The 88,600-nt window shown below is 55.9% G+C and carries 74 protein-coding genes and 5 pseudogenes (1 of these 79 only partly in view); 47 read left to right on the top strand and 32 right to left on the bottom strand.

The genetic code is table 11. The features are described from left to right. A pseudogene (locus AC2FHW_RS08690) lies at positions 1 to 104 on the bottom strand (IS5/IS1182 family transposase); the annotation flags it as partial. Between AC2FHW_RS08690 and AC2FHW_RS08685 the strand changes: the two are divergent. Next, positions 101 to 496, top strand: a pseudogene (locus tag AC2FHW_RS08685) (IS5 family transposase); the annotation flags it as partial. The pseudogenes AC2FHW_RS08690 and AC2FHW_RS08685 overlap by 4 nt on opposite strands. Before the next feature lie 74 nt (positions 497 to 570). Here the strand turns inward: AC2FHW_RS08685 and AC2FHW_RS08680 are convergent. The 4 genes from AC2FHW_RS08680 to AC2FHW_RS08665 all read right to left on the bottom strand — a co-directional run bounded on the left by AC2FHW_RS08680 (position 571) and on the right by AC2FHW_RS08665 (position 4,157). After that, positions 571 to 1,581 carry a DUF2955 domain-containing protein gene (locus AC2FHW_RS08680; RefSeq protein WP_142636062.1) on the bottom strand — a complete coding sequence of 337 codons (1,011 nt, stop codon included), beginning with the start codon at positions 1,579 to 1,581 and terminating at the stop codon, positions 571 to 573. Further along, the gene (locus tag AC2FHW_RS08675) at positions 1,571 to 2,635 is read right to left on the bottom strand and encodes an HlyD family secretion protein (RefSeq protein WP_142636064.1); all 1,065 of its coding nucleotides are present in this window, start codon (positions 2,633 to 2,635) and stop codon (positions 1,571 to 1,573) included. Before AC2FHW_RS08675 ends, AC2FHW_RS08680 begins: the two co-directional genes overlap by 11 nt. Continuing rightward, positions 2,632 to 3,711, bottom strand: a complete 1,080-nt coding sequence (locus tag AC2FHW_RS08670) for an AI-2E family transporter (protein WP_142636066.1) — start codon at positions 3,709 to 3,711, stop codon at positions 2,632 to 2,634. The genes AC2FHW_RS08675 and AC2FHW_RS08670 overlap by 4 nt, the downstream gene beginning before the upstream one ends. Before the next feature lie 179 nt (positions 3,712 to 3,890). After that, entirely contained in the window at positions 3,891 to 4,157 is a 267-nt protein-coding gene (locus AC2FHW_RS08665) for a potassium channel family protein (protein ID WP_246097203.1), read from the bottom strand. A 422-nt stretch (positions 4,158 to 4,579) separates the two neighbouring features. On the opposite strand from AC2FHW_RS08665, the gene AC2FHW_RS08660 reads away from it, so the two are divergent. Next, entirely contained in the window at positions 4,580 to 7,228 is a 2,649-nt protein-coding gene (locus AC2FHW_RS08660) for an AsmA family protein (RefSeq protein WP_271948682.1), read from the top strand. A 157-nt stretch (positions 7,229 to 7,385) separates the two neighbouring features. Here the strand turns inward: AC2FHW_RS08660 and AC2FHW_RS08655 are convergent, their stop codons facing one another. The 3 genes and pseudogenes from AC2FHW_RS08655 to AC2FHW_RS08645 form a co-directional block, all read right to left on the bottom strand. Continuing rightward, a complete protein-coding gene (locus tag AC2FHW_RS08655) occupies positions 7,386 to 7,535 on the bottom strand; it encodes a hypothetical protein (RefSeq protein ID WP_271948684.1) in 150 nt (49 codons plus the stop codon). Positions 7,536 to 7,625: 90 nt separating this feature from the next. Continuing rightward, the gene (locus AC2FHW_RS08650; RefSeq protein ID WP_271948686.1) at positions 7,626 to 8,423 is read right to left on the bottom strand and encodes a GNAT family N-acetyltransferase; all 798 of its coding nucleotides are present in this window, start codon (positions 8,421 to 8,423) and stop codon (positions 7,626 to 7,628) included. Positions 8,424 to 8,641: 218 nt separating this feature from the next. Further along, a pseudogene (locus tag AC2FHW_RS08645) lies at positions 8,642 to 9,325 on the bottom strand (IS6 family transposase). Between the two features lie 219 nt (positions 9,326 to 9,544). On the opposite strand from AC2FHW_RS08645, the gene AC2FHW_RS08640 reads away from it, so the two are divergent. Beyond that, positions 9,545 to 10,432 (top strand): LysR family transcriptional regulator, encoded by an 888-nt coding sequence (locus AC2FHW_RS08640; RefSeq protein WP_271948687.1) that lies wholly within the window; start codon positions 9,545 to 9,547, stop codon positions 10,430 to 10,432. Between the two features lie 41 nt (positions 10,433 to 10,473). On the opposite strand, the pseudogene AC2FHW_RS08635 reads toward AC2FHW_RS08640, so the two are convergent. The 4 genes and pseudogenes from AC2FHW_RS08635 to AC2FHW_RS08620 all read right to left on the bottom strand — a co-directional run. After that, positions 10,474 to 10,650 (bottom strand): annotated as a pseudogene (locus AC2FHW_RS08635) (DDE-type integrase/transposase/recombinase); the annotation flags it as partial. Between the two features lie 445 nt (positions 10,651 to 11,095). Beyond that, positions 11,096 to 11,764, bottom strand: a complete 669-nt coding sequence (locus AC2FHW_RS08630; RefSeq protein ID WP_496821788.1) for a hypothetical protein — start codon at positions 11,762 to 11,764, stop codon at positions 11,096 to 11,098. Between the two features lie 3 nt (positions 11,765 to 11,767). Then, a complete protein-coding gene (locus tag AC2FHW_RS08625; RefSeq protein ID WP_142636082.1) occupies positions 11,768 to 13,168 on the bottom strand; it encodes a selenium-binding protein SBP56-related protein in 1,401 nt (466 codons plus the stop codon). A gap of 81 nt (positions 13,169 to 13,249) precedes the next feature. Then, positions 13,250 to 14,008, bottom strand: a complete 759-nt coding sequence (locus AC2FHW_RS08620) for an IclR family transcriptional regulator (RefSeq protein ID WP_281972994.1) — start codon at positions 14,006 to 14,008, stop codon at positions 13,250 to 13,252. An 87-nt stretch (positions 14,009 to 14,095) separates the two neighbouring features. Between AC2FHW_RS08620 and AC2FHW_RS08615 the strand changes: the two genes are divergently transcribed. Next, complete coding sequence (locus AC2FHW_RS08615) at positions 14,096 to 14,251, top strand: hypothetical protein (RefSeq protein ID WP_271948696.1); 156 nt, start codon at positions 14,096 to 14,098, stop codon at positions 14,249 to 14,251. 485 nt (positions 14,252 to 14,736) lie between these two features. After that, positions 14,737 to 16,563, top strand: a complete 1,827-nt coding sequence (locus AC2FHW_RS08610) for a BCCT family transporter (protein ID WP_496710426.1) — start codon at positions 14,737 to 14,739, stop codon at positions 16,561 to 16,563. Between the two features lie 69 nt (positions 16,564 to 16,632). Here the strand turns inward: AC2FHW_RS08610 and AC2FHW_RS08605 are convergent, their stop codons facing one another. Next, positions 16,633 to 16,782, bottom strand: a complete 150-nt coding sequence (locus AC2FHW_RS08605) for a hypothetical protein (protein WP_496821786.1) — start codon at positions 16,780 to 16,782, stop codon at positions 16,633 to 16,635. Between the two features lie 151 nt (positions 16,783 to 16,933). Further along, positions 16,934 to 17,695: a helix-turn-helix transcriptional regulator gene (locus tag AC2FHW_RS08600; RefSeq protein ID WP_281972993.1), complete on the bottom strand. Its 762-nt coding sequence runs from the start codon at positions 17,693 to 17,695 to the stop codon at positions 16,934 to 16,936. 127 nt (positions 17,696 to 17,822) lie between these two features. On the opposite strand from AC2FHW_RS08600, the gene AC2FHW_RS08595 reads away from it, so the two are divergent. The 8 genes from AC2FHW_RS08595 to AC2FHW_RS08560 all read left to right on the top strand — a co-directional run bounded on the left by AC2FHW_RS08595 (position 17,823) and on the right by AC2FHW_RS08560 (position 28,347). Beyond that, positions 17,823 to 19,799, top strand: a complete 1,977-nt coding sequence (locus AC2FHW_RS08595) for a CocE/NonD family hydrolase (protein WP_496821784.1) — start codon at positions 17,823 to 17,825, stop codon at positions 19,797 to 19,799. Positions 19,800 to 19,820: 21 nt separating this feature from the next. Beyond that, positions 19,821 to 21,386: an ABC transporter substrate-binding protein gene (locus AC2FHW_RS08590; RefSeq protein ID WP_142636091.1), complete on the top strand. Its 1,566-nt coding sequence runs from the start codon at positions 19,821 to 19,823 to the stop codon at positions 21,384 to 21,386. A gap of 86 nt (positions 21,387 to 21,472) precedes the next feature. After that, positions 21,473 to 22,411, top strand: a complete 939-nt coding sequence (locus AC2FHW_RS08585; protein WP_271948705.1) for an ABC transporter permease — start codon at positions 21,473 to 21,475, stop codon at positions 22,409 to 22,411. A 12-nt stretch (positions 22,412 to 22,423) separates the two neighbouring features. Further along, complete coding sequence (locus AC2FHW_RS08580; protein WP_496821782.1) at positions 22,424 to 23,281, top strand: ABC transporter permease; 858 nt, start codon at positions 22,424 to 22,426, stop codon at positions 23,279 to 23,281. Continuing rightward, positions 23,278 to 24,258: an ABC transporter ATP-binding protein gene (locus tag AC2FHW_RS08575; protein ID WP_271948711.1), complete on the top strand. Its 981-nt coding sequence runs from the start codon at positions 23,278 to 23,280 to the stop codon at positions 24,256 to 24,258. The genes AC2FHW_RS08580 and AC2FHW_RS08575 overlap by 4 nt, the downstream gene beginning before the upstream one ends. After that, positions 24,255 to 25,178, top strand: coding sequence for an oligopeptide/dipeptide ABC transporter ATP-binding protein (locus AC2FHW_RS08570; RefSeq protein WP_281972990.1), 924 nt, complete (start codon positions 24,255 to 24,257; stop codon positions 25,176 to 25,178). The genes AC2FHW_RS08575 and AC2FHW_RS08570 overlap by 4 nt, the downstream gene beginning before the upstream one ends. An 11-nt stretch (positions 25,179 to 25,189) precedes the next feature. Next, the gene (locus AC2FHW_RS08565; protein WP_496677256.1) at positions 25,190 to 26,836 is read left to right on the top strand and encodes an amidohydrolase; all 1,647 of its coding nucleotides are present in this window, start codon (positions 25,190 to 25,192) and stop codon (positions 26,834 to 26,836) included. Further along, positions 26,836 to 28,347 carry a M81 family metallopeptidase gene (locus AC2FHW_RS08560; protein WP_496821780.1) on the top strand — a complete coding sequence of 504 codons (1,512 nt, stop codon included), beginning with the start codon at positions 26,836 to 26,838 and terminating at the stop codon, positions 28,345 to 28,347. Before AC2FHW_RS08565 ends, AC2FHW_RS08560 begins: the two co-directional genes overlap by 1 nt. A 151-nt stretch (positions 28,348 to 28,498) precedes the next feature. On the opposite strand, the gene AC2FHW_RS08555 is transcribed toward AC2FHW_RS08560, so the two are convergent. After that, on the bottom strand, positions 28,499 to 28,642 hold the full coding sequence (locus tag AC2FHW_RS08555) for a hypothetical protein (protein WP_496693718.1): 144 nt from the start codon (positions 28,640 to 28,642) through the stop codon (positions 28,499 to 28,501). A 237-nt stretch (positions 28,643 to 28,879) separates the two neighbouring features. Between AC2FHW_RS08555 and AC2FHW_RS08550 the strand changes: the two genes are divergently transcribed. The 5 genes from AC2FHW_RS08550 to AC2FHW_RS08530 all read left to right on the top strand — a co-directional run bounded on the left by AC2FHW_RS08550 (position 28,880) and on the right by AC2FHW_RS08530 (position 34,425). Continuing rightward, positions 28,880 to 29,476 (top strand): RNA polymerase sigma factor, encoded by a 597-nt coding sequence (locus AC2FHW_RS08550; protein WP_496677248.1) that lies wholly within the window; start codon positions 28,880 to 28,882, stop codon positions 29,474 to 29,476. After that, positions 29,473 to 30,213: a hypothetical protein gene (locus AC2FHW_RS08545; RefSeq protein WP_282027170.1), complete on the top strand. Its 741-nt coding sequence runs from the start codon at positions 29,473 to 29,475 to the stop codon at positions 30,211 to 30,213. The genes AC2FHW_RS08550 and AC2FHW_RS08545 overlap by 4 nt, the downstream gene beginning before the upstream one ends. Positions 30,214 to 30,267: 54 nt before the next feature. Next, positions 30,268 to 31,344, top strand: a complete 1,077-nt coding sequence (locus AC2FHW_RS08540) for a helix-turn-helix domain-containing protein (RefSeq protein WP_142636109.1) — start codon at positions 30,268 to 30,270, stop codon at positions 31,342 to 31,344. Positions 31,345 to 31,835: 491 nt separating this feature from the next. Then, positions 31,836 to 33,260, top strand: a complete 1,425-nt coding sequence (locus tag AC2FHW_RS08535; RefSeq protein ID WP_496703111.1) for a bifunctional enoyl-CoA hydratase/phosphate acetyltransferase — start codon at positions 31,836 to 31,838, stop codon at positions 33,258 to 33,260. Continuing rightward, entirely contained in the window at positions 33,253 to 34,425 is a 1,173-nt protein-coding gene (locus tag AC2FHW_RS08530) for an acetate/propionate family kinase (RefSeq protein WP_496701960.1), read from the top strand. Before AC2FHW_RS08535 ends, AC2FHW_RS08530 begins: the two co-directional genes overlap by 8 nt. A gap of 3 nt (positions 34,426 to 34,428) precedes the next feature. Here AC2FHW_RS08530 and AC2FHW_RS08525 read toward each other — a convergent pair whose 3' ends face one another. From AC2FHW_RS08525 to AC2FHW_RS08495, 7 genes and pseudogenes are all read right to left on the bottom strand, one after another. Then, positions 34,429 to 34,902, bottom strand: a complete 474-nt coding sequence (locus AC2FHW_RS08525) for a hypothetical protein (protein WP_496697123.1) — start codon at positions 34,900 to 34,902, stop codon at positions 34,429 to 34,431. Positions 34,903 to 34,911: 9 nt separating this feature from the next. Next, positions 34,912 to 35,181: a hypothetical protein gene (locus AC2FHW_RS08520; RefSeq protein WP_496786396.1), complete on the bottom strand. Its 270-nt coding sequence runs from the start codon at positions 35,179 to 35,181 to the stop codon at positions 34,912 to 34,914. Positions 35,182 to 35,308: 127 nt separating this feature from the next. Further along, positions 35,309 to 35,974 carry a D-lyxose/D-mannose family sugar isomerase gene (locus tag AC2FHW_RS08515; RefSeq protein ID WP_496821776.1) on the bottom strand — a complete coding sequence of 222 codons (666 nt, stop codon included), beginning with the start codon at positions 35,972 to 35,974 and terminating at the stop codon, positions 35,309 to 35,311. Positions 35,975 to 35,990: 16 nt separating this feature from the next. Continuing rightward, positions 35,991 to 36,917 (bottom strand): carbohydrate kinase family protein, encoded by a 927-nt coding sequence (locus tag AC2FHW_RS08510; RefSeq protein ID WP_142636120.1) that lies wholly within the window; start codon positions 36,915 to 36,917, stop codon positions 35,991 to 35,993. A 36-nt stretch (positions 36,918 to 36,953) separates the two neighbouring features. After that, entirely contained in the window at positions 36,954 to 37,934 is a 981-nt protein-coding gene (locus AC2FHW_RS08505) for a glucokinase (RefSeq protein ID WP_496728832.1), read from the bottom strand. 39 nt (positions 37,935 to 37,973) lie between these two features. After that, positions 37,974 to 39,278 (bottom strand): annotated as a pseudogene (locus AC2FHW_RS08500) (GH1 family beta-glucosidase); the annotation flags it as partial. Between the two features lie 2 nt (positions 39,279 to 39,280). Further along, complete coding sequence (locus AC2FHW_RS08495) at positions 39,281 to 40,312, bottom strand: LacI family DNA-binding transcriptional regulator (RefSeq protein ID WP_496701951.1); 1,032 nt, start codon at positions 40,310 to 40,312, stop codon at positions 39,281 to 39,283. 223 nt (positions 40,313 to 40,535) lie between these two features. On the opposite strand from AC2FHW_RS08495, the gene AC2FHW_RS08490 reads away from it, so the two are divergent. The 14 genes from AC2FHW_RS08490 (at position 40,536) to AC2FHW_RS08425 (ending at position 57,784) form a co-directional block, all read left to right on the top strand. Next, positions 40,536 to 41,804 (top strand): ABC transporter substrate-binding protein, encoded by a 1,269-nt coding sequence (locus AC2FHW_RS08490; protein WP_496821774.1) that lies wholly within the window; start codon positions 40,536 to 40,538, stop codon positions 41,802 to 41,804. Positions 41,805 to 41,870: 66 nt separating this feature from the next. Next, entirely contained in the window at positions 41,871 to 42,878 is a 1,008-nt protein-coding gene (locus tag AC2FHW_RS08485; protein WP_142636127.1) for a carbohydrate ABC transporter permease, read from the top strand. Between the two features lie 3 nt (positions 42,879 to 42,881). Next, positions 42,882 to 44,030 carry a carbohydrate ABC transporter permease gene (locus tag AC2FHW_RS08480; protein ID WP_271948732.1) on the top strand — a complete coding sequence of 383 codons (1,149 nt, stop codon included), beginning with the start codon at positions 42,882 to 42,884 and terminating at the stop codon, positions 44,028 to 44,030. Between the two features lie 9 nt (positions 44,031 to 44,039). Next, positions 44,040 to 45,695: an alpha-amylase family glycosyl hydrolase gene (locus AC2FHW_RS08475; RefSeq protein WP_142636131.1), complete on the top strand. Its 1,656-nt coding sequence runs from the start codon at positions 44,040 to 44,042 to the stop codon at positions 45,693 to 45,695. A gap of 3 nt (positions 45,696 to 45,698) precedes the next feature. Continuing rightward, positions 45,699 to 46,781, top strand: coding sequence for an ABC transporter ATP-binding protein (locus tag AC2FHW_RS08470; RefSeq protein WP_142636133.1), 1,083 nt, complete (start codon positions 45,699 to 45,701; stop codon positions 46,779 to 46,781). Between the two features lie 84 nt (positions 46,782 to 46,865). Further along, entirely contained in the window at positions 46,866 to 47,618 is a 753-nt protein-coding gene (locus AC2FHW_RS08465; RefSeq protein ID WP_496677230.1) for a sugar phosphate isomerase/epimerase family protein, read from the top strand. Beyond that, positions 47,618 to 48,664, top strand: coding sequence for a LacI family DNA-binding transcriptional regulator (locus AC2FHW_RS08460; RefSeq protein WP_496677227.1), 1,047 nt, complete (start codon positions 47,618 to 47,620; stop codon positions 48,662 to 48,664). The genes AC2FHW_RS08465 and AC2FHW_RS08460 overlap by 1 nt, the downstream gene beginning before the upstream one ends. A gap of 22 nt (positions 48,665 to 48,686) precedes the next feature. Continuing rightward, positions 48,687 to 49,436, top strand: a complete 750-nt coding sequence (locus AC2FHW_RS08455) for a basic amino acid ABC transporter substrate-binding protein (protein ID WP_142636138.1) — start codon at positions 48,687 to 48,689, stop codon at positions 49,434 to 49,436. Positions 49,437 to 49,501: 65 nt separating this feature from the next. Further along, positions 49,502 to 51,148, top strand: coding sequence for an amino acid ABC transporter permease (locus AC2FHW_RS08450; RefSeq protein ID WP_282021733.1), 1,647 nt, complete (start codon positions 49,502 to 49,504; stop codon positions 51,146 to 51,148). Continuing rightward, positions 51,112 to 53,109, top strand: coding sequence for a beta-galactosidase (locus tag AC2FHW_RS08445; protein ID WP_271948746.1), 1,998 nt, complete (start codon positions 51,112 to 51,114; stop codon positions 53,107 to 53,109). Before AC2FHW_RS08450 ends, AC2FHW_RS08445 begins: the two co-directional genes overlap by 37 nt. A gap of 141 nt (positions 53,110 to 53,250) precedes the next feature. Further along, entirely contained in the window at positions 53,251 to 54,375 is a 1,125-nt protein-coding gene (locus AC2FHW_RS08440; RefSeq protein WP_142636144.1) for an extracellular solute-binding protein, read from the top strand. A gap of 116 nt (positions 54,376 to 54,491) precedes the next feature. Continuing rightward, entirely contained in the window at positions 54,492 to 55,604 is a 1,113-nt protein-coding gene (locus tag AC2FHW_RS08435) for an ABC transporter ATP-binding protein (RefSeq protein ID WP_142636146.1), read from the top strand. 12 nt (positions 55,605 to 55,616) lie between these two features. Beyond that, positions 55,617 to 56,537 (top strand): ABC transporter permease, encoded by a 921-nt coding sequence (locus AC2FHW_RS08430; protein WP_271948748.1) that lies wholly within the window; start codon positions 55,617 to 55,619, stop codon positions 56,535 to 56,537. Next, positions 56,534 to 57,784 carry an ABC transporter permease gene (locus AC2FHW_RS08425; RefSeq protein ID WP_142636150.1) on the top strand — a complete coding sequence of 417 codons (1,251 nt, stop codon included), beginning with the start codon at positions 56,534 to 56,536 and terminating at the stop codon, positions 57,782 to 57,784. The genes AC2FHW_RS08430 and AC2FHW_RS08425 overlap by 4 nt, the downstream gene beginning before the upstream one ends. Before the next feature lie 27 nt (positions 57,785 to 57,811). On the opposite strand, the gene AC2FHW_RS08420 is transcribed toward AC2FHW_RS08425, so the two are convergent. The 10 genes from AC2FHW_RS08420 to AC2FHW_RS08375 all read right to left on the bottom strand — a co-directional run bounded on the left by AC2FHW_RS08420 (position 57,812) and on the right by AC2FHW_RS08375 (position 69,076). Beyond that, entirely contained in the window at positions 57,812 to 59,731 is a 1,920-nt protein-coding gene (locus AC2FHW_RS08420) for a beta-galactosidase (RefSeq protein ID WP_496728732.1), read from the bottom strand. Further along, on the bottom strand, positions 59,728 to 60,588 hold the full coding sequence (locus AC2FHW_RS08415) for an SMP-30/gluconolactonase/LRE family protein (protein WP_142636154.1): 861 nt from the start codon (positions 60,586 to 60,588) through the stop codon (positions 59,728 to 59,730). The genes AC2FHW_RS08420 and AC2FHW_RS08415 overlap by 4 nt, the downstream gene beginning before the upstream one ends. Further along, on the bottom strand, positions 60,585 to 61,190 hold the full coding sequence (locus tag AC2FHW_RS08410) for a 2-dehydro-3-deoxy-6-phosphogalactonate aldolase (protein ID WP_496821771.1): 606 nt from the start codon (positions 61,188 to 61,190) through the stop codon (positions 60,585 to 60,587). The genes AC2FHW_RS08415 and AC2FHW_RS08410 overlap by 4 nt, the downstream gene beginning before the upstream one ends. After that, entirely contained in the window at positions 61,187 to 62,080 is an 894-nt protein-coding gene (locus AC2FHW_RS08405; RefSeq protein ID WP_496728734.1) for a 2-dehydro-3-deoxygalactonokinase, read from the bottom strand. Before AC2FHW_RS08405 ends, AC2FHW_RS08410 begins: the two co-directional genes overlap by 4 nt. Before the next feature lie 4 nt (positions 62,081 to 62,084). Next, the gene (locus AC2FHW_RS08400; protein WP_496708033.1) at positions 62,085 to 62,852 is read right to left on the bottom strand and encodes an SDR family NAD(P)-dependent oxidoreductase; all 768 of its coding nucleotides are present in this window, start codon (positions 62,850 to 62,852) and stop codon (positions 62,085 to 62,087) included. Further along, positions 62,852 to 64,561, bottom strand: coding sequence for an IlvD/Edd family dehydratase (locus tag AC2FHW_RS08395; protein ID WP_496728736.1), 1,710 nt, complete (start codon positions 64,559 to 64,561; stop codon positions 62,852 to 62,854). Before AC2FHW_RS08395 ends, AC2FHW_RS08400 begins: the two co-directional genes overlap by 1 nt. A 24-nt stretch (positions 64,562 to 64,585) precedes the next feature. Then, positions 64,586 to 65,926 (bottom strand): alpha-glucosidase/alpha-galactosidase, encoded by a 1,341-nt coding sequence (locus tag AC2FHW_RS08390; protein WP_271948760.1) that lies wholly within the window; start codon positions 65,924 to 65,926, stop codon positions 64,586 to 64,588. Positions 65,927 to 65,948: 22 nt separating this feature from the next. Then, positions 65,949 to 66,797 (bottom strand): carbohydrate ABC transporter permease, encoded by an 849-nt coding sequence (locus AC2FHW_RS08385; protein WP_142636166.1) that lies wholly within the window; start codon positions 66,795 to 66,797, stop codon positions 65,949 to 65,951. Between the two features lies 1 nt (position 66,798). Beyond that, positions 66,799 to 67,722 (bottom strand): carbohydrate ABC transporter permease, encoded by a 924-nt coding sequence (locus AC2FHW_RS08380; protein ID WP_142636168.1) that lies wholly within the window; start codon positions 67,720 to 67,722, stop codon positions 66,799 to 66,801. A 94-nt stretch (positions 67,723 to 67,816) separates the two neighbouring features. After that, positions 67,817 to 69,076 (bottom strand): ABC transporter substrate-binding protein, encoded by a 1,260-nt coding sequence (locus tag AC2FHW_RS08375; RefSeq protein WP_142636170.1) that lies wholly within the window; start codon positions 69,074 to 69,076, stop codon positions 67,817 to 67,819. Between the two features lie 140 nt (positions 69,077 to 69,216). Between AC2FHW_RS08375 and AC2FHW_RS08370 the strand changes: the two genes are divergently transcribed. From AC2FHW_RS08370 to AC2FHW_RS08300, 15 genes are all read left to right on the top strand, one after another. Continuing rightward, on the top strand, positions 69,217 to 70,023 hold the full coding sequence (locus AC2FHW_RS08370) for an IclR family transcriptional regulator (RefSeq protein WP_496693729.1): 807 nt from the start codon (positions 69,217 to 69,219) through the stop codon (positions 70,021 to 70,023). After that, positions 70,020 to 71,078 (top strand): ABC transporter ATP-binding protein, encoded by a 1,059-nt coding sequence (locus tag AC2FHW_RS08365; protein ID WP_271948765.1) that lies wholly within the window; start codon positions 70,020 to 70,022, stop codon positions 71,076 to 71,078. Before AC2FHW_RS08370 ends, AC2FHW_RS08365 begins: the two co-directional genes overlap by 4 nt. Before the next feature lie 159 nt (positions 71,079 to 71,237). Continuing rightward, positions 71,238 to 72,197: a dihydrodipicolinate synthase family protein gene (locus AC2FHW_RS08360; RefSeq protein WP_281995060.1), complete on the top strand. Its 960-nt coding sequence runs from the start codon at positions 71,238 to 71,240 to the stop codon at positions 72,195 to 72,197. Further along, complete coding sequence (locus AC2FHW_RS08355; RefSeq protein ID WP_496693731.1) at positions 72,188 to 73,120, top strand: 4-hydroxyproline epimerase; 933 nt, start codon at positions 72,188 to 72,190, stop codon at positions 73,118 to 73,120. The genes AC2FHW_RS08360 and AC2FHW_RS08355 overlap by 10 nt, the downstream gene beginning before the upstream one ends. After that, a complete protein-coding gene (locus AC2FHW_RS08350; RefSeq protein ID WP_496728742.1) occupies positions 73,117 to 74,355 on the top strand; it encodes an NAD(P)/FAD-dependent oxidoreductase in 1,239 nt (412 codons plus the stop codon). Before AC2FHW_RS08355 ends, AC2FHW_RS08350 begins: the two co-directional genes overlap by 4 nt. Before the next feature lie 11 nt (positions 74,356 to 74,366). After that, positions 74,367 to 75,392: a trans-3-hydroxy-L-proline dehydratase gene (locus AC2FHW_RS08345; protein ID WP_496821768.1), complete on the top strand. Its 1,026-nt coding sequence runs from the start codon at positions 74,367 to 74,369 to the stop codon at positions 75,390 to 75,392. Positions 75,393 to 75,612: 220 nt separating this feature from the next. Then, entirely contained in the window at positions 75,613 to 77,829 is a 2,217-nt protein-coding gene (locus AC2FHW_RS08340) for an NADP-dependent isocitrate dehydrogenase (protein ID WP_282021743.1), read from the top strand. Between the two features lie 315 nt (positions 77,830 to 78,144). Then, positions 78,145 to 78,390, top strand: a complete 246-nt coding sequence (locus tag AC2FHW_RS08335) for a hypothetical protein (protein ID WP_496821766.1) — start codon at positions 78,145 to 78,147, stop codon at positions 78,388 to 78,390. Between the two features lie 41 nt (positions 78,391 to 78,431). Next, positions 78,432 to 79,754, top strand: coding sequence for an alginate O-acetyltransferase AlgX-related protein (locus AC2FHW_RS08330; protein ID WP_496697080.1), 1,323 nt, complete (start codon positions 78,432 to 78,434; stop codon positions 79,752 to 79,754). Positions 79,755 to 79,808: 54 nt separating this feature from the next. Continuing rightward, complete coding sequence (locus tag AC2FHW_RS08325) at positions 79,809 to 81,374, top strand: carbamoyltransferase C-terminal domain-containing protein (protein WP_496677171.1); 1,566 nt, start codon at positions 79,809 to 79,811, stop codon at positions 81,372 to 81,374. Positions 81,375 to 81,664: 290 nt separating this feature from the next. Next, positions 81,665 to 83,521 carry a GumC family protein gene (locus AC2FHW_RS08320; RefSeq protein ID WP_271948779.1) on the top strand — a complete coding sequence of 619 codons (1,857 nt, stop codon included), beginning with the start codon at positions 81,665 to 81,667 and terminating at the stop codon, positions 83,519 to 83,521. A gap of 173 nt (positions 83,522 to 83,694) precedes the next feature. Continuing rightward, entirely contained in the window at positions 83,695 to 85,041 is a 1,347-nt protein-coding gene (locus AC2FHW_RS08315; protein ID WP_271948781.1) for a lipopolysaccharide biosynthesis protein, read from the top strand. Further along, complete coding sequence (locus AC2FHW_RS08310) at positions 85,038 to 86,315, top strand: O-antigen ligase family protein (RefSeq protein WP_271948783.1); 1,278 nt, start codon at positions 85,038 to 85,040, stop codon at positions 86,313 to 86,315. Before AC2FHW_RS08315 ends, AC2FHW_RS08310 begins: the two co-directional genes overlap by 4 nt. Next, positions 86,312 to 87,523: a polysaccharide biosynthesis/export family protein gene (locus tag AC2FHW_RS08305; RefSeq protein ID WP_496728752.1), complete on the top strand. Its 1,212-nt coding sequence runs from the start codon at positions 86,312 to 86,314 to the stop codon at positions 87,521 to 87,523. The genes AC2FHW_RS08310 and AC2FHW_RS08305 overlap by 4 nt, the downstream gene beginning before the upstream one ends. A gap of 75 nt (positions 87,524 to 87,598) precedes the next feature. Next, positions 87,599 to 88,600 carry the 5' portion of a glycosyltransferase family 4 protein gene (locus AC2FHW_RS08300; protein ID WP_496821764.1) on the top strand. Its footprint extends 162 nt past the window's final position, so 1,002 of the gene's 1,164 nt are visible here — the first part of the coding sequence; the start codon lies at positions 87,599 to 87,601; its stop codon lies beyond the right edge, outside the window.

Below are 88,600 nucleotides of genomic sequence, written 5' to 3'. Positions count from 1 at the left end.
CTCACCTGCCCAGCGGATATGAAAAAACGGATAGGGCGTCCCAGACTGTCAGTAACAGCGTGCAGTTTCGTATTCATGCCGCCTTTGGTTCTGCCAATCAGGCGGCATGAATACCAAGCTGCAAGCTATCTGTGATAGCCAAGGTCGCCCGCTCAACCTGTTCGTTACCGCCGGGCAGGTCAGCGATTACATCGATGCTCGGGCTCTGCTCAGCAGCATACTGAACGTGTATTGGCTGCTCGGGGATCGCGGCTATGACGCCGACTGGTTCCGTGAAGCGTTAAAAGACAAAAGGATACGCGCCTGCATCCCAGGCCGTAAGCAACGCAAGACACCGGTCAAATACGATAAGCGCAAATACAAACGCCGCAACCGGATCGAGATCATGTTCGGCAGGCTCAAGGATTGGAGGCGCGTGGCGACACGTTATGACGGTAGTCCCAAGGTCTTCCTCTCAGCCTTCGCACTCGAGGCAACCGTTATGTACTGGTTATGAATCCTGACCCTAAGTAGAATTGGTCAAGTTGAGAACTCTGTCGGTTTCAGCGCCAAGCCTTGTTGCAACAAACGTCATTGAGCCGCCTGGCGCTCTTTTTCCGGCCAGAATTCATCTACCACGACATATGCGATGATTACAAAGAAGGCGGCGCTGGCAACTTGCAAAACTCGAATGATGCTCTTGACGTCAGCCTCGTCTGAAAACGGCGCAACCGACCCGCCATATACTATGAGAGCCGTTGTAATAGCAGAGCCGGCAGCGGTGGCGAGCGGGGCTTGAGATTTACCGAGTGCTCCGAGTGTCAGGCAAAAGAAAAAACACAGCAGAATGGGCGTTAGAATAACCGGCGCTATTACGTTTATCTCATAGCAAATGATGGATACTGCCGCCCCAAGCAGGTTTGCCGTCAGCATAGCTTTTGCAACCGATTTACCCGCGGCAGGCATCGCTGCAAGTTGTTGGCTCAGCAGCGCGACAAAGAACAGAACCAGCAATGCAGACGCGCCGGAAACAAAAAATGCCATAGCAAACGGGACTGTGACAAGCGACATCCTGACTATGCGACGATATGGGTCGAAGCTTGGCGGCGCTGCAGCTTTTTTTTGAGCCGCCGTTTGAGGTTCAGCGGGTATCAATACGAACATCAGTGTCGATACGAAGCCTGCGAACAGCAGGTTCAACGGTATCCAATACACGAGCACCAAAGCCAGGTCCTGTGATTGCAGAACCAGGTTCGGAATCATCAATGCGCCCATGAGAGCTATGACACCGGGTAATACTCCGGCGCCGGAAACTGACCACATGAAAGACAGGATTATTCCAATCGCCACCAGCATCAGAAATACAAGCGGATATGGTGAGAAGATTGACGACAACAGGAACGAAATGAACATCAACCCAATAGAGAAGACAAAGAGCTTCGCAAATGCTGTCAAAGGCAATGCGGCAGGTGCTTGCAGAAAAAGGGCGGCGAACACCGCCCCAACGACGGCAAGCGGCCACCCAAGAAATAGGCCCAATGAAAAGACGCCGGTAACACCCAGCGCAAGCCGGGTGACAGAGCGTTGGTCCTCAGTACGCATAGGACAGAATTGAAACCACGCGGATATAGGTGCGACCTACGAGGTTCAGCAACGAGTTGTCGCTTAGGTACATGATCACATCGGCTTGCCCATTCAGTTGAAAGCGAAGGTCATCTTCGGTGCTTCCGGCTTCATAGCCAGGTAAAACGATCCTGACTGGGAACCTCTCAGGCTCCCGCAAAAAACCTTTTGTGCTTGGCGGGCTCGCTAATTGCCCGGGCACATCACCGCCACTTAGGGAAACAGCTGCACTAAAGCTCTCAATGACGCCCGGAATAACCTGACCTGGATGCATGTCCAACACTACATCAACCGGAGACCCTATCGAGGCTCTTCCTAGGTTGTTCTCGGAAAAATACGCCTCAATCCAGACGTCAGTTGCGTCCAGAAACGTCAACAGATCCTGACCGGATCGCGCATATGTTCCGGGGGCTATCAGCAAATTAGAGATGACACCTGTCGCCGGAGCGCGCAACTCAGTCCACTCAAGGTTAAGCTCTGCATCCGCTAAGGCGGCCAACGCGCGCTGGATTTTCGGGTTTTCAATCCCGTCGTCACCAAGTCTCTGTTTTGCTTTTTCCAGATCTGCTTTTGCGTTCTCATAGTTTGCCTCGGACTCTGCCAGTTGCCCTCGCGCATCATCGGCCTTTGAGACGGCAATCAACCCTTTCTTTTCGAGCGCAAATACGCGTTCTGTTTGAATGCGCATCGTATCCAGATCGCTCTGCGCCCTTGCTAGTTTGGCCTGTGCCGCTCTTACTTCTGCCGAAGATGCACCGACTTCTTGAGTGGCTGCTTCGAGATCAGCTTCCGCCTTGTCGCGCTGAATTTCGTAGGGTCGCGCGTCGATCCGGACGAGGACATCTCCGGCCGAGACGATTTGACCATTTTCGACCAAGACTTCAGTCACAGTTCCAGTCACCTGCGGGACGATCTGGGTCGCCACGGCTTTTACTCTGGCGTTCCCGGTAAATGGCGTTTTCCGATCAGCGACCAGGTACCAGACAAGAAAAATCAGAATGACCGCCAGGGTTGTCCAAATTGTCTTCCTCATTTCGCCGCGCCTTCAGCAGTGCCCTCGGCTTCGGGCGAGGTATCAATCCAAACTTTGAATAGCTCATAGAAAACAGCGAAGAGAACCGGCCCCATAAAGACGCCGATCAAACCGTACGCCATCATACCTCCGAGAACACCGATGAGGATGACCAACATGGGAGTCTCAAGGCCTTTTGAAATGAACACGGGTCTTAGAAAACTGTCCATTATCATGACGGGAACGGCCAATATGGTGAAGATCAAAGCAGTCCCGCCGGACATGGAACTCCAAGCGTAGATAATTACCGGTATTAGAACCAATCCGGGCCCGATTTGGATAATCGAGAGTATCAGGCAGATGAATGCCAACGTGGCGGCCGAAGAAATCCCAAACAAAGCCAACAGTATCCAAACGCAGACCGCTTGAATGGCAGCTACGCCAATCACGCCTTTTGTAACGTTCCGAATTGTTGCGCCTGCCAGTGTTACGAATTCTCCACCGCGCGGAGCGAAAACACGGTTGGCAAAGCGCTGAAGACCTTGGACCATATTTGGCCCGGGGCTGAACAACGCCCCCATTATCAATACGGACAGAGCTAAGCCAAGAAGCCCGATGCCGATGCCCAACACCTTTCCAAACAGCGACTTGGTGATCTCAAGGATTTGCGCGCCATATTTCGTAAGCGCGCCGTCAAGATTGCGCTCAAACATCCCCCAGACATCGGAAATTTTGTCTCCAACCAATGGTAATTCCTTGAGGCCCTCGGGCGCAGGAGGGACTTTCAGCTCACCCTTGTCTGCTTGTTCCGCGAATTCAGCCCCTAGTTCTGCAGCACCAGACACCGCAGTTGCGACTGGCCCCAGGGTCAAAACAAGGCCGAGCAAAACCAAGATCGTTGTGGCAAGCTTTTTCCGACCTCCCAGCTTGGACTGCAGCCAATCAAATGCCGGGTAAAGCGCCACACAGAGGATAGTTGCCCAGATAACCACGCTTGCAAGCGGGGCCACCATGACCAAAGCGCTGTAGAGAAATAGTCCGAGAAAGAGCAATCGTATTGCCAGATCGACAATCTTTGCGTCCTGTGTCTTTTCCATTCCATCCCTCCATATGTTTCTTGAATGTTATACTCAAAAAACATAATATGTATATTTTTTTAGTTTTAGTGATCATCTATCAGCTTGAAGACGCAAATGAATCCAGGCCGCAGCTTGAGATGCACAGACGGGCCAATGCCTGTGCAGGAACTCGGTTTGGCTCATTTGAGTGCAGTCTATTAGTCCGCTTTTTTGTCGTCCTGGGACAAGATTGTATCCGCCACTGTGGTCGCCGCGGTCACGAAGACACCGAGGCCCACTATGATGTAAATCATTGTGAAGATCTTCCCTGCCGCGGTTTCAGGTGAGAAGTCACCAAACCCCACAGTCGAAATCGTCACGACAGAAAAGTAGATTGAGTCGAGCCAACTCCAACCCTCGACAAAGTGGTAAAAGACCGAGGCCCATAAAATCATTCCAACCGTGAAGGCAAGAATGCCTTTCACTCTACCGTCTTTGAAAGCGACGCCTATCCCACGTGTTATTCTAGTTAGTGAGTTCATCCTGTCCTCGTCGTTTGAAGAATTCACATATAACAGTAATTAGATAAATGTGGGAAATCGAGGAAATCTGGCTGCCAATAGCTTGGGGATGCGTCGAGCCGCTGAAATCGCAACCCCTGCAACGTGTCCAGTTCTGGTCGGTCAAACTCGCTTCAAGCCAGCTGATTGGAAGCTGGGTCAGCGGTACAAAAGTTATTTTGTCATCTACCCGTGATTTAGCTGTCCGACCAAATCAGCGAGAGTTATCAGCTGTACGGTCAAGATCATTCAGAGGTCGGGAAATCTTTCGACCATATAATCCATTAACCTAACAAATAAATGGTTTAGGTTGCCCAAGGTATGAATCGGAACATTAGGAGAAAAGCGTGCGATACGTTGCAAAAGGTGTATTGGTTTGTTGCGCTGTCGCGTTTATGGCTGTGTTAGCAGCTTGGCTTTTCCTGTCTTCTACGTTGTTTTCTTCTGTAAGGACCACCTTCGTCGAAAACCTGATCTCCAAGAAACTTGGTCAGGACGTCATCATAGAGGATGAAGTGCGTCTGGGCCTTGGCCGGCACTTGCAGGTGTCAGCGGCGGGGCTGGTACTACCCGGTTCGCGGAGAGCGAACGAGAATCTGGCAGCTATCGACGAACTTGAGTTCGAAATTTCCACGCGCGACCTCTGGAACAGTAATCTATCGCTGAGCAACCTTTTTCTCTCGGGCGTTCACCTGAACCTGATCACAGGCAAAGACGGCGTCGGAAACTGGCAGTCCCTTTCCCAATCAGATGTAGAAGCCGGGCAAGCTGCTAAGTCTCCGAAAATGCCGTTGGCTGGAGTTCTAACGGACCATAAAATTGACCTGACCGATATCACCGTTTTTTACCAAAACGATCTAAACGGGCTTGAGCTGGATCTGCAGCTTTCTGAGCTGCTTCTAGAACGCGATACGGAAACCGACGTTGCGACCGCAGTTGGGGCCGGTTCGCTAAACGGAGAGAGGTTTGATCTGTACGCGACATTCCCTGCGGAAGACCCGTTTCAGGTAGCGGTGAGCTTCGAACAGATTTCGATTACCGCAGAGGAATCCCCCATAGAAGACGGGCTGCAAGTGAAGACGACCCTAGAGGTTGTAGAACTTGGCCAGCTTCTCGATATCCTGAAGCTTGACCGTGTCCTGGAAGGTTCAGGAAGTATTGGTGCAACATTCAAATCGGTCGACGGCGTTGCTCGGATTGATGATCTAAGTGTTTTGACGGAGTTGGATGGCGGGCAAAGCCTGACGCTGACAGGACAAATCGGAGAATTGGGAAATCCGGAAGACGTATCGTTGACAACCCGCATTCGGTTGTATCCTGAAGATGCTGAACCAGCCCCCGCCGCATCGCGGTATGATCTTAAATTTATCGCTGTCGACATGGTTATCGACAGCGTCCCCGGGCAGATTCCGCAGCGGCAAATGGTCATTAAGACCAACGGATTCACATTGGACACGTCTGGCGAGGGCCCGCCTCCGATCAAGTTCTCCGAACTTTCCAGAACACCAGAAGGCAGCTTAAGGGTCGGAAGCATCAACTTGAGAATTGGGGACCCGGCTGATCCGTTTATCATTTTGGACGGTTCGGTCGATGACGCGCTGCAGTTACAAGGAATATCAGCAGAAGGTCTAATGGATATTCCGGCAAGCAGTTTGATCTCACCAGAACTGTTAGGACCGGACGACCAACTCGGCAGATTTTCCGGCGACTTTCATTTGAATGGCGACATCAATCAGCTATCGCTGACGAATTTAGATGGAAAGACAAGTGAAACAGAAGTCTGGAACCTCGAAGTACATGGCACTGTGAAGAATGTACTCAAATTCGAGGACCTGGATTTAGCAATTGATGTCGAAGTCCCATCAGGAGCGGACCTTTTGGAGGCACTATCGCTTGAACGTGTGGAAACCGGACAGGCTCGCCTTGAGATTGACCTCGCTAGCGAAGGCACCGATTGGAACGCGAGTGCCAATGTAGAGGTTGCTGAATCTGTCCTCGAAATTGTCGCCGATCTTGATGATGCAACAAGTGATCCTGTGCTGAAGGGTTCCATAGAGAGTGACCTGATAAAGATAGATCATATCCGAACCATCGTTCAGGCCGCCGCACAGTTGCGGAAGCTAGGCGGTACGGAGCCCGATGAGGAAGATGTCAATCAAGAAGCAGATGACACTGGCCCTTTGAGAGATGTGACGCTTAAACCAATTGGACGTTCAGTTCTCTTGTCCGGTATGGATATGGATGTCGACATTGACCTTCGGCACATAGAGGGCGCCAAAGGCATTAGCAGTTTGCAGAGCGAACTGACGCTTAACAAAAATGAGCTTAAGGCCGGACCTTTGAAATTTGAATACGGTGGCGCTCATTTCGACGTCAGCGGGCAAATGGATCTATCGAACGATGCGCACCTGCTCACGTTGACCGGCAAGGCAGGCGGCTGGCAGCTGGATGACATTCTTCACGGACTGAACTTCAAAAAAGGTGCAAGCGGTACGATTTATGCAGATTTTTCGGTGTCAGGAGGAACCGATTCACCCAAGCACTTTGCCAACAGCATGAACGGCAACGCCACAGTTTCATTACGTGATGGCTCGATCGAGACCCAGCTTTTGGATTTGGCGGGGCTGGGTGTGCTACCTTGGGTGTTTACCAAAGAAAAACAAAAGGTTGCTCCGATCGTGTGCTTGCGCGCGCCGATTAGTATCTCCAATGGAAGTATTTCGACGAAACAAACCACCTTGGAAACGGATCATGTCCAAGTTGTCGTTTTTGGCGGGGTCGATGTGGCTGGCAAGGTCTTGGATTTAGATCTACAGCCCCGCAAGATTGGCGAACCTCTTTCGAAAAGCCCCTGGCCAGTGACTCTAAAAGGCCCGCTAGCTAAGCCGAAAATCAAGGTCAAGGACGGCCCGAAGCGACTGAAACGATCAGATGGTGCAGACAAAATGCCTGCCAAAAGAAAACTCTGCGTCCCGGATATTTTGCAACTGCAGTAGTAGTAGTGGAGGCAGTTGGTTCGGGAATAAATCTAGAATTAAAGAAAGATGGCAGTGCTCCCGAAAATGGATTTCCGCTTTGAGACCAAAGCGGACACCAAAGAAAATGCCAGGCGACGCCAACAATTAGCGTCGCCCGATAGTCGTGGCCGTCGCTTTATTCTACCAATTTCAGATCACCAGGACGCCAGGTTTTGTCGAACCAAGGCTCGAGCGGTCCGTTGAGGCGCATCATCACGTTGAAGCTTTGCCCTGGCATGGTTTGCGCCCAGTTGTTCTCCCAACCTTCTGGGGCTTTTGGTCCCATATGCGCTGACTTCAGACAGCTTTTTCAAGAGACCAACTCAGGCTCTTGGTAATATTGCTTACACAATGCGACCACAGACAGCCGGATGGGTCACTTGGTTAACCGATCTTCTGAGTATACGTGAGGGTCAATGATCGCGACTATGTCGTTTCCACTGTCCTCCAAGCCAAGTCTTTCGCAAAGCCGTGCAGAGGGAATGTTACCCGGAGCGATGCCTGTCTTGAACCCTGTGGCGCCAAGCTTTTCATGCGAGTGTATTAGAGCTATCGCCCCCAAGACTTTTGCAATGCCCTCGCCCATGCGTTCAGGTTTGGTCGAGAGTTGCCCCCATTGTGCGCGACTATGCAGCCGACTGCTGGAGGGATGACACAGAACTGAACCCGCAGTTGCAATTGGAGCACCTGATCGATCAACGACGACCATAGCAAACCCGGGACGAGACAATCCGCGCATCACCGGCCCTATTGGCGGTAGAACACCATGGCTCAACGCGACTTCCGCGAAAGCTTCAAGCCATTCTGGTGGAGAGCTGCGATCAATCACTCGTAGCGTTAAATCCTCGGGCAAAGCATGAGTTGCGACCACTTGGCGAGCGGCTTCGACACAGTTCAGACCGCCAAGATAGCAAGCAATCGTGTCGGTTTTTAAACCCTCGCTTTCAATTCGTTCTCGCGCCGTCGCCACCTCCTCACGCGGTATGCTTTCTATCGCCGTGATGCCAAGAATTCGGGCCATTGCGACGGCATCATCCAACGCCCCGCTATACTCGTTGGCAATCTGTATACCACGCCCATGGCTACAAAACCGAGGGTCATCACCCAACAGCTGCATAAGATGCTCGCCCATGGTTGACATGCGTCGCTGTGCTTCACTTCCGAATACTTCCATGAGATCTCCCTTGAAGTACCACATGACAGTTCTGAGATGATCGTTTGATAGGGGTCGTGTCGTCAAGCGGACGTCACGCGCAAGACTGCGACACAAAGAGGATTTTGGGAAAGGGCGAATTGCAGCTATGTCCGCAGGGCCGCCGTTCGTTCCTCATTGTGAACTGGATGTGTCGCAAACTTTTGCAACGACCATAGGCAGTCAACTACCGGACACACCTATTCTGCGATCTCGGCAAACAGCCGAAAGCCCGACGTGGTAGTGCTGGGGAATTGCCGCTTCCGGATCATTTTGGCGACCTAGATGCCGTCCAAAGTAGCTGATGCGGATCTGAACGATTTGAACCCACACATATGCCGTACACGACGCTTGATAAACCGATGACCCTGTTCGATTAGGTTATTCAAATACTTGGACCTGACCGTTTGGATTTTGGCTGGGCAGCCAAACCGATTAAGGATTTTGTTCACCACTCGAATGCCAGCCGCGTTGGCGCCGCTTTTGTCGATGACGATCTTGCTCGGGATTCCATTTGAAGACAGCGCTTTGGCAAAGAACCTTGCTGCTGCTGGACGGTTCCTGCGCTCAGACAACATGAAATCAAGAGTATTCCCAGCTTTGTCGACGGCCCGATAGAGGTACATCCAGTTGCCGCGAACACGAATATAGGTTTCGTCCATGCGCCATGAACTCGGCGTTGGACGCTTCTTTGACAGCGCACGAGCTGCGACGATTGGCGAGTATTTCACCACCCACCTATAAAAAGTGGCATGGTCAACTCGGACACCGCGCTCAGCCATGATCTCTTCCAAGTCACGATAGGACACCGTGTACCGCAGATAGAAGAAAACAGCGTACAAAACTGCATCCTTGGGGAAATGACAGCCCTTTAACGAGATCATGCTCAAATAACCTGTTCGAAAATTATTCGACCAGTAAAAACCTCAGATCATGCATGCTCGTCAACTAGACACCAGAGTTTGCGACACATCCTGTTTTTTTCAGTCATGTCCGTATCTCCTGTTCGAGCGAAAGAACAAAACCAGACCCTATTTGGGAACTTGCTGATAAAAGAAAAATGATAAATAAACCGAGCTAACGCGAATTTTTCTTGGTGGTAAATGCCGTCCAACCAGATAAGTCTAACCTGGCTGCGTAGCTTTGAAGCCGCGGCCCGACATCTGAATTTTACCAGTGCAAGCGTCGAATTGGGGCTGACGCAGGCTGCCGTCAGCCTGCACATCCGATCATTGGAACAGCAGTTGCAGCACAAGTTATTTGTGAGGCGCGCAAGACATCTGTCTCTCACAGAGCTTGGTCAGGCTTATTGCTCAACTGTCCGGCAGGCGCTTGCTGATATCGATATGGCCTCGGCAAACCTTTTCGGGTCGATGGCGACGAAGACAGTTACGATCAAGGCGCCGATATCGACCGCTTCACTTTGGCTTGCGCCCCGTCTTCCGTCGTTCAAGAAAGACCACCCGACGATAAATCTTCGCCTTGTGACAAATATCTGGACAGAGACCACCAATTTAGAAGAGATCGACGTAGAGCTACGCTTGGGTCGTGGCAACTGGACCGACGCACTCTCCGATAAGCTCTCTGATGAAACGATCGTCCCGATATGCGCCAAAGGCCGGAAGAACAGTGCAAAGCAAGTGCAGGATCTGCTGTCTGGTCCATTTGTTCACATATTGGGCCATGAAGGCCATTGGGAACGATACTTGAGTGCATATGACTGCACCAAGCCGCAAGACGCCCCGCAATACCTGGTAGACACAACCATTTCGGCGCTGCAACTTGTCGCGAGTGGCGGTGGCTATGCTCTAGTGTTCTCGCGACTGGTCAATACCGAAAATGGGCTCGCCTCGGGCGTTCGATTTGCCGGCAAACCGCTGCCACATCCGGATGCACATTTCCTAATGCAACCTGTTTCCAAAAAATCTGTACGACCAGAGGTCGAGATCTTTGTGGACTGGTTGCGTAAGCAGTTTAAAGAAGATGTTTGATCTTGGGATGAAAACAGATTTGCAGCGAGAGGGACGGTTTTGTCGACCACGATCTGCAACGGAATGCCTTTGTTGGCCAATGCCTCCGCGAAGAATTGCTTGGCCGCCGCGGTATCGCGGCTTTCAAACGGCATAAAATCAAGGGTTTCGCCGTCGCGATCAACCGCTCGATACCGATACATCCAATGGCCGCGCACTTTGAGATGGGTTTTGTCCATGCGCCATGAAACTGCACTAGGGCGCTTGCATTTGTGCATCTCAATCTTGATCTGGGGCGAGAATTTCACCACCCAATCTTCTGATTGTCACATGATCAACCGCAACGCCCCGCTCTGCCAATATCTGCTCCAGATCGCGTTAAGACACTGAGTATCGTGAGTAAAAGTAGATTGCGTGAACAACGATGTGCTTTGGAAAATGACATTCTTTGAACGAGCGTGTTGAGCGTCCGCTTTGCAGATTGACTCACGCATCATCCCGGTCGGGGTTATTCCAGGCAATCAAGTTGAAAAGTTTGCGGCAGAGCCTGCAGGAGAAATTCCAACTGACTAAATCGGCAATGCGGTGCTTCAGGTACCACTAAGATGCGTTGAAAGATTAACTGCCGGGATTGCGGGTTTCTGCCAGCTCGTGAACAGGTGCCATTTGGACGGGTGACCGATTTCAATGGCCTAAAAGTGCTGCATAGAGTCCGAATGCTCCGACGGCGATGAGGCTGAGTGCCCAAACGACATCAAGATTGAACCATGTCTTTGAGAGGAACCTGAGCCCCAGCCAAAGGTAGATCACAACTGCGATGGTGCCGCCGGCAATTGTCATCGACAACGTGTGTACTGCTGCAACAAGAAACGCAGTCGTCACGTTGCTGTTCATAAGTGTTTGTGCTGCGGCATGACCCGTTTCGTTCGCTCCAATCGCACAGATGCCCAGAAAAATCGGCACCAGCATCAAACCAGCCCCATGCGCCATCGCAGCGAGGAATGACCAGAGCGCCAACCGGGCAGGGTGCACGCGCGCCAGAATTTTCGGATGTCTTCGGTTGATCAGCAGATAGAGGCCCATGGCGATAACCAAAAGCCCGGCGACCACGCGGATTTGAACTTCCCACTGAACAAGGAACATCATCAGTGAGAATGGCAACAAGATGCCAATCATCGCGAGGAAATGCCCCGTGGCCAACATTGCCAGCGCTTTTGGCAGGGCGCTGTGCTTTCGCTCCATCAACGCCGCCGAAACGGCCAGCGGCCAACCCATTCCGGGGTTGATACCGTGGTAGAGTCCAGAAAAAATGACAGCCCACCAAAGGGCTGTCATTGTTGTTATGTCGCCCATTTCTTAGACGGACGGATAGCAGAAGCTGTCGGTCGAACAGTCACCGCCTTCCAGGCGAATTTGGTGACTGCGCAGACCTTTGGGGAAGTCGACATAAAAGTCATTGTTCAGCGTCAGCCCCCCGTTTTCGCCCACATCGGCCATCACCATTTGTCCGCCTTCGTCGTCGGGATAGAACTGGTTGTCCCAGGTGGAGTAAAGCGAGTTGGTCCAGTAGACGCGCTTGCCGTCGCGGCTGATTTCAACCATTTGCGGGCCATAGGCAAAATCCTTGCCGTTGGAGTGCTTGGTGCCGCGGGCGATGCCGCCCAGCTCGACTTTTCCGGTCAGCTTCGGGTTCATCGGGTCGCTGACATCGTATTGATGCATCTCGCCCAGCCCCCAGCACGCAACATAGAGGTATTTGTCGTCTAGGCTCAGGTCGATATCGGTGACCAGCGGCGGCACGGCCTCGAACCCTTGCAACAGTGGCGGCAGGTTCTCGGGCTTTTCGGGACGCGGGTCGATGGTGATCGTTTTCTTGGACTGCCATTTGCCGTCGTCACCGCGCCACCATGTGAAAATTGCGCCTTGCAGGTTGGTGGTGTCCACCACGACACCACAGAAACCATAAGATTTTGTCGGGTCATGCGCAGGGCGAATTTCCAGTGCCATCTGGTAATTGTCGCCGAAATCCATCGTCTGGATATTCTTGCGCGCGCGCAAGTCCCAGAAGTGGATCGAATGGCCATACTTGTTCGACAACAGGTCCTCGGGCACCACGCCGTTTTCAAACTGCGGCGGCAAACCCCATTCGGAACTAACCATGTAGTCCTGCGGCAGGTTCCACCAGAAATCATAGTGCTTGTCCTGCTTGCCGCGATCCATCTCGTATTGCCCGATTATTTCGAACGTCTCGCAATCCATGATGAAGATGCCCGGAGGTCCGTCTGTACCGTCTTCGCCGCCACCTCCAAGGCAGGAAACATAGATCCCTTCGGGACCGCAGTGGATGGTGTGCGGGCGCGAATAACCGGTTTTTGCAAATAGTTCTTCGGGTTCGATCGTCTTGTGGATCTTGGCCTTCAACGGGTCTTTCACGTCGATGACGTAAATACGTGAGGATCGGATTCCAGGTACGATCAGATAACGTCGTTCCAGAAAGGCGTGCCCGGTCAGAGGAGACAGAGATGACGAACAGGCGTTCCAGCCGAAATGGTGAAATTCGTCGCCTTTGTTGGGAACAATGACCTGATGTACGATCTGGCCATAGGTGTCGGAGTCCGGTTTGAGGTCAATGACCGCGATGCCATCAGATTGCGATCCGTCCGGGCTGAGCATTACAGTGAAGGCGTAGTTTTCCACCGGTGCCTGCATGGCAAGCTTAGGCGAGGCGTGAAACGTTGGATCTGGTCTCAGGTTCATTTGGTTTCCTCCGGTTTGTTGAATTTTTCCTATTCTCAGTGTCATCCTTTTGGCCAAAAGGGCCGTTAGTTATTCGTTTCCTTATGTATCCGTTACGTTGCACAGCTGGATTGCGCCACTGACCTTCTTGGACAAACCTTTCAATTTCTCGCCGATCTCGATGCGGTATTCGGTGCGGAACCGGCGAATGGGGCCAACCGCACCAATACTGAACGTAGCTCCGATGTTGCCGATCGATACCGGTGCCGCAACGCTGGCAATTCCGATGTCGATTTCCTGATCACAATCGGCAAAGCCGCGTTCGCTAATTATCTCGAATTCGCGGCGTAGCTCATCTTCGGTCGTCTTGGTGTGTTCAGTATACGCCTTCAGGCTCCCTGACATGATGCTTTCGCGAAATTCCGGTTCCGCAAAGGCGGCAATGGCTTTCGAGCACGAGCAGGCATGCATGGGACGTACGCCTAAGCCCGGATGAATGAAGGCACGAGCGGGATCATCGGGTGTTTCTACGTGGATGATTTCAACTTTGTTGTCGCGAAAGCGCGCAAGAAAAACCGTTTCATTAAAATTTGTCGCTGCGAGGCGCATGAGGGGGGCTGCACAGCGTCGGACATCGGCATCGGACTTTCCAAGCAAGGCAATCCTGATCATCCGCTCGCCAATGATGTATTTTCCGTCATCAGAGGGTTCGTCGAGGAGATTTTGTTCAACAAGTGACTGAATGAGCCGGTAACATGTGGGCTTGGGCAGATCGGTTGCACGTTGAACCTCTGCCACCGAAACAGGGCGTCCGACGACTGCGATGATTTCAAGTATCTGGATCAGACGTTCTAGGTGCATGTTAACGAAATTCTCACAATACGAGACTGAATATCGAATGATGGGAATCTTTCGTCCAAACGCAAGTATAATCTTTGGGAAATCTATATGCGGACAATGGCGGTGGCTGCGATTGAGACCGAAAAATTCCTTGAGATCATTGAGGTGGAGCTAGATGGATCACAGGCTGGCGAAGCCCTGATAGAGATCTATGCGACGGGGACTGTAGCTGTTACCAACCCGGCCGAGGCCGAAATTGACTGAACCGGTTTCGCGTCGGATAGGGCGGGATAGGCCCAACGCTATTCAAAGGTTACGACCTGTTGGCGCGGTTCAGATCATTAGTGTCGACCCTATGCATGCACCTAAGTAGATCCGTGCGGTTGTTGAATTCTGGCAAGGAAAGTTACCGACTTCATCTTTACTGAAGTTAATTAAAGCTAATTGAGTTTGACTGATATCGCCCTGTAGCTGCATTCTGCTCTGAATCGGAATTGCCGAATTTGGAGCCAGACGTGACCACTTCTGAACCTGATCGCGTCGTTTCAGTCGGCGAGCAATGCTCGGCTGCCAGATGTGAACCGTCGGTAATCCTTGAATGTTCCGCTACCGGAGACGTAGCGCTAACCGCCACGCTGCATGAGAAGATCGGCACGTGTGTTCGAACCAAAGGCCCGTCGGGTTCATGGTACAAAGCCAACTAACCTGTGCGGAAAAATAATGAAAAAGTGACAACTGGGAGGAACCTTATGTCATTACCTGAACCATTTACGGATCTAGAGATAGAAACGGCGGATGCCGGTTTCTATGAGAATTACAGCGTACCGATTGCGCTGATCAGCAAGGGCATCATGGTTGCCCTTGTACTGTGGGCGCTTGTCTTCCCGGCCAATGCCAACAGCACCCTCGGTAGCTGGAATGGCAAGCTGCTGGAAATCTTCAACAGCTTCTACATTGTTATTGTCGGCCTGTTTGCCATCTTTCTGGTGATTGTGGCGATCCTGCCGTCGACAGGGAAGCGGGTGATGGGAACACCTGGCGAAAAGCCCGAGTTCTCGAACTTCTCGTGGTTCTCGATGATGTTTGGTGCCGGTCTGGGTGTCGGCCTGATGGTCTTTGCGACCGCTGAACCGCTGGGCCTGTGGGGATCAAACCCCGATGTCGTGTCCGGTGCAGTTGCTGGCAATGATCCCGAATCCGTTCAGTCGGCCTATCGGTATACCTTCCTGCACTATGGCTTTCATGCCTGGGCAATCTATGTGGTGACTGGCCTGTCGCTGGCCTATTACGCCTATACCCGTGACATGCCTCTGACCATCCGTGCGGCTCTGACCCCGCTGTTCGGTCGTTTGATGAACGGATTCCTTGGCCATGTGGTCGACGTTCTGGGCGTTGTTGCAACGATCCTGGGTGTGTCCGTGACCATCGGTTTTGGCGTCAGCCAGTTCATCGACGGTCTCTATGCCATCACCGGCATGGAATGGATCATGGACTTTGGCGGAGATGTTCCGACGCCAAGCAAAGTTGGTCTGATTGCTGGTCTGGTCGTTATCATGGGCTTGTCCATCATTTCGGCGGTGTCGGGTGTTGGCCGGGGTGTTAAATACCTGTCGAACCTGAACCTTGTCCTGTCGATCATCCTGCTGGGCACGTTTGTGATCTTCGGGTCCTTTGTCTTTGCTATGACCACCTATGGTACAGCCCTGGTTGATTACCTTCTGAACTTCCTCTCGCTGAGCTTTGGTGCCTATGGCCCGCTGTCAGCCGAGGCCTTTGCGGCGGCTCTGCCTGCCGAAGCGCAGGCACATGCGGATGCCCTGATGGGTGGCGCAACCAACGCCTGGGGCAGCTTTGATGGCTTCAAGAGCGGTCTGGAGGGCGCAGCAGCTGAACTGGACGAGGCCACGCTGGCCGCGGCATATGCCGCTGGTGAGCAGGGCCGTCAATTCGGCTGGCAGGCCGGTTGGACCACGTTCTACTGGGCCTGGTGGATTGCGTTCTCGCCGTTTGTGGGCCTGTTCCTGGCGCGTATCTCCAAAGGTCGCTCCGTGCGTGAGTTCATTCTGGGCTGCGTGCTTGCACCGGCACTGGTGTGCTTCGCCTGGATGACTGTACTGGGTGGCACCGCGATTGATCTGGAACTGGCCGGTGCCGCAGAAGGCGCGATCATTGGTGCCTCGAACACAAACAAGCTGTTCGTGACCCTGTCCTATATGATCGACGGAGGGCTGCTGTCCATGCTGAACGTCATGTGCGTGATCCTGATCATGACCTTCCTGGTGACCTCAGCTGACTCGGGCATTCTGGTGATGAACACCATCATGTCCGGCGGCAGCCAGGAGACCGGCATCAAGCACCGCATCATCTGGGGGGTGATCCTGACGGCTGTGATCGGCGCGCTGATCCTTGCTGCAGGGGAAAACAACCCGATGGATGCGTTGCGCAACGCGATGATCATCGGTGCATTGCCATTTACCATGGTGATGGCCCTGATGATGGTCTCGCTGACCAAAGCGCTTTACCGCGACGGACAGCGTGACAAGCATGCTGACGCAAGCACACAGGCTGCCGAGTAATCAACCTATAGCGTTACGAACCTTGCGCCGCCCCTTTGATCGGGGGCGGCGTTTTCGTGCAGCGGTGGGTTAAGTTCTGACCAGTGTTTCGTGCCAGACGTCAGACAGGCAGCATGTTTGCAGAAGCAGCACAAATGCTACTGCGCGCACATGGTATGCCAGATCGGTGGTGATGCCTGGGTCATAATCCGCCTCTTCGCTGCAATCAGAGACGAACATTACCCGTTGCACGAGCTAGACTTGCGGCATTGTCAGTGCTGTCTCGAAGAACTGGTACGAATTGATCTCGTACAGTTTGGACGAAAAATTGCTATCGAAATTGGAGTCAGCACCTAAAGAACGGTGCTGCCGCTTATGTCAATCCGGCGATTCAAACCTCGGTCAGGTGCTTTCTGACAGTTGGATCAATCCTATTACTTTGAATTGGGTAAATGCCACAAGCTGCGATCGCCTCGCGCGCAGTTACGCGTTCGTGCAGACGTTTCCAGATTGTTTTGGCTGCGTATGGATGGGGGTATGGGCGCCAAGCAACGCCCATGGTCATCCCTCGCAAATACTTCAGTTGCTGGCGATGCGCCGAGTACAAGATTGTATTTGAAACGCTGCCTTCGCGCGCGAGCTCGTGTTCAGTCACGAATATCCTGTTCCCGCGCATAGTTACAAAGCCAGCGTAGCGCGAAATCTGATGCATGCTCTTGTCTGGAGACGTGGCAATTTCACGGGACCGGATCGTGATTAGCCCTTCAACTTCCTGAATGCGGATCAATGAACAGAAGATTTTTCCTTCCCAAGATGGCGTGCAGAAATAGGAATGATAAAAACCTATGTAGCGCCGCAAGTTCTTCTGTTGCCCCCGGAAGGGTTCCAAAAACGCATCTGTGGGCGTTTTCCCAACTTGTGGCAGGACGCCTCTTAGCATTCGTTCGAAGCTTGCAGTTTCCTCGAAAAGCTGTGCTTCGGTCAGGTCGAAATGACGTGCAATGCGGCGCATGTTATGGGCAGAGGGCAGGCTGGAGCCATTCAAATAGCGATTGAATTGCTGTCTATTGACGCCGATTTCGCGGCAAATCTGCGAAATGTTTCCATGCTCTGCGCACAACGATCGTAAGTTGGCAGAAAAATACTCGGACACAAGAAAACCCTTCGCGTTTTGACGCTATATCACTGCAAACTGCGTCAACTCGCATAAGATTGCACAATTTGATTTATCTGCAAATCGGTTTCTTCTTCAGCATCAGATCGTAACAGACAAGCTTCAGATGCCAATCGAAACAATCGAAAACACATGGATCACACTTGCCGATGGGCGACGGCTTGCGGCGCGCCTCTGGTTGCCCGAGACAGGCCCCACACCGGCCATTCTGGAATATCTGCCATATCGCAAACGTGACGGCACCGCGCCCAGAGACGAAACAACACACACGGTTTTTGCAAAGGCGGGCTATGCCTGTATTCGGGTCGACATAGCTGGCACCGGGGACAGCGAAGGGCAATTCGACGACGAATACTCGGAACAGGAACTGCATGATGGTGAGGAAGTCATAGCCTGGATTGCCGCGCAGGATTGGTGTGACGGCAATGTCGGGATGATTGGGATATCTTGGGGCGGGTTTAATGGTCTGCAGCTGGCCTTCAGGCAACCACCTGCACTGAAAGCCATCGTCAGTGTCGCTTCGACTGTGGATCGATATGCCGATGACATCCATTTCATGGGTGGGTGCCTGCTGAGTGACAACATGAATTGGGGCAGTCAGATGTTTGCCTATCTGACGCGCCCAGCTGATCCAGAGCTTCGCGCAGATTGGCGACAGGACTGGCTTGCCCGATTGCAAAGCGTCCCATTCTCTTCTGCAGATTGGCTGCGACATCAGACGCGCGACCCATATTGGAAGCACGGCTCAGTTTGCGAGGATTGGACCGCGATCCAAACCCCTGTCTTGGCGATTACAGGCTGGGCAGATGCTTACGTCAATGCGCCTCCGGCTTTGGCAGCCAACCTGACGGCGCCAACCAAAGCTATCATTGGGCCGTGGGAACACCGCTATCCGCACATCTCAAAGCTTGATCCCGCAGATTTTCATTCCGAAGTCGTCGGATGGTTTGACCGCTGGCTGAAGGGACAACAAAACGGCGCCGAGGACTTGCCTGCCTATCGGACATACATGCAGGAGCACTTCAATCCGACTGCGCAAAACGGTCCTCGGAAAGGTCGTTGGATTGCAGAGACGGCATGGCCGTCACCTCATGTCTCAGAACGGGTCTGGCATCTGGTTCCTGGTGGGTTTTCGCGGGACCCGGTGGTTGGCACGGTCGTTGTCACGTCGCCCAACCATGTTGGTGGGGAAGGCGGATATTTCTGTGCGGGCATGCGTATCGACAATGAACTTGCAGGGGATCAGTCCGGTGATGATGCCTTATCGGTCTGTTTTGACAGCTCGCCGCTGCAAGCACCGCTCGAGCTGCTGGGTCGGGCAAAGCTAAAGTTCCAGTTTTCAGTGGATCAGCCTGTTGCCCAGCTTGTCGCGCGGCTGTGTGATGTTTCACCCGAAGGTGTGTCACAGCGGATCAGCTATCGTCCGTTGAACCTGTGTCACTCCCACAGTCATGAGACGCCGCAGGCCCTGCAACCAGGTGAGCTCTACGAGGCTGAAATCACGCTGAACGAATGTGCGCACCATTTGCGCGAGGGCCACGTTTTGCGACTGGCGTTGTCGACGTCTTATTGGCCGATTGTCTGGCCAGCACCTCAATCGGCCACGGTAACTTTACACTTGCTGGATTGTGCTCTTCATCTGCCGGTGCGCGAAGTTGCGCATGAAATTCAAGCCTCTGAACCCGGCCCGGCGCAGGCGTATCCGGTTCTGGCAGCTGAGCAGTTGCGTTTACCTTCAGCGCAATCAGAACGCACGGTGACGGAAAGCGGTTGCGTGGTTCTGGAGACGTTTGATGACTATGGTAAAACGCGCGATCCCTACCACGATCTGATTGTTGGTAGCGACGTACGCATGCTTTACCGCATTCACCCCGATGATCCGAAAATCGCGTATTTCGAGACCGCTTGGAGTTTTTCGTTCGAGCGCGAAGAATGGCAGGTCGCCATCACGACCGAGTGCCGCATGAGCTGTGACACCGAGAATTTCTATCTCTACCGCAAACTACGCGCCGCTGAAGGCGCAAATGAAATCGAAGTCCTAACAAGGGAATGGTCCGAAACCGTTCCACGCAGACTTCTCTGACTTAATCTAAGGGAGGATACTATGAAGATCGAATGGACAAAGGCCAATGTTGGTCGCCGGAGGTTTCTGAAAGGTGCAACTGCGCTAGGGGCCGCTACAGCGCTTCCGATGGGGTGGGCGAACCGCGCGTTTGCAGCAGACGACGGTGTTCTGCGGGTGCGGGCTTATGGTGATGCACAGAACATGGATCCAGCACATTCCGTTGGTGTCGTTGAAGAAGAAGTGCATGCCTCCATCTACAACAAGCTGATCCAATACAAGCCGGGCGAGGAATGGGGTTGGCAAATGGATGCGGCAACTATGATCGAGCAGGTTGACCCGACCCATATCAAGTTCGCATTGCGTGACGATATTGGATTCACTAACGGATTTGGCGCGATGACTGCTGAAGACGTCAAATTCAGCATGGAACGGATCGTGGACGACGCGACCGACAGTCCGAATAAGCCCGACCTAGGGCCATTCAGCCATGTTGAAGTGACAGGAGACCGTGAAGGGACAATCGTTCTGAACAGCCCGTTTGCCCCGATCTGGTCGATTGCCCTGCCGTATATTACTGGCAACATCGTCTCCAAGGCAGCGGTCGAAGCCGCCGGTGGCCGGATCGGTGCTGATCCGGTTGCGGAATCCGGCCCGTATCTGCGAGACAGTTGGTCGCCCAAAGAAAAGACCGTTCTAAAGCGCAACCCTGACTGGAAAGGGGATGCCCCCGCTTGGGATACCGTCGAGATCTATCCGATCGATGATGAAAACACGGCCGAGATTGCGTTCGAGGCAGGCGAGTTGGACGTAACTCGCGTGTCGCTGGGCTCAGTTGAGCGGTATCGCGCCGGGGTTCCCAATGGTGGGTCGCTGGTTGAGAAACCCTCGCTTTACTATGTCTGGATGGGAATGAACGTCGAGCATCCAAAGCTGCAAAATCAAAAACTGCGGCAGGCAATTCAGCACGCAGTGGATGTTCCGAGCATCCTGGAGGCAGCATATTTTGGAGCTGCTGAACCGGCTACCGGCATCATCGCACCGGGCCTTGCTGGCCATCGGCCATCTTCGCTTGTACCACCTGAGGCGAACTTCGAGAAAGCCGCGCAGTTGCTCGCGGAATCCGGTGAAACCAATGTCACGCTAACCCTCGATACGTTGAACAAGACGACCTTTACAACAACTGCACAGATTATTCAGGCGACGCTGGCGCAGATCGGAATCACGGTTGAGGTTAACGTTCTGGAATCCGGGGCATTCTGGGCGTCTGGTGACAATGAGAACCTACAGCTTGTTCTGAACCGTTTCTCGATGACGCCTGATCCGTATTATGCGACGTCGTGGTTCACACCAGAACAGATCGGGAAATGGAACTGGGAACGGTTTAACAGCCCGGAATTTAACGAAATCCATGAATCTGCGGCTGCTGAAACGGACATCGCAAAGCGAGCTGAAATGTATCAGCGTGCGCAGGATCTGATGGAAGAAAGCGGTGCTTATCGCTTTATCACTCACGAGGCGACACCGGTTATTCACAGCGCACGCGTCATTCCAGCGCTGCGGCCAGATGGCCTGTCCCTGCTTCGCTATTTTGGCAAGGCGACCTGATCTCCCCAGGTCGACCAGGTGCGGCGGGTGCATAACGCTCGCCGTGCCAACACCAACGCCATCAAGCCAAAAGGAGCCAGTTGGCCATGCTGAAATTCGCAACCCGTCGGTTCGGGCTGTCGCTGCTTATCCTGTTCGTGGCGGTCACCGTCATGTTCCTGATGATCCGCGCCGTGCCAGGCGACCCGGTCCAAATCATGCTCGGCCCACGCGCCACGCCCGAGCTTCAGGCCCAACTCACAGTAGCGTTGGGGCTGGACCAGCCAATCTGGAAACAGCTTTTGATTTTTTACGGAAACCTCTTGCAGGGAGACTTGGGAACCGATGTCTTTTCGGGTCGTTCCGTGACTGACATCGTGTTCCAGCAACTACCATTCACATTGGAACTGATTTTCGCGTCGATCCTGTGGTCAGCTACGCTGGGCATCGCACTCGGCGCCTATGCGGCTGCGCATCCCAATACGTTGATCGACCGGGTTGCCGCCGCGATATCTGTTAGTTTTGTGGCCGCTCCGGCCTTTGTTGTCGCGCTCTTGGCTCTTTTGGTTTTTGCAGTGCATCTACAGTGGTTTCCCGCGATCGGTGCCGGGGAAGGCTTCCTTGACCGTCTTGACCATTTGGTCCTGCCCGCCTTTGCCATCGGGCTCAGTTGGGTTGGCTATATTGCCCGGTTGGTACGCGCCTCGATGCTGGAGGTTATGGGTGAAAGCCATGTCCGCACGGCCCGAGCCTTTGGTATCGCCGAACGTCGCGTGGTCATGGTGTACGCGCTGCGGATCGCCATTTTGCCCGTGGTTACCGTGATCGGTGTTGGGATGGGTTTTCTTCTCAGCTCGGCGGTTTTCGCTGAAATCGTCTTTGCCCGACCTGGTTTGGGCAAACTGGTCATCGACAGCATTACGACCCGAAACTACCCGATTGTGATGGGCTCTGTCCTAGTATCAACAGCTTTGTTCGTGGTGTCGACCGCATTGGCCGATCTGATCAATGCGCTGCTTGATCCACGCGCGCGCACGGCTCATTGAGGAGACAGGCACATGGAAAAATCTCGTTCCGAAATGGGCCAGATCATAGTCGGCGTTGCGCGCGACCCGCTTGGTCTCATGGGCTTAATCATCGTCGGTGTCATCGTTTTCTGCGCAATCTTTGCGTATTGGATCGTACCCTATGATCCGATTGCGATGGATATCAAATCCCGCTTGCAGGGACCGTCTATGGCACACCTGCTGGGCACAGATCAGTTAGGGCGCGATACGTTTTCGCGGGTCATCGCGGGGGGCCAAGTTGCGCTCAAGGTGGCATTGCCCGCCGTGTTCGGAGCAATGGCGATTGGCCTGACACTGGGCATGATTGCAGGGTATGGGCCGAAATGGCTCGATAATCTTCTAATGCTGTTCTTCGATACCATCCGGTCCTTTCCGACAGTGATGTTCGCGCTGGCCGTTGTGGCCCTGATCGGGCCCAGTCTGCAGACGGTCGTGTTTGTCGTCATGGCGACATCGATCCCAACATATGGGCGTGTGGCGCGGACCCAAACGCTGACACTTCGCAACTCTGAGTTCATCCTGGCTGAACGTTCAATGGGGGCCAGCATGGCGCGCATTCTAGGCGTTCATATGCTGCCCAACATCATTGGCGTTCTGGCTGTGTTGGCAGCCATGGATATCCCTACAGTCATCGCGCTTGAGGCCGGCCTGTCCTTCCTGGGTCTGGGCGTTAAGCCTCCGACCCCGAGCTGGGGTGCTTTGCTTAAGGATGGCTATTCCCTGACCCGCCAAACTCCTTGGTTGGTTGTTGGCGGAGGCCTGCCGATCATTCTGGCAACGCTTGGCTTCACGTTTCTGGGTGAAAGCCTGCGCGATGTAGTTGACCCGAAACTGAGGAAACAGCGATGACCGAGACACTTCTGGAAATCGACCAGCTTTGCGTCGATTACGAAACAGGCCGTGGCGACCTCAGGGCATTGAGGGACATCACATTCAACGTCAACAAAGGTGAAATCGTTGGCATCGTGGGAGAGTCCGGTTGTGGTAAATCCACATTGATCTCATCCATTCTGCGTTTGACCGCGCCCAATACCCGGTTCCGTGAAGGAGAAATTAGGTTCAAGGGGAAGGATTTGCTGCAAGCTTCTGAGCGGCACATGCGGGACCTGCGCGGGGCGGATATATCCATCGTCTTTCAGGATCCGATGCAAACGCACAACCCGGTTCTGACTATCGGTCAGCAGATGCTGGATATTCAGCACCGATCCAGACAGTCCAAGGCTGACAAGTTGGCGCACGCGGCCAAAATGTTGGGCGCTGTTGGCATTCCTGACCCTGAGGCGCGTCTGGCGCAATATCCGCATGAATTCTCTGGCGGGATGCGTCAACGGATCGCCATCGCGATGGCGTTGATGTCCGAACCCGATCTTTTGATTGCGGATGAGCCGACAACTGCACTGGATGCGACACTGGAGGTGCAGATCATTGAGCGCCTGCAAGAGCTGCAGCGCGAGTTTCACTGTGCCATCTTGTTCATCTCGCACCATTTGGGCGTGATCGCAGAACTCTGCGACCGGGTTGTTGTGATGTATGCTGGCGCAGTTGTTGAAAGCGGGGACGTGCGGGAGATTTTTCACAATCCTAAACACCCTTACACACGCCGACTGATCGAATGCGACCCCGGTCACATCAAAGAGCGTGCCCGTGTATTGCCAACCATTCCCGGTGAAGTGCCCGACTTGGCCAACCTGCCGGGGGGCTGTATTTTCAGGGATCGTTGTGATCAGGCCATGGCGCGCTGCGCCACCGAAGTGCCGCCACTGGATCAATTGAAAGAAGGCCATCACGCTGCGTGCTGGCTGAACCATCAGGAGGTCGCATCATGAGCTTGCTGAACGTTGTGGACCTCAATACCAGCTATGGCCCGGTCAATGTACTGGCGGGTGTCAGCTTTACCGTAGAACCCGGAGAGACTTACGCGCTGGTTGGTGAAAGTGGGTCTGGTAAAACCACGGTCATTCGCGCCATTGCCGGGCTAGCACCTGCGCAAGATGGCTCGGTCACCTTCGAAGGTCAGGAAATTCGGGGCGCACCCGAAAGTGTCATGCGCCCGTTGCGCAAAGACATGGCAATGATGTTTCAAGACCCGGTTGGAAGCCTGTCGCCGCGTCTGACCATCCGCAGTCTGATTACCGAGCCTTACCGCATTCAGGGCATGAAAGACCGTGACATGGACGCCGAAGCCAAGCGCCTGTTGGAAATGGTCAACTTGCCCACGCATTTCGCGGACCGCTATCCTTATCAGCTATCTGGTGGCCAAGCTCGGCGTGTGGGTGTGGCACGTGCATTGGCATTGGAACCCAAATTGATCCTTGCGGATGAGCCCACTGCAGGTCTCGATGTGTCGGTTCAGGGTGAGCTGCTGAACCTGCTCAACGACCTGCGCGAAAGGCTGGGGCTTGCGATGGTGATTATCACGCATAACCTTAGCGTCGTACGCCATGTGGCTGACAGAATGGGCATCATGTATTTGGGCCGATTGGTTGAAGAAGGTACAACCGAGGCCATCTTTAACGAGCCGCGCCATCCCTATACCCGCTGCCTGCTGAGTGCCAACCCAGAGCCGGACCCGGATGCGCGGTTGGATCGGATCGCTCTCAAAGGTGAGCCCCCCAGTTTGCTCAAACGCCCGTCCGGTTGTGAGTTCCGCGAGCGTTGTCCCTTTGCCAAGGATATCTGCACCCAGACCCCGGAATGGGAAGTAAATGGCGGCCACGGGCTGCGTTGTCTGGCCCCGCTGTCGTAGTAGGAAACCCAATGCCAAGCACACTATATTTTAACGGCACAATCCTGACTATGGATGCACAGAACTCCTCTCCCGAGGCCGTTCTGACCGAGGGCAAAAGAATTCAGGCCGTCGGTGCTGAAGCAGATCTGCGCGCACGCATGCCGGCTGACTCACATGAGTATAACCTTCAGGGTCGTACACTGATGCCGGCGTTTATCGACCCGCACGGGCATTTCCCGGATCCAGGGTTCATACGGCTGTTCCGTGTCGACTTATCTTCGCCTCCTTTAGGGGACTGCAAGCACATGGCGCAGGCGTTGAACAGGATTCGGGAAAAGGCTGGCGAGACGCCCGAGGGTGAATGGGTCATGGGCGTGTTATTTGATAATACTGCCATTCGCGAAGGCCGCATGCCTACGCGGGCTGAGCTGGACGATGTATCACAGCGTCATCCAATCTGGGTTATTCATGCGTCGGGGCACTGTGGCGTAGCCAATTCTGTTGCCCTTCACAGGCGCGGGTTAACCCGTCAAACACCTGATCCAGAAGGCGGCCGCTTTGGCCGTGATCCTGAAACCGGAGCCCTGACGGGATTGATCGAAGGATTATCGGCCATGGGCGAGATGGGCGATACTGATTTCCTGATCGACCGCGAAAGGTTCTGGCAAGGCTTTGAGGCCTGTCGTGACGAATACCTATCCTATGGTGTGACCTATGCCCAAAACGCCTGGGCGTCGCAAACCATGTTGGAACACTTTGCCAGCCAGCCCGCGGATCTGGATCCTGGAATAGACATTGAGCTCTTACCTGTCGGAAGTCTGGAACCCGAATTGTCCGAGCATTGGATCGGTACGAACTGGCCCGGCAACCCGCATTTCACACTGGGTCCGCGCAAATTGTTCACGGACGGGGCTTTTCAGTTGCAGACCGCGTTTTTGTCTACCCCGTATTTCAAGCCATCCGATCCCTGTCACCCTTGTGGGATGGTTTACACCTCACAAGAACAGCTAGATGCCGACGTCAGAAAACTCCATAGCAAGGGCTTGCAAATGCATTGCCACTGCAATGGTGATGCCGGTGCCGAGATGTTCATAGATGCGGTGGAAAAGGCGCTTATTGCGCATCCCCGCCCAGATCATCGCCACACCATTATCCACGGTCAGGCTCTGCGGGATGATCAGTTGGAGCGTATGGTCCAGCTTGGACTTACCGTCAGCTTTTTTCCGGCTCATATACATTTTTGGGGTGATCGCCACTACGATACGTTCTTGGGGCCGCAGCGCTCCGAGCGGATATCCCCTGCGGCGTCTGCTGAACGGTTTGGCTTGCGATATACAATCCACAATGATGCCTCGGTCACCCCGACGCGTCCGATTCATCTGGCCCACTGTGCGGTAAATCGAAAATCCGTTTCTGGCCGCGTGCTCGGTGAAGATCAGAAGATCAGCGTTCTGTCAGCCTTGCGCGCTCAGACCATCGACGCTGCTTGGCAAGTCTTCAAGGACGAGCAGCGCGGTTCTGTCGAACCGGGCAAAGTTGCTGACTTTGTTGTCCTTTCGCGTAATCCACTGCACGATCCGGACCGCCTGACAGATACGCGGGTGCTTGAAACGATCCGCAATGGCCAAAGTGTTTTTGCTGCGCCCCATGCCGAACAAGAAATCGAGCACACTTGATGGCGACCAAGCGTATTGCGATCGCGGGTTTTCAGCATGAAACTAATTGCTTTGGTGTGACGCAGGCCGGTCTGCACGAGTTTGAGATGGCCGATTCCTGGCCCAGCATGTTGCACGGTGCGCAGGTGATATCGGAAACGTTTGGCATGAACCTACCTATCGCCGGTTTTGCGAAGGCTGCAGCGGCAGCAGGATTTGAAGTCGCACCAACCCTGTGGTGTTCTGCCGAGCCGTCTGCACATGTAACCGATCACGCATTCGAAACAATTTGCGAGATGTTGTTGGATCGCATCCGGGATGTGGGTGACATTGATGGCGTTTATCTCGATCTCCATGGGGCAATGGTCACCGAAAGCCTCGCTGACGGTGAGGGAGAGCTTCTGCGTCGTGTACGTGAAGTTGTGGGCTTCGAAGTGCCAGTGGTCGCAAGTTTGGACCTTCACGCCAACATCTCGGCTGAGATGGTCGACAATGCAGACTATTTGTCTGTTTTTAGAACCTATCCCCACTTGGATATGGCGGAAACGGGCGCACGATGCGTTCCTGTCCTGCAGCGGTTGCTAGCGGGCGAAACGCTCTACAAGGCTTTCCAACCGGTGCCTTACCTCATCCCTCTGCATGCGCAACATACGGGCTCCAAGCCATTCAGCGAGATCTATCAATTGCCGAAAAGATTTGAGAAGCAGGAAATTCTGGCAGAAATCGCCCTTGGCTTCACCGCTGCGGACTTCTCAGACACAGGCCCATCATGTCTTGCCTACGCGGCCACAGCCCAGAAAGCTGCTGCTGCCGCGGAAGAAGTCGTGCGTTTGTTCGTATCTCGCGAAGCCGATCTTGATTGTTCAATGTTGTCTCTAGAGGAAACGGTTTCGATATGTCGCGAGAGGCGGGGAAAACCCATTGTTGTCGCAGATGTCCAGGACAACGCTGGTGCGGGCGGGACATCAGATACTACTGGCCTGCTGGCAGCACTGATTGAGGGCGGGACAAAGAGTGTCTTAATGGGTCTGTTCCATGACCCTGAAAGTGCAAAACAAGCCCATGAGGCCGGAGAAGGTGCACGGGTAAAACTTGCGGTCGGTGCAAAGTCCAACTTGGCTGGGCACGTTCCAGTCAAAGCAGAGTTTGAAGTTCTGGCTTTGGGTGATGGCCTTTGTCGCTATACCGGAAAAATGTATGGCGGTGGGATAGCTACGCTGGGCGAGACAGCTGCCCTACGTTTGGTTGGGCACGAGGCAAGTATTGACCTTGTTGTCACAAGTATACGGAACCAATGTCTTGATCGCGCACATTTTACTCATATCGGACTAGACCCAAAGAACTACGCGGTTATCTGTGTAAAAAGCACCGTACATTTCCGAGCGGACTTCGAACCTATTGCAGGAAATATCTGTTCCGTTTCTTCGCCAGGTGCCTTTCTCTGCAACCTGGAAGAAATCCCCTACACTTGTATCTCCAGAAGGCTGGTTAACACTCGCTGCGCTACCGTTGCCTCAACTGGCACAGGCTAGCGAATTCCGCTGATCTTGCGGGTCCATTATCATCTGTGAAGCGCGCCTTTTGCGGGCTGTGTGGGGTTTTGAGCGAGGCAGTTAACTGCCTCGCATTGTGCCCTTATTCTCGACGGCCAAATTCTAGGAGGTGATTTCGGCCAAGAGAATTTCAGCTCTCTGCCAGCAGACAATAGATAATCATCGTCATCCGCTCGGTTGGAATGTGAAACCAGGCGAACTTCTCAAAGACGGATAACGGATTTTGCGCCAGGACTTCATCCATGGACATGCCCTGATCGACGAGGGGTTTCATCGTGTCCTTGATCGCAAGCATCAAATCGACCGAAGCCTGCATGTCGAACTTGTTATGTACGTGTATCTTCGCGACCTAAACCCATCTCTTTGATCCGGCTGTCTGGATGTAGACTCCGTTCCTAGTGAGGATGTTTCGATCAGAGCCTGCGGATTTCCTATCAGATCACGGGCAATTTCAAAGACCGCATGGTACTTTCCTTTTCAACATAAGTTCCATTCCTTTCCCGCGCAGGGTATGTCAGGCCTGACCCAGCGAACCTGGTTCGTGAAAATGATAGAGGTCGTGAAGCAAACTATGGTCGGTGAATTGAGTTCCGAGCAGGCCGTGCGCGGCGCGATCCAGACGCATTCGAGGCGCGTCTGGCGGTTTGGGCTTGCCATGTCGGGTGCTTCCGATGTGGCCGATGATCTGTTGCAGGCTACTTGCCTGCGTGCGCTTGAACGCCACCACCAGGTCACGTCATTTGAGCGGTTGGACAGTTGGTTGATGACGATCTGCCGTTCAATCTGGTTGAATGAGCTGCGTGCACGCTCGGTCCGAAAAGCACAGGCACTGTCGTTGACCCCAGAGTCAGAGCTGATTGCATCCGGACCGGACTCGGAAACGAATATATTCGCCGCCGAAGTGTTTACCCAAGTGATGCAGTTGCCAGAAGCACAGCGAGAAACGGTGATGCTGGTCTATGTCGAAGGCTATAGCTACCGCGAGGCCGCAGCATTGCTGGAGGTGCCAATAGGAACGATCATGAGCAGGCTGTCCAATGCGCGACAAAAACTGAAAGTCGTGATGCAGCATGAGGCGGCAGATGCCGTTCGACGGAGTCGCAAATGAAGTTTTCCGATGAAGTTCTCAAAGCGTACCTGGAAGGCAAAGCGAATGAAGCCGAGGCTCAGGCGATAGAAGCTGCGGTTGCGGCCGAACCCGAGCTTGAGGCGCGCCTGATGGAGCTCGATCCATTCGCACCGGTGGTGCAAGCGGTGTTTGAACATGTCCCGGCCGAGATGCCCCAGGTGGTTTTGCCTGACCCAAATGCCGAGATAAAAACCAGTGGCGGTCCTCTGCGCCTGTTGGCAGTAGCTGCATCTGTTGCGGTGATTTCTGTGTCGGCCACATATTGGGTAACCAGGCCTCAGCCCATGGGGTGGGCTGAGCAGGCGGCGATCTATCAATCACTATATGCGGCGGACACGATCGCGGGGATGGACAGCTCGGAACAGGCGTTGACAACTCAGTTTGATCAGGCCGAGGCACAGCTGGGTCTGTCCTTGAGACGTGACACTCTTGAGGCGTTGCCGGGGATGGAATTGAAGCGTGCGCAGGTGTTGTCCTTCAGGGGCAAACCGTTGGTTCAAGTGGTCTTTGCGAATGAACAGGGCCAGCCTTTTGCCTTCTGTGTCATTCGTCAGGGTGAAGGCGCGCCAAGCAAGGATTTGAAAGAGGCAGTGCTCAGTGGGTTGGCGACGGCGACCTGGTCCAAAGACGGTTATGGCTATATGTTGATTGGTGACAGCGATCAGACTGACCTGGAAAGTAAGCTGGATATTCTGACCGCGACCTTTGCAAGCTGAGGTCGCGTCAAAAACGCCTTGTGAACCTGCGGAAATACCAGAAATATAGCGGACATGACCACCACACCCGTCATTCCCGATCCGGATGAGGACGAGGACCCCCTCGGCCCGCGCAGCATCTATGATGATGACGACGCTGATGAGGATGATCTGTGGTTCCTGCCACCTGACGAAGAGGCTGTCGAGGATTTCCTGCCGCCCGGTCCAAGGGTCGACCGCAGTCTTTTGTTTGATCCCAGGGACTGGCGTGCGGCGCAGGCAGATCTGTCGTTGGAACTGGCCGACCTGGCAGTTAGTTTCGGCGCCTTGGACGAACGTTTGCGCGCCGGTCCGGATGGGTGGACACACCGGCTGGCGCTGATGGATGTATCCGATTTGGGATGGTGGACCGGAGACCGGATCAGCGTTGATCGGCTGGCGCTTTGGACCGGGCTTCGGATTGGTGCAACCGGGGATGATGTGCAGGCCCTGTACCGCGCGGGTTGGGCCGTACGGCGGCTAACATCCGGCGCCGCGCCATCGGATGGCGGGTGGGAGACCGGCCTGACAGCCTTTTTAGATCGTATTGCGCAGGGGATTGACGAAGTCCCCGAAGCCATCGCCGATCTTGCCGAAGTCATGCGCAATTCCGAGGGGCTGCATCCGGTGACGCAGGCCGCCATCGGTTTTCATGCCTGGCGGGCCCTGTCTCAAGGCATCGGACAGGATACCGAGGCTGCAATCATTGCCGCCCGTCATGCGGCCAAGATGGGGCGGGGCGGGGCTGTGTTCATGCCCTTGGTTCTGTCGGGTCCGGGTGCGTTGAGAGGTGTTGGTGAACCATCAGAAAAGCTTGCTGCCTGGATCAGGGGAACAGGGCAGGCGGTATTGTCCGCCTTGCTGCACCTGGACCGGGTCAGCGCCTGGGAGCAGCGCGCCAGAGAGACCACTGCAGAGTTGAGCGGGCGCACACCACCAAGACTGATCGACGTGTTTACGGCCTGGCCAATGGTTTCGGCCCCATTGGCGGAAGAGCTGACTAAAGCCTCACGCGCTGCGGTTCAGCGCAACATTGACCGTTTCAGCCGGAGGGGCTTGATCCGCGAGGTGACAGGGCAGGGACGTTACAGAGTTTGGACAGCGGCGCTGTAGCCCAAACAGGGCCATCAGACCAAAATGCCCGGTCTGCCGCATTGAATACTAGCTTCCGCAGGTTTTTGCCTGTGCAGATGTGAATGCCCGTCCCATTTTTGCCCCCGCATTACTGGCTAGTGGGAACAGGTCTGAGGGCGGCAAAGTGTTTGGCCGGGTCGTATATATGTCAAAAGTGGTTCTTAAATCAAAAGTTTAACTCGCAATTTGTGAAAACTATTCTTGGTTGACGGTGTGGATGGCAAGCCACCTCAGGAGCAGTACTCCTTCGAAGGGTCCGGGCAGTGCTGTTGTCGAACAAACCATCATTTTAAATTGGGCTGCTGAAACATTGTCCGGCCTATTGCCGTCAGCAGAGGATCGGCTAGAGGTAGGTGAACGTGTTATTGGCGAAGGTATGGATCCGTCATCCGATCTGGAGGATTTGGCGCAGGTCGAATAGTGACCGAGAATGCCCCGCTCCGACCCGCCGCCAATTCCGAGGCATGCCGATGCACCGTCTGAAAAAAGGCCTGACCAAAATGAAGATCCAGGAAAACCGAACCTTTTCACAGCTCGAGGTCGGAGACGAAGCCCAGCTGACACGATTGTGCACGGTTGACGATCTTTACGCCTTCGCCTCGGCATCGGGGGATCACAATCCTCTGCATCTGGCGGCCTATGACGGTGACGGCGACGGACACCCCGAGGCGGTGGCCCCTGCGCTTTGGCCCGCCGGTCTGGTGGCGGCTGTCTTGGGGAATATTTTGCCGGGCGCGGGAACCCAGACCCGCGCGGCCAATCTACGGTTTCACGCGATCGTTCTGGCCGGAGATGAGTTGACCGCAGTTGTTCGGGTTACAGAAAAATCCGACGATGGTGATGTTATCTGCACCGCCGAGGTTCGGCGTGTTGGCGACAGCACCCTGGTCCTGAGCGGAGATGTCCGAGTCACGCCGCCCGCAAAGCATATGGAATTCGATTCGATCGAGGTGCCGGGACTTATCGTTCAACGCCACCGCCATTTCGAAGCGTTACTGGCGAAAGCCAGACCCCTTGACCCGATGCCAACTGCTGTTGTTGCACCTGAAGAGCCAAACTCATTGGGGGGTGCTTTGCTGGGGTATAGCAACAGCATTATCACGCCGATCCTTGTGGGTGATCCCGGCAAGATCGCTGCCGCAGCCGAGGCACTGGGTGCCGATCTGTCCGGATTTGAAATTATCGAGGCCTATGGCCACCAAGCCGCCGCCCATCGCGCGGTTGACCTGGTGGTTGAGGGCAGGGCGCAAACACTGATGAAGGGGCATTTGCACACCGATGACTTGTTGCGCGCGGTTCTGCGCCGCGAAAACGGGTTGAGAACCGGGCGAAGGCTGTCACATATATTTGTTATGGATGTTCCGGGGATGTCGCGTCCGATCATGGTCACTGACGCGGCCGTGAATATTGCCCCTGACCTCGAAACCAAGGCTGATATTGTTCAGAATGCGATCCATCTGGCACATTCCATCGGGATTGAGACCCCAAAGGTAGGCGTGCTTTCAGCCATTGAGACGATCAACCCGCGCATGGCGTCGTCAGTTGATGCCGCCTTGCTGTCGAAGATGGCCGAACGGGGTCAGATCACAGGAGGGTTGGTTGACGGCCCCTTGGCTATGGACAACGCGGTCGATCTGAATGCGGCACGCACCAAAGGGATTACGTCCGAGGTGGCTGGTGCAGCGGACATTCTTGTCGCCCCAAACATAGAAGCAGGCAATATGGTGGCGAAACAGCTGACATTCATCTCTCATGCCGAGGCGGCAGGGATCGTGGTCGGGGCTGCTGCTCCGATTATCCTGACCTCGCGTTCGGATGATGACGACTCGCGTCTGGCGTCCTGCGCGGTGGCGGCGCTTCATGCATATGCAAGTAAAGGCAAACTCCATGGCTGACCATGTTCTGGCACTGAACGCCGGGTCCTCATCACTGAAATTCGCGCTGTACGAACTGGTTGATGACAACCGTCCCAGCATGCGGTGGCGCGGACAAATAGAACGTTTAGGTGATGCACCACGCCTATTGGCCCAGTCGGCAGGCGGCAGATCAGTAGATCGTCCCCTGTCGAGCACCAAAAGCCATGATGAAGCGATCCACGCATTTCTTGAAATGGCGCGGGAATATCTTCCTGACATTCATGTGTGCGCAATAGGTCATCGCGTAGTGCATGGGGGAACGGTCTATTCCGAGCCTGTGCGCGTGGATGACACCGTCATCAACACTTTAGAAGGGTTTATTCCCTTTGCTCCTTTGCATCAGCCCTACAGTCTTTCGGGTATTCGCGCAGCCAGCGCTGCCTTCCCCGGAACAACTCAGGTTGCCTGTTTTGACACGGCGTTTCATCGCACCCATCCGTGGGTAAACGACACCTTTGCCTTGCCGAAAAGCTACTATGACAAAGGCGTTCGCCGCTATGGGTTCCATGGGCTGAGCTATGACTACATTTCGAACAAGCTGAAAGAAACGGCACCGGGTCTGTATGATGGCCGTGTGGTTATCGCCCATCTTGGAAACGGGGCATCCATGTGTGCGGTTTCAGGTGGGCGCGCTGTGGCTTCGACCATGGGGTTCTCGGCGCTTGACGGGTTGCCGATGGGCACGCGCTGCGGTCAGCTGGATCCAGGTGTCGTGCTGTATATGCTGCAGCAGGACGGAATGACCGCAGAAGAGATTGCCGAAATGTTGTACAGAAAATCCGGCCTGCTGGGCCTGTCGGGGATATCATCGGATATGCGCACGTTGTTGGCCGCTGATACGCCCGAAGCCCGAAAGGCAATCGACTATTACGTCTTCCGTATCCGGCGAGAGCTTGGCGCCCTGTCCGCCGCACTTGAGGGGATTGATGCGCTTGTCTTCACCGGTGGCGTTGGTGAGAACGCGGCCCAGATCCGGCAGATGGTGTGTGATGGAATGCGATGGATCGGGATCGAAATGGATCACGCCAGGAATGCCGATGGTGGAACAGTTCTGTCCACGGATTTCAGCCGTGTCCGGATTCTGACGATCCCCACAAATGAGGAGATGGTGATCGCGCAGGCTGCGGTGAATTTTCTGGAGTAGGTCTTATTCGTTCGGCGTTTCTTTCCGGCGCCGGGCGTATTTCAGCAGCATGCTCAGCAAGGCCGTGATGGCTTCGGGCGCCAGTACGCCAACCGGGTCGCGGCGAATTCCGGCTACGGTGTTTTGGACCTCGGCCAGGGATTCCCTGATTTCGGATTCAATGTCTTGCAGGGCCATATCCCGAAGTTCGACTGCGGCCGAGGCATCGCCGTGTTGGTTTATCGAATTGGCGAGCAGAACCAGAACCAAAGCAAGTACCAGATTGGTCCCCGCCACAAGTATCGCAGCAACGGGTTTCGACAGGGTCGCGGAAAGCCAGAAAAATCCGGCGAGATTCAGCATGATGATCGCCAGGCCCACCGCCACTCCGGCGGCTATGTAAAACCCGGCCCGTTTCACGGTGATCGCAAGCTGTGCGCGTGCGATCAAGCGTTCAGCGCGCAAAATGACTGAGACATTGCGGGATATGCGGCTCATGGGCGTCTCCTAGCGTGACCGGCCAAGCATGTAGCCTAGGGCAAAAATACCAGCGGCAAACAGAATTGATTTTCTGTGCGGCAGATCTTCGAATTCCTCAAGTATATCGTCAAGCTGTGTGGACCAGGATTCGAGGTTATCTGTAAGCCGGTCGGCGATGGTTTCGTGCGGCGGGGCGTCAGCTCCTTTATCTGGCGAAGCGTTTTTTGCCGGTGGCTGCTCGGCAAGTTGCCGTCGCAACTCTGCGATCTCTGCTTCAAGCTCGGCTTTTGTCACCATTGCTCAGGCTCCTTCCCGGCGGACCACTATCAGCGTGCCAGTATCGCCCATGGTAGACTGATTTTCCGATTTAGTAAAAGGTGCTTATCGGGTACAAAGCCGGTGCCAGCGCGCCTATGCGCCAATGTCAATAATCCGCAACCAGCAGGAAATCCGGGATGGCGTCTTCCTCGATTGTCGCAAAGCGAGGGATCGGCTGTTCGAAGACGTTGTCGGTTCGGTCGTCATTGACGGTAGACACTTCGCCAATCAAACAATCGCCTTTTTCCGCCCAGAACGCGTGCCAGATACCCGGCATCAAGGTCACGCTTTGACCGGGCTTTAGCCGCAGCAGTTCGCCAGGTCGAAGCGTCACAGGGCAGTTGTCGCTAGGCACGGTCACAGGGGTATCGCGGTCAATGCCGCCCTGAGGGTCTGAGGCGTAGATTTCCATCACCAGATCGCCACCGCCCCGGTTGATGATATCCTCGGCTTTAACGATGTGCCGGTGCATCGGCGAAAGCTGCTTGTCTCGCGACACCAGCAGTTTCTCGGCATAGAGCATGCCTTGCCCCTTGTTCAGATCGCTGACATCGCCATTGCGTAGGGTGAACAGGAACAGGCCAAGTTCGTCAAACCGACCCTGGCCATAGTCGGTTATGTCCCACCCAAGCCCGCGTTCACGGATACCGGCGGCCTGTTCGCTGCGCATTTTCTCGGGCGACCAATCCGCAAAGGGCGGCAGCACCGCGCCAAAGGAACGGATAAAGGCCTCGGCCTCGGATTTGATTTCGTTGATTTCGGAACGTTTCATCGGCTTCTTCGTTGGGTCAGAGTTCATGGGCCCAGGGCGGGTTTGCCCCGGCGCGCGCGACAGTTACAGCGGCGACTTCCGCCCCTTTCGAAAGGGCTACGCGCAGGGCGTTTGCTGGCAATGTGCGCAATTCGGATTTTGTTAAGTGGCCTGATTGATCTAGGGCGGACAAGACGCCTGCGTTGAAAGTGTCACCGGCGCCAACGGTGTCGACGACCTCGACCTTTTTTACGGGAACAGAAACGTCGGACCCGTCCGCCAGATACCCGATCGCGCCTTCGCTGCCCCGGGTGACGATCACCACTGAAGGTCCTGCCTGCAGCAACAGCGGAACTTTCTCAGCAAGGCTTTCTGGGCCCGGAATGATCCAGTTCAGATCTTCGTCCGAGACCTTGACGATATCCGCTTGCGCAATCATGCGGTTCAGCCGGGTGCGATACCGGGTCTGATCCCGGATGAAATCCGGGCGAATGTTTGGGTCCAACATGACGGCGCGCTCTGATCCAAAGCGGTCAAGCACCGCCGCATAGGCATCTGCGCAAGGCTCGCATGCCAGACTGATCCCGCCCAGATACAGCGCCGAGACCGAGGGCAGATGGGTTGGCATATCCTCTGGCGTCAACATCCGTCCGGCCGAGTTTTCATCGACGAAACTGTAGGCTGCCTGCCCATCCTTGAGCTGTACAAATGCCAATGTAGTCGGGCGGTCCGAGTGGATTACCCGGTCGGAGTCAACATGGCTGGCCTTGAGGGCGGCCATAAGCTGTTGCCCGAACATGTCAGAGGAAAGCCCGGTCAGTAGACCCACCGGCGTATCCAATCGACCCAGGGCAATAGCCGTGTTGAAAATCGCACCGCCAGAATGGGGCACAAACCCCAGTTCGCCCGAGATCGTGGGCGTCTCGATCATATCGATCAGGGCTTCACCACAGCATAGGATCATGCCGGGACCTTTCTGTTTCTGAAACGTGCGGTCAGACTACCGCCTTAGCGCATTTTTACAGAAATTGTTAGCGCCAACAATGCCAAATTCATCCTGTTCCGAGACATACAGGTTCATGGATCGGCGCAACTCGCTGAACCGGCCTCCGGCATTAAAGGCGTCTCGGAAGGCGTCCTTGAACAGCCAGCGGTTCTTTTCGGCCACGCCGCCCACAAGGAACACGCCACCGGCAGGCATCATGACGACCGCCAGATCGCCCATGACCGCGCCTAGATGTGTGGTGAACATATGCGCGGCCTTGACGGCATGGGCATCGGTTCCGTCGCGTGCATCCTGAAGGATATCGCGCGCGGTTCGGGGCTCGGCCTTTGCCCGACCCCCTGCCAGTTCGATGGCCTGATAGAGGATCGGCAAACCCGTACCGCTGAGAAACATTTCCGCCTCAAGTGTCAGGGTGTCGTCAAAAAAACACTCGGGGGCCACCAGCCGCGCGGCGTTGAATATTTCGACCTCGTCCTGACTTCGGGGCGAGAGGCCGATATGGCCGCCTTCGCCGGACACCGTGTGATAGCGGCCATTCGAATATAGCAGCGATCCGACACCTAGCCCGGTTCCAGGCCCGACGACCAGACGAGTGCCGGTCGGCGGATGCTTGACCCCTTGCAAGACTTCAACATTGTCATGGGAAATTTCGGCAACAGACCACGCAGCGGCAGTGAAGTCGTTGATCACAAAGGTATGTCGGGCGCCCGTTGCCCGGGCGATATCATCCTCTGACAGATCAAGTTGGGCGTTGGTCAGCCTGATTGTACCGTTGCGGACAGGTCCTGCCCCGGCGGCAACCACGGCCCGTGGGTCGGTTCCGATCTCGTCGCGCAGGCTATGAAAGGCCTCAAGCAATTCGGGCAGTTTGCCGGTGGGGTATTTGCGCAGGTCCGTCAGTTCACCATTGGTGATAACGCCAAGCCGCGTATTGGTGCCGCCGATATCGGCCACGAGGTTCCAATGGTCGTGCATGGCCCCAGCCGGTTGCGCCAGCGGTAAGGACACTGTGCTTCCCGTCAGGGCGTTTTGTACTGCGGTATAGGACGCCTTGGGTGTGCGCTCCATCGTCTGAAAGTCCACGTCCACAAGGCCGAACCGCTTCTCATATCCCAGCGCCCATTCGTAGTTGTCCAGCAGGGACCAGATGAAGTAACCCTTGATCGGCACGCCCTGTGCCAAGGCGTCCTGTACCGCCGATAGATGTTGGTTCAGATAGTCGATCCGGTCGCTATCCTGCTGCCGTTCGGGGCTGGCCATGCCATTTTCCGTCACCAGAATCGGTAGGTCCCCGGTGTAATCCTGCTTGGTGCGGGTCAGAAACCGGGTCAGGGCGGCGGGTTCGATCTCCCACCCCATCTGAGTTTTGGGCAGCGGGCCGGCGATTTCCTGCAGACTGGGCCAGGTGGTCTCCGAAGGCGCAATCAACTTGCGGGTATAGTAGTTCAGACCACACCAATCGACCGGCGTACCGATGATGTCGAAATCATCCTGCCAGCCAGCGGGCAGGTAGGGCTCTAACCCCTCCAGAACGTTGTCTGGATAGGCCTTGTTGAAAACGCCGCCCAGAAAGAACCGGTTGTAGATGCCGTCATACAGATCAGCCGCGCGGCGCGCTTCGGGGCTGTCATCTGCGGGTTCGGCCCATTCCAGGTTGAAAACCGCGCCCAGGTTGGACATGCCAAGGCCCCGCATCGCGTCGATGGCGCTGCCATGGGCCAGAAGGACGTGGTGCATTGCGCGGGCGGTTGCACGGATGTCGCGCAGACCCGGGGCGTGATGGCCTTCGAAATGGCTCAGCCAGCTGACGCACCACGGCTCATTTATGGGGGCGACGCTGTACATCCGATCGCCGATGCGGCCCATGATGACCTCGGTGAAATCGGCGAACCACCCGGCGATATCGCGATTGCGCCAGCCGCCCAGATCGGACAGCGGCGAGGGCAGCTCCCAATGGTAAAGCGTGGCGCAGGGGCGGATACCGCGTTCCAGCAGCGCATCGGCCAGCCGATCATAGTAATCCAGCCCGGCCTCATTCACCTGACCGCGGCCTTCGGGCAGCACCCGCGCCCAGCTGGTCGAAAACCGGTAGCAATCAAAGCCGCCATCGCGCACCAGATCCAGATCCTGCGGGAACCGGTTCAGGTGGTCACAGGCCAGATCCCCGTTTTCATTTCGCACAACATTGCCGGGGGTCCTGGCAAAGGTATCCCAATGGGTTTGCCCGGCCCCTCCCTGTGCGTGGCCTTCGATCTGATAGGCCGAAGTTGCGACGCCAAAGAGGAAATCTTTGGGGAAATCAGTGCGGTTGTATATCATATTCAGAACCTGTTGGGGGCGGGGCCGGTCGAGCCGCCAACTACCAGCTCAGCCTCCAGCAATCTAGTTTTGGCCGGGTCTTCGGGCGCATTTATTCGTTCGATCAGCATTTCGGCAGCTATTTCACCGGCCAACCGAACCGAGGATCGCGTGGCGGTGAAGATCGGTACATCCTGCCCGTTTTTCAGATAGGACAGGTCGTCATCATGGGCGATCACCGAAACATCGCGGCCCATCTGCAGCCCTGCTTCGTTCAATGCCCGCCGAACTCCGATGGCCGAAATCATCGACGAAACCAGGATGGCGGTCGGAGGGTTCTTAAGTTGAGCCATATCGCGCGCTTCGTGGTGGCCATATACCTCTGTCATCTCGGCGCTGCGCATCAATTCAGGGTCCGGTGACAGACCGGCTTGATTCAGGGCCTGCAGGTAACCGGCCCGGCGGCGTTGGGCGAAATCCATATCTTCAAGTCCGTTGATAAGGGCGATCCGTCGATGCCCCAGGTCAATCAGAAACTGGGTGGCGCGCATGAACGAGCTTTTGTTGTTCACATCAACCCAGTCATAGGGCGCGTCAATTCCAGTGGATCGTCCGTGCACAATGAAGGGCGCGCCCATGCGATTGAGGACTTCAATCCGCTGCTCGTTCACCTTGGGGCCCTGCAGAACGACACCGTCCACGGCACCACGCTGAAACAGGTCGCGATAAGCGCGTTCAATAGATGTGTCGTCGGCGCTGGTGAACATCATGTCATAGCCGTGTTCGGCATATCTACGAGCAGCCCCGGCGACAAAATCGCCAAAGATTGGGTTCACCATTTCATGCTGGGATGAGCTGGGAATCACGTGCCCGATCACGTGTGATCGACCTGTCGCCAGACCCTTGGCCCGGCTGTTCGGGCGGTACCCGTGTTTTGTTGCGGCGGTCTGAACCCTTGTGCGCGTGGCTTCGCTGACCTCAGGGTATCCGTTCAGCGCACGGCTGACGGTTGTTTGGGACAAACCAAGGATTTCAGAGAGCTGCTTTAGGTTCATATTTGTTCAAAGCGCCTACAAATTACTGCGTATTACTGTTTTTGCGGGCATTTTCTCCGGTGGTCAACAGATTTTACGAACATCTCGTTTGATATTTATATTTATGGGCCTTCGCAAAGCAATCGTTGACAGGTGGAGGCTGTTAGCGCATAAACTCACTCCAGCCAAAGCGCTTTGGAAATTTGAAACCTAAGGCGCGAGATATCGTTGGGAGGAGAAATTCATGAAACACTCGCTTTATGCTGGCGTTGCCGCATTTACCCTGGTCGGGGGCGTCGCACAGGCCGACAAGGTTACCGTATTCGGCCCGTGGCTGGGGCCGGACCAAGAGAATGTTGAAAAGGTTCTGGATGGGTTCGCGGCGGCGACCGGGCATGAGTACAGCTATGTCGGCTCGGACAGCTTTGAGCAGCAAATCAGAATTGATGCCGAAGCCGGATCGGCGCCCAACGTAGCAGTGTTCCCTCAGCCCGGTCTGGCGTCAGATATGGCCAAAGCAGGTTTCCTGACTCCCCTGAGTGAAGGAACCGCGGATTGGATTCGCGACAACTATGCGGCTGGTCAGTCCTGGGTGGATCTGGGAACCTACCAAGGTCCGGACGGGCAGGATCACCTATATGGCTTCTTCTACAAGGTCGACGTGAAGTCGCTGGTTTGGTTCGTGCCGGAAAACTTCGAAGATGCCGGTTATGAGATTCCGACCACGATGGAAGAGCTCAAGGCGCTGTCCGATCAGATCGTTGCAGATGGCGAAACGCCATGGTGCATCGGGCTGGGTTCCGGCGGAGCGACAGGTTGGCCAGCGACTGACTGGGTTGAAGACATGATGCTGCGCACGTTGCCGCCCGAAGATTATGACGCCTGGGTCGCCAACAAATTGAAATTTAACGATCCTAAGGTTGTCGCCGCGATTGAAGAATTCGGAGCGTTTGCGCGCAACGATGATTACGTGGCCGGCGGAGCCGGCGCGGTTGCAACGACTGACTTCCGTGACAGCCCGAAGGGCATGTTCAGCTCGCCTCCGCAATGCGACATGCACCGTCAGGCTTCGTTCATTCCGGCCTTCTTCCCTGAAGGCACGGTTGTGGGCGAGGATGCCGATTTCTTCTATTTCCCGGCCTATGAAGGCAAGGATCTCGGCAGCCCGGTCCTTGGGGCCGGAACAGTTTGGGCAATCACCAATGACAGCCCGGGCGCGCATGCGCTGATGAAATACCTGGAGACACCCGAGGCGCATGAAGCCTGGATGGCTCTGACCGGGTTCCTGACGCCGCACAAAGGCGTCGATACCTCGGTCTTCTCAGACCCAACGCTGAAGAAGATGAACGACATTCTTCTGGGGGCCACCACCTTCCGGTTTGACGGTTCCGACCTGATGCCGGGCGGCGTGGGTGCAGGCACCTTCTGGACTGGTATGGTCGACTATACGGGCGGAACACCTGCCCAGGACGTCGCCGACGAAATCCAATCCTCGTGGGACGCGCTGGACTAAAGCGTCTGAGATTGGGCAACCCGCTCTGCCGGGTTGCCCGAACCTATCGTCGCAAGGGAGAGCGGCATGCACCCGGCATTTCAAGGCCTGCTGACCATCGCCATCGGCGTGTCAGGTTGCGTGGGCTACTTCTATCTATCCAATCAGTTTCTGGACAAAGTTCTGTTCCCGCCTCGGGGGCCGAATGCTGGCCGGAATATCAACCGCGCGAACATGATCCGGCCTTGGTTGTTTCTGTTCCCAGCGCTGGCTGCTTTGGGCTTGTATCTGGCCTATCCGGTTGTCGAAACCCTACGCCTGTCACTGACTGATCGTGTCCCGGGCGGCGGCTACAAATGGGTCGGGCTGGACAACTATATCCAGATGGCCAAGGAGCCCAAGTTTTGGGAAGCCATGCGCAACAACATGTTATGGCTGATCGTGGTGCCTGCAATGTCGACAGCGTTTGGCCTATTGGTGGCTCAGCTGACCGACCGCATCCGCTGGGGCAACATCGCCAAGTCTCTGATTTTCATGCCGATGGCCATCTCGTTCGTGGGGGCCTCGGTGATCTGGAAGCTGGTCTATGACACCCGTCCGGTTGAGCAGGACCAGATCGGGATGCTGAACGCGCTTTACATCTTTTTCGGAGGGGTCGAGCCGCAGACATGGTTGACCATTCCCTTCTGGAACAGCTTTTTTCTTATGGTTGTGCTGGTCTGGATTCAGACTGGTTTTGCCATGGTCATCCTGTCAGCCGCCCTGCGCGGCATTCCCGAGGAAACCATCGAAGCTGCCATTCTGGATGGGGCCAATCCGTTCCAGATTTTCTTCCGTATCAAGGTGCCGCAGATCAAGACCACCATCCTGGTGGTCTGGACCACGATCACCATCACTGTGCTCAAGGTATTTGACATCGTGTTTGCCATGACAAACGGCCAGTGGGAAACGCAGGTTCTGGCCAATTACATGTATGACAAGCTGTTCCGCACCAATGACTGGGGCGTGGGCTCGGCTTCGGCCATGGTGATCATGCTGCTGGTGGCACCGATCCTTGTCTGGAATGTGCGCAATGCGCGCAAAGAGATGGAGTAGGCCATGAGCGAAATAGCAGGAACCAAACCCGCCCTTCGCTGGGCTGTCCATGCCTCGGTTCTTTTTCTGGTCGTGCTCTGGGTGGTGCCGACGCTGGGGCTGTTGATCTCATCCTTTCGTACTGCCGACCAGATTGCCACAAGCGGCTGGTGGCGGTCGTTGTTCCCATCCGAGCAGAACCTGACCCTGCGCGCTGCAGCACCTGAAACTCAGGTGCTGGAGAATGGCGTTTACGTGATCGAAGGCAACCTGTTCGAGGTGGGCACACAGGCGGCGATCTCAAAATGGGGCACCAGTTCCCGGGCGATTGATGATTTTGTACCCGGTGACACGGCAGAGCTGCGCAAGGGTGGCACGATCACGGTGGATGCCGACGGCAAATACCGGATGGAAAACACCGAAGAATTCACCGGCAGTCGCGGCACGCGCGTCTTTGTGACGGCGGAACTGCCTCCCGAGTTCACCCTGGCCAATTACCACAAGGTCCTGCTTGCTGAAGACAGCACTGACAGTATGGGGCGGGCGTTTTTCAACACGCTGACGGTCACGATACCGGCGACGATCATTCCGATCCTAGTAGCCGCCTTTGCCGCTTATGCGCTGGCTTGGATGGATTTCCCAGGTCGGGCACTGTTAATCGCCGCGGTTGTTGGCCTGTTGGTGGTGCCGCTGCAACTGGCACTGATCCCACTGCTGAAATTTCACCTGAGCATCGGAATTGAGAAAGGCTATCTGGGCGTCTGGATGGCCCATACCGGGTTCGGGATGCCATTGGCCATCTACCTGTTGCGCAACTACATGGCCGGGCTGCCGCGCGATCTGATCGAAAACGCACGTGTAGACGGCGCGACCGAGTTCCAGATCTTTACCAAACTGATCCTGCCACTCAGCTTTCCGGCATTGGCGTCTTTTGCCATCTTCCAATTTCTCTGGACTTGGAATGATCTGTTGGTTGCCAAAGTGTTCCTAATCGATGCGTCCGGCCAGACCACAGTGATGACAAACCGGATTGTCGAGCTGCTTGGAACGCGGGGTGGAAACTGGGAAATCCTTGCCACGGCGGCGTTCGTCTCGATCGCTGTGCCGTTGGCTGTTTTCTTCGCAATGCAAAAATACCTGGTCCGTGGTCTGCTGGCCGGGTCGGTCAAATAGAGGCGTCTGATGAACGTGCAGAACACAGCAGAACTTTCCAATGCAACCAAGGTGGCCGCTGACTGGTGGCGTGGTGGCGTCATCTATCAGATCTATCCGCGCAGCTTTCAGGACAGCAATGGTGACGGGATCGGAGACCTGAAAGGCATCACCCAGCGATTGGGGTACATTGCCTCTCTGGGCGTTGATGCGATCTGGATTTCGCCCTTCTTCAAATCTCCGATGAAGGATTTCGGATATGACGTCAGCGACTATCGCGATGTTGATCCGATGTTCGGCACGATGGAGGATTTTCGGGACCTGCTGGATCACGCCCATGCCCAGGGGTTGAAGGTGATGATTGATCTGGTTCTGTCGCACACGTCAGACCAGCACCCTTGGTTCAGCGAAAGCCGCGCCAGCCGTGAAAACGCCAAATCCGATTGGTATGTCTGGGCCGATCCAAAACCGGACGGTACGCCGCCGAACAACTGGTTGTCGATTTTCGGGGGCTCGGCCTGGCAGTGGGACTCGCGACGTTTGCAGTATTATTTGCACAACTTCCTCACCTCGCAGCCGGATCTGAACTTTCACTGTCCGGATGTGCAAGACGCCTTGCTGGATGTTGCCAGGTTCTGGCTTGATCTGGGTGTCGATGGGTTTCGTCTGGATACAATCAACTTCTATTTCCACGACGAACAGTTGCGAGATAATCCTGCCCTGCCCGTCGATCAGCGCAATGCCTCAATCGCGCCGATGGTAAACCCGTATAACCATCAGGACCACCTGTTCTCCAAAAGCCAGCCCGAGAACATTGCCTTTCTGGAACGCCTGCGGGCCCTGACCGATCAATATGAAGGTCGCGCCTGTCTGGGCGAGGTGGGCGACGCACAGCGCGGGCTTGAGATAATGGGCGAATACACCAGCGGTAATAAGCGCATGCACATGTGCTATGCGTTTGAGTTCCTTGAAAAGCGCGCTTTGACTGCCAGCTATGCACAGCAGGTATTTGATCAGCTCGAGGACAAAGCAGGTGATGCCTGGCCTTGCTGGGCATTTTCGAACCATGACGTGGAACGTCACGCGTCGCGCTGGCGTCTGGACGATGCAGCCGCCAGACAGCATGCAGTTTTGATGATGTGCATGCGCGGCTCGGCCTGCTTGTATCAAGGCGAAGAGTTGGGCCTGCCCGAGGCGGACGTGGCCTTTGACGATCTGCAAGACCCGTATGGCGTCGAATTCTGGCCTGAGTTCAAGGGCCGCGACGGATGCCGGACGCCGATGGTTTGGGCTGCGCAGGATGAACAATCGGGCTTTAGCACCGGCAAGCCTTGGTTGCCTGTCAGTGACCCTCAGGCCGAGCGTGCCGTGGATCGATCAGAGGCTGAGCCCAAGTCCATGCTTCACCACTATCGTCGTGCGATTGCATTCCGCCATGCCCATCCGGCTTTGATGTTGGGGGCGCAAAAGAACATGACGCAGATCGGGACCGTTTTGACCTTCACGCGTGAAGATCAAGCGGAAGAGGTGTTCTGCGCATTTAACCTCGGTACCGAACGTTCCGAAGTAATCTTGCCAGGCTGGAACTGGCGCGTGATCGGAGAAGAGCTGGGTGGCGTCGCGGGAACGGGGACAGTGTCTCTGGGTGCTGCACAATTCTGCCTGCTGTTGAGGGAGAAGGAATAAACCATGTCAGAGCTAAACCTCACAGATGTAGCCAAAACCTATGGCAATGTGGATGTTCTGAAGAACATCAATCTTGAGATTGAGCGGGGCGAGTTGATCGTTTTCGTCGGGCCTTCGGGCTGTGGCAAATCCACCTTGCTGCGCATGGTCGCCGGGTTGGAAAAGATCTCGGGCGGAACGCTCGAGATTGAAGGGCAGGTGATGAACGATGTGCCGCCAGCACAGCGAGGTATCGCGATGGTGTTCCAAAGCTATGCGCTGTACCCGCATATGACCGTTCGCGAAAACATGGCCTTTGCGCTGAAGATAGCCAAAATGCCGGCGGCTGAAGTTGGCGCCGCGGTCGATCGGGCGGCCCGCATCCTACAGCTTGAACCTTATCTGGACCGGTTGCCCAAAGCGCTATCCGGTGGTCAGCGTCAGCGTGTCGCAATCGGGCGCGCCATTGTTCGCGACCCCAAGGTTTACCTGTTCGACGAACCGCTTTCGAACCTGGACGCGGCGCTGCGTGTCGCCACCCGGATCGAAATCGCTCGCCTGAAAGAGGCGATGCCGGACAGCACGATGATCTATGTCACCCATGATCAGGTCGAAGCGATGACATTGGCCAGTCGGATCGTCGTGCTGGCCAACAAGGGGATCGCTCAGGTTGGGACGCCGCTGGAACTATATGAGACGCCCGACAATGAGTTTGTCGCGCAATTCATCGGTTCACCAGCAATGAACCTGCTGCCCGGAGTGATCACTCAAACTGGTGCGCAGACTGTCGTAAAACTGGACGGTGGCGGAAAGGCCGTTTCGGCGATTGCAACCGAGGCCGATGACGAAGGCAAGCAGGTGAAGATTGGCGTGCGACCCGAAGATTTTGTGTCTGTTGACGGCGATCCAATTCTCGAAGGAGTCGTGGACTTTACCGAAGCCCTGGGTGAGGTGACGTTATTATATTTCGCGGTCGAGGATGGGACGGATGCCCTTATTGCCAAGCTTCCGGGCGTTCAGAAGAATATGCGGGGCAAGACCGTGATGGTCTCTGCGAATCCTGACAAGGTTCATTTGTTCCATCAGGGTGTTTCCATGCGGAAATAACCCTTTCCAACACGGTTCTTGACAAGACCCCTGATGCTGTTTCAACTTGATTGAAACGTTTCATTTTGTGGTAGAACCGTGGAAATGCGAGTTTCAGCGCAGTTATACACAGTCCGGCAGGTTGGGGATTTGGCGGCCCAGCTTGACTTGGTGCGTGCCTGCGGGTTCACCGATATTGAAACGGTCGGGTTCCACGATCTTACCCCCAAGCAGGTTACCAATGTGGTTAGACAGGCTGGTTTCACTGTTCGATCGGCCCATTTTGACTGGGAAGAATTTGAAACACGGTTTGATGACATTCTTAGAATGCTTGAAGCTTTGGAATGCCCTGTGGCGGTCATGCCTTGGCTGTCGCCCAAGGCTCGGCCCGGCACCGCCGAGGGGTGGAAGGCAGTGTCGGGCCGGTTGGCGAAATGGGCTGATGCCCTGTCTGCCGACGGTGTGCGCCTTGCCTATCATAACCACGATTTTGACCTTGTCGATCTTGGGCAGGGCTCGCCATTGGATATGGTCCTGTCGCATGAGGCCATTGGATGGCAGCCGGATATCGGTTGGCTGTATTCGGCGCTTTCTGACCCCGCTGCACTGCTGAGCCGTTATTCCGACCGGATCGTTTCCGTCCATGCTAAAGACGTTGATCCATTGGCCGGACAAGGCGACGAGCGCTGGCGAAATCTGGGGCAGGGGGTTGTGGACTGGCCTCTGGTCCTGCGTGTTCTGGCTGACAGTCCCTGCGCTGACCTTTTTGTGGAACATGATGAAACTGCCGATCACGCGCAAACATTGCAGACGGGACATGACCTGTTGATGCGAATGCGCAGCGTTGAGGTGACATAGTGGCGCGCGCGACGATCAAGTCGATTGCAAAGCAGACGGGGTTTTCTGTCGGAACCGTCTCGAACGCGCTGCGTGGTGCGGAAACCGTCAAGAAAGAAACGCGGCAGCAGATTCAGTCCGCCGCCGAACAGCTTGGATACCGGGTCAATCTGGACGGGCTGAAGCTGCGGACAAAAAAGTCCTATCGCATCGGCGTTCTGGTCAGCGTGTCACCTGATTCAGATGAAGAATGGGAAGGTGTCGAATTCACACGCATTGTTGCGGGTATTTCGCGGGCTTTGAATGGGTCGCGTTATGAACTTGGTGTTCACAGCGTGGCGGGCCTGCAGGGAACGATGGCGACGCTGAAGGAAATCGTTCAGAACGGATTGGCGGACGGGGTGATATTCTCGGGTACGCGCCACGCCGATCCGCGCATTGCCTATCTGCAACAGAATGGTTTCCCCTTTGTCACCATGGGTATGAGCGACAGCGGCAGATCACATGCCTATGTCGATATCGACAGTCAGGCAGCAGGTCACGATGCAACGCAACGATTGCTAGCCTTGGGGCATAGCCGGATTGCCCTGGTGAACCCGCCGGATGACCTGGTTTATGCGACGCAACGCCGAACGGGCTATGCCCAGGCGTTCAGAGCGTCCGGTCTGACCGTTGACCCGGCCCTGATCTTCAGCGGGCCTACGACCGCACGAACGGGGTATAATGCCTTTGAGGCTTTGATGCGGCTATCCGACAGGCCAACCGCGATCATCTGCGCGAACGAAGCCATGACCTTGGGTGTGCTTTCTGCTGCCCATGCGGCGGGTGTTGAGGTCGGTCGCGAACTGACCGTGATCTCGACCGATGATCTGCAACTTAGCCGTTATTTTGTCCCTCCGCCCAGCACCTATTACGTCCCTATTGAGGAAACCAGTCGATTGCTGGGTGAGTATATGCTCAAGGCTTTGGACGGGGTTGACCCGTCCGAAACACAAAAAAAGATCAGGGCCATTTTGATCGAGCGGCAACCTGACACAGTCGCGCCGGAAGCGGCGCTAAACACCTGAACCAACAAAGGAGTAACCGGAGATGTTAAGAAACCTATTTGCCGCCGCCGCCTTGACCGCGCTTGCCGCGCCTGCTGTGTTTGCAGCGGATCTTGAAGGGCGCGTACTTAAGATCGGAACAGATGCCACCTATCCGCCCATGGAGACGGTCGATGAGTCCACGGGTCAGATTGTGGGATTTGATGTCGATGTCATGAATGCGATCTGTGAAAAGGTGAACTGCGTCCCGAATTTCGTAAATACAGCCTGGGATGGGATCTTTGCCGCGCTTCAGCAAGGGGAGTTCGACCTCGTGATCTCGGGCGTCTCGATCACGCCTGAACGCGAAGAAAACATGGATTTTTCCGAGCCTTATATCATTGTAAGTCAGGCGATCCTGCTGCAGGTCGACAATGCTGACATGACGTTGGATGACTTCAAAGCAGGTGGTCAGAAGCTAGCCGCGCAGACTGGCACCACCAATGCCCAGCTGGCCGAAGAACTGGTGGGACGCGAGAATGTCAGCCTGTATGACAATTTCTCTGCTGCGATCCTGGCGTTGCAGAATGCTGACGTACAGGGGGTAATCATTGATGGAACCTCGGCATCGGCATATGAACAGGAATTTGCCGGGGAATTGGCTGTAGGCATCACAGGCCTTCAGTCTGATCCGCTGGGTATTGTGTTTCAGGAAGGTGACGCAACCGTTGACGCCATAAACGAAGGGCTGGCCGCCATTCAGGCTGACGGTACGATGGACGCATTGGTTGCCAAATACTGGGGCACTGATTGAGCCGTTGAAACCCTTTCTGACCCGGCGGGAAAACCTGCCGGGTCACGCATAACCCGAGGGACGCCATGATCCGCCTAAGCTCGATCCGGCCGAGTAATCTTGTTTTGCTCGCCGCTGCCCCGTTCATCATCTACCTGTTTGCCTCATCCTCGAAATATCTGAGGTCATTGGTTGCCATTTTGGGGATTGGTGAAAATGCGGGGCCCATTTTTGTTGGGTTTCTTCTGATACTGGCCGTGGCCATATTGACCTATCTCTCGGCGCGCCGCATCCGGTTTCAAACCATCGCGCCGAACTGGTTGAGGATTGCGGCGGTTTTGGCAATCCCGGCCTCGGCCGGGTTGGCGATCCTTGGACTTTTCCAGCCTCAGGTGCTGATGCCCTTTGCGGAATCCGTCTTCTTTAATGCGCTCAGCGAAAATACGTCTGAGTTCATTGACCGATCTTCGCAACCTTGGGTCTTGTTTCCCGAGATCGTCGCAAAGGTGCAAATGAGACTACAGGCCCTGCTGGTAGGGTTTGCGATGGTGGTCGCGGTGATCCCTCTGACGGCCCGTTTCCCACGATCCATGAAAGCCTATGTTCAGATTGGACTCGAACTGCTGACCGGGCTGGTTTTGTTTTACCTGTTGTTTCTTGCGCATTGGCAATTTGCGACCGGGGTCGCGATAACGTTCCGTGCAGCGATCTTTGCCTATATCTTTGCGGCCATTATGGGTCTGGTCTGGGTCGGTTTGCAGTCCTTCAAGCCCAAAGCTCGGACAACCGTTGTCTATGGGTCCATCAGCCTGACACTATTGGCCGTGTCGGCGTTCTTTTTTATGCAACCAAAGGTGAGCTTTGTTCTGGTTGGCAGTACTGAAGCAAGAATTGCCATTGTTCGGGGTACGCCGCAGGCCCAGGCGGATTTGATCCGGTTCGGAGAGTTCGACGGAGGTGAAGGCCAACAGTATCGCATTCGCAGCGCCCCCGATGCCGCCTCTGCGCTGGATCAGATCACAACCGTCGACAGCGTATCTGGTGCTTTTGTTCCGGCCGGCGTTCATACGCAGGGCTATCCGGTGATCTGGCAATCCAGTTTTCTGCCGGACAAGTTTCGTAACCCGGCGCTGACTTTTGCGGTTTTTGGGTTTTTGCTTCTGACACTGACGGTCGGAGGCGCACAGCATAAGCTACATCCGCTGGCTGTAGGGGCCGAGTTTTTTGTCGATACCATTCGCGGCATTCCAATGCTGGTCATCATCCTCTATATCGGCTTGCCGCTTGCCGGTGCGGTCAAGGATGCGACAGGTGGCGGCATCGACATGACCAACATGACTCGCGGCATCATCGCCATTTCCATAGGGTATTCGGCCTATATGGCCGAGATTTTCCGATCAGGGATTGAGGCCATCCCACGAGGTCAGATCGAAGCAGGCGGCTCGCTTGGGCTGTCCCGCTGGCAAACTGCCCGGCTTATTATCCTGCCACAGGCATTGCGCATAGTGACGCCACCTTTGGGCAATGAATTTATCGCGATGATCAAGGATACCTCATTGCTGTCCATCCTGTCGGTCCGCGACATGACTCAGCGCATGCGCGAGTTTCAGGCCTCAAGTTTTCTGCCCTTCGCACCATTCAACACAGCGGCGATCCTCTATGTCGTGGTGACGCTTGGTTGCGCTAGTTTCCTCAAATGGATCGAACGCCGCAGCGCACGGGAAAACCGATGAGCAGGCTTGAGCTGGGCGTTTGCTATTACCCCGAGCAATGGGACAAATCGCAGTGGCGCGACGATGCTAAGCGCATGGTCGATATGGGTCTGGATTGGGTTCGGATTGCCGAGTTTACCTGGGGCCTGATCGAGCCGGAAAGAGGCCGGTTCGAATGGGGCTGGCTGGACGAGGTGATCGGCATTCTGGGCGATGCTGGTTTGCGCGTGATGATGTCGACGCCTACGGCTGCACCTCCGAAATGGCTAGTGGATGACTGCCCTGAGATTCTGCCAGTGGGGCCGGATGGCCGGGTGCGTGGGTTCGGGTCGCGCCGACACTATTGTTTTTCCAGCGATATCTACCTGACCGAGGCCCGTCGGATCACCACGGAATATGCCCGTCGATATGGTGAAAATCCATTTGTTTGTGCCTGGCAGATCGACAATGAATATAACGATCACGATACGGTTCTGAGCTATTCCAATGCCGCTCGCACCGGTTTTCGCAGATGGTTGCAAGACCGCTATGGCACGATTGAGGCGCTTAACCGAACATGGGGGACAGTGTTTTGGGGGTCGCTCTATTCCGATTTTGATCAGATCGAACTGCCTATAAGTTTGGTGGCCAGCCCGAACCCGACCCATGCTCTGGATTTTGCCCGCTATTCTTCGGACCGGGTGCGGGATTTCAATCGCGCTCAGGCGGATATTCTGCGCAGGTTTGCGCCGGGCCGCGATATTACCCATAATTTCATGGCAGGCAGCTTTGAGTTCGACCATCACGCTGTTGCGGCGGATCTGGATGTAGTCGGTTTTGACAGCTATCCGCTTGGCAACCTGTTGGGATCGTCGCTGTCTGATGAAGACAAACGTCGATACCTGCGAACAGGCGCGCCGGACTATCAGGGGTTTCACTGCGATTTGTATCGCAGCCAGGGCAGGGGCCGAATGTGGGTTCTGGAACAACAGCCCGGCCCGGTGGACTGGGCCGAAAAGAACCCCTCACCAGCGGATGGGATGGTCAGGCTTTGGACGTGGGCCGCTTTTGCCCACGGTGCACAGGCAGTGATGTTCTTCCGATGGCGTCAGGCGAAGTTCGCGCAGGAACAATTCCACACGGCGCTTCTGCGATCGGATGGCAGCCCGGATCAGGCCGCGCTTGAACTGGCGCAGGTTGCAAAAGAGCGTGCTGCCCTGCCGGAAGTCACCCGGCAGAAGGCAGCTGTGGCAATTCTGTTGGATTACGAATCCATCTGGGCTGCAGATATCCTGCCGCATGACGACGCATTCCCGAATGCCGGGATTTTCCGGGTTTGGTATGCTGGCCTGCGTGCATTGGGGGTCGATCTGGATTTCGTTGGTCCCGATGATGATCTGACGGGGTATTCATTGATCGTATTGCCGCAAAACATGATCATCTCGCCAGATCTGGCAAAGAGATTGCACCACAGCCAGGCCAAATTGCTGATCGGTGCCCGTGCGGGCAGCAAGACTGTGGACATGTGGACCCCTGAAAATCTCGCTCCCGGAGAGTTGGCCGATCTTGCAGGGATAAAAGTCATACGCGTCGAATCCCTGCCGGATCTGGCGGGTGAATCCGTAAGCCTCGAGAGCACCGGAACCTTTGATTTTAAAGGCTGGCGGGAAGTCATCGAGACCGAAAATCAGGTAATCGCGCATTTCGTAAGTGCTTACAGGGCTGGCAGCCCGGCGATTGTGCAATCGGACCGGGCTATGTATCTGGCGATGATCCCAAACGGGCCGTTGCTACGGGCGATCCTGATTAAAGCGCTGACATGGGCGGGCCTTCCGATACGGGAATGTGGCCCGGACCTTCGTGTTACACAGCGGGGTGACCTCGGCTTTGGGTTCAACTTCGGGGCTGCCGCACAGGTTCTGCCGGATGACGAAAATCGGCAATATATTGTTGGTACTTCAGAAATCCCATCCTATGGTGTCTCAGTCTGGAAGTGGAAGTAAACCAGAGCTTGCGGACATGATTGCAAACTGGACCTATGAATTCTGCAAACTGTCCCTTTTGGACTGACAGCTTTGCAGCAACCCTCTAGCCTGTGATTGCATAACAATAGGACTGAAAGTCCAACTATGGGAGAATCGAATATGGCCGAACGGAAAAACCTTTCCAGACGTACTATCTTGAAGAGCGCAGGGGCGGCAGCACTTGCTGCACCGCTGTACAGCAAAAGCGCGCTGGCGTCCTCGGGTGAGATCAACATCTTGATGTGGTCCGATTACCTGCCGCCAGCATTCTTGCAGGAATTCGAGACACTGACCGGAATTAAGGTGAACTATACCGGTATCGGGTCGAACGAAGAAATCATCAACAAGATGAAGGCCACCAAGGGTCAGGGTTTCGACATCGTGTCGCCGACCAATAACCGGTCTTTGCAGTGGGAACCGCTTGAGCTGTTGCAGCCTTTTGACATGAACAAGGTTCCGATTGATCTGGTGAACCCGGCGATGGCCGCGATTGGTACAGATGCCTGGAACTTTGCCGACTCGGGCGTGCACTGGTTGCCGCATATCTGGGGCACCGAAGGCATCGCATATCGGACTGACCTGTGGCTGCCTGAAGGTGATGCACCGTCCTATGGCGATGTCTGGTCCGAGGCAAACGCAGGTAAGACCATGGGCCGCGCGCACTCGATGATGCTGGGCGCAGGCCTGTACATGGAGCGCGCAGGCGAGATGGAGCCCGGTTCCGTCTGGGCCGCTTATGGCGACGAAGATACCATGCGCAAGGTTTGGGGTCAGATCGCAGATTGGTGTATCGAACGTAAGAACCGCATCAAGCTGATCTGGAACGACGCCGACACACAGAAGAACGGTCTGTTGAACGAAGGCGTGATTGTTGGCCAGACATGGGATGGCCCGCCGCTGGCACTTAAATCTGCAGGTGAGCCTGTGCATTATCAGGCTCCGGTTGAAGGGGCGATGGCCTGGGTTGATGGTATGGCAATTCCAACAGGTGCTGCCAATATCGACCAGATCTATGCCTTCATCGACTTTGCCTACCAGGCCAAACCGGCCGGTGTTGCGATCGACAGCCACGGGTACAACTCGCCCGTTCTGGGTGCCGACCAATATTCGGGCGACACCTACAAGAAGAACTTCGCCGAAGCCTATCCGGGCGACTCGCTGGCCAACCTCAACCCGTGGCCGGCCGAAGCGCCTTGGTATGCGGAAACCCGGACCGAGTTCGTCAACAAGTTCAAAAGCGCCTGATAGCTTTTCAAAAAAGTGCCCTCCGCCAAACGCGGGGGGCTCCCAACCCGCACGCCACTGCGTGACGGAACCCATTTGGGTGCGCACCACCAGCGCATCAATCGGAGATACCAAAAATGAGTGCAGGGGTCGGTGTAGATCTTGAAAACCTGTGGATCCGTTTCGGCGATTTTGTCGCGGTGCGGGACGCAAATGTGAACATAAACGGGGGCGATTTCTTTTCGTTCCTGGGACCATCCGGTTGCGGCAAGACAACGATTTTGCGCGCTGTTTCGGGGTTTCTGGACCCCAGCGAGGGTAAGGTTCTGATCGGTGGTAATGACATGCGCGGCATCGGGCCCAACAAGCGCCCGACTGCCCTGATCTTTCAGAACCTCGCGCTGTTTCCCCTGATGAAAGTCTGGGAAAACATCACTTTCTCGATGGAGATCAAAGGCGCCAGCGCGGCCGAGCGCCGCAAGCGGGCCGATGAGCTGTTGGACATGATCGCGCTGCCGGGACAGGGTGACAAGCTGCCCAGCGAGCTTTCGGGTGGTCAGCGTCAGCGCGTGGCGATTGCCCGCGCCCTATGTGCCGAACCCGATGTACTGCTGCTGGACGAACCGCTTTCGGCGCTGGACCTCAAGCTGCGTCAGCATATGCGCACCGAGCTGCGCGAAATTCAGAAGCGTGTCGGTATCACCTTCATCTACATCACCCACGACCAGGGCGAAGCGCTGACCATGTCGGACAATATCGCCGTAATGCGTGCAGGAGTGATCGACCAGATTGCCGATGGCAAGACAATTTACAATGACCCAAACACGGCTTTTGCGGCGTCGTTCGTTGGCGAAAACAACGTTTTCCGCGGCAAGATCAAGCAAGTCATGGGAGATGAGGCGCTGATTGCAACCAACCGATCCGGCGATCTGGTTGCACGGATTTCCACTGTAAATCAGGGCAAGCTGAAAGAAGGCGATGACGCGATGATGTTCATTCGCCCCGAGGCGCTGGCGATTGCCCCGGACGGTGCAGTGGGCGACCATTTTGTAACCGCCCGCGTGAACCATGAAGAATTCGAAGGTAACGCCTTCAATATTTTCACCGAAGGCGATGGCGGCAAGGAAATTAAAGTATCGCTGCCCAATCTAGGCCAATCTTTCGATGACCATACCGGGCAGACCATCACGTTGGAATATCAGACCCATAATGCGGTTCTGGTTCCAGCGGGTGAGCTGGCTGCGGAATAAGGGGACCAAGATATGCCCCATTTCCTGAAGGAATTCTTCAACCGCAACGGCCTTGGCATGGGTCTGATGATACTGGGTTTGGTCCTGTTCTGGACCATCGGCCTGATCATCCTGCCGCAGCTGTCTATGCTGGATTTCTCATTCCGGCCAAACCTGCCCCCGCCCGAGATCGGGGGGCCAAAAGATGTCTATACGCTGGAGAACTACAAATACCTGATCTATGGCCCGGAAGGCGGCAGCCAGGACTATAACGCCGTCGATCTGAGGGTGTTTTTCCGCACCCTTCTGGCCGCGGTATGCGTTACGATTTTCAACCTGATCCTGTGCTATCCGATCGCCTATTATCTGGGTCAGTCCAAGGGCAGTCACATCCGCATCTTTGCGATCATGCTGATCATCCCCTACTGGATCAATGAGATCCTGCGCGCCTTTGCCCTGCGGATCATCTTTGGCGAAACCGGTGTACTGAACACGCTGTTCACTGGGCTGGGGGTCTGGGATATGCCGTTTGATTTCATCCGCAATGACATCGCGCTCTATGCCGGGCTGGGCTATGCCTATATCTTGCTGATGATCTTCCCGATGTATAACGTCATAGAAAGTCTGGATAAAAACCAGATCGAGGCGGCGCGAGATTTGGGAGCCCCCTGGTGGCGTATCCATTGGCGCGTGGTCATTCCCTATGCCAAGCCAGGGATCAGTTCGGGCTGTACTATGGTGTTCATGCTGTCCGCGGGTGCGCTGGCCGCGCCGCAAATTCTGGGTGGGCCGTCCTCCCTGTGGTTCACGCAGCTGATCTATCAGCAGTTCAACGACAACAATGACTGGCCGCAGGGTGCCGCCTACGCCATCGTTTTGCTGGTGACCTGTATCTTGTTCGTGCTGGCAGTTATGCGCCTGTTCAAGGTGAATATGGGGGATATCGGGAAATGAATTTGTCCTTCCTCCGTGTAAGCATCTGGGTCTACCTGGTGCTGTTCTTCCTGTACCTTCTGGGTCCGCTGGTGATCATGTCGGTCACGGCCTTCAACTCGTCCGAATTCCCAAGGATGACACCGTGGGAGTGTCTGACCTTCCAGTGGTTTGGCGAATTGTTTCAGGACCAACGTATCCTGAACGGCATCAAGAACTCACTGATCATCGGCGCCGGAACGGTGGTTCTATCGGTGGCGATGGGTCTTGCGGGCGCGCTGATGCTGACGCAGATCTGGCCGAAACTGCGCGCGACCTACTATACGGTCATCATCGCGCCGATCCTGATCCCGGGCGTTGTTCTGGGTATCTCGACACTGGTGTTCTGGGACCGGATCAACCGGATGTTGGGCTTGGGTGCCGACAGTTTCCTGTCAAACGGGATATTCCTGACGGTGATCGGCCAATCCACCTTTATCGCCAGCTATTGCATGCTGGTGCTGGTGGCACGGTTGCAGCGCTATGATATGGCGCTGACCGAGGCCGCGCTGGATCTGGGTGCAACCCATGCTCAGGCGTTCCGCAAGATCATGCTTCCGTTCATGCGTCCGGCGATTGCCAGCGCGGCAGTGCTGGCGTTCTTGGCCTCGTTCGAGAACTACAACACCACCACCTTCACCTTTGGTGAATACCCCACGCTGACCATCGAACTGGCGCAGAAGGTGCGCTATGGCATCACGCCCTCGATCTCGGCGCTGGCCTTCATCATCGTGGCGCTGACGGTGTTCTTTGCCCTGCTGAACGAGGCCAAGCTGAAGCGACAGGAACTGGTGGCTGCTGCACGCAAGAACGCCACGGTCGAGGAACTGGCGGGCAAGATCAAGCTTCCCAGTTTCTTTGCCGGGAACCTTGCTGCGGTTCTGCTGGTTGTCTTTGCGGTTGCCACGATCACTGTGGTCGGAACCGCAACCGCCTATAATCCGGCTCAGTGTGTCGCAGATGTCAAAGAGCAAAAGCGCCTTGAAGCTGACCTGCGTATTCAAGAGCTGCGCAAGCAGCGCGAAGAACAGCGCAAAAAGCGCGAGGCGGAAGCGGCTGAGCAAGAGGGAGAGGGTGCGCAGGAATCGGCCCCGAAACCCTCGAATAACAGCGGTTTCGGCAATGTGTTTGCGCCGAATACTCTGGGTGACGAAGAAGAGGATTCTGGTACTGAAACGCCTTCGGGCAATGGCGGTGCCTTTGATCCCAACAGTTTGCAGGCGAACTAAGCGCCTCGCAGTTTGCGCCCGCCGGGGTTACCCCTCGGCGGGCGTGTCATTTTCCTGAATGAACACATTACAGGCTTCGATCATCCGGCCGTTCCATTCAACCGGCGCCGAATTGTAGTTGATCAGGAATGTATGCCCGGCCGTCTGGCGTCGCCGCAGACCCTGAGGCATCGGATGCAAGGCAATGCCTGTCAGAGCAGCGGCCATGCTGATCACGCGATCCCATAACGTGTCATCCGGGAACCCGGCCAGATACCACATGTGGTCGGTCCCTTTCAGGGCAGGTGTTCCGTCTTGAAATGTCAAAAGGTCCGGGGCCTTTCCTGACAGGCGGTCGACCCAATGACGGGCTGCGCCGCCACCATCAACTTCCCGGGTCACCTGAGGGGGCAGGGTTTCCACAAGATCGACAGTGCAATCCAGTGCAGTCAGCCCGGGGCGACCAGTTGCGGGTATCTGAAAGTCCTGCGTGATGGCGCCAGAGCGCGGGCCCAGAACAGCCAGATCACAACCATTGGTCAGGCGTTGTTCCAGATCGGGTCCGATGGTCGCCAGACCCGGTGCAAGGATCACCTTATATCCCGCCTTTGGGATGTTATCCGCAGGCAGGAAATCCACTGACAATCCAGCCCGGCGCAGGGCTTGGTAGGTTGAAAAGACCAGTTTGAAATAGTCGAACCCAGCCCCTTGAGGTTGCGTCGCCCAGGCCCAATCCGAGGCATAGTCGAACAGGATCGCGACATCCGCTCTGGCCTGTGTGATTGCTCCCAGCCCGGCCAGATCATCGGCGGTTTGGCGTGCCTCGGCCAAAGCCGGGGCAGAGCGGTTGTCCGGCGTCAGCAGTCCTGCATGCATCTGTTCTTGCGCAAAGGGCGCCTGCCGCCAGCGGAAATAGCTGACCACCTCGGCCCCATGCGCCACGGCCTCAAGCGACCACAGGCGCACCATACCGGGCAGAGGTGCAGGGTTGTAAGGGGCCCAGTTCACCGGGCCGGGTTGCTGTTCCATCACCCACCAACGCCCGCGCCCCACAGCGCGATACAGATCGTGATGAAAGGCCTGCATGTCGGGATCGCCTTGCTGCAGAAAGGCCGACTTATGTGCCTTATCCGCCTCAAGCCGGTCAGATAGAAACCCGATCGGATAGCTGTCCCATGTGGCGACATCCAGATCGGTACCCACTGCGAAGTGGTCGAAATCGAGCACACGCCCCATGTAATTGTGCAGCAAAGGCGCATCGGTCAGGGGCCGCAGCACTTCGACCTGTGCCCTGTTGAAGGCCACCACCTGATCTGAACTGAACCGCCGGAAGGCCAGAACATGGGCCGGGTTGGGTTCTGTCACAGTCAGGTTCGGCAGGTCGATCTGATCAAACCTGTCATATTCCATTGACCAGAACACATTTCCCCACGCTGCATTCAGGGTTTCAATCGTGCTGTATTGACCTTCCAGCCAGTTTTGAAAGGCGTGTAGGGCGGGTTGGCTATAGCTGACAGTGGTTTCGTGGCAGCCATATTCATTGTCGATCTGCCATGCTGCGACATGCGGGTTGCGCCCATAGCGTTCGCCCATGACACATGCGATCCGAACGCATTCTTCGATATACCCGGTGTGGCTAAAGCAATAATGTCTGCGTGAGCCGAACTTGCGCGGCTGACCCTGCGCATCCACGGCAAGCATGTCCGGGTGTTTGTCCAGCATCCAGCGTGGCGGCGTCGCTGTTGGCGTGCCCAGCACCACTTTCAACCCGGCAGAACCTAAGGTTTCGATTGCGCGATCCAGCCAGTCGAAGTGCAGATCGTCCGACGTGGGCTCCATCCGGCTCCAGCCGAACTCGCCTATCCGCACCCATGTCAGGCCGGTTTCGACCATACGTGCTGCATCGTCCGCCCACATCGCCTCTGGCCAATGTTCGGGGTAATAGCAAACGCCAAGTTCGGGGTTCATAGGATGACTCTGTGCTCTGCCTGACCTTTGCCTGCGTCGGGCGCGGCAAAGGTCATTCCGTTGGTAGGTTGGGTTTCAATCTGTGTCGCATCCAGCCCTTGGCGAGCGGTGGTGCAGAACAGCGTTGTCAGGTCTGGCCCGCCAAAAGCCGGGCACGAGGCATGGGCCGCGTCAAAACCGACCGCCTTCAGGAACCGACCCTCAGGCGAGTAAGCAGCCACGCGGTTGGCGCCCCATTGGGCGATCCAGATATTTCCGCTCGTATCGACCACTGCTCCATCAGGGTTCAGCTGGTCTTTGGTAAGGTCGAGGAACACGGTGCTTTGGCCTTCTGGCCACCCGGTTTCCGGGTCCAAACTCCAGCGCATGACCTGTCTGGTGACCGTGTCGGTGAAATAGGCGCAAGAGCGATCCGGCGCAAAACAGATGGCGTTCGAGATCGTGACATCCGGCACCAGCCGCCGCAGTTCTCCGCGCCAGAACCGATAGATGGACCCAGCGCCGGGTTCGGCGTTCTTGCCCATGGTGCCGATCCAGAAACCGCCCCAGGGATCAGCGCGGCCATCGTTGGAACGGGTGACCGTATCGTCCGCCTCTAGATGGGTGACCAAGCTACGCGCGCCGGTTTTCTGGTCAAAGCGCCACAGCCCGGTCTCGGAAGCCATCAACAGCGTGTCCCTGTCCACCCAGCCCGCTGCTGAAACATTTTCCGGGAACTGCCAGCTTTGCTGATGCCCGTCCTTCTGGGTCATCAGGCGGTTGCCGGTGATGTCGAACCAGAATAGCTGCGCCCGTTCCGGGTGCCACAAAGGCCCTTCGCCCAGATCGCAGGGACGGTCGTCAAACACGACACTCATTGGGCGGCCTTGTCATAGGCCAAGACGATCTTTCGCGCGCGCTCTGCAATGTCGGCAACGGCCATTCCCGGTTTATACAGGGCCGACCCGATCCCGAACCCGTCCGTCCCGGCCTTGAGCCATTCGGCAAAGTTTTCGGGGCCTGCCCCACCGACGGCAAAGACCAGCGCGTCCTTGGGCAGGATCGGGCGTATTGCGGCCAGGCCCGAGGCCCCCGCCATCACGCCCGGAAACAGTTTGAGCCCGGTTGCCCCTGCCCTGAGCGCGCCAAAGGCCTCGGTCGGGGTATAGACGCCTGGCCAGCTTTGTATGCCCAGTTTGATCGTCTGCTGTATCACCTCAGCGTCGAAATTTGGCGAGACAATCAGCTTGCCGCCGACCCCGGCCACCGCATCGACCTGTTCGATGGTCAGGACGGTTCCGGCGCCGATCAATGCGCGATCGCCGAAACGTTCCGCCAGAATGCCGATGCTGGTCAACGGATCGGGTGAGTTCAGGGGCACCTCGATCCGGTCTATGCCCGCGTCGATCAGGGCCTGCCCGACCTCGGCGGCCTCGGTGGGTTGCAGACCGCGCAGAATTGCAATGATAGGACGGCTCATGCGGTTTGCCTCGTCAGATTTCGGGCCTGCAAAAGACCTGCCAATGTAGATTGCGTGCTGTCGGCTATTTCAACAAATGCACCCTGCTGTTTCAGCGCGATGGCATAGATTTCCGAGAGGCTTTGGTCCCCGATAATGGCAATCTGCTGGCCCAACCAATAGGGACGGGACGCGGCCAGTTCCGCTCCGATCAGGTATCCCGACAGACGCGCGCGTGCGACACCGGAGTCCTGACCCTGCAGCAGATCAGTGGCCCGCAGGCCGAAAAGGCGCGCGGCAAGTTGTTCCGGTCGGGACAGGGAATCCGCCACAGCCTCGGCAAAAGCTGCGTCGTCCCAGCCTTCGCTGACCGTATGTTTCAGGACGGATTGATTGCTGAGCAATCCGAAGATTTCGCCTGTCATGAATGTGCGGAAGCTGACGACTTCATCCGCGCTGACCTGTACCCATTTGGTATGCGTTCCGGGCAGGCAAATGATGCCGTCCCAGTTTGGCCGGTGGGCCAGAAAACCGGCGATCTGTGTCTCTTCTCCGCGCATGACATCGGGGGGGCTTGTTTGCTTTAGCCCGGGTACGACAAAGGCGCGGATACGGGGATCTGTTGCCGGAACGCGGACAGGTGCATCGGGAACAGGAACCGAAGGTACAGCGGAATATGGTGCCTCGACCCAGCCTTGGCGCGCGCCCACCATACCGCAGGCGACCACATCCATGACCGTATCGCCAAGCCAGCCCACGATCAGGTCCAGCAGTGCTTTTTGAAACCCATCCCGGGGAATTTGATCCATGCCGGTTGCGGACTGAGCCTGGTCCAGAATGGTGTCACCCTGCATTGCCCATGCCCGCAGATGAGTTGTTCCCCAATCAACAGCGATCCATTCGATTGTCATGTTCTCATCCTGTTACTACAACACCGCCATCAACGGCCATGCATTGCCCGGTCATGGCGCGACTGGCTTCCGACGCAAGAAACAGGGTCGGTGCGATCATATCCTCGGGCGTCAGGTGGTCCTTTAGGCATTGGCGTTCCAGATGTGCGGACAGATCTTCTCGCGTGGCCCACATGTCCAGCTGTTTCTGTGTCAGAACCCATCCGGGGGCCAGCGCATTAACGCGGATTTTCTGCGGGCCAAGCTCGCGCGCCAACGACCGGGTCATCCCGGTGATCCCGGCATTTGATGTCGTATAGATCGGATAACCGGAATTACCCATCATATAGCTGATCGAGCTGAAATTGATGATTGATCCGCCCTTGTCCTGCATTTGACGTGCGGCTTCTTGGCAGGCAAAGAAATACGCCTTCAGATTCACCTCGATCATCCAGTCCCAGAATTTGGGCGTGGTTTCGTCAAGCGAATGGCGCTTGTCGTTGGCGGCATTGTTGATCAGCACACCAAGGGGGCCATGGGCCTCGGCGGCTTTGGCCATTGAGGCGCGCAACAGGTCGGTATCCGTCATGTCGCCCTGCAGGAACAGCGGCGCGCGCCCGTGTTTGGCGCGCATCTCTTCGACAAAATCGCTGGCGTCGGACCGGCCAATAAAGGCGACTTGTGCACCTTGGGCCAGAAACCCATCGGTCAATGCGGCCCCGACGCCGGAGCCTCCACCGGTGATAAAGACCGACGCACCGTTCAGGTCGTGGAAAGTGGCGGATTGGTCCATCAGTGGCTCTCTCTGGTCACAAGGCGGGTGTCTTTGCCGACAAGGAAATCAAGGTCCGCACCCTGATCGGCCTGCAGGACGTGGTCTATGTAAAGCTTGGCATAGCCGCGGGTGTAATGCGGAGCGTCCGGTTGCCATGCGGCGCGCCGGGCGTCCAGTTCGGTTTGGTCTACCAGCAGATCAAGCTGTCCGGTGCTGGCCGATACGCGGATACGGTCACCGGTCTTGACCAGCGCGAGCGTGCCGCCCGCCTGCGCCTCGGGGCTGACATGCAGGATGACCGTGCCAAAGGCCGTGCCGGACATCCGCGCGTCCGAGATGCGGATCATGTCACGCACGCCGTCCTTCACCAGCTTGGCCGGGATCGGCATATTGCCCACCTCGGGCATACCCGGATAGCCCTTGGGGCCACAGCCTTTCAGCACCAATAGGGTCTCGGGCGTAACCGGCAGGTCATCCCGGTCGATATTGGCCTTCATGTCTTCGATGTTTTCAAAGACATAGGCCTCAGCCTCGGTCTCCAAAAGCGCGTCGGTGGCTGCCGAGGGTTTCACAATGGCCCCATTCGGTGCCAGATTGCCGCGCAGCACACGCAGACCCGCAGCAGGTTTCACCGGGTCGTCAAAGGGGCGGATTACATCACGGTTGAAGCATTCCGCGCCCTCGTAATGGGCTGCGATGTCCTTGTTCAAAACCGTCTTGGTCGGGCGCAGGAACGGTTTGAGCTCGTTCAGAACAACCGGTACACCGCCTGCGTAACAGAAATCCTCCATCAGATATTGGCCCGAGGGCATGCAGTTCACCAGCAGCGGTATGTCCGACCCGATCTCAAAATCCTTGAGCGTCAGGTCGACGCCAACACGGCCTGCCAGGGCCAGCAAATGTACGACGGCGTTGGTTGATCCGCCCACGGCCGCATTGGCCAGAATGGCGTTTTCAAAGGCTTCTTTGGTCAGAATGTCAGAGGGTTTGAGGTCTTCATCCACCATCTCGACAATCCGCTTGCCGGTCAGATGCGCCAGCGCCATGCGGCGGGCATCGACGGCGGGCAGGGCGGCGTTTGTGGGCAGGGACATGCCCATCGCCTCGACCAGCGAGGCCATGGTGCTGGCGGTGCCCATGGTCATGCAGACCCCGGCGCTGCGCGACATGCCGGATTCAGCATTCATGAAATCTTGCAGGGTCATTTCCCCGGCGCGCACGGCTTCGGAAAACTTCCATACATCCGTGCCCGAGCCGATATCCTGTCCGCGATACTTGCCGTTCAGCATCGGGCCGGAACTGATAACGATGGCGGGCAGATCGACCGAGGCGGCTCCCATAAGTTGCCCCGGCGTAGTTTTGTCACAGCCACCCAGCAGAACCACGCCGTCAATCCCATAGGCTCGGATGGATTCTTCGACATCCATGGCCAGTAGGTTGCGAAACAGCATGGCGGTGGGCTTCATCTGGGTTTCACCCAGCGACATGACCGGGAATTCGACCGGGAAGCCGCCAGCCTCCCACACGCCGCGTTTGACGCCTTCGGCCAGATCGCGCAGGCCGGAATTGCACGGCGTCAGTTCGGACCATGTATTGCAGATGCCGATAATGGGACGCCCGTCAAAGGCATGGTCGGGAAAGCCCTGGTTCTTCATCCAGGACCGGTGGATGAAACCATCCTTGTCCAGCTTGCCATACCAATGCTGCGAGCGGCGTTTTTTTGTCATTATTGTCAGCCCTTTAATATTTGGTCATGCCGCTTTGGCCGGTTTGCACCAGCCTGGCAACCAATCCGCATGCGCGATCAAAAGATCGCTAACCAGATTGCGGATCTGTCGCAGGTCGAGCTCGGCGGCTGTGTGTGGGTCCATCATGGCGGCGTGGTATATGTATTCGGGGTTCTGGTCGGTCAGCGCCCGCACGGTCAGTTCCTGCACGTTGATCTGGGTGCGCATCAGCGCAATCAGCTGCGGTGGGATGTCGGTCACGACCGAGGGTTGCACCCCGTTGCTGTCCACCAGGCACGGCGTTTCCACAGCAGCCCCCAAGGGCAGTTGCGGGATCTGGCCGGTATTGGGCAGGTTGCCATAGGCGGTGTAGGGCATATTGGTCACGATGGCGTTCATCAGATCCGCCGCGAATTCGTGGCTGCGGCACACCTCAACCGCACGCCCGTCGGTCAGGGTCTTGGCCTGTTCTTTCCAGTCCTCGACCTGCTCGACGCAGCGGGTGGGATATTCATCCAGCGGGATCGAGAACTGCTCGATCAGATCGTCGCGCCCGTCCTTGATGAACCAGGGCACATATTCGGCCAGATGTTCCGAGCTTTCGGTGCAGAAATAGCCCAGATGCTCCATCACTTCGTACCGGACCTTGTTGGGGCAGCGTGGCATCAAAAGGGGCGGTTTCGGCAGTTGTCCACCGGCATAGCCCTGTCGGAGCGCAGGATAGAGATCGCGGCCCCGATGCTCGAGCTTGAGGAAGAAAGCCACATGGTTGACGCCTGCGACCTTATAGCGAAACTCGTGCTTGGGCAGGTCCAGATCATGGGCCAGTTCCTCGACCGTATTTTGCACCGAATGGCACAGGCCGACATGTTTCAATGTCGGAAACCGTTCGGCCAAAGCCCACGTGTTGATCGCCATCGGGTTCACATATTGCAACAGCGTCGCGTTGGGGCAGAGCTGCATCATGTCCTGGGCCACGTCCCACAGGACCGGAACGGTGCGTAACCCGCGCATGATCCCTCCTACGCCCAGCGTATCGGCGATGGTCTGACGCAGGCCATATTGCTTGGGGATCTCGAAGTCAGTCACTGTGCAGGGGTCATACCCTCCGATCTGAAAGGCGGTAATCACGAAATCCGCCCCCTCCAATGCGGCGCGTCGATCGGTGTGGGTGGTTATGGTGGCCCCCGTGCCGACCGAGCGCACCATGGCGCGGGCCACGGATTCGCTCTCAGCCAGGCGCTGTGTGTCGATATCCATTAAGGCAAAATGGCTGTCGGCCAGGGCGGGGGTCAAAAGGGCATCGCCCACGATATTGCGCATGAAGATCGTGGAACCGGCCCCGATAAAAGTGATTTTGGTCATCAGGCAAACCTTTAGCTTGATGTTATTTCACGGCACCGAGTGTCAGGCCCGCGATAAAATGTTTCTGCATCAGGAAGAACATGGCAACTGGCGGCAGCGCCGCGACAATGGAACCGGCACTCATCAGCTGATAGGCGGCGCGGAACTGCGCGTTAAAGCTGGTGATCCCTGCGGTTACAGGCTGGCTCTCAGCACCTTGCGTCAGCACTACAGCCCAGAAATAGTCGTTCCAGATGAAGGTAAAGATCAGGACACTGAGCGCCGCAATGGCGGGCTTCATCAGCGGCAGCACCACGTACCAGAAGATACGCCATTCACTGATCCCTTCGACCCGCGCCGCCTCGATCAGTTCAAAGGGCAGGGCGCGGATGAAATTCCGCATGAACAGGGTGCAAAACCCGGTCTGGAACGCGATGTGGAACAAGACCAGCCCGGTCTTGGTGTTGTACAAGCCCAGGTCCAGCGTCAGGTCGCGCACGGGCACCATGAGGATTTGGAAAGGCACGAAATTGCCCGCTACGAACAGGAAGAAGATCCAAAGGTTCGATTTGAATTTGTAGATGCCGAGTGCAAACCCCGTCATGCTGCTGAGCGCGACGCACCCGATGACCGTAGGAACGGTGATCAGAAAGGAATTCATCAGATAGCGCGGCATATCCGAATTGAAAAACACCTGCCCATAGTTGAATGCGCCCTCAAAGCTGGACGGCATCCCCCAGTAGTTGGCATTGGTGAAATCCGCGGCGGGTTTGACCGAGAACAGGGCGACGGCCAGCAACGGCCCGAGCCACAAAAGCAAGGCCAGCGGCAGCAACGCCTGATAGGTGATCTGCGCTGCACGAGGTTGTTTTTCGATTGGCTTGGGAAACATCTCAGTGCCCCCTTTCTTCGCGGTACATTGACCACAGGAAATAACCGATGAAACACAGCATGATCAGGAACAGGATCACCGCGATAGCCGCGCCATATCCCATGCGGAAGCCATACTCGGACAAGGCGACCTCGAACATGTAATAGGCCAGCACGCGCGATGATCCGAACGGACCGCCCTGTGTCATGATTGAGATCAGGTCAAAGCTGCGAAGCGCGCCAATGATGGTGACGACAAAGGCAATGAAGGTGGCAGGGCGCAGTTGCGGCAGGATGATATGCCACAACATCCGCCAGCTCTTGGCACCGTCCAGCCGCCCGGCTTCGATTTGTTCGGGGTCCACGGCGTTGAGGCCGGTCAGGTAAAGGATCATGCAATAAGCTGTCTGCGGCCAGAGACCGGCAAAGATGATGCCATAGGTCACGAACCGCTCGTCACCCAACACGTTCACGGGGCCCATGCCAAAGAATCCGAGGAATTCGTTCAGCAGGCCGAATGTGGGATCGTAGAACCATGTGAACACAAGGCCAACGACCACCTGAGAAATCACGAAGGGGAAGAAAAACAGGGATTTATACAGGCGAATGCCCCAGACCGTCTGGTTCAGGAACAGCGCGATGAACAGACCCGCCGGAATCGCCGCCAGATAGAGCAGCAGCCAGATCAGGTTGTTTTTGAGCGAGATGTAAAAGGCATCCCGGTCCGACCATTCCCAGTACAGGTCTTCATAATTGCGAAAGCCGACATATTCGGCAGCCCCCAGGCCGTCCCATTCGTAAAGCGACAGGTTGAAGGACTGAAAGACCGGAATGATCACATAGACCATAAAGAACAACAGGCCTGGGGCCAAAAATAACCAGGGCGCGATGCGCTGTTGGTTTCGGTGGAACCAGCTTTCTTGTTCGTGGGTATCGACGGCGGTCATGGGCGTCCCCGGTTCTGGTAGGCGGAGTAAGGCGGGTTGATACCCGCCTTACGCAGGTCATGGCTCAGGATTGGCTTTGCCAATCCTGACCGGTTCAGTTGTCGTAGATGCGCTGACGCGCCCGTTCGAGTTTGGCCAGGATTTTGTCCGCATTGTCTGGCTTGACCATGAATTCCTGGAAGCCTTCCATCGACGCCTTGGCCATTTCTGCCGGTGCGTCGCGGTCCCAGAACTGGGCGACTCCGCCCGGGCTGTTTGACGACAGCATGGTAAAGCCCTGCTGCAGGAACTTGTCGGCATCTACCGAGGACTGAGCATTGACCGGCAACTGGCCGAGATTCGAGCCATTGTTGATCTCGGTCTGTTCATCCGCAGACACAACGAAGCGCAGGAATTCACGGGCGGCTTCTTTGTTCGCCGCGTTTGACGGGATGTGGAACGTGTCGGTCGGTGCATCTTCGGCCAGTTCGACATCGGGGTTGATGGCAACAAACTGGTAGAAGTCCAGCTGGTCGTCACTTAGGCCCGCCTCACGCAGTGGCGCCACGGCGAAGTTGCCCATCAGATAAGCCGCCGCATCACCGTTGACCATGAAGGGCAGAGCTTCTTGCCAGCTATAGGTCTGGTGGTTGTCGATGAAGGCACCCATATCGATCAGCTGTTTCCAGTTGGCGAAGGTCTGCTTGACCCGGTCATCCTCCCAGCTGATTTCACCATTGGCCAGCTGGTTGTGGAAGTCATAGCCGTTGGTGCGCATGTTCAGGTAGTCGAACCAGCCACCGGCAGTCCACAGGAACTTGGTGCCGATCGTATAGCAGGCGCGACCGGAATCGACGATCTTTTGGCAATTCGCCAGCTCTTCTTCCCAAGTTGCGGGCTCGGTCAGGCCCAGCTCGTCAAAGATGTCTTTGCGATAATAAACGCCCCACTGATAGTAGGTGTAGGGCACGCCCCACTGTTTGCCGTCGATCGTCATCGCACCTTTGGTTGAAGCCAGATTGTCCGCAATCGCAGGTTCCGCCCACAGGTCCGAGACGTCTTCGAACAGGCCAGCCTCGACATAGGGTTTCATCCGATTCGCCGCGTACCACGTGGCGACATCCGGAGTATCCGCAGTCAAGAAGTTGCGGATCTGGGTTTTGTAGGCCTCGCGGTCGATCACCGTTGTCTCGATGGCCAAATCCGGATGCTGTTGCTGAAATCTGTCGATCATTGCTTCCATCGTGGCCCGGGGTGCCGGGTTCGATGTGTCCAGGAATATCCGCAATTCGCCGGTAAGCTCGGCAGAGGCGGGAACAGCAAGTGCAACGCTCATGGCCAGAGCGGCCGTGGTGCGCTTGTAGATGGAATGCATGGTTTCCTCCCTTAGCTTCCATTTTAGTTCCATATATTGGAACTTAGTTTTATATGTTGAAAACTACACATCGACTCGGTTAGTCTTGTCAAGACCCTCTTGGCTGAGGCCGAAGGTTAACTGGAGGAGACAGAGCGCCCGTGGCAGGTGATGGAACGATAGGGAAAGCATGTGACGTGCTTGATCAGGTGGCCGCGTTTCAGCGGCCGGTTCGCTTTGCGGAACTGCTGGAAAGCAGCCGCTTTCCCAAGGCAACGCTCTATCGGTTTCTGCAATCCCTGACCAATCAGGGGATGTTGTCCTATGACCCGGATAGGCAGACCTATGCACCGGGTTTGAGGCTGGTTCGGTTGGCCCATGCAGCGTGGACGCAAAGCTCACTGGCGCCGATTGCCAGGCCTTTTCTCGATACGCTCAGCGGTGAAACGGGCGAGACTGTGCATCTGGCGCAGCTCGATTCTGGTCAGGTTCTGTATGTCGATAAGCGCAATGCCGCCCAGCCGGTTGAGATGTATTCACAGGCGGGCAAGGTCGGACCGGCCTATTGTACGGGTGTGGGCAAGGCGATGATGGCCTTTCTGGACGAGGCTGAGCTGAACAAGGTGATCTCACAGCAAAGCTTTCACCGGTTTACGGATAAGACCTTGGCCTCGGAAGCTGCGCTGCGGTCCGATCTAGAGCTGATCCACAGCCGGGGCTACGCCCTGGACGATGAAGAACACGAGACGGGGATCATTTGTGTTGCCTGCCCGATCCGAACGCCGGGCGGGCGGATGCTGGGTGCAATATCGGTGACCGGCTCGACCGAGCGGATGAATTTCGACCAGCTCGAGGCTTGGATTCCCCGCGTGCGCCGGGTGGCCGAACAAATCGCGGCCGAAGCTCAGGCCTGGCGGTTCCCTGAAACACGCCCCGATGGCCAGAAGGACAGGATACAAGCGACATGACCGGAGTAACTCTGAACCAAACGATTAAGCGGTATGGCCAGACACAGGTGATTCACGGGATCGACCTCGAAATCGAGGATGGTGAATTCTGTGTCTTTGTTGGCCCATCGGGATGTGGAAAATCCACTTTATTGCGGATGATCGCAGGGCTTGAGGAAACGACCGAGGGCCAGATTCACATCGGGGCGCGTGAGGTGACGCATCAGGACCCGGCGAAACGGGGCGTGGCGATGGTGTTCCAGACCTATGCCCTGTACCCGCATATGACTGTGGCCGAGAATATGGGGTTTGGCCTGCGGATGAACGGCGTGGCAAAAGCCGAGATCGACAGGAAGGTTCAGGAAGCCTCGGGTATCCTGAAGCTGGACCAGTATCTGAAACGCAAACCCAAGGCTCTGTCGGGTGGTCAGCGCCAACGCGTTGCCATCGGGCGTGCGATTGTGCGCGGCCCCGAGGTGTTTCTGTTCGATGAACCTCTGTCCAACCTGGACGCCGAATTGCGCGTTGAGATGCGTGTGGAAATTGCCCGGCTTCACAATGAAATTGGCGCGACCATGATCTATGTGACTCACGATCAGGTCGAGGCGATGACCATGGCCGATAAGATCGTGGTGCTGCGCGATGGTCGGATCGAACAGGTCGGTGCGCCGATGGATCTGTATCGGGATCCAGATAACAAGTTTGTAGCAGGGTTCATTGGCTCGCCCGCCATGAACTTTCTGGATTGCGACATCGTTGATGGTCAGGTGACTCATCCGGCGATCACTCAGCCTCTGCCCGTCCCAGCATCGGTTCCTTTGGGTCTGTCTCGGGTCACGCTGGGTATCCGCCCGGAACATATTCAGGTCGACCGATCGGGCGATACCTGCACCGTTGATCTGACCGAGGCGCTTGGCGGCGTCAGCTATTCCTATTTGCTGACATCGAATGGCGACAAGCTGATCGTTGAAGAGCGCGAAGACGAGCGCAGTAAGCAGGGTACACGCATCGGTATTTCGATCCGCCCGGAACGCACCATGCTGTTTGATCCTGAAACCGGCCTGCGGTTGAGATAATTGCCGTTTAGACAGTCAAAAACACCCGCGTCAGACGAAAGGTCCAACGCGGGCTTTTTGCGTCGAATTATATATGGATTTTGTATCCAATATCCGTTATCGCGTGAAAACGGGCGCCTGACGCCTATCTGGACCCCTGTAACTAGAGGATAGCACCGTATGTCGACCAATGTATTTAGCGGTACGATGCCCGCGCTCATGACCCCTTGCTCGGCGGATAGGCAGCCGGATTTCAACGCACTTGTTCGGAAGGGCAAGCAAATGATCGACGCAGGCATGTCTGCGGTTGTCTATTGCGGATCCATGGGCGACTGGCCGCTTTTGACGGATGCGCAGCGCATGGAAGGGGTGGAACGTCTGGTGGATGCCGGGCTGCCGGTTGTGGTCGGAACCGGGGCAATCAACACCAAATCCGCCGAGGCCCACGCTGCACATGCGCAAAAGGTCGGCGCTGTCGGGTTGATGGTCATTCCCCGGGTTCTGTCCCGCGGGAGCTCATCAACTGCGCAAAAGAACCATTTCAAGGCAATCCTGTCCGCTGCGCCTGACGTGCCGGCAATTATCTACAACAGCCCATATTATGGTTTCGCAACAAAGGCTGATCTGTTCTTTGCCCTGCGCGCCGAACACCCTAACCTCATTGGGTTCAAGGAATTCGGAGGCAAGGACGATCTGCGCTATGCTGCGGAAAACATCACCAGTCAGGATGATGATGTGACGTTGATGGTGGGTGTGGACACCGAGGTTTACCACGGTTTCGTCAACTGTGGTGCAACCGGTTCGATCACCGGGATTGGAACGGCCCTCCCACGTGAGGCGTTGCTGTTGGCTGCGCTTTCTCAAAAGGCCGCGCGGGGCGATGCCGAAGCCCGGTTACGGGCGCAAGAACTGACCGAGGCCATTCAGGTGCTGTCCAGTTTTGATGAGGGTCCGGATCTTGTGCTGTATTACAAGCATCTTCTGGTGTTGAACGGGGAAGAGGAATACCGCCTGCATTTCAATGAAACTGATGCCCTGACAGATGCACAGCGGAATTATTGCGAACAGCAATACGCGTTGTTTGGGGCTTGGTTCGCCGATTGGTTGAAACAAGGTGGGGTGATCGCAGAATGCATGTGATCGACAGCCACACCGGAGGAGAACCGACCCGGGTCATCCTCGATGGCGCTCCAGATCTGGGCTCTGGCCCTCTGGCTGAACGCGCCCGGCGGCTGGACACCGAATACAGGGATTTCTATCGTTCGGTCATGCTTGAACCGCGCGGACAACCGGCCATGGTCGCGGCCTTGTTGGTGGAACCGGTTGATCCAACCTGTGTCACCGGCGTGATCTATTTTGATGTCGATGCTGTTTTGGGAATGTGCGGCCACGGAACCATTGGCCTGACCGTGACACTGGCGCATCTTGGTCGGATCGATGTTGGAATACATCGGATCGAAACGCCAGCCGGAGTTGTCACGGTCGAGCTGCACGATGCCAATACTGTCACGGTCACGAATATCGAAAGCCGCCGCGTTCACAGCGACATTTCACTTCATGTGCCCGGTTTCGGAGAGGTTGCAGGGGATGTGGCCTATGGTGGAAACTGGTTCTTTATCGTCGATCCAAGCCCGCTTTCCGTCATTCCGGCCAATATTCGGGAGCTGACCGATAGGGCCGTTGCTATCCGCAAAGCCTCGATCGCGCAGGGGGTTGGCGGCGAGCAGGGTGAACCGATTGATCATGTAATCTTTCAGGACGCATCGCCCGAGCAAGCGATTCACAGCCGCAACTTTGTTCTGTGCCCGGATGACAATTACGACCGGTCGCCCTGTGGCACCGGCAGCTCTGCTCGGCTGGCCTGTCTGGCCGCTGAGGGTCTATTGGCCCCGGGGCAGGAAATCGTCCAGCAAAGTGTCATTGGCAGCACCTATCGCCTGTCCTATCAGGCTGGGCCCAACGGCGGTGTCATCCCCTCGATCACCGGGCAGGCCTATGTCATGGCGGAATCGCGGTTGATGTTTGCCGAGGCTGATCCATTCCGTTCGGGGATTGAGGTATGACCCAGCAGATCGTCGTCATCGGAGCTGGCGTGATTGGCATGACCATTGCGCTGGAATTACAGCGCCGGGGTCATGCCGTGCTGGTTCTGGACAAGGAAGGCGTTGCGGCGCAGACATCAGCCGGAAATGCCGGGGCCTTTGCTTTTTCCGAGGTTGAGCCTCTGGCAACGCCCGGCATCATGAAAAAGGCACCAAAGTGGCTGCTGGACCCGTTGGGTCCCCTGTCTATCCCGCCTGCCTATGCAGTCCAGATTGCACCCTGGATGTACCGTTTCTGGCGGGCCAGCCAGCCCGGTCGCTATGCCGAGCTGTTGGCCGCTCAGGCCAGCCTCATGCAACTGTCCAGTGCCGCGCTTGAACGGTTGATCCCAGCGGTTGACGGCGAGGCGATGATGCAGCGCGACGGTCAGATGCAGCTGTACGAATCCGAGGCCGAATACCGTGCAAGCCTGCCCGCCTGGGAGGTGCGCCGCCAGCATGGTATCGACTTTGAACTGCTGGAAAGCCCCGAGGCGATTGCCGAAAAACAGCCGGGTCTCAGTCCTCGGTTCACTCATGCGGGATTTACGCCCAACTGGTTGAATACTGTTGATCCCAAGAAATGGGTCGAGCGCCTTGCCCAGACCTTTCAAAACCGGCAAGGCCGGATCGAGCGGCGCGATATTCAGGCGTTGGTGCCACAGCAAAGTGGCATGCGCCTTGAAACGGCGGAAGGGCCCGTGGACGCGACGAAAGTGGTCGTGGCTGCCGGCGCATGGTCGCATCATATCGCCCGAACTCTTGGTGACCGATTCCCGCTTGAAACCGAGCGTGGATACAACACGACCCTGCCCGAAGGTGCATTTGATCTGCGGATGCACCTGTCCTTCTCGCGGCATGGGTTCGTTGCCAGCCGGATCAACAATGGCGTCAGGATCGGCGGCGCGGTCGAGTTGGGCGGTCTGAACCTCGCCCCCAATTTCAAACGAGCCGACACGTTATTGCACAAAGCCGAAGAGTTTCTACCCGGCCTCAAGACCGAAGGAGGCACGCAATGGATGGGGTTCCGGCCGTCGATGCCTGACAGCATCCCGGTCATCGGTGTTTCTCCAAATGCGTCTGGCGTGTTCTATGCGTTCGGCCATGGGCATCTTGGGCTGACCCAATCCGCAGGCACGGCCGAACTTGTTGGGGCCATGGTTGACCGTCAGGCCCCCCCGATTTCGCCAGCCCCCTTTGCTGCTGGCCGGTTCTGAGGGAGGGGGTCGTGCGCAGTAACAAAACTCTCCATGTGATCTCTGCCCATGCCGAGGGCGAGGTTGGCGACGTCATCGTTGGCGGTGTTCTTCCGCCTCCCGGCAACACCTTGTGGGAGCAGCGATCCTTCATTGCCCGCGACCAGTCCCTGCGCAACTTTGTCCTGAACGAACCGCGCGGAGGCGTGTTTCGCCATGTGAACCTGTTGGTGCCGCCCAAACATCCGAAGGCAGATGCAGGCTTCATTATCATGGAGCCCGAAGACACACCGCCCATGTCTGGTTCAAACTCGATCTGCGTGGCCACCGTGCTGCTGGATAGCGGGATCATTCCGATGCAGGAACCGGTTACACATCTGACGCTTGAGGCACCGGGTGGGCTGGTCCCGGTGCGCGCCGAATGCCGGAATGGAAAGGCTGAGCGCATATTTGTGCAGAACCTGCCCAGCTTTGCAGACCGGCTCGCCGTTCCGCTTGAGGTGCCGGGCCTTGGCACCCTGACCGTGGATACGGCCTATGGGGGCGACAGTTTCGTGGTGGTCGATGCGGCGGCGCTTGGGTTTGATATCGTGCAGGACGAGGCGCGTGACATTGCGCGGCTGGGTGTAGCGATCACCAATGCGGCCAACGAACAAATTGGGTTTACGCATCCCGAAAACCCGGACTGGAATCACATTTCATTCTGCGCTTTTTGTGGCCCGACCGAGCGGGTAGCAAATGGCCTGCGCGGAAAATCCGCCGTGGCGATCCAGCCGGGCAAAGTTGATCGGTCCCCTACCGGTACCGCAGTTTCTGCCCGCATGGCCTTGATGGCCGCCAAGGGAGAAATGGCAGTCGGGCAATCTTTCCAGGCGGTTTCGATCATCGGCTCGTCTTTCACCGGACAGGTCGTCGAGGCCACAACGATCGGGGGGCGTGCCGCGATCATTCCCGAGATCAGTGGCCGCGGATGGATTACCGGTACACATCAACACATGCTTGACCCGGACGATCCCTGGCCGGGCGGATATAAGCTCAGCGATACCTGGGGCGTCTGAATTTTGCCCATTGGCAAGCAGTTTTGATGATTTTCCGCAAACCGTGTCAAAATGCGCGGTCTCTGGCGATTGATCCCAAGCCAAACGTCATTTAAGGGAGGCCCTGTCAATACAGAGTCATCCCGGGACGGCAGTCTTGTTACGTCCCTTACGCGCCACGCCGATGTGGCCCCAACTCTTGGATCGCACGCCCCGAAAGGCTTAAAAAAGGTAAAAGAATATGGCAGATAAATCGAACTTCGACATATTGTATACCATTGTAGACGAAGCGCCCGAGCTGGCCAGCGCCTCATTCCTGCCCATCATTCGAAAGTTTGCATCCGCCGCCGGTGTCAGCGTCGGAACCAAGGATATTTCACTTGCTGGGCGGATTATTTCGACCTTCCCCGAAAAGCTGACAGATGCACAGCGCATCACCGATGATCTGGCCGCATTGGGTGAGTTGGTGAAGACACCCGATGCCAATGTGATCAAGCTGCCCAACATCTCGGCCTCGGTACCGCAGCTGGTGGCCGCCGTCGAAGAGCTGCAAGCACAGGGTTATGACATCCCGAGCTATCCCGAAGAACCTGCGACTGACGAAGAAAAAGCGATCCGCGCGCGGTATGATGCCATCAAGGGTTCGGCTGTGAACCCGGTTCTGCGCGAAGGTAACAGCGACCGTCGCGCCGCGCGCGCCGTCAAGAATTATGCCCAGAAGAACCCGCATTCGATGGGTACATGGGCCGCTGACAGCAAGACTAAAGTCTCGTCCATGTCCGGCAATGATTTCTACGCGAACGAGAAATCGGCCACCATCACTGCGGCGCAAGCCGGTGACGCCAAAATCGAATTTGTCGGACAAGACGGCAGTAATACGGTTCTGAAAGACGGCTGGCCGCTGGCCGAGGGCACCGTTGCCGATGCGACCTTCATGTCCGTCAATGCGCTGTCGTCTTTCCTGGCCGAGGCCATCGAAGACACCAAAAAAGACGGCACCATGTTCTCGCTTCACCTGAAGGCCACAATGATGAAGGTCAGCGACCCGATCATCTTCGGCTATGCGGTCAAGGCGTGGCTTGCCCCGGTATTCGAGGCATATGGCGCGGAATTGGATGCGCTGGGTGTGAACCCGAACTCGGGTCTGGGCGATCTGCTGGAGCGGGTTGCAGGCAACGCCGATATCATGGCAGCCATTGACGCGATCAAGGGCGACCGCCCGTCCATGTATATGGTTGACAGCGACAAGGGTATCACCAACCTGCACGTACCGTCTGATGTGATCATCGACGCCTCGATGCCTGCCGTGATCCGTGCTGGTGGCAAGGGTTGGGACGAAACCGGGTCCAAAGGTGACACCAACTGTGTGATCCCCGACCGCTGCTATGCGTCTATTTATGATGAATCCGTCAAATTCTTCAAAGCCAATGGCGCGCTGAACCCAGCCACCGTCGGAGCTGTGGCCAATGTGGGTCTGATGGCACAGAAAGCCGAAGAATACGGCAGCCACCCGACAACATTCCAGGCGCCTGCGAATGGGACCATTCGCATCGTGCTGGCCAATGGTGAGACGTTGCACGAGCATGCGGTTGAAAAGGGCGACATCTGGCGTGCCTGCACTGTGAAGAAGGCTCCGATCGAGAATTGGATTCAACTGGCGATGGACCGTCAGCGTCTGACCGGATCCGAGGCGATCTTCTGGCTGGACGCAAACCGTGCCCATGATGCCGAACTGATCAAATCCGTCCAACCCGCACTGGAAGCTGCTGGCGTGGCGGACAAGTTCCAAATCCTGGCACCGCGTGAGGCGACCCGCCAGTCGTTGGAGACCATCACCGCCGGTAACGACAGCATCGCCATCACCGGCAACGTGCTGCGTGACTATCTGACCGACCTGTTCCCGATCCTTGAGTTGGGCACATCGGCCAAGATGCTGTCGATCGTCAAGCTGATGCAGGGCGGCGGATTGTTCGAAACCGGCGCGGGTGGCTCTGCCCCGAAACACGTGCAGCAGTTGGTTGAGGAAAACCACCTGCGCTGGGACTCGATGGGTGAGTTCTGCGCGCTTGGCGAGTCTTTGAATTTCCTAGCCGACAGCAAAGGCAACGCCAAAGCCGGAGTTCTTGGCGCCGCTGCCGAGGGCGCAACGCAGGGCATTCTGGACAACAACAAGTCGCCCAGCCGCAAAGTCGGGCAGCCGGATAACCGCGACAGCCACTATTGGTTCGCGCGCTATTGGGCCGAGGCGCTGGCCGCGCAATCCGATGATGCTGATCTGGCCGCCGAGTTCGCGCCGATTGCTGCAGAGTTGGCCGCGAAAGAACAGCAAATCCTATCCGAACTGGCCAACGCGCAAGGGGCAGCGGCAGATCTGGGTGGTTACTATCACACCAACCCGACCAAGACTGCAGCAGTCATGCGCCCGAGCGCGACACTCAATGGTATCATTGACGGGTAATCCAGGTGCCCTGTCCTGATTTGGGCAGGGTTCTGAACCTGACGTAAAAACTAAAAAGGGACCGACCCCCAAAGTCAGTCCCTTTTTGAGCGAGTGGGGAGGCCGAGACCTCTCCGGTGTAGTTGCGTTAACTGTAACAAAACCCTGCTGGCTGGATATTAGGGGTTTCCCGTATATTCATCCGTCTGCTGTGCCGCAGACGATACACCTACCAAAATCATTGCTCTGCCGCCGCAGAAAAGGCTTTGGCGCCGTGTTGAATTCGGGAACAATAGGCTTGGAAAAGGCGAATTATGCGCGAAATGTGATTGTGCCATGTGCCCACAAGGTGTTGAAAGAGCGGGTGATTTGCTTTTCAGCACAACGGTGGTAAGAAAATCTGATTTTGTTTGTATTCGAGTGTTGTGTGCCGTGTGTGTTTATCCAGTTGTTTTTGAGCATTTTTCCTATTTCACAGGTCCATGTGATGCGTCTTTTTCCTGCGCCTGTCCGGGCGCCGCAGAAAAGCTTGCCGATGATATGCAAATCGGTTCAACTGAATTCGCCTGGTTTCGCAGTTAATGACGGCAAATGTCGATATCGGTCGAAAGGGACCAGATGGAATGACTGAAAAAACCCGCAGTTCGCGTTTCGGGTCAATCCTATGTCTGGTTGCTGCTCTCTATTTCTTTGGGGTCGTCGCATACGCACTGATGAATTCAGCGGAATTTGCCAATGGAACCGCGCGGCTGATCCGGTACATTCTGGCCCCGGGCGCGATTGGGCTGGTGCTGGCCTTATGCGCGGTCTTTTTATCAGACGAAGGCAGGCTGACAGTTGGCGTGAGCGCTGTTTCCCTGTTGGCGGCTCTGTTCGCATTCGAGGCCTATCTGACAATCAAGATAATCCCCGGGCGTCTGGGGCTGGTCGGGTTTGTCGGCGATGACGTCAGCGTCGAAGAATACAAGGAAAATTTGCCGCCGGGCCGGACAATGAAACATGTGAACGATGCGCTGGATACACAGCTGCTCGAATCCGCGTATCTGGCGCCCATGCCGGGTGACAAGATGCTGCTGTGCTCGGTGCTGGGCGAGCCGGTGACCTATACGCCTGATCGTTTGGGGTTTCGCAATCCACCTTCGGTCTTTGAAAACGATTTGAATGTGATGCTGCTGGGCGACTCGTTTTCCGAAGGGTTCTGCCTGAGAGAGGGTGAGCATCTGGCGGATAAGCTGCGTCAGGATATGCCGAGCTTGCTTAACACCGGTCACAGAGGCATTGGCCCGCTGTATCAACTGGCGGTTTTGGGCCGATACGGGCCAGAGTTCCAGCCTGATCTTACGATCTTTTCTTTCTTTGCGGGCAATGACTGGCGCAATCTGGAACGAGAGCTTGAGAAGCCGTGGCTGCGCGAAGCACTCGACCCGGCTGCAGATTTTGGCCCGATCGAGCATCCGGATCAGTCGGAAATATCCGCTCCAATTATTTCTGGATGGTGGTCTGAGACGACGTTGTCCTGGATCGACTACCTGCGGGCGCAAAGGGTGTTCAGGAACTTTCTGGCATTGCAGAAAACGGCCGAGATTCTTGGGATTCACTATCCCAAAGCGACCGATGAGAACCCGGTATTTGCGGATGTTCTGATCCGGGCAAAGCAGATAACATCACAATGGGATGGTGAGATCGTCATCGTGTATGTGCCGACGGTCAGCCGCTATATGGGTCTGGTCGCCCAGCCCTTTATCCACGACCCGCTGCGAGTATTGGTGAAAGATGCGGCTGCGCAGGCCGGGCTGGACGTGATAGACTTAACGGATGTTATCGAAATGCAAGAGGATCCGGCATCGTATTATGCGCCGGATTCTCATTTCAACGAAGCAGGCGCAGAACTGGCCGCTCGGGCAATTACAGAGGGGCTGCGCCAACGCAATTTGATAGAACAGTAACGAATTGGTGTGTTTTGCCAGGGCCGCGCAACAGGCGCGGTATTGAGGTGTGAAATGAAGATTTTGTCATTCAAGTCGGGTCACGACGGTACGGTTGCGGGTATTGATGCCCAAAACGGTAACCTGCTGTTTTCCTATGAATCCGAGAAAGACAGTTTTCCCCGCAACACGTCAGTCACACCGGATACATTTATCGACTCTGGCCTGTGGTTCCGGGACTTGCCTGATATCCTGGCCCTTAGCGGCTGGTCAACGACCGGAACACAACATGTGACGACCTCGGGGGCAGGGTATTTCGGCATTGGCGAAGATGCTCAGACCGTGGGGAAACGAACGTTTTTTGGCAAGGAGATCGACTTTTTCTCATCGACCCATGAAAGGGCACATATTTGGGGCGCTTATGGGATGTCTCCGTTTCGTCAGGGTGAACCTTGTTATGTGTTGGTTTGGGAAGACACGCTTGGCGATTTCTACAAGATTGATGAAGATCTAAAGCTGTCTCATGTCGGTCGGGTGATGACCGGGCCCGGTGCCCGATATTCGTTCCTGAGCGCACTGGTTGATCCCGATTATCCCGTGCTTTCGCGTGAACAACGGCGTGAAGACCCCGGGAGGATGATGGCGGCATGTGCCTATGCAGAGCCCGGTTCACATGACGCGGATGAACATGCGCTGATAGACTATCTTTTGTCAGATCAGCCATTGGCCGAGATTCTACGCAAGGACCGTCTGACCGATTCCCCGTTTTTCAACGTCGGAATGCACAGCCAGCAGTTCAGTAATCTTGCACAGAAACTCTCGGATGCGATTTTTTCACGGTTCCTTGCCTTTGCCGAACAGAACCTGACAGAGGGCTATCCGCTGGTGATTGCTGGCGGATGTGGATTGAACTGCGATTGGAACACCAAGTGGCAGAATTGCGGCTTGTTCCGAGATGTATTTGTACCGCCTTGCAGCAGTGATTCCGGCTGCGCCATAGGAACTGCGGTTGATGCCATGCGCCACTATACGGGCCAGGCAAAGCTGGATTGGACGGTTTATTCCGGACAGTCCTTTGTGGATGATAAAATCGACAGTAGCGGCATGCGGGTCAGCGAGCTGCGTCTGAACGATGTCGCGGATGCGTTGATGTCCGGTGAGCTCATCGGTTGGGCCAGAGGGAACTGTGAAATCGGTCCGCGCGCATTGGGCAACCGCTCGATTCTGGCGGCCCCGTTCTGGGCCGAAACCCGCGTGCGCCTGAACAGGGCTAAAAACCGGCCGGATACAAGCCCCGTGGCCCCATCCTGCCTTGAGGAAGATGTCAGCCAGCATTTTGAGTGGGAAAACTCCGCACCTTATATGTTGCATCTGCAGAAGGTGACCAATCAGAACCTGGCCGCGATCACGCATGTAGACGGGACAGCAAGGGTCCAAACAGTCCGCCGGGATCAGAATGCTTTCTTTTACGACCTGCTGAACGCATTCAAGTCGGCTTCGGGCACGGGTGTATTGTGCAATACGTCACTGAACTTTCGCGGAGCGGGGTTCATAAACAAAACCAGTGATCTGCATCACTATGCAAGATCGGCAAAGCTGGACGGCTTTGTCGCAGGAAACACGTTTTACAGGTTTAACTAGTAATATTGGCGCGCTTGCGGTGTCGCCGCACTTTTGGAGGTTAAGTACTTTGTCGTATGAATCAGGTCTGCAAAACTTTGAAAGACGCCGCCTCTTAGCTTCTGCAACAGCAAGGATTCCGGCCTATTGTCTCTTGTGTGGAAACATTGAGCAAATAACGACAAGAAAACTCGGAAAAATGGCCAAGCTGTCCAATCATTAGGATAAGAATTCGTTCGAACATGGGCGCAGCATCAAAGATTTGTATTTCAGGCGACGGTGATCTTGGTCGCTACAAGGGACGATAGAGAATGGATCAAAACCATATCGCAAACCAATTTGGCCAGCAGCGTCTGGATGGCATATGGCGGATGATTTACCGTCATCTGAAGTTGATCCTCGGAGTGACCGCAGCTGTGATCGTCGGCACGTTTATGGTCGTCAATCAACTGGACCCAAGATACAAATCCCGCGCCGAAATCGTTCTCACATCTCTGGATATGCGCGTCCGCGCCGACAGTGTCGAACTTGAATCCTACGAGCTGACCCGCACTTTGATTGAAACCGAAATCGACATCCTGCGGTCACGAGAGTTTGCGGCAGAGGTCGCCCTGGCGCTGGACCTGTTCGAGAATGAGGCTTTTGCCGGGGCGCAAAACCCCGCAAATCCGCAATCCACATCCGTTATCCGCAATCGTGTAATCGACAATACACTGTCGACATATAACGTACTTCGGCAAGGAGAGAGCCTTGCGATTGAGATCATCTCAACAGCAGAAGACCCGCAGCTGGCAGCCGATATTGCCAATACAGTTGCAGAAACCTTTATCCTTCGCCTGCAGCAGCGGCGGCAGCAAGGTCTTTCATCTTCCATTTCTTTTCTTAAGGACCGCGTAAATGAACTGGGTGACGAACTGACCCGTGACGAACTTCAGATGGCGGCCTTTATTCTTGAAGAAAATCTGGCGGATGAATCCGTGCCGGGTAGGCTTCGGTCGGAACTTGCGCGGCTGAACTCGCAAAAAGATGTGCATGAGATCAACGGAGCCAGCAGCGAAGAGGTCAACAAAATTGCTGACCAGATTGCCGTTGTTGAACAGGCATTACGCAGCCGGACCGGTTCGGAAATAGCATTGCTGCGGATGGAACGCGCGCTAGAGCTTCTTCGGATCCGGTATCAGACGACGATTGAAAAACTGAATGATTTTGAAACCCAGCAACAGTTTCTTGGCCAGGCGGTTCAGCAGGTTTCGGTTGCTCATGCGCCGACTTCGGCATTCTGGCCGAATACCAAAGTCGCCGTCGCAGTCAGCGCGATTGTCGGGTTCTCTCTGGCTTTTGTGATCGCCCTTTTGATGGAGGGCAGCAACACGCGGATCGTCAACGAAAACCAGATCGAACAGCAAACCGATCTGACCAATCTGGGTTTCCTGCCGGATACGGTGATGGATTCGGACACGGATGGTCAGCAGGAGTTGTTGCGCTTTATCCGTGATCAGGGCCGCTCGCCCTATGTCGAGGCGCTGCGCAGTGTTTTGACGATGTGGTTTAACACAAATGATGACGGCAGCATCGTCATGGTTACCTCTGGTGTTCCTGGAGAAGGCAAGACCGTGGTTGCGGTTTCGCTGGCCCTAGTGGCGGGTACAGATGGAATGCGCGTTCTATTGTTGGATATGGATAACCACCGTTGCCGTGCCTCAAAAACACTGGGTCTTACCGGGGCGGCCCCGGTCGAGATCGAGGACGCGCTGAGCGGTGCCGTACAACCCAGCCAGATTTATGTCGATGGCGAACGGGTACCGGGGGTTTCGTCGATCAGTCTGAACCTGCGTCCGAAAATATCCCGCAAACAGTTGATGCAGCAGCTTGGCGAATACGGGCGCATGTTGCGCAATCAGTACGATCTTGTGTTGGTCGATACGCCGCCGACATTGGTCATTGATGACACGATCCGACTTGGGCCGCTTGTCGATGGTACGTTCCTGGTGGTGCGCTGGGGGCAGACCACCGAAAAAATTCTCAAGGATGCAATCGAAAAGCTGCGGATGAGCAATATCAAGATTTCCGGTACGATCATGAATGGTGTGAACATGCGGAAGCAAAGGCAATATGGGTATGGTGCCTATACATATCATTACTCGGATGAGCCTGGGAAAAGCAGCTGATTACGGTTCGCAGACCCTTGTAGGATTTGTTAGATTGGTGATTGGGTATTGGTTTTTATTTGCGAATATGAGGGCACAGCGCCCGCGACGCTTTTGCGGCGTGGTCCAATGACCGGCAGCCGCCAAGGGGTGGAATTGGCCGGTCGTTTATGCGGCGGGCGGGTGGATCAGACATGACCTCTCAGCCCGGCGCAACCTCAATCCCGACTGCTGTGCTTCGGCGTTTACTGCGCAATCTGAAATGGATCTTCTCCTCTCAGATCGCAGTCGCTTTGCTGGGCCTTGTGTTTCTGCCGGTGGCCGCTCGCGCACTTGGGGCTGCAGGCTTGGGGGTAATGGCAATAGGCGAGGCCTATGCACGGATCGTTTCCCGGTTCCTTCATCTTGAGCCCTGGCAGGCGGTGATTAGATATGGAAGCACTGCGCTGGAGGAAGAAGACCGCGAACGATTTCGCCGACTTGTCGGGCTGTCGGTCCTGATTGATGTGGTTGGGGGCGTATTGGCCGCCGGCGCTGCGATCGCATTCGCACCGATCATCGCCGGATGGCTGGGGCTGGATCAGGATCTTGCATGGGTGCTGCCGGTCGCATCGCTGGGAATTCTGGTTTCGCTGAGGCCAACCGGGCTGGCTTTGTTGCGGTCCTTCGACCGGTTCGATCTGTTGGCCAAACTGGATATTTTCGCAGCGTCTGTGCGGATGGTGCTGGGGGTAATTGCCTGGCAACTTGGGTTTGGGCTGCCTGGCTTTGTCGCGATATTTGTTGCTGTCAGCCTTTTAGACGGCGTTCTGGCCTTTGCCGCGGGGCTGCGAGAAATGTCGCGGAATGGCTATGGCCGCCCGATGCTTGGAATAAAGCAAACTCTGGGTGAAAATTCCGGGTTTCTGCGCTTTGTTTGGAACAGCAATCTCTCTGTCATCTTGCGTCAGACCACGCAGCGCCTGGACGTGATCATATTGGGTGTTCTGATTTCACCGACGATGGTGGGATATTACCATATCGCGAAACGGTGCGGCGAAGCTGCACTGCGTCTTGGACGACCGCTAAGCCAGGCGATCTATCCCGAGTTCACCCGGTTTGCCGCCCGAAATGAATTTGACCGTTTGCAAAAAATGCTAACGGGTCTCAGCGCCGGGTTCTGGGGGGTAATTGCCCTTGTCCTGATTCCAGTGATCTTGATGCTGGAACCGATCGTTACTGCGATTTTTGGCGTGGATTATGCTCCCGCAGTACCGGTCGTGCGCGTGCAGGCAATCGCGGTAGGTATTTATCTTGGTGGGATACTGCTGAACCCTGCACTGCTGAGCCTGGGGCAAGACCGGGCCTTGGTTCGGATCGGTTTGTTGAACACTATTTTGTTTCTGATCCTCATTGCACCGATGGTTTCTGTTTTGGGCGTGGTCGGTGCCGCTGTGGCGCATGTGCTGTGTAATTCCGTCTGGCTAGGGCTGTGTGTGTTACACTTGCGGCGTACATTGCTGAACCCTGCATTACACGGAAAGGAGCAGGTGCGCCCATGAGACCTGCATCGGCCCAATCAGTTTCCTTTGGCAAGCCGACCAATGGGATCGGCTATTTGCCAAGCGTAGACATGGCAGCTCTCTATTTCCTGATGGCGGCTGTAGCCCTGGCGCCGATGAACTATCTCAGAGTGGATTTCGTCTATTTCACCCTCTCGGATTTCTTCTTTGTGCTGGCTGGGTTTGTCATGCTGGCAACTGGCCAGCTGCCGGTTAAGATATTCGGGCCCGCAAGCGGGTTCTGGTACAGTTCGTTCCTGTTTTTCACAGGGGGCCTGACCATAGGTTCGTTGATCAACGGTGACCCGACCGAGCTGCTGACAGTGTTTGTTCAGTACTTCTTTTCGTTGATCGTGCTGCCAGTCCTGATCGGCAATCGAAGCTTTGATCAGATCGTCCTGCTGATGAAGGCATTTATTATTGGTATGGGCATTGTTGTGCTGTTTGGCATCTATGCAATCAACTTCATGGAAGACCCGACACACCGGTTTGTATCCGCCAATGGTCGCATGCTTTCGCTGGTCGAGCGGGCAAATGAATGCGCGCTTATGCTGGCGATGGCCATCGTTTTCCTGCTTAGCCTGATCCTGCAGAAGCAAAGCAGCCGCATCTGGGGGCTGATCGGGCTGCCAATCCTGTTTTACGGCGTCATCCTGACCGGTTCGAATTCTGGTCTGATCGTGACCATAGTGGGGACTGTCGCCATTATCCTCAGCAGCGGGTCCCCGCGTCATGTTGTGACCCTGATCGTCGGCACGTTGATTGCGGTTTTGGTGGTCCTGAACTTTGGTGAGCTTTTCTTGCCCGAGGTCTTTCGCGAACGAGTTCTGAATGCCGTTCTTGCAGGTGACATTAGCCAGGCGGGCACGTTCTCTGACCGGTTATTCCTGCTGCAAGAGGCTTTCGAGGTATCCCGTGGCACTTTGTTGATCGGGCTGGGTGCAAACCAGTACAGCCTGGCCAGCGAACAGGGAATCGTGGTTCATTCGGCCTATTTGCTGACTCTGTCCGAAGGTGGCTTGATTTCTCTGCTCGGTATGGTCGGCTTTATTTTGGCCAGCATATACTTGGCCTGGATGGCCATTTCTGTCGGCCGCTCGCCATCGGTCGGGGCACTGACCATCGTTGCCATGCTGATGTATGTCGTGCTGCTTGCCGGAGCGACGACCTTTTATGCCCGGTTCTGGAACGTACCCTTTGTCCTTGCCATTGCGCTTAGCGTGTCGCGCCTGCCGGTGTTAGGACCAACGAATACACTTAGGAGAATGTCGTGAAATTATTGCAAAAACTGATGCTTTCTGTGATCGCGGCTTCGGCTTGTTTTATCGGTGCGCTTCAGGCCGAGGAATATGTTCTGGCACCGCAGGACAAGATCAATTTGCGTGCGATGCGTTGGGATCCGGTGGTTGCGTCTTTTGTGAACTGGCAAGGCGTTTCCGGTGAATATGCGCTTTCTTCGGGAGGGATGCTGATGGTGCCTCTGGCCGGCCAGGTTCATGCTGAAGGGCGAACGACCGAAGATCTGGTACTGCTGCTGGAAACTCAGATGCGCACTCGCGTGGGGATGGCAGAACCGCCTCATCTGGCGATCGAAGTCATCGGCCATCTGCCTGTATACATATTGGGGGATGTCCAGATTCCAGGCTCGTACCCTTATCGGCCACAACTGACCGCGCAGCAGGCGATGGCGCTTGCGGGCGGGGAATACCGGTTGCCTTTGCAAAATGACGTAGGAACGAACTTTACCGGATTGCGGGTTCAGGGTGAAGTTCAGTTGTACAATGAACAGATCGAAGCTCTGCAAGCCGAACAACGCCGACTGCTGGCTGATCTGTCAACACTGTCTCCGGACGGCGGTGATGCCAAAATTGAACCCCCACAAGGTCTGCAGGGGGAGATTCTGCAAGCGGATCAACAGGCCCGGGAAGGGCAGGGTGAACGCATCATCCAATTACAGGAAACCCTCAAAGATCAGATCGATAGCCTCGAACGGCAGCTGGAATTGCGGGCAAATCAGATCGCGATCACGCGCAAAGATCTGGATGATGCTCTGGCACTACAGAAAAAGGGCCTTACGGTCAGTTCCCGCGTGTCATCTCTGTCCAACTCGCTGAACGACCTGGAAAGCAAAAGCGTGGATATCGAGATCGCTCTGGGCTTGGCCCGGCAACAGCTGAACCGCGCGCAACGCGATGAGCTGGAGTTGCTTGATACCGCGCGCTCGAATGCGCTGGTGCGGCTGAATCTGGTGCAGATCGAACTCGAGGATTTGCAGACCCGGCTGGGCACCGCGAAAATCCTGCAGGCCGAGCTGGCAGCGCTTGGCGTTGTTGAAGAGGTTGATGCGGTCGAAGAGATCGTGATCGAATACTCGGTCACCCGCGCGGCCGGAGGAGCCGCAACAGCGATTTCGGGTGAGACTGTCTTGTCTCCCGGGGATACGCTTTCGGTTTCTCGAACCTTCGTCACGCAAACACAATAGATTTCAGTTCAATGATTTATGGTTCAGCGCGCGGTTTTGATGTCCGGCGCTGAGCCAAAAAGGCGGCAGGCCAGAATGAAAAAGATACGCGTTTTATTTCCCTTTGCAGGTTGGGCAGATCTGGGCGGCAGTCATGTTTCCGCGCTCAAACTTGCGTCCTGTCTGGACCGGGATCAGTTTGAACCATTGGTCCTTTGCCACAACGAAGCCGGGTCGGTTGGGCAGTATGCTCAATCGCTGGGTCTGAATGTCGATGTTTTGCAGGGCCCCAGGCTTATGGGCCCTCCAAACAACAAAACGGATGCAGATGTTGGCTTTCCGGAATACTGGACCCGGACCTACGGCCAGCTCGTCCGGTTTTTGCGGGACAAAAAGCCAGATATCGTCCACACAAATGAGGGCCGATTGCATGTGAATTGGGTGTTTCCGGCCAGACGGTTGGGGATCAAGCATATCTGGCACCACAGGCAGGATCCGCGCGCGGTAGGCGTTAACTATGTCGCGCCGGTGTTTTCGAACCGCATCCTAAGCGTGTCGTATTTTTCGAAACCCTCGCGTCCGATACGCTCGGTTGACAAAAAGTTTCAGGTCATCCGCAGCCCCTTCGACCTGAGCATTCAGCGCCCGGATCCAGACGCGGCGCGTCGGATGATCCTGAACGAAATCGGTGCGCCGGAAAATGCAGTTCTTCTAGGATATTTTGGCCATCTGGAACCGCGAAAACGGCCGGTTCATTTTGTCCAAAGCCTTGTGGCCATTCAGAAACAGTTTGGGGACAGGCCGGTACATGGCCTGCTGTTTGGCAAAGTACTCAATCCCGATGACGGGTTGGACTCAGGCTCCATGGACGTGGCCCGAGAACAGGGGATGGGCGCGCAGATTCATATGATGGGTTTTCGGCAGGATGTTGAAAAGTGCATGGTCGCCATGGATGCCACCCTTGTGCCGGCCTTGAACGAGCCATTTGGACGCACCTTGATCGAGGCCATGCACCTTGGGCTGCCCGTTGTGGCCACACGGCACGGCGGCAATGTCGAGGCAATCGATCATGGCAAAACCGGTTTTCTGGTAGATCCG

This window comes from Ruegeria sp. YTSA108 (assembly GCF_059610185.1).
The sequence above is the reverse complement of the archived record's forward strand: the minus strand, read 5'-3'. Positions and strand labels throughout refer to the sequence as shown.

Excerpts from the sequence above, each read along its gene's own strand:
- AC2FHW_RS08680 (WP_142636062.1), bottom strand. The coding sequence starts at position 1,581 with ATGCGTACTGAGGACCAACGCTCTGTCACCCGGCTTGCGCTGGGTGTT.
- AC2FHW_RS08675 (WP_142636064.1), bottom strand. The coding sequence starts at position 2,635 with ATGAGGAAGACAATTTGGACAACCCTGGCGGTCATTCTGATTTTTCTT.
- AC2FHW_RS08670 (WP_142636066.1), bottom strand. The coding sequence starts at position 3,711 with ATGGAAAAGACACAGGACGCAAAGATTGTCGATCTGGCAATACGATTG.
- AC2FHW_RS08655 (WP_271948684.1), bottom strand. The coding sequence starts at position 7,535 with ATGGGACCAAAAGCCCCAGAAGGTTGGGAGAACAACTGGGCGCAAACC.
- AC2FHW_RS08650 (WP_271948686.1), bottom strand. The coding sequence starts at position 8,423 with ATGGAAGTATTCGGAAGTGAAGCACAGCGACGCATGTCAACCATGGGC.
- AC2FHW_RS08640 (WP_271948687.1), top strand. The coding sequence starts at position 9,545 with ATGCCGTCCAACCAGATAAGTCTAACCTGGCTGCGTAGCTTTGAAGCC.
- AC2FHW_RS08630 (WP_496821788.1), bottom strand. The coding sequence starts at position 11,764 with ATGGGCGACATAACAACAATGACAGCCCTTTGGTGGGCTGTCATTTTT.
- AC2FHW_RS08625 (WP_142636082.1), bottom strand. The coding sequence starts at position 13,168 with ATGAACCTGAGACCAGATCCAACGTTTCACGCCTCGCCTAAGCTTGCC.
- AC2FHW_RS08620 (WP_281972994.1), bottom strand. The coding sequence starts at position 14,008 with ATGCACCTAGAACGTCTGATCCAGATACTTGAAATCATCGCAGTCGTC.
- AC2FHW_RS08615 (WP_271948696.1), top strand. The coding sequence starts at position 14,096 with ATGCGGACAATGGCGGTGGCTGCGATTGAGACCGAAAAATTCCTTGAG.
- AC2FHW_RS08610 (WP_496710426.1), top strand. The coding sequence starts at position 14,737 with ATGTCATTACCTGAACCATTTACGGATCTAGAGATAGAAACGGCGGAT.
- AC2FHW_RS08605 (WP_496821786.1), bottom strand. The coding sequence starts at position 16,782 with ATGTTCGTCTCTGATTGCAGCGAAGAGGCGGATTATGACCCAGGCATC.
- AC2FHW_RS08595 (WP_496821784.1), top strand. The coding sequence starts at position 17,823 with ATGCCAATCGAAACAATCGAAAACACATGGATCACACTTGCCGATGGG.
- AC2FHW_RS08590 (WP_142636091.1), top strand. The coding sequence starts at position 19,821 with ATGAAGATCGAATGGACAAAGGCCAATGTTGGTCGCCGGAGGTTTCTG.
- AC2FHW_RS08585 (WP_271948705.1), top strand. The coding sequence starts at position 21,473 with ATGCTGAAATTCGCAACCCGTCGGTTCGGGCTGTCGCTGCTTATCCTG.
- AC2FHW_RS08580 (WP_496821782.1), top strand. The coding sequence starts at position 22,424 with ATGGAAAAATCTCGTTCCGAAATGGGCCAGATCATAGTCGGCGTTGCG.
- AC2FHW_RS08575 (WP_271948711.1), top strand. The coding sequence starts at position 23,278 with ATGACCGAGACACTTCTGGAAATCGACCAGCTTTGCGTCGATTACGAA.
- AC2FHW_RS08570 (WP_281972990.1), top strand. The coding sequence starts at position 24,255 with ATGAGCTTGCTGAACGTTGTGGACCTCAATACCAGCTATGGCCCGGTC.
- AC2FHW_RS08565 (WP_496677256.1), top strand. The coding sequence starts at position 25,190 with ATGCCAAGCACACTATATTTTAACGGCACAATCCTGACTATGGATGCA.
- AC2FHW_RS08560 (WP_496821780.1), top strand. The coding sequence starts at position 26,836 with ATGGCGACCAAGCGTATTGCGATCGCGGGTTTTCAGCATGAAACTAAT.
- AC2FHW_RS08555 (WP_496693718.1), bottom strand. The coding sequence starts at position 28,642 with ATGAAACCCCTCGTCGATCAGGGCATGTCCATGGATGAAGTCCTGGCG.
- AC2FHW_RS08550 (WP_496677248.1), top strand. The coding sequence starts at position 28,880 with ATGTCAGGCCTGACCCAGCGAACCTGGTTCGTGAAAATGATAGAGGTC.
- AC2FHW_RS08545 (WP_282027170.1), top strand. The coding sequence starts at position 29,473 with ATGAAGTTTTCCGATGAAGTTCTCAAAGCGTACCTGGAAGGCAAAGCG.
- AC2FHW_RS08540 (WP_142636109.1), top strand. The coding sequence starts at position 30,268 with ATGACCACCACACCCGTCATTCCCGATCCGGATGAGGACGAGGACCCC.
- AC2FHW_RS08535 (WP_496703111.1), top strand. The coding sequence starts at position 31,836 with ATGCACCGTCTGAAAAAAGGCCTGACCAAAATGAAGATCCAGGAAAAC.
- AC2FHW_RS08530 (WP_496701960.1), top strand. The coding sequence starts at position 33,253 with ATGGCTGACCATGTTCTGGCACTGAACGCCGGGTCCTCATCACTGAAA.
- AC2FHW_RS08525 (WP_496697123.1), bottom strand. The coding sequence starts at position 34,902 with ATGAGCCGCATATCCCGCAATGTCTCAGTCATTTTGCGCGCTGAACGC.
- AC2FHW_RS08520 (WP_496786396.1), bottom strand. The coding sequence starts at position 35,181 with ATGGTGACAAAAGCCGAGCTTGAAGCAGAGATCGCAGAGTTGCGACGG.
- AC2FHW_RS08515 (WP_496821776.1), bottom strand. The coding sequence starts at position 35,974 with ATGAAACGTTCCGAAATCAACGAAATCAAATCCGAGGCCGAGGCCTTT.
- AC2FHW_RS08510 (WP_142636120.1), bottom strand. The coding sequence starts at position 36,917 with ATGATCCTATGCTGTGGTGAAGCCCTGATCGATATGATCGAGACGCCC.
- AC2FHW_RS08505 (WP_496728832.1), bottom strand. The coding sequence starts at position 37,934 with ATGCACGACCATTGGAACCTCGTGGCCGATATCGGCGGCACCAATACG.
- AC2FHW_RS08495 (WP_496701951.1), bottom strand. The coding sequence starts at position 40,312 with ATGAACCTAAAGCAGCTCTCTGAAATCCTTGGTTTGTCCCAAACAACC.
- AC2FHW_RS08490 (WP_496821774.1), top strand. The coding sequence starts at position 40,536 with ATGAAACACTCGCTTTATGCTGGCGTTGCCGCATTTACCCTGGTCGGG.
- AC2FHW_RS08485 (WP_142636127.1), top strand. The coding sequence starts at position 41,871 with ATGCACCCGGCATTTCAAGGCCTGCTGACCATCGCCATCGGCGTGTCA.
- AC2FHW_RS08480 (WP_271948732.1), top strand. The coding sequence starts at position 42,882 with ATGAGCGAAATAGCAGGAACCAAACCCGCCCTTCGCTGGGCTGTCCAT.
- AC2FHW_RS08475 (WP_142636131.1), top strand. The coding sequence starts at position 44,040 with ATGAACGTGCAGAACACAGCAGAACTTTCCAATGCAACCAAGGTGGCC.
- AC2FHW_RS08470 (WP_142636133.1), top strand. The coding sequence starts at position 45,699 with ATGTCAGAGCTAAACCTCACAGATGTAGCCAAAACCTATGGCAATGTG.
- AC2FHW_RS08465 (WP_496677230.1), top strand. The coding sequence starts at position 46,866 with ATGCGAGTTTCAGCGCAGTTATACACAGTCCGGCAGGTTGGGGATTTG.
- AC2FHW_RS08455 (WP_142636138.1), top strand. The coding sequence starts at position 48,687 with ATGTTAAGAAACCTATTTGCCGCCGCCGCCTTGACCGCGCTTGCCGCG.
- AC2FHW_RS08450 (WP_282021733.1), top strand. The coding sequence starts at position 49,502 with ATGATCCGCCTAAGCTCGATCCGGCCGAGTAATCTTGTTTTGCTCGCC.
- AC2FHW_RS08445 (WP_271948746.1), top strand. The coding sequence starts at position 51,112 with ATGGATCGAACGCCGCAGCGCACGGGAAAACCGATGAGCAGGCTTGAG.
- AC2FHW_RS08440 (WP_142636144.1), top strand. The coding sequence starts at position 53,251 with ATGGCCGAACGGAAAAACCTTTCCAGACGTACTATCTTGAAGAGCGCA.
- AC2FHW_RS08435 (WP_142636146.1), top strand. The coding sequence starts at position 54,492 with ATGAGTGCAGGGGTCGGTGTAGATCTTGAAAACCTGTGGATCCGTTTC.
- AC2FHW_RS08430 (WP_271948748.1), top strand. The coding sequence starts at position 55,617 with ATGCCCCATTTCCTGAAGGAATTCTTCAACCGCAACGGCCTTGGCATG.
- AC2FHW_RS08425 (WP_142636150.1), top strand. The coding sequence starts at position 56,534 with ATGAATTTGTCCTTCCTCCGTGTAAGCATCTGGGTCTACCTGGTGCTG.
- AC2FHW_RS08420 (WP_496728732.1), bottom strand. The coding sequence starts at position 59,731 with ATGAACCCCGAACTTGGCGTTTGCTATTACCCCGAACATTGGCCAGAG.
- AC2FHW_RS08415 (WP_142636154.1), bottom strand. The coding sequence starts at position 60,588 with ATGAGTGTCGTGTTTGACGACCGTCCCTGCGATCTGGGCGAAGGGCCT.
- AC2FHW_RS08410 (WP_496821771.1), bottom strand. The coding sequence starts at position 61,190 with ATGAGCCGTCCTATCATTGCAATTCTGCGCGGTCTGCAACCCACCGAG.
- AC2FHW_RS08405 (WP_496728734.1), bottom strand. The coding sequence starts at position 62,080 with ATGACAATCGAATGGATCGCTGTTGATTGGGGAACAACTCATCTGCGG.
- AC2FHW_RS08400 (WP_496708033.1), bottom strand. The coding sequence starts at position 62,852 with ATGGACCAATCCGCCACTTTCCACGACCTGAACGGTGCGTCGGTCTTT.
- AC2FHW_RS08395 (WP_496728736.1), bottom strand. The coding sequence starts at position 64,561 with ATGACAAAAAAACGCCGCTCGCAGCATTGGTATGGCAAGCTGGACAAG.
- AC2FHW_RS08390 (WP_271948760.1), bottom strand. The coding sequence starts at position 65,926 with ATGACCAAAATCACTTTTATCGGGGCCGGTTCCACGATCTTCATGCGC.
- AC2FHW_RS08385 (WP_142636166.1), bottom strand. The coding sequence starts at position 66,797 with ATGTTTCCCAAGCCAATCGAAAAACAACCTCGTGCAGCGCAGATCACC.
- AC2FHW_RS08380 (WP_142636168.1), bottom strand. The coding sequence starts at position 67,722 with ATGACCGCCGTCGATACCCACGAACAAGAAAGCTGGTTCCACCGAAAC.
- AC2FHW_RS08375 (WP_142636170.1), bottom strand. The coding sequence starts at position 69,076 with ATGCATTCCATCTACAAGCGCACCACGGCCGCTCTGGCCATGAGCGTT.
- AC2FHW_RS08365 (WP_271948765.1), top strand. The coding sequence starts at position 70,020 with ATGACCGGAGTAACTCTGAACCAAACGATTAAGCGGTATGGCCAGACA.
- AC2FHW_RS08360 (WP_281995060.1), top strand. The coding sequence starts at position 71,238 with ATGTCGACCAATGTATTTAGCGGTACGATGCCCGCGCTCATGACCCCT.
- AC2FHW_RS08355 (WP_496693731.1), top strand. The coding sequence starts at position 72,188 with ATGCATGTGATCGACAGCCACACCGGAGGAGAACCGACCCGGGTCATC.
- AC2FHW_RS08350 (WP_496728742.1), top strand. The coding sequence starts at position 73,117 with ATGACCCAGCAGATCGTCGTCATCGGAGCTGGCGTGATTGGCATGACC.
- AC2FHW_RS08340 (WP_282021743.1), top strand. The coding sequence starts at position 75,613 with ATGGCAGATAAATCGAACTTCGACATATTGTATACCATTGTAGACGAA.
- AC2FHW_RS08335 (WP_496821766.1), top strand. The coding sequence starts at position 78,145 with ATGTGCCCACAAGGTGTTGAAAGAGCGGGTGATTTGCTTTTCAGCACA.
- AC2FHW_RS08330 (WP_496697080.1), top strand. The coding sequence starts at position 78,432 with ATGACTGAAAAAACCCGCAGTTCGCGTTTCGGGTCAATCCTATGTCTG.
- AC2FHW_RS08325 (WP_496677171.1), top strand. The coding sequence starts at position 79,809 with ATGAAGATTTTGTCATTCAAGTCGGGTCACGACGGTACGGTTGCGGGT.
- AC2FHW_RS08320 (WP_271948779.1), top strand. The coding sequence starts at position 81,665 with ATGGATCAAAACCATATCGCAAACCAATTTGGCCAGCAGCGTCTGGAT.
- AC2FHW_RS08315 (WP_271948781.1), top strand. The coding sequence starts at position 83,695 with ATGACCTCTCAGCCCGGCGCAACCTCAATCCCGACTGCTGTGCTTCGG.
- AC2FHW_RS08310 (WP_271948783.1), top strand. The coding sequence starts at position 85,038 with ATGAGACCTGCATCGGCCCAATCAGTTTCCTTTGGCAAGCCGACCAAT.